At 58.3% G+C, this 112,098-nt stretch carries 116 protein-coding genes and 1 tRNA gene (1 of these 117 only partly in view); 47 read left to right on the top strand and 70 right to left on the bottom strand.

The genetic code is table 11. The features are described 5' to 3' along the window. From LCM21_RS16085 to lpdA, 6 genes are all read left to right on the top strand, one after another. Positions 1-516, top strand: partial view of a sulfotransferase family 2 domain-containing protein gene (locus tag LCM21_RS16085; RefSeq protein WP_224891513.1) — the 3' portion only. Its footprint begins 189 nt before the window's first position; only the last 516 of its 705 coding nucleotides appear in the window; its start codon lies off the left edge, out of view; the stop codon is at positions 514-516. Positions 517-555: 39 nt separating this feature from the next. Then, positions 556-3,513 (top strand): 2-oxoglutarate dehydrogenase E1 component, encoded by a 2,958-nt coding sequence (locus LCM21_RS16080; RefSeq protein ID WP_224891512.1) that lies wholly within the window; start codon positions 556-558, stop codon positions 3,511-3,513. Positions 3,514-3,516: 3 nt separating this feature from the next. After that, on the top strand, positions 3,517-5,034 hold the full coding sequence (gene odhB / locus LCM21_RS16075) for a 2-oxoglutarate dehydrogenase complex dihydrolipoyllysine-residue succinyltransferase (RefSeq protein WP_224891511.1): 1,518 nt from the start codon (positions 3,517-3,519) through the stop codon (positions 5,032-5,034). A gap of 2 nt (positions 5,035-5,036) precedes the next feature. Beyond that, positions 5,037-5,306, top strand: a complete 270-nt coding sequence (locus LCM21_RS16070) for a hypothetical protein (RefSeq protein WP_224891510.1) — start codon at positions 5,037-5,039, stop codon at positions 5,304-5,306. A 136-nt stretch (positions 5,307-5,442) separates the two neighbouring features. Next, positions 5,443-5,853: an MAPEG family protein gene (locus LCM21_RS16065; protein WP_068338093.1), complete on the top strand. Its 411-nt coding sequence runs from the start codon at positions 5,443-5,445 to the stop codon at positions 5,851-5,853. A gap of 72 nt (positions 5,854-5,925) precedes the next feature. Further along, positions 5,926-7,314, top strand: coding sequence for a dihydrolipoyl dehydrogenase (lpdA, locus tag LCM21_RS16060; RefSeq protein WP_224891509.1), 1,389 nt, complete (start codon positions 5,926-5,928; stop codon positions 7,312-7,314). A gap of 16 nt (positions 7,315-7,330) precedes the next feature. Here lpdA and LCM21_RS16055 read toward each other — a convergent pair whose 3' ends face one another. Next, positions 7,331-7,927 (bottom strand): TetR/AcrR family transcriptional regulator, encoded by a 597-nt coding sequence (locus LCM21_RS16055; RefSeq protein WP_224891508.1) that lies wholly within the window; start codon positions 7,925-7,927, stop codon positions 7,331-7,333. A gap of 86 nt (positions 7,928-8,013) precedes the next feature. Here LCM21_RS16055 and LCM21_RS16050 point away from each other — a divergent pair, with 86 nt between their 5' ends. After that, positions 8,014-8,607 carry an NAD(P)H-dependent oxidoreductase gene (locus LCM21_RS16050; protein ID WP_224891507.1) on the top strand — a complete coding sequence of 198 codons (594 nt, stop codon included), beginning with the start codon at positions 8,014-8,016 and terminating at the stop codon, positions 8,605-8,607. A gap of 9 nt (positions 8,608-8,616) precedes the next feature. Here LCM21_RS16050 and LCM21_RS16045 read toward each other — a convergent pair whose 3' ends face one another. From LCM21_RS16045 to LCM21_RS16030, 4 genes are read right to left on the bottom strand one after another with little or no spacing between them, the layout of a single operon-like run. Then, the gene (locus tag LCM21_RS16045; protein WP_224891506.1) at positions 8,617-9,222 is read right to left on the bottom strand and encodes a pyridoxamine 5'-phosphate oxidase family protein; all 606 of its coding nucleotides are present in this window, start codon (positions 9,220-9,222) and stop codon (positions 8,617-8,619) included. Next, the gene (locus LCM21_RS16040; RefSeq protein ID WP_224891505.1) at positions 9,209-9,949 is read right to left on the bottom strand and encodes a lysophospholipid acyltransferase family protein; all 741 of its coding nucleotides are present in this window, start codon (positions 9,947-9,949) and stop codon (positions 9,209-9,211) included. Before LCM21_RS16040 ends, LCM21_RS16045 begins: the two co-directional genes overlap by 14 nt. Next, positions 9,949-10,848, bottom strand: coding sequence for a cell division protein FtsX (locus LCM21_RS16035; RefSeq protein ID WP_224891504.1), 900 nt, complete (start codon positions 10,846-10,848; stop codon positions 9,949-9,951). The genes LCM21_RS16040 and LCM21_RS16035 overlap by 1 nt, the downstream gene beginning before the upstream one ends. Further along, a complete protein-coding gene (locus tag LCM21_RS16030; RefSeq protein ID WP_068338361.1) occupies positions 10,845-11,522 on the bottom strand; it encodes a cell division ATP-binding protein FtsE in 678 nt (225 codons plus the stop codon). Before LCM21_RS16030 ends, LCM21_RS16035 begins: the two co-directional genes overlap by 4 nt. Positions 11,523-11,705: 183 nt before the next feature. On the opposite strand from LCM21_RS16030, the gene LCM21_RS16025 reads away from it, so the two are divergent. Then, positions 11,706-12,509: a zinc-ribbon domain-containing protein gene (locus LCM21_RS16025; protein WP_224891503.1), complete on the top strand. Its 804-nt coding sequence runs from the start codon at positions 11,706-11,708 to the stop codon at positions 12,507-12,509. Between the two features lie 14 nt (positions 12,510-12,523). On the opposite strand, the gene LCM21_RS16020 is transcribed toward LCM21_RS16025, so the two are convergent. The 5 genes from LCM21_RS16020 to argH all read right to left on the bottom strand — a co-directional run bounded on the left by LCM21_RS16020 (position 12,524) and on the right by argH (position 18,242). After that, the gene (locus LCM21_RS16020; RefSeq protein ID WP_319003925.1) at positions 12,524-15,073 is read right to left on the bottom strand and encodes a TIGR02302 family protein; all 2,550 of its coding nucleotides are present in this window, start codon (positions 15,071-15,073) and stop codon (positions 12,524-12,526) included. Positions 15,074-15,109: 36 nt separating this feature from the next. Continuing rightward, positions 15,110-16,375, bottom strand: coding sequence for a diaminopimelate decarboxylase (lysA, locus tag LCM21_RS16015; RefSeq protein ID WP_224891502.1), 1,266 nt, complete (start codon positions 16,373-16,375; stop codon positions 15,110-15,112). A 65-nt stretch (positions 16,376-16,440) separates the two neighbouring features. Beyond that, positions 16,441-16,590: a hypothetical protein gene (locus LCM21_RS16010; protein WP_224891501.1), complete on the bottom strand. Its 150-nt coding sequence runs from the start codon at positions 16,588-16,590 to the stop codon at positions 16,441-16,443. 81 nt (positions 16,591-16,671) lie between these two features. After that, positions 16,672-16,854, bottom strand: coding sequence for an argininosuccinate lyase (locus tag LCM21_RS16005; protein ID WP_082677503.1), 183 nt, complete (start codon positions 16,852-16,854; stop codon positions 16,672-16,674). Continuing rightward, positions 16,854-18,242 (bottom strand): argininosuccinate lyase, encoded by a 1,389-nt coding sequence (argH, locus tag LCM21_RS16000; RefSeq protein WP_224891500.1) that lies wholly within the window; start codon positions 18,240-18,242, stop codon positions 16,854-16,856. Before argH ends, LCM21_RS16005 begins: the two co-directional genes overlap by 1 nt. Positions 18,243-18,263: 21 nt before the next feature. On the opposite strand from argH, the gene LCM21_RS15995 reads away from it, so the two are divergent. The 10 genes from LCM21_RS15995 (at position 18,264) to yddG (ending at position 26,269) form a co-directional block, all read left to right on the top strand. Then, complete coding sequence (locus LCM21_RS15995; RefSeq protein ID WP_224891499.1) at positions 18,264-18,830, top strand: TlpA disulfide reductase family protein; 567 nt, start codon at positions 18,264-18,266, stop codon at positions 18,828-18,830. Positions 18,831-18,945: 115 nt separating this feature from the next. Next, positions 18,946-19,275, top strand: a complete 330-nt coding sequence (locus tag LCM21_RS15990; RefSeq protein ID WP_224891498.1) for a hypothetical protein — start codon at positions 18,946-18,948, stop codon at positions 19,273-19,275. A 60-nt stretch (positions 19,276-19,335) separates the two neighbouring features. Continuing rightward, positions 19,336-19,722, top strand: a complete 387-nt coding sequence (locus LCM21_RS15985) for a hypothetical protein (RefSeq protein WP_224891497.1) — start codon at positions 19,336-19,338, stop codon at positions 19,720-19,722. Further along, the gene (locus LCM21_RS15980) at positions 19,719-20,690 is read left to right on the top strand and encodes a sterol desaturase family protein (RefSeq protein ID WP_224891496.1); all 972 of its coding nucleotides are present in this window, start codon (positions 19,719-19,721) and stop codon (positions 20,688-20,690) included. The genes LCM21_RS15985 and LCM21_RS15980 overlap by 4 nt, the downstream gene beginning before the upstream one ends. 103 nt (positions 20,691-20,793) lie before the next feature. Beyond that, on the top strand, positions 20,794-20,970 hold the full coding sequence (locus LCM21_RS15975; protein WP_224891495.1) for a hypothetical protein: 177 nt from the start codon (positions 20,794-20,796) through the stop codon (positions 20,968-20,970). An 89-nt stretch (positions 20,971-21,059) separates the two neighbouring features. Further along, positions 21,060-21,893, top strand: coding sequence for an EAL domain-containing protein (locus LCM21_RS15970; protein WP_224891494.1), 834 nt, complete (start codon positions 21,060-21,062; stop codon positions 21,891-21,893). 184 nt (positions 21,894-22,077) lie between these two features. Then, on the top strand, positions 22,078-23,253 hold the full coding sequence (locus LCM21_RS15965; protein WP_068338063.1) for an acetyl-CoA C-acetyltransferase: 1,176 nt from the start codon (positions 22,078-22,080) through the stop codon (positions 23,251-23,253). 187 nt (positions 23,254-23,440) lie between these two features. Then, positions 23,441-24,163 (top strand): acetoacetyl-CoA reductase, encoded by a 723-nt coding sequence (phbB, locus tag LCM21_RS15960; RefSeq protein WP_224891493.1) that lies wholly within the window; start codon positions 23,441-23,443, stop codon positions 24,161-24,163. Between the two features lie 295 nt (positions 24,164-24,458). Then, the gene (locus LCM21_RS15955; protein ID WP_224891492.1) at positions 24,459-25,406 is read left to right on the top strand and encodes a transcriptional regulator GcvA; all 948 of its coding nucleotides are present in this window, start codon (positions 24,459-24,461) and stop codon (positions 25,404-25,406) included. Beyond that, entirely contained in the window at positions 25,403-26,269 is an 867-nt protein-coding gene (yddG, locus tag LCM21_RS15950; protein ID WP_224891491.1) for an aromatic amino acid exporter YddG, read from the top strand. Before LCM21_RS15955 ends, yddG begins: the two co-directional genes overlap by 4 nt. Here yddG and LCM21_RS15945 read toward each other — a convergent pair. The 3 genes from LCM21_RS15945 to LCM21_RS15935 form a co-directional block, all read right to left on the bottom strand. Beyond that, positions 26,266-26,430, bottom strand: coding sequence for a YdcH family protein (locus tag LCM21_RS15945; RefSeq protein ID WP_082677502.1), 165 nt, complete (start codon positions 26,428-26,430; stop codon positions 26,266-26,268). The genes yddG and LCM21_RS15945 overlap by 4 nt on opposite strands. A gap of 121 nt (positions 26,431-26,551) precedes the next feature. Next, the gene (locus LCM21_RS15940; RefSeq protein WP_224891490.1) at positions 26,552-27,325 is read right to left on the bottom strand and encodes a tRNA1(Val) (adenine(37)-N6)-methyltransferase; all 774 of its coding nucleotides are present in this window, start codon (positions 27,323-27,325) and stop codon (positions 26,552-26,554) included. Then, positions 27,322-27,537 (bottom strand): putative signal transducing protein, encoded by a 216-nt coding sequence (locus tag LCM21_RS15935; RefSeq protein WP_068338058.1) that lies wholly within the window; start codon positions 27,535-27,537, stop codon positions 27,322-27,324. Before LCM21_RS15935 ends, LCM21_RS15940 begins: the two co-directional genes overlap by 4 nt. Positions 27,538-27,593: 56 nt before the next feature. Between LCM21_RS15935 and LCM21_RS15930 the strand changes: the two genes are divergently transcribed. Next, complete coding sequence (locus LCM21_RS15930) at positions 27,594-28,592, top strand: polyprenyl synthetase family protein (RefSeq protein ID WP_224891489.1); 999 nt, start codon at positions 27,594-27,596, stop codon at positions 28,590-28,592. On the opposite strand, the gene LCM21_RS15925 is transcribed toward LCM21_RS15930, so the two are convergent. The 4 genes from LCM21_RS15925 to soxR all read right to left on the bottom strand — a co-directional run bounded on the left by LCM21_RS15925 (position 28,585) and on the right by soxR (position 33,450). After that, a complete protein-coding gene (locus tag LCM21_RS15925; protein WP_224891488.1) occupies positions 28,585-29,406 on the bottom strand; it encodes a 4-(cytidine 5'-diphospho)-2-C-methyl-D-erythritol kinase in 822 nt (273 codons plus the stop codon). The genes LCM21_RS15930 and LCM21_RS15925 overlap by 8 nt on opposite strands. Beyond that, a complete protein-coding gene (locus tag LCM21_RS15920) occupies positions 29,396-31,111 on the bottom strand; it encodes a tetratricopeptide repeat protein (protein ID WP_404818132.1) in 1,716 nt (571 codons plus the stop codon). Before LCM21_RS15920 ends, LCM21_RS15925 begins: the two co-directional genes overlap by 11 nt. A 101-nt stretch (positions 31,112-31,212) precedes the next feature. Continuing rightward, entirely contained in the window at positions 31,213-32,859 is a 1,647-nt protein-coding gene (locus LCM21_RS15915; protein ID WP_224891487.1) for an electron transfer flavoprotein-ubiquinone oxidoreductase, read from the bottom strand. Positions 32,860-32,994: 135 nt separating this feature from the next. Further along, positions 32,995-33,450, bottom strand: a complete 456-nt coding sequence (gene soxR / locus LCM21_RS15910) for a redox-sensitive transcriptional activator SoxR (protein ID WP_224891486.1) — start codon at positions 33,448-33,450, stop codon at positions 32,995-32,997. An 89-nt stretch (positions 33,451-33,539) separates the two neighbouring features. Here soxR and LCM21_RS15905 point away from each other — a divergent pair, with 89 nt between their 5' ends. The 3 genes from LCM21_RS15905 to LCM21_RS15895 all read left to right on the top strand — a co-directional run bounded on the left by LCM21_RS15905 (position 33,540) and on the right by LCM21_RS15895 (position 35,536). Beyond that, complete coding sequence (locus LCM21_RS15905; RefSeq protein ID WP_224891485.1) at positions 33,540-33,920, top strand: VOC family protein; 381 nt, start codon at positions 33,540-33,542, stop codon at positions 33,918-33,920. Between the two features lie 139 nt (positions 33,921-34,059). After that, entirely contained in the window at positions 34,060-34,530 is a 471-nt protein-coding gene (greA, locus tag LCM21_RS15900; protein ID WP_068338048.1) for a transcription elongation factor GreA, read from the top strand. 13 nt (positions 34,531-34,543) lie between these two features. After that, on the top strand, positions 34,544-35,536 hold the full coding sequence (locus LCM21_RS15895; protein ID WP_224891484.1) for a hypothetical protein: 993 nt from the start codon (positions 34,544-34,546) through the stop codon (positions 35,534-35,536). Here LCM21_RS15895 and LCM21_RS15890 read toward each other — a convergent pair. The 4 genes from LCM21_RS15890 to LCM21_RS15875 all read right to left on the bottom strand — a co-directional run bounded on the left by LCM21_RS15890 (position 35,533) and on the right by LCM21_RS15875 (position 39,844). Beyond that, positions 35,533-37,587, bottom strand: a complete 2,055-nt coding sequence (locus LCM21_RS15890; RefSeq protein ID WP_263619040.1) for a molybdopterin-binding protein — start codon at positions 37,585-37,587, stop codon at positions 35,533-35,535. The genes LCM21_RS15895 and LCM21_RS15890 overlap by 4 nt on opposite strands. A 20-nt stretch (positions 37,588-37,607) precedes the next feature. Then, positions 37,608-38,099 carry a molybdopterin-guanine dinucleotide biosynthesis protein B gene (gene mobB, locus LCM21_RS15885; RefSeq protein ID WP_224891482.1) on the bottom strand — a complete coding sequence of 164 codons (492 nt, stop codon included), beginning with the start codon at positions 38,097-38,099 and terminating at the stop codon, positions 37,608-37,610. Then, a complete protein-coding gene (gene mobA / locus LCM21_RS15880) occupies positions 38,096-38,740 on the bottom strand; it encodes a molybdenum cofactor guanylyltransferase MobA (RefSeq protein ID WP_224891481.1) in 645 nt (214 codons plus the stop codon). The genes mobB and mobA overlap by 4 nt, the downstream gene beginning before the upstream one ends. 213 nt (positions 38,741-38,953) lie before the next feature. Continuing rightward, positions 38,954-39,844: a formate dehydrogenase accessory sulfurtransferase FdhD gene (locus tag LCM21_RS15875; RefSeq protein WP_224891480.1), complete on the bottom strand. Its 891-nt coding sequence runs from the start codon at positions 39,842-39,844 to the stop codon at positions 38,954-38,956. Positions 39,845-39,893: 49 nt separating this feature from the next. On the opposite strand from LCM21_RS15875, the gene LCM21_RS15870 reads away from it, so the two are divergent. Both LCM21_RS15870 and LCM21_RS15865 read left to right on the top strand, forming a co-directional pair. Beyond that, positions 39,894-40,610, top strand: coding sequence for an AzlC family ABC transporter permease (locus LCM21_RS15870; protein ID WP_224891479.1), 717 nt, complete (start codon positions 39,894-39,896; stop codon positions 40,608-40,610). Beyond that, on the top strand, positions 40,607-40,939 hold the full coding sequence (locus LCM21_RS15865) for an AzlD domain-containing protein (RefSeq protein WP_224891478.1): 333 nt from the start codon (positions 40,607-40,609) through the stop codon (positions 40,937-40,939). The genes LCM21_RS15870 and LCM21_RS15865 overlap by 4 nt, the downstream gene beginning before the upstream one ends. On the opposite strand, the gene LCM21_RS15860 is transcribed toward LCM21_RS15865, so the two are convergent. The 7 genes from LCM21_RS15860 to LCM21_RS15830 form a co-directional block, all read right to left on the bottom strand. Beyond that, complete coding sequence (locus LCM21_RS15860) at positions 40,928-41,560, bottom strand: hypothetical protein (protein ID WP_224891477.1); 633 nt, start codon at positions 41,558-41,560, stop codon at positions 40,928-40,930. The genes LCM21_RS15865 and LCM21_RS15860 overlap by 12 nt on opposite strands. Before the next feature lie 19 nt (positions 41,561-41,579). Further along, the gene (locus LCM21_RS15855; RefSeq protein ID WP_068338030.1) at positions 41,580-41,714 is read right to left on the bottom strand and encodes an aa3-type cytochrome c oxidase subunit IV; all 135 of its coding nucleotides are present in this window, start codon (positions 41,712-41,714) and stop codon (positions 41,580-41,582) included. Positions 41,715-41,782: 68 nt separating this feature from the next. Next, the gene (locus tag LCM21_RS15850; protein WP_224891476.1) at positions 41,783-42,343 is read right to left on the bottom strand and encodes a hypothetical protein; all 561 of its coding nucleotides are present in this window, start codon (positions 42,341-42,343) and stop codon (positions 41,783-41,785) included. After that, positions 42,330-44,168, bottom strand: coding sequence for a glycerophosphodiester phosphodiesterase (locus LCM21_RS20785; RefSeq protein WP_224891475.1), 1,839 nt, complete (start codon positions 44,166-44,168; stop codon positions 42,330-42,332). The genes LCM21_RS15850 and LCM21_RS20785 overlap by 14 nt, the downstream gene beginning before the upstream one ends. A 64-nt stretch (positions 44,169-44,232) precedes the next feature. Further along, positions 44,233-44,685 carry a DUF6173 family protein gene (locus LCM21_RS15840; RefSeq protein ID WP_224891474.1) on the bottom strand — a complete coding sequence of 151 codons (453 nt, stop codon included), beginning with the start codon at positions 44,683-44,685 and terminating at the stop codon, positions 44,233-44,235. Positions 44,686-44,689: 4 nt separating this feature from the next. Continuing rightward, a complete protein-coding gene (locus LCM21_RS15835) occupies positions 44,690-45,736 on the bottom strand; it encodes an MBL fold metallo-hydrolase (RefSeq protein WP_224891473.1) in 1,047 nt (348 codons plus the stop codon). Next, positions 45,736-47,439 (bottom strand): acyl-CoA dehydrogenase family protein, encoded by a 1,704-nt coding sequence (locus LCM21_RS15830; RefSeq protein ID WP_224891472.1) that lies wholly within the window; start codon positions 47,437-47,439, stop codon positions 45,736-45,738. Before LCM21_RS15830 ends, LCM21_RS15835 begins: the two co-directional genes overlap by 1 nt. A 154-nt stretch (positions 47,440-47,593) precedes the next feature. On the opposite strand from LCM21_RS15830, the gene LCM21_RS15825 reads away from it, so the two are divergent. Next, a complete protein-coding gene (locus LCM21_RS15825) occupies positions 47,594-48,526 on the top strand; it encodes an L-threonylcarbamoyladenylate synthase (RefSeq protein ID WP_404818133.1) in 933 nt (310 codons plus the stop codon). Here LCM21_RS15825 and LCM21_RS15820 read toward each other — a convergent pair whose 3' ends face one another. Beyond that, a complete protein-coding gene (locus LCM21_RS15820; RefSeq protein ID WP_224891470.1) occupies positions 48,527-49,081 on the bottom strand; it encodes a YqgE/AlgH family protein in 555 nt (184 codons plus the stop codon). It abuts the gene before it with no gap. A 146-nt stretch (positions 49,082-49,227) separates the two neighbouring features. Between LCM21_RS15820 and LCM21_RS15815 the strand changes: the two genes are divergently transcribed. Both LCM21_RS15815 and LCM21_RS15810 read left to right on the top strand, forming a co-directional pair. Further along, on the top strand, positions 49,228-50,040 hold the full coding sequence (locus LCM21_RS15815) for a protein-disulfide reductase DsbD domain-containing protein (RefSeq protein WP_224891469.1): 813 nt from the start codon (positions 49,228-49,230) through the stop codon (positions 50,038-50,040). A gap of 3 nt (positions 50,041-50,043) precedes the next feature. Beyond that, a complete protein-coding gene (locus tag LCM21_RS15810) occupies positions 50,044-50,463 on the top strand; it encodes an NUDIX hydrolase (RefSeq protein ID WP_224891468.1) in 420 nt (139 codons plus the stop codon). On the opposite strand, the gene LCM21_RS15805 is transcribed toward LCM21_RS15810, so the two are convergent. The 6 genes from LCM21_RS15805 to LCM21_RS15780 form a co-directional block, all read right to left on the bottom strand. Further along, positions 50,460-53,858, bottom strand: a complete 3,399-nt coding sequence (locus LCM21_RS15805) for an efflux RND transporter permease subunit (RefSeq protein WP_224891467.1) — start codon at positions 53,856-53,858, stop codon at positions 50,460-50,462. The genes LCM21_RS15810 and LCM21_RS15805 overlap by 4 nt on opposite strands. A gap of 5 nt (positions 53,859-53,863) precedes the next feature. Further along, a complete protein-coding gene (locus LCM21_RS15800; protein WP_224891466.1) occupies positions 53,864-55,312 on the bottom strand; it encodes an efflux RND transporter periplasmic adaptor subunit in 1,449 nt (482 codons plus the stop codon). Between the two features lie 106 nt (positions 55,313-55,418). Further along, positions 55,419-55,961: a molybdenum cofactor biosynthesis protein B gene (moaB, locus tag LCM21_RS15795; protein WP_068338006.1), complete on the bottom strand. Its 543-nt coding sequence runs from the start codon at positions 55,959-55,961 to the stop codon at positions 55,419-55,421. Positions 55,962-55,967: 6 nt separating this feature from the next. Then, entirely contained in the window at positions 55,968-56,588 is a 621-nt protein-coding gene (locus tag LCM21_RS15790; protein ID WP_224891465.1) for a LysE family translocator, read from the bottom strand. Next, the gene (locus tag LCM21_RS15785) at positions 56,585-57,184 is read right to left on the bottom strand and encodes a metallophosphoesterase family protein (RefSeq protein ID WP_224891464.1); all 600 of its coding nucleotides are present in this window, start codon (positions 57,182-57,184) and stop codon (positions 56,585-56,587) included. Before LCM21_RS15785 ends, LCM21_RS15790 begins: the two co-directional genes overlap by 4 nt. Next, the gene (locus LCM21_RS15780) at positions 57,184-57,948 is read right to left on the bottom strand and encodes a uracil-DNA glycosylase (protein ID WP_224891625.1); all 765 of its coding nucleotides are present in this window, start codon (positions 57,946-57,948) and stop codon (positions 57,184-57,186) included. The genes LCM21_RS15785 and LCM21_RS15780 overlap by 1 nt, the downstream gene beginning before the upstream one ends. 774 nt (positions 57,949-58,722) lie before the next feature. Here LCM21_RS15780 and LCM21_RS15775 point away from each other — a divergent pair. The 7 genes from LCM21_RS15775 to LCM21_RS15745 all read left to right on the top strand — a co-directional run bounded on the left by LCM21_RS15775 (position 58,723) and on the right by LCM21_RS15745 (position 63,363). Beyond that, the gene (locus tag LCM21_RS15775) at positions 58,723-59,658 is read left to right on the top strand and encodes an aspartate carbamoyltransferase catalytic subunit (RefSeq protein WP_224891463.1); all 936 of its coding nucleotides are present in this window, start codon (positions 58,723-58,725) and stop codon (positions 59,656-59,658) included. Continuing rightward, positions 59,655-60,173, top strand: a complete 519-nt coding sequence (locus tag LCM21_RS15770; protein WP_224891462.1) for a hypothetical protein — start codon at positions 59,655-59,657, stop codon at positions 60,171-60,173. The genes LCM21_RS15775 and LCM21_RS15770 overlap by 4 nt, the downstream gene beginning before the upstream one ends. Further along, positions 60,158-60,544, top strand: coding sequence for a hypothetical protein (locus LCM21_RS15765; RefSeq protein WP_224891461.1), 387 nt, complete (start codon positions 60,158-60,160; stop codon positions 60,542-60,544). Before LCM21_RS15770 ends, LCM21_RS15765 begins: the two co-directional genes overlap by 16 nt. Continuing rightward, entirely contained in the window at positions 60,541-61,821 is a 1,281-nt protein-coding gene (pyrC, locus tag LCM21_RS15760) for a dihydroorotase (protein ID WP_224891460.1), read from the top strand. The genes LCM21_RS15765 and pyrC overlap by 4 nt, the downstream gene beginning before the upstream one ends. Then, positions 61,821-62,426 (top strand): glycerol-3-phosphate 1-O-acyltransferase PlsY, encoded by a 606-nt coding sequence (plsY, locus tag LCM21_RS15755; protein ID WP_224891459.1) that lies wholly within the window; start codon positions 61,821-61,823, stop codon positions 62,424-62,426. Before pyrC ends, plsY begins: the two co-directional genes overlap by 1 nt. Further along, positions 62,423-62,713: a hypothetical protein gene (locus LCM21_RS15750; protein ID WP_224891458.1), complete on the top strand. Its 291-nt coding sequence runs from the start codon at positions 62,423-62,425 to the stop codon at positions 62,711-62,713. Before plsY ends, LCM21_RS15750 begins: the two co-directional genes overlap by 4 nt. A gap of 176 nt (positions 62,714-62,889) precedes the next feature. Then, positions 62,890-63,363, top strand: a complete 474-nt coding sequence (locus LCM21_RS15745; RefSeq protein ID WP_068337989.1) for a YHS domain-containing (seleno)protein — start codon at positions 62,890-62,892, stop codon at positions 63,361-63,363. Between the two features lie 250 nt (positions 63,364-63,613). Here LCM21_RS15745 and LCM21_RS15740 read toward each other — a convergent pair whose 3' ends face one another. After that, positions 63,614-64,597, bottom strand: coding sequence for a quinone oxidoreductase family protein (locus LCM21_RS15740; RefSeq protein WP_224891457.1), 984 nt, complete (start codon positions 64,595-64,597; stop codon positions 63,614-63,616). A 192-nt stretch (positions 64,598-64,789) separates the two neighbouring features. Between LCM21_RS15740 and LCM21_RS15735 the strand changes: the two genes are divergently transcribed. Continuing rightward, positions 64,790-65,647, top strand: a complete 858-nt coding sequence (locus LCM21_RS15735; protein WP_224891456.1) for a DUF2189 domain-containing protein — start codon at positions 64,790-64,792, stop codon at positions 65,645-65,647. A 32-nt stretch (positions 65,648-65,679) separates the two neighbouring features. On the opposite strand, the gene LCM21_RS15730 is transcribed toward LCM21_RS15735, so the two are convergent. Together LCM21_RS15730 and LCM21_RS15725 are read right to left on the bottom strand one after the other, a co-directional pair. Next, positions 65,680-66,666, bottom strand: coding sequence for an NAD(P)H-quinone oxidoreductase (locus LCM21_RS15730; RefSeq protein WP_224891455.1), 987 nt, complete (start codon positions 66,664-66,666; stop codon positions 65,680-65,682). A 55-nt stretch (positions 66,667-66,721) separates the two neighbouring features. Next, positions 66,722-67,414, bottom strand: a complete 693-nt coding sequence (locus LCM21_RS15725) for a COQ9 family protein (RefSeq protein WP_224891454.1) — start codon at positions 67,412-67,414, stop codon at positions 66,722-66,724. Positions 67,415-67,524: 110 nt separating this feature from the next. On the opposite strand from LCM21_RS15725, the gene rpsU reads away from it, so the two are divergent. Continuing rightward, complete coding sequence (gene rpsU, locus LCM21_RS15720) at positions 67,525-67,731, top strand: 30S ribosomal protein S21 (RefSeq protein ID WP_005614280.1); 207 nt, start codon at positions 67,525-67,527, stop codon at positions 67,729-67,731. Positions 67,732-68,207: 476 nt separating this feature from the next. After that, positions 68,208-69,335, top strand: a complete 1,128-nt coding sequence (locus LCM21_RS15715) for a CAP domain-containing protein (RefSeq protein WP_224891453.1) — start codon at positions 68,208-68,210, stop codon at positions 69,333-69,335. Between the two features lie 53 nt (positions 69,336-69,388). On the opposite strand, the gene ppk2 is transcribed toward LCM21_RS15715, so the two are convergent. Next, positions 69,389-70,306 (bottom strand): polyphosphate kinase 2, encoded by a 918-nt coding sequence (ppk2, locus tag LCM21_RS15710; protein WP_068338352.1) that lies wholly within the window; start codon positions 70,304-70,306, stop codon positions 69,389-69,391. Between the two features lie 370 nt (positions 70,307-70,676). Next, positions 70,677-71,135: an Lrp/AsnC family transcriptional regulator gene (locus tag LCM21_RS15705; RefSeq protein ID WP_224891452.1), complete on the bottom strand. Its 459-nt coding sequence runs from the start codon at positions 71,133-71,135 to the stop codon at positions 70,677-70,679. A 136-nt stretch (positions 71,136-71,271) separates the two neighbouring features. Between LCM21_RS15705 and ald the strand changes: the two genes are divergently transcribed. Then, positions 71,272-72,390: an alanine dehydrogenase gene (ald, locus tag LCM21_RS15700; protein ID WP_224891451.1), complete on the top strand. Its 1,119-nt coding sequence runs from the start codon at positions 71,272-71,274 to the stop codon at positions 72,388-72,390. Positions 72,391-72,581: 191 nt separating this feature from the next. On the opposite strand, the gene LCM21_RS15695 is transcribed toward ald, so the two are convergent. Continuing rightward, positions 72,582-73,394 (bottom strand): mechanosensitive ion channel family protein, encoded by an 813-nt coding sequence (locus tag LCM21_RS15695; RefSeq protein WP_263619036.1) that lies wholly within the window; start codon positions 73,392-73,394, stop codon positions 72,582-72,584. Between the two features lie 206 nt (positions 73,395-73,600). On the opposite strand from LCM21_RS15695, the gene LCM21_RS15690 reads away from it, so the two are divergent. Continuing rightward, positions 73,601-74,299: a glutathione S-transferase family protein gene (locus tag LCM21_RS15690; protein ID WP_224891449.1), complete on the top strand. Its 699-nt coding sequence runs from the start codon at positions 73,601-73,603 to the stop codon at positions 74,297-74,299. Between the two features lie 61 nt (positions 74,300-74,360). On the opposite strand, the gene LCM21_RS15685 is transcribed toward LCM21_RS15690, so the two are convergent. The 10 genes from LCM21_RS15685 to LCM21_RS15640 form a co-directional block, all read right to left on the bottom strand. Next, positions 74,361-74,810, bottom strand: a complete 450-nt coding sequence (locus tag LCM21_RS15685) for a YtoQ family protein (protein ID WP_224891448.1) — start codon at positions 74,808-74,810, stop codon at positions 74,361-74,363. Positions 74,811-74,875: 65 nt separating this feature from the next. After that, positions 74,876-77,272 carry a phenylalanine--tRNA ligase subunit beta gene (gene pheT, locus LCM21_RS15680; RefSeq protein WP_224891447.1) on the bottom strand — a complete coding sequence of 799 codons (2,397 nt, stop codon included), beginning with the start codon at positions 77,270-77,272 and terminating at the stop codon, positions 74,876-74,878. Positions 77,273-77,343: 71 nt separating this feature from the next. Continuing rightward, the gene (locus LCM21_RS15675; protein ID WP_224891446.1) at positions 77,344-78,117 is read right to left on the bottom strand and encodes a type 1 glutamine amidotransferase; all 774 of its coding nucleotides are present in this window, start codon (positions 78,115-78,117) and stop codon (positions 77,344-77,346) included. 81 nt (positions 78,118-78,198) lie between these two features. After that, on the bottom strand, positions 78,199-78,993 hold the full coding sequence (locus LCM21_RS15670; protein ID WP_224891445.1) for a CE1 family esterase: 795 nt from the start codon (positions 78,991-78,993) through the stop codon (positions 78,199-78,201). 130 nt (positions 78,994-79,123) lie between these two features. Beyond that, positions 79,124-79,750, bottom strand: coding sequence for a hypothetical protein (locus LCM21_RS15665; protein ID WP_224891444.1), 627 nt, complete (start codon positions 79,748-79,750; stop codon positions 79,124-79,126). Next, a complete protein-coding gene (gene pheS, locus LCM21_RS15660) occupies positions 79,747-80,820 on the bottom strand; it encodes a phenylalanine--tRNA ligase subunit alpha (RefSeq protein ID WP_224891443.1) in 1,074 nt (357 codons plus the stop codon). Before pheS ends, LCM21_RS15665 begins: the two co-directional genes overlap by 4 nt. A gap of 83 nt (positions 80,821-80,903) precedes the next feature. Then, positions 80,904-82,274, bottom strand: a complete 1,371-nt coding sequence (locus tag LCM21_RS15655) for a glutamate--cysteine ligase (protein ID WP_224891442.1) — start codon at positions 82,272-82,274, stop codon at positions 80,904-80,906. Positions 82,275-82,339: 65 nt separating this feature from the next. Beyond that, the gene (locus tag LCM21_RS15650; protein WP_224891441.1) at positions 82,340-82,867 is read right to left on the bottom strand and encodes a hypothetical protein; all 528 of its coding nucleotides are present in this window, start codon (positions 82,865-82,867) and stop codon (positions 82,340-82,342) included. Next, on the bottom strand, positions 82,864-83,709 hold the full coding sequence (locus LCM21_RS15645; protein ID WP_224891624.1) for a GNAT family N-acetyltransferase: 846 nt from the start codon (positions 83,707-83,709) through the stop codon (positions 82,864-82,866). Before LCM21_RS15645 ends, LCM21_RS15650 begins: the two co-directional genes overlap by 4 nt. After that, on the bottom strand, positions 83,709-84,434 hold the full coding sequence (locus LCM21_RS15640) for a 16S rRNA (uracil(1498)-N(3))-methyltransferase (RefSeq protein WP_224891440.1): 726 nt from the start codon (positions 84,432-84,434) through the stop codon (positions 83,709-83,711). The genes LCM21_RS15645 and LCM21_RS15640 overlap by 1 nt, the downstream gene beginning before the upstream one ends. A gap of 12 nt (positions 84,435-84,446) precedes the next feature. On the opposite strand from LCM21_RS15640, the gene ubiA reads away from it, so the two are divergent. From ubiA to LCM21_RS15625, 3 genes are all read left to right on the top strand, one after another. Then, on the top strand, positions 84,447-85,409 hold the full coding sequence (gene ubiA, locus LCM21_RS15635; protein ID WP_224891439.1) for a 4-hydroxybenzoate octaprenyltransferase: 963 nt from the start codon (positions 84,447-84,449) through the stop codon (positions 85,407-85,409). A gap of 64 nt (positions 85,410-85,473) precedes the next feature. Then, a complete protein-coding gene (locus LCM21_RS15630; protein WP_224891438.1) occupies positions 85,474-87,408 on the top strand; it encodes an OmpA family protein in 1,935 nt (644 codons plus the stop codon). Further along, positions 87,395-87,715 (top strand): hypothetical protein, encoded by a 321-nt coding sequence (locus tag LCM21_RS15625; RefSeq protein WP_068338348.1) that lies wholly within the window; start codon positions 87,395-87,397, stop codon positions 87,713-87,715. The genes LCM21_RS15630 and LCM21_RS15625 overlap by 14 nt, the downstream gene beginning before the upstream one ends. Before the next feature lie 3 nt (positions 87,716-87,718). On the opposite strand, the gene LCM21_RS15620 is transcribed toward LCM21_RS15625, so the two are convergent. Genes LCM21_RS15620 through pgsA form a run of 3 tightly spaced genes read right to left on the bottom strand, consistent with a single transcriptional unit; the run spans position 87,719 to position 89,081 of the window. Beyond that, positions 87,719-88,162 carry a molybdenum cofactor biosynthesis protein MoaE gene (locus LCM21_RS15620; protein WP_224891437.1) on the bottom strand — a complete coding sequence of 148 codons (444 nt, stop codon included), beginning with the start codon at positions 88,160-88,162 and terminating at the stop codon, positions 87,719-87,721. Position 88,163: 1 nt separating this feature from the next. After that, positions 88,164-88,409 (bottom strand): molybdopterin converting factor subunit 1, encoded by a 246-nt coding sequence (gene moaD, locus LCM21_RS15615; RefSeq protein WP_224891436.1) that lies wholly within the window; start codon positions 88,407-88,409, stop codon positions 88,164-88,166. Positions 88,410-88,412: 3 nt separating this feature from the next. Next, positions 88,413-89,081, bottom strand: a complete 669-nt coding sequence (gene pgsA, locus LCM21_RS15610) for a CDP-diacylglycerol--glycerol-3-phosphate 3-phosphatidyltransferase (RefSeq protein WP_068337949.1) — start codon at positions 89,079-89,081, stop codon at positions 88,413-88,415. 181 nt (positions 89,082-89,262) lie between these two features. Between pgsA and LCM21_RS15605 the strand changes: the two genes are divergently transcribed. Next, complete coding sequence (locus LCM21_RS15605) at positions 89,263-90,147, top strand: DMT family transporter (protein WP_224891435.1); 885 nt, start codon at positions 89,263-89,265, stop codon at positions 90,145-90,147. Here LCM21_RS15605 and uvrC read toward each other — a convergent pair. The 6 genes from uvrC to LCM21_RS15575 form a co-directional block, all read right to left on the bottom strand. Further along, positions 90,144-92,018 carry an excinuclease ABC subunit UvrC gene (gene uvrC / locus LCM21_RS15600; protein WP_224891434.1) on the bottom strand — a complete coding sequence of 625 codons (1,875 nt, stop codon included), beginning with the start codon at positions 92,016-92,018 and terminating at the stop codon, positions 90,144-90,146. The two genes, LCM21_RS15605 and uvrC, sit on opposite strands and share 4 nt — an antisense overlap. Before the next feature lie 290 nt (positions 92,019-92,308). Then, positions 92,309-93,088 (bottom strand): SDR family oxidoreductase, encoded by a 780-nt coding sequence (locus tag LCM21_RS15595; protein WP_224891433.1) that lies wholly within the window; start codon positions 93,086-93,088, stop codon positions 92,309-92,311. 19 nt (positions 93,089-93,107) lie between these two features. Then, positions 93,108-94,070 (bottom strand): calcium/sodium antiporter, encoded by a 963-nt coding sequence (locus LCM21_RS15590; RefSeq protein WP_224891432.1) that lies wholly within the window; start codon positions 94,068-94,070, stop codon positions 93,108-93,110. A 168-nt stretch (positions 94,071-94,238) separates the two neighbouring features. Beyond that, positions 94,239-95,036 (bottom strand): S49 family peptidase, encoded by a 798-nt coding sequence (locus tag LCM21_RS15585; protein WP_224891431.1) that lies wholly within the window; start codon positions 95,034-95,036, stop codon positions 94,239-94,241. A 114-nt stretch (positions 95,037-95,150) separates the two neighbouring features. Next, a complete protein-coding gene (locus LCM21_RS15580) occupies positions 95,151-95,912 on the bottom strand; it encodes an ABC transporter permease (protein ID WP_224891430.1) in 762 nt (253 codons plus the stop codon). Further along, positions 95,909-96,838, bottom strand: coding sequence for an ABC transporter ATP-binding protein (locus tag LCM21_RS15575; protein WP_224891429.1), 930 nt, complete (start codon positions 96,836-96,838; stop codon positions 95,909-95,911). Before LCM21_RS15575 ends, LCM21_RS15580 begins: the two co-directional genes overlap by 4 nt. A gap of 171 nt (positions 96,839-97,009) precedes the next feature. Here LCM21_RS15575 and LCM21_RS15570 point away from each other — a divergent pair, with 171 nt between their 5' ends. Further along, positions 97,010-98,119, top strand: coding sequence for a CaiB/BaiF CoA transferase family protein (locus LCM21_RS15570; RefSeq protein WP_224891623.1), 1,110 nt, complete (start codon positions 97,010-97,012; stop codon positions 98,117-98,119). A gap of 61 nt (positions 98,120-98,180) precedes the next feature. On the opposite strand, the gene hemE is transcribed toward LCM21_RS15570, so the two are convergent. After that, positions 98,181-99,215: a uroporphyrinogen decarboxylase gene (hemE, locus tag LCM21_RS15565; protein ID WP_224891428.1), complete on the bottom strand. Its 1,035-nt coding sequence runs from the start codon at positions 99,213-99,215 to the stop codon at positions 98,181-98,183. 107 nt (positions 99,216-99,322) lie between these two features. Between hemE and hemC the strand changes: the two genes are divergently transcribed. Next, positions 99,323-100,282 carry a hydroxymethylbilane synthase gene (gene hemC, locus LCM21_RS15560; protein WP_224891427.1) on the top strand — a complete coding sequence of 320 codons (960 nt, stop codon included), beginning with the start codon at positions 99,323-99,325 and terminating at the stop codon, positions 100,280-100,282. 221 nt (positions 100,283-100,503) lie between these two features. Here hemC and LCM21_RS15555 read toward each other — a convergent pair whose 3' ends face one another. From LCM21_RS15555 to LCM21_RS15525, 7 genes are all read right to left on the bottom strand, one after another. Continuing rightward, positions 100,504-101,781, bottom strand: a complete 1,278-nt coding sequence (locus LCM21_RS15555; protein WP_224891426.1) for an aspartate aminotransferase family protein — start codon at positions 101,779-101,781, stop codon at positions 100,504-100,506. A 1-nt stretch (position 101,782) separates the two neighbouring features. Continuing rightward, positions 101,783-102,886 (bottom strand): mandelate racemase/muconate lactonizing enzyme family protein, encoded by a 1,104-nt coding sequence (locus LCM21_RS15550; RefSeq protein ID WP_224891425.1) that lies wholly within the window; start codon positions 102,884-102,886, stop codon positions 101,783-101,785. A 34-nt stretch (positions 102,887-102,920) separates the two neighbouring features. Beyond that, positions 102,921-103,310 carry a hypothetical protein gene (locus LCM21_RS15545; protein ID WP_224891424.1) on the bottom strand — a complete coding sequence of 130 codons (390 nt, stop codon included), beginning with the start codon at positions 103,308-103,310 and terminating at the stop codon, positions 102,921-102,923. 96 nt (positions 103,311-103,406) lie between these two features. Continuing rightward, positions 103,407-104,516, bottom strand: coding sequence for a mandelate racemase/muconate lactonizing enzyme family protein (locus LCM21_RS15540; RefSeq protein WP_224891423.1), 1,110 nt, complete (start codon positions 104,514-104,516; stop codon positions 103,407-103,409). Beyond that, positions 104,513-105,619 (bottom strand): mandelate racemase/muconate lactonizing enzyme family protein, encoded by a 1,107-nt coding sequence (locus LCM21_RS15535; RefSeq protein ID WP_224891422.1) that lies wholly within the window; start codon positions 105,617-105,619, stop codon positions 104,513-104,515. Before LCM21_RS15535 ends, LCM21_RS15540 begins: the two co-directional genes overlap by 4 nt. A gap of 13 nt (positions 105,620-105,632) precedes the next feature. Beyond that, a complete protein-coding gene (locus LCM21_RS15530) occupies positions 105,633-106,715 on the bottom strand; it encodes an alcohol dehydrogenase family protein (RefSeq protein WP_224891421.1) in 1,083 nt (360 codons plus the stop codon). Continuing rightward, complete coding sequence (locus LCM21_RS15525; RefSeq protein ID WP_224891420.1) at positions 106,715-109,168, bottom strand: FAD-dependent oxidoreductase; 2,454 nt, start codon at positions 109,166-109,168, stop codon at positions 106,715-106,717. Before LCM21_RS15525 ends, LCM21_RS15530 begins: the two co-directional genes overlap by 1 nt. A 68-nt stretch (positions 109,169-109,236) precedes the next feature. Between LCM21_RS15525 and LCM21_RS15520 the strand changes: the two genes are divergently transcribed. Continuing rightward, complete coding sequence (locus LCM21_RS15520; RefSeq protein WP_224891419.1) at positions 109,237-110,124, top strand: MurR/RpiR family transcriptional regulator; 888 nt, start codon at positions 109,237-109,239, stop codon at positions 110,122-110,124. Continuing rightward, positions 110,121-111,209: an aromatic ring-hydroxylating oxygenase subunit alpha gene (locus tag LCM21_RS15515; protein ID WP_224891418.1), complete on the top strand. Its 1,089-nt coding sequence runs from the start codon at positions 110,121-110,123 to the stop codon at positions 111,207-111,209. The genes LCM21_RS15520 and LCM21_RS15515 overlap by 4 nt, the downstream gene beginning before the upstream one ends. A 185-nt stretch (positions 111,210-111,394) precedes the next feature. On the opposite strand, the gene LCM21_RS15510 is transcribed toward LCM21_RS15515, so the two are convergent. Then, positions 111,395-111,778 (bottom strand): carboxymuconolactone decarboxylase family protein, encoded by a 384-nt coding sequence (locus LCM21_RS15510; RefSeq protein ID WP_224891417.1) that lies wholly within the window; start codon positions 111,776-111,778, stop codon positions 111,395-111,397. 201 nt (positions 111,779-111,979) lie between these two features. Next, positions 111,980-112,056, bottom strand: a tRNA-Met gene (locus tag LCM21_RS15505). Positions 112,057-112,098: the final 42 nt, after the last annotated feature.

Below are 112,098 nucleotides of genomic sequence, written 5' to 3'. Positions count from 1 at the left end.
CGCATTCTGCGGTTGTGGCACAGGCACAAACACCCTTGGCGCAATCATATGTCGGCCATGAACGTAAGGGAAAACCTGGGTGCCAAGACATTTGACAGCTATACCAAGATCGCAAATGTCCGCGATCCTTTCGACCGGGTGGTGTCGCAGTTTCATTTTATGAAATACCAGAAGAATCTGCCTTCGGAGGACGCGAAAACCGAATTCGAGCAGTTCAGATCGTTCGTCTTGTCGGGCACATGGTCGATAGATTGGGACATCGTTTCGATCGATAATAAACTGATTGTTGATCGTTTCATTCGCAAAGAACATCTTGTCGCCGACTTGAAAGAAACGCTCGCTGGATTTGGTCTGCCGGAAAACGGTTTTAAACTCGGACACGACAAGTCCATGAAAGAAAGACGAAAGGGCATACCTGTGCCAGACTATTATGACCCTGAAACAATAGATGTCGTTCGACGAAACATGGCCTGGGTATTTAATACACTGGGTTATCCAGACCAGCCGCAACACTGAAACCAAAACCGAAACCGCCTACCCATTCGAGGTTCGCACATGACCGAACATACGCCCAATTCCGCATTTCACGCCTCTAGCTTTATGCAGGGGCACAATGCCGAGTATCTGGAGCAGCTATATGCCCAATACACCAAGAACCCCGGTGCGGTAGACGCCGCATGGGCCGAGTTTTTCAAGGCCATGGGGGACGCTTCTCCGGACGTTCAGAAAGAGGCTGAAGGGCCCTCCTGGGCGCGGACCGACTGGCCGCCGATGCCGGCCGATGACCTGACCGGAGCGCTCACAGGCGAATGGTCAGAGATTGACGCCAAGGCGGCAGGCAAGAAGATCAAGGAAAAGGCAGCGGACAAGGGCGTTGAGGTCAGCGATGATCAGATCAAACGCGCCGTTCTGGACAGTCTGCGCGCGCTGATGCTGATCCGGGCCTATCGTATCCGGGGCCATCTGGCCGCCGATCTTGACCCGCTGGGCATGCGAGCCGCCAGTACGCATCCAGAACTGGACCCCAAGACATACGGCTTCACCGAGGCCGACATGGACCGCCCGATCTTTATCGACAACGTTCTGGGCCTGCAGATGGCCAGTATGCGCCAGATCGTTGAGATCGTGAAACGCACCTATTGCGGCACCTTTGCGCTGCAATACATGCACATCTCTGACCCTGAACAGGCCGCTTGGCTGAAGGAACGGATCGAAGGATACGGCAAGGAAATCCAGTTCACCAAGGAAGGCCGCAAGGCCATTCTGAACAAGATGGTCGAGGCCGAGGGATTTGAGAAATTCCTGCACGTCAAATACATGGGCACCAAGCGCTTTGGTCTTGACGGCGGCGAGGCGCTGATCCCTGCGATGGAACAGATCATCAAGCGTGGCGGTGCCTTGGGCATACGGGATATCGTGATTGGCATGCCTCACCGGGGTCGCCTGAACATCCTTGCCAACGTGATGGGTAAACCTTATCGCGCGATCTTCAACGAATTCCAGGGCGGCAGCTTCAAACCCGAAGACGTGGATGGGTCCGGCGATGTGAAATATCACCTCGGCGCTTCCAGCGACCGGGAGTTTGACGGCAACAGCGTGCACCTGTCGCTAACGGCGAACCCTTCGCATCTTGAGGCGGTGAACCCCGTGGTATTGGGCAAGGTCCGCGCCAAGCAGGACCAACTGAACGATACCGACCGTACTGCGGTGATGGGCATCCTGCTGCATGGTGACGCGGCCTTTGCCGGTCAAGGTGTTGTGGCCGAAGGCTTTGGCCTGTCGGGCCTGCGCGGGCACAAGACCGGCGGCACCATGCATATCGTTGTGAACAACCAGATCGGCTTTACCACCGCACCGCACTTCTCGCGGTCTTCTCCGTATCCGACGGATATCGCGCTGATGGTCGAGGCACCGATTTTCCACGTGAACGGCGATGACCCCGAAGCGGTGGTGCACGCTGCCAAGGTTGCGACCGAGTTCCGTCAGAAGTTCCACAAGGACGTGGTCATCGACATCTTCTGCTATCGCCGGTTTGGTCATAACGAGGGCGATGAGCCCATGTTCACCAACCCGATCATGTACAAGAAGATCAAGACCCATAAGACCACGCTTTCTCTGTATACTGAGCGTTTGGTCCAAGACGGCCTGATCCCGGAAGGCGAGATCGAGGATATGAAAGCCGCCTTCCAGGCGCATCTGAACGATGAGTTCGACGCCGGCAAGGATTACAAGCCGAACAAGGCGGACTGGCTGGATGGGCGTTGGTCGCATCTGAACAAAAACAAAGAGGAATATGTCCGCGGTGAAACTGCAATCTCGCCCGAGACATTCGCCGAAGTCGGCAAGGCCCTGACGCATGCGCCCGCCGATATCGCGGTGCACAAAACCGTCTCGCGCCTGCTAGATCACAAGAAGCAGATGTTCGACAGCGGCAAAGGCTTTGACTGGGCAACGGGTGAGGCGCTAGCCTTTGGGTCATTGCTGACCGAAGGGTATCCGGTACGCCTGTCCGGGCAGGATGCGACACGCGGCACGTTCAGTCAGCGCCACTCGGGCTTCGTGCATCAGGAAACCGAAGAGCGGTATTACCCTCTGAACAACATCCGTGAAGGGCAGTCGAAATACGAAGTGATCGACTCGATGCTCTCGGAATACGCGGTCTTGGGCTTCGAATACGGCTATTCGCTTGCCGAACCCAACGCGCTGACCCTTTGGGAGGCGCAGTTTGGTGACTTTGCCAACGGTGCGCAGATCATGTTTGACCAGTTCATCAGCTCGGGCGAAAGCAAATGGCTGCGTATGTCGGGTCTGGTGACGCTGCTGCCGCACGGGTTCGAAGGGCAAGGCCCCGAACATAGCTCGGCCCGCCTGGAGCGCTTCTTGCAGATGTGCGGTCAGGACAACTGGATTGTTGCGAACTGCACGACACCGGCGAACTACTTCCACATCCTGCGCCGCCAATTGCACCGGACGTTCCGCAAACCGCTGATTCTGGTCACGCCGAAGTCGCTGTTGCGGCACAAGCTGGCAGTCAGCACGGTCGAGGATTTCACCACCGGCTCCAGCTTCCACCGGGTGCTGTGGGACGACGCGCAACAGGGCAACTCGGACACCAAGCTGGTGGCCGACAAGAAGATCAAACGCGTCGTTCTGTGTTCGGGCAAGGTCTATTACGACCTGCTGGAAGAACGCGACGCACGCGGGATCGACGACATCTACCTGCTGCGGATCGAGCAATACTATCCGTTCCCGGCGCACTCGCTGATCAACGAGCTTGAGCGCTTTAAAGGGGCTGAGATGGTCTGGTGTCAGGAAGAACCCAAGAACCAGGGCGCCTGGACATTTATCGAACCCAATATCGAATGGGTGCTGACCCGCATCGGCGCCAAACACACAAGGCCAACCTATGTCGGCCGCGCAACCTCGGCTTCGCCCGCGACGGGTCTGGCCAGCCAACACAAAGCTCAACAAGAGGCGCTCGTGAACGAAGCGCTGAGCCTCGAAGGAAAGTAAACGATGACAATTGAAGTTCGTGTTCCCACGCTTGGCGAATCCGTCACCGAAGCCACGGTTGCGACCTGGTTCAAGAAACCCGGTGATGCCGTGGCTGTGGATGAGATGCTCTGTGAGCTTGAGACAGACAAGGTAACGGTTGAGGTTCCGGCCCCTGCTGCCGGTGTCATGGGTGAAATCGTCGCCGCCGAGGGTGAAACCGTTGGTGTTGACGCCTTGCTTGCGACTATTGCCGCAGGCGAAGGTGCAGCTCCGGCCCCGGCTGCTGCCGCCGCTGAACCCGCACCCAACGCCGCACCGGCCGCTGGCGCTGGCAGTGTCGACGTGATGGTTCCCACCTTGGGCGAGTCGGTCACCGAGGCCACGGTATCCACGTGGTTCAAGCAGGTGGGCGACGCCGTGGCGCAAGACGAAATGCTCTGCGAGCTTGAAACTGACAAGGTCTCCGTTGAGGTTCCAGCGCCTGCCGCAGGCGTTCTATCCGAAATCGTCGCGCCCGAAGGCACGACCGTGGATGCAACAGCCAAGCTGGCCGTGATCTCGGGCGCGGGCGCTGCAACGGCCCCCGCCGCGGCTCCGGCAGCTGCTGCAGCAGCCCCGGCCGCAGCGACGGCTGGTAAAGACGTAGCTAACGCACCTTCGGCCGAAAAAGCGATGGCCGAGGCTGGTCTGAGTGCTGATCAGGTTACTGGAACCGGTCGCGATGGCCGCATCATGAAGGAAGACGTGGCCAAGGCGGTCGCAACCGCTGCTGCGCCTGCGCCCGCACCGGCTCCCGCTCCGGCCGCCGCGCCACGCGCGCCGGTTCCTGCGGATGACGCTGCGCGCGAAGAACGCGTCAAGATGACTCGCCTGCGCCAGACCATCGCCAAGCGCCTGAAAGACAGCCAGAACACCGCCGCGATGCTGACCACCTATAACGAGGTGGACATGACCGAGGTGATGGCCCTGCGCAGCCAGTACAAGGACCAGTTCGAGAAGAAGCACGGCGTGCGTCTGGGCTTTATGTCCTTCTTCACCAAGGCGTGCTGCCATGCGCTGAAGGAAGTGCCCGAGGTCAATGCCGAGATCGACGGCACCGACATCGTCTATAAGAACTTTGTCCATATGGGCGTGGCCGCCGGCACACCGACTGGCCTTGTGGTTCCGGTGATCCGCGATGCCGACAGCATGTCGTTCGCCGCTATCGAGAAGGCCATCGCCGAGAAAGGCAAGCGCGCCCGCGACGGTAAACTGTCGATGGCCGAGATGCAGGGAGGGACCTTCACCATCTCAAACGGTGGCGTCTATGGATCGCTGATGTCCTCCCCCATCCTGAACCCCCCGCAATCGGGTATTCTGGGCATGCACAAAATCCAGGATCGTCCGATGGCAATCAACGGTCAGGTTGTAATCCGTCCGATGATGTATCTGGCACTGTCTTACGACCACCGGATCGTGGACGGCAAAGGCGCGGTCACGTTCCTTGTTCGCGTGAAAGAGGCGCTGGAAGATCCACGCCGCCTGCTGATGGACCTGTAATCATGGCAACACATGTGCTTTGGCAAGCTGATGTGGCGGATTTCGATGCCTGGCTGAAGGTGTTCCGTGAAGATACGGCAGTGCGCAAATCTGCCGGAATTCATGACCTTCACGTCTGGCGCGATCCCGCGCGACCCGATCACGCCGTTGCCCTGTTCGAGATCTCGGATCTCGATCGGGCCACGGCCTTTCTCGAATCCGAGGAACTTGCCATGCATCACGAACGCGGCGGCGTCGCGCATATTCAGGTCAAAGTGCTTTCGCCCGAGTAGGCATGATGCCCGGTGTACATGAAACATATCGAATATCCGGCGGCGTCCGCGCCGCCAAAGCCAGTAAGGGGCCACAACTGCGATCTGTGTTGGACTTTCACTTCAGGAACGCCCACACATTCGGAGATTGCAAGACATGACACCTGAACTAACGGCACTAACCTTGGCCGCACTGTTGCAGGTCGTGCAATATGCCCTGATGGCGATACCCGCGAATATCGAACTGGGACCGGGTAAAACCATGTCCCCGCGCGACCGCTCGCGTCTGAAAGGATCGCTGGAAGACCAGCTATCGGACGAGACCGGCCGTTTATACCGTGCGCTGAACAATCATTTCGAGGGATTGATCCTGTTCACCATAGCCTGCACCACCGTCACGGTCGCAGACGCAGGCACCGGATTTACCGCGGCATGTGCGTGGATCTATCTGATCGCCCGCATACTCTACGTACCGGCTTACTTTTTTGGCTTGTCGCCCTGGCGCACTCTGATCTGGTTCGCTGGTTTCCTCGCAACAACTTTCATGCTTTTGGCGGTGCTTTTTTGATAACGCCAGTTTACAGCCTGTGCGCAGGTGGTGTCTGCTCTGCCACAGCCCGACTACTCAAGGAGACCTTTCATGGCAAACTATGACGTCATCGTAATCGGCGCTGGCCCCGGCGGCTATGTCTGCGCTATTCGCTGTGCCCAACTGGGCTTGAAAACCGCCGTTGTAGAAGGACGAGACACGCTGGGCGGCACGTGCCTGAACGTCGGCTGCATCCCGTCCAAGGCGCTGCTGCATGCCAGCCACCAACTGCATGAGGCCGAGCATAACTTTGCCAAGATGGGCCTGAAGGGGAAAAGCCCCTCGGTCGATTGGAAACAGATGCAGGTCTACAAAGACGAAACCATTGAGGGTAATACCAAGGGCATCGAGTTTCTGTTCAAGAAAAACAAGATCGACTGGTTAAAGGGCTGGGGCTCGATCCCCGCAGCGGGTCAGGTCAAAGTGGGCGACGAAGTTCACACGGCCAAGAATATCATCATCGCTTCGGGCTCTGAACCGGCTTCGCTGCCGGGCGTTGACGTGGATGAGAAGGTTGTCGTGACCTCGACCGGTGCGCTGTCGCTTGGCAAGGTTCCGAAAAAGATGGTGGTCATTGGTGCGGGCGTGATCGGTCTGGAACTGGGTTCGGTGTATCAACGTCTTGGCGCCGAAGTCACCGTGATCGAATTCCTCGACGTGATCACGCCGGGCATGGACCCCGAGGTTCAGAAAACGTTCCAGCGCATTCTGAAAAAACAGGGGTTGAACTTTGTCATGGGCGCAGCGGTACAAAAGACCGAAGCGACCAAGACCAAGGCAAAAGTCACCTACAAGCTGCGTAAGGATGACAGCGAACACGTGATTGAGGCGGATACCGTTCTGGTCGCCACCGGGCGCAAGCCATTCTCGTACGGCCTTGGGCTTGAGGCGCTGGGCGTTGAAATGACCCAGCGCGGCCAGATCAAGGTGGGCTCTGACTGGCAGACAAACGTACCCGGCATCTATGCCATCGGTGATGTCACCGAAGGCCCGATGCTGGCGCATAAGGCCGAAGACGAAGGCATGGCCGCGGCGGAACAGGTCGCCGGAAAACATGGCCACGTCAATTATGGCGTCATTCCGGGGGTAATCTACACTTGGCCCGAGGTCGCCAATGTCGGCGAAACCGAAGAAACCCTGAAAGAACAAGGCCGCGCCTATAAGGTGGGCAAGTTCATGTTCATGGGCAACGGCCGCGCCAAGGCGAATTTTGCGGCCGATGGGTTCGTCAAAATTCTGGCTGACAAGGAAACTGACCGGATACTTGGTGCCCACATTATCGGCCCGGCAGCAGGCGATCTGATCCATGAGGTTTGCGTCGCAATGGAGTTTGGCGCGTCAGCCGAAGATCTGGCCCTGACCTGCCATGCGCACCCGACCTATTCCGAAGCGGTACGAGAAGCGGCATTGGCCTGCGGCGACGGCCCGATCCACAGCTAACGTACTGCCCCGCCGGCTAACCGGTCGGCGGGGTCAACCACGCGTTCAGATAGGTCTCTAATCTGTCACTGAATGTGGTGGCCGCGTGCAGGGCGCAGAATCTTAGCGACATGGCCTGAATGGCAAAGGCCTGCACCCCTTCTGCAAGAAGTTCAGGCGTTACGTCCTTCCGCACATCTGCTGTTTCAAGCCACATCATGACAAGGCGATAGTATCGCTCGAAAAAATGGGCAATCGGTCCTATTTCAGCAACAGCCGTCGCGCCTGAATATCTGATCAACAGATCAAAAACGTATCGCTCGGATGTCATGAATCTGTGGACTGGCTCTAGCACGGCTATGATCTCTGACACGGTCCTGGGTGGCGTCCGGGCTTCGGCACTGTCCAGAAACCTATCCAACTTTGCGCCAATCAGAATCTCCATCAACGCGTCCTTATCGCGGAAATGCGCGAAGAACGTACCTTTGGCCACACCTGCCGCCTGCACAACGTCTTCGACCCTCAGGGCCTCGTATCCACCCGTGTTGATCAGGTTCTCCGAAGCTTCGATAAGGCGCGCCCGAGTTTTCAGAGTGCGTTTTTGAATTGTCTTTTGCATAGGTCCAATTTGCATAGTTTTTGACCGTGGTCAAATTTTTTATTGACCGCGGTCATTTTATTGTTTTACAAAGTGACCACGGTCAATTTTGGAGAATCCCGATGCAACGGAAAAAAATCCTCATCCTTGATGGGCACCCCGCAGAAAGCAGCCTGTCCCGCACTTTCGCTGAAACCTACAAAGACGCGGCCGAAAAGAATGGCCACGATGTCCGAATGGTTCACCTCAGCGAAATGCAGTTCGATCACGACTTTGGTCAGGGCAACTATCAAGACTTCAAACCGCTTGAGCCCGTTTTGGAACAGGTTCTTCAGGACATCGAATGGAGCGACCATCTGGTCCTCACAACACCGATGTGGTGGGGCGGGTTGCCGGCCAAGCTGAAAGGCTTGATCGACCGGATGTTCATCCCGGGACGCACCTTCGACACAAGAAATATCAGCAAGCTGGGACTTCCAGCCCCGATGCTGGCAGGACGTACGGCTCGTGTCATCCTGACGTCTGACACGCCGGGCTGGTTCATGCGGCTGATTTACCGGCAAGCCCTCATTCGGCAGGTCCGTGATCAAATTCTTGGATTTGTCGGCTTCAAACCAACGCGTTTCACCTATTTTGCGGGTGCCAGCTATCCAAAGCCCGGCAGTGTCGAGCGCTGGGTTTCACAAGTCGCCAAAATCGGTGCGGCTGCGGTGTAGTTGCACGTGCTACCACATCGTTTTTTCGGCTCTTGCACCCCATTCCGCGTCGTATTGTGCACCGCCTTCCTCACCCCGGCTTACTTCGGCCAGAATTTCGCCAACGGTGGGTAAGGCAGTGCTTTCATCACCTGCGCTCCAAGTCCGCGCGCGCAAAAGTGCGCGGGCGCATTGCGTGTAGATTTCGGCAATTCCGATGACGACAACGGTGGCGGGTTGTTTGCCGTTTTTTTCAAACCGGGCGCGCAATTCATTGTCCTCAGTCAGGCGCGCTGTACCATTCACCCGAACGACAGTGTTGGAGCCCGGCACCAGAAACATCAAGGCCACGCGCGGGTCACGCACGATATTGCGCAGCGAATCCAATCGGTTGTTGCCGCGCCAATCCGGAAGCGCCAAAGTGTTTGCATCAGGCTCTAGCACAACGGGACCATCATCACCCCTTGGGCTTCCGTCTACGCCTTCGGGACCAACGGTGCTGAGAATGCACAACCGCGCGGCCATGATCCACTTGCGATACAGCGGAGTCAGGCTGTGCGCGACCTTCCGCAATGAGGGCGCACCGGGTGTACCGTAAAGACTTTCGAGCGTTTCGATTTCGTCAATGAATTGCATCAGGATCAAACCCAACTTCTCGCATCAGCGCATTGGACCTTGTTTCGATGACATCCTCCAGCATTCCGAGAAAATCGTCCCGTGCAGCACCCGGCTTGATTGGATCAAGGAAGTCGACAATGGCTAGGCCAGGCTTGCGCAGAACACCGGTGCGAGGCCAGAACACACCCGCATTGGTCGCCGTGGGAACGCAGGGAAAACCCAGCCCTTCGTACAAAATGGCCGTGCCGACCTTGTAAGGTTTGCGCACCCCCGGCGCGACGCGCGTGCCTTGGGGATAGATTACTAACTGCCCGGGTTCCGTGAATTCCTTGGCAACGTCCTTGACCATCTTGGCCACGGCGACGCCCTTTTTTCCCCGATCAACCGGGATACAGCCAAGACGCCGCGCATACATACCGATGACCGGGGTCCAAAGCAGTTCTTTCTTCATAATGAACTTGCCGTGGGGGATGGCGTCAAAAATGATAATAATATCCAGAAAGGACTGATGTTTGGCACCGATGACCACTTCGCCCGACGGCACCGCGCCACGCACTTCGGTCCGGATGCCGACCATCCAACGGGCCAGCCACAAGGTTGTACGCGCGTAGGCCTTGCAAGCTTTCAATGCGCCACGCTTGGTGAACATGGCGTATGGGGCGAACAGGATGCCCAGAACCAGCATCCAAACGTAGATCACGATCATGAAGATCAATGAGCGTACCCACTGAAACGCAGCGGCCATCACGAAAGCTCCCTCAGTTTACGGCTGGCGGCACTCCAGGTTGCCAGAAAGGCAACCGCCGCACCCAATACGGGGATGAGGGCCGGCAACAGCCAGCCATACCCCTGAAATCCCAAACCCGTCAGAAACCCGCCCGCATCCGAGGCTTCGGGCAGCAGCAGCACTCCGGTCATGCCCAGAAAAACGCCGACAACGGCACCAAAGAAGGCCCGATAGGTAAAGCGCCGGACAAAGGCTCGGGCAATAAAGCTGTCACGGGCACCAACCAGACGCAGCACCTCGATAATCTGGGCATTGGCAGCCAGAGAGGCATTGGCGGCCAGCGTGATCATGGCTGCCGTGGCCCCACCAATCAGCAGGATTGAAACCCAGCCCAGCCGCCGCAAAGACCTTGCGGCCTCTACCAAGGGTTCACGCCAGCGGGTGTGATCGTCCAGAACCGCACCGGGAACTTCCGCCCCAAGCCGCAGGCGCAGACCAGCCGCATCCAGACCCGGCTCACCTTCGATGATCTCAATCAGTTGAGGGATAGGCAGCGTTTCCAGCGGCAGGTCCGGTCCAAACCAAGGGGAGAGCAGCGCCGCCTGTTCCTCGGTGGTCAATGCGCGCGCCGAAGCTATGCCCGGGGTTTGAGCAAGCACTGTCAGGGCCGCCTCGGTCTGCGCGTCCATCTGATCGGCAGGAGCGCTGATGCGCAAGGTGACGGCCCCGGCCAATTCTGTACCCCAGCGGTCGGCCAGCCGCCCCGATGCCAGAGAAAGGGCTAATGCAAACACCGCCAGAAAAGCCATCGCGCCTGATACAAACAGGGTCAGATGCGCCGTGTACCCAGTTGGCGGAACGACCCGGTCCGCGCGCGTGTCCCGTTTCAGCAGGCTTCGGATCATTCCGTTGCTCATAGATCCGCCCCCGCAAGTTGGACCTGACGTTGCGAGATTCGAAGAACCCTTGCCTGCACCTGGCTTTTCGCTGCGCGGATCAGGCTCATGTCATGGGTCGCGATCAGCACGGTCTTGCCCATCTTGTTCAATTCGACCAACAGGCGAAGCAGGCGTTGCGACATCTCCCAATCCACGTTTCCGGTTGGTTCATCCGCCAGAACCACGTCCGGTGACAGGATGACCGCGCGGGCCAATGCGGCACGCTGGCGTTCCCCTCCCGACAATTCCGGCGGGTGCGAATCCAATCGGGTGCCCAGTCCCACCCAGGATAGCAACTCGCTCAGGTCTTCGCGCTGTGCAGTGTCGATTTGCCCGGACACCGTTAGCGGCAACGCCACATTCTCGGCCAGCGTCATGTGATCAAGGAACTGGCAATCCTGATGCACCACACCGATCCGACGGCGCATCAGGGCCAACTGATCCCGATCCAGCCGGGCGATGTCCTGCTTGAACACGCTGAGCCGCCCCGTTGTGGGCAACAAAGCGCCGTAGCAAAGCTTAAGTATGGTGGTCTTGCCCGCACCCGACGGGCCGGTCAAAAAATGAAACGACCCCGGTTGCAACCGTAAAGACACGTCGCTCAGCAGTTCGCCACCGCCATAGGTGTAGCTGAGATTCTCCAGCTCGATCAAAAGGAGCCCCCGTTTCTGTTGCCGCCCTTCATGCCCGAGCGCGGTTGCGGTTTCAATGCCTGCACCGGGTCGAATCGGTGACACTTATGTTGTGAAACCGAAAACACCCTTTGCGGTCAGGTCTTAACGGATTAACATCCCTTAAAAAACTACTATCGGTCGGGGTCCCGGCCAGGAGGCAGCATGCGTCTTACTTGTCCGAATTGCGGTGCCCAGTACGAGGTGCCAGACGAGGTCATCCCGGAAGATGGCCGCGACGTTCAGTGCTCGAACTGTGAGACGACCTGGTTCCAGCCCAAACACCCAGACCAAACAGCCCCCACCAAAGACGCACCCGGTGCCAAGGATACGCGGTCCCAGACAGCCGCACCCGAGCCTGATGTGGTGGAACAGGCCTCAGCAACCCAAGCGCAACCGGAGCCGACGCCTGCACCGGAACCAGAGATCACACAAGAACCAGAGGTTGCCCCAAAACCAGAGGCTGCAAGCGAGCCAGAAACACCACCAGCTACCGGAAAGATCGATCCTGCAGTTGCAAGTATCCTGAAAGAAGAAGCCGAACGTGAGGCGGACCTTCGTGCGCAAGAGGGTGGCGGCCTTGAAACGCAGCCCGATCTGGCCTTGGACGCGCCCCCCAAACCCGACCCGGAACGCGCCGTAAAAGACCTCACTGCTATGGAAACGGCAAAGGATGCAGGGCAGAAAGATGCACTGCCAGATGTCGAAGCGATCAACTCCAGCCTGCGTAGTGATGACAGCTTGGCCTCGGAAGACGAACCCGCGCCGCGCAAGTCTGGCAGCGGTTTCATGCGTGGTTTTGCATTGATGCTGATTGTCGGCGTCATCCTGCTGCTGGTCTATGGCAACGCGCAGCAGATCAGCGAAGCGGTGCCGCAGGCGGAGCCAATTCTTAACCCGTACGTATCCCTTGTGGATCAGGCGCGGCTTTGGCTTGAGGCGCAGACATCGGGGACATCGCAGAATTAAACGCCAGGCCGGGTTTAGAAGCGCTCCAACAACCGCTTGAGGTACTCCAGCTCGATCTGTGGGCGTTCCGTCTCACCGGTGCGACGCCGGATTTCATCCAGCAACTCACGCGCGCGGCGATACACATCTTCGCCCTGCAACAAGTTGTCGTCAGTGGCTATTGAACCGTTTGCGCCGGGGCTGCGGCCCAGTGGATCGCGGCTGTTGGCCTGCATATCACCGTCTTGGGTTCCCTGACCGGGCTGGTTCTGCTGGTTCTGCGCCAAAGCTTCACCCAGTGACCGCATGCCTTCACGGAGGGCTTCCATCGCTTCAGATTGGCGATCTATGGCCTCGGCCAGGTCGTCACTGCGCAGGGCTTCTTCAGCGCCATCCATTGCCCGACCCGCGCGGCCCAGCGCATCGCGTGCAGCTTCGCCTTCGGGTGTTCCGGCACCGGGCAGATTCTGTTGCTGGCGACCCAGCTCGTCGCGCAGTGCCTGTTGGCGATCGGCCAGAGACTCCTGGCTTGGCTGGCCGCCACCGCCTTCGGCCTGATCAGACCCCTGACCCTGACCGCCTTGGCCTTCGTGGCTCTGGCCACGGCCCTGACCACCATTGCGGCCTTCGTTACCCTGGCTTTCACCGGCCTGAGCGCCGGGATTGAACTGTTCTTGCAGATCGCGGAAGGCCTGATCGCTCAGCCCCTGCTGTTCGCGCAGAGTTTCGGCCAGCCCTTCCATTGCCTGTTGGCCTTCTGACTGCTGGCCCTGACCCTGGCCTTGGGTGACGCGCATGTTCTCCATCATCTGCTGGAACTCTTCCAGCGCCTGCTGTGCTTCGGCCATGCGGCCCTGTTCCATCAGTTCCTGAATGCGATCCATCATCCGCTGCAGGTCATTTTGCGTCATCTGCATGGTTTCGCCATTCTGGCCCTGCTGATTTTCGTCGAACTCACCGTTTTCCTGTGCCAGACGCTGTAGCTGGCGCATGTAATCCTGCGTTGCGTCGCGCAGTTCTTGCATCAATTCGGCGATTTCTTCATCAGTGGCGCCGTTTTTCATGGCTTCGGTCAGACGCTCCTGTGCGCGGCGCATACGCTCCAGCGCATCGGCGAGGGTACCCTCTTCGATTATAATCGCCAGATCCCACAAAGCCTGTGCGATCTCTTCCTGTTGGTCCTGTGTCAGCCCATAGTCGTTGAATGCCTCCAACCGGCGAAGCGTCACGCGCAGACGCAGATAGGCCGTGTCAGAGCGAAACACCTCTTCCGGCAGATGCGACACCGCGCGCAGAATTTGGGACACCCGGGTCGCGTTGTCCCGCGTCCAAAGCAGATCACGCCGTTGTTCGATCACCGCCGCAGCCAATGGGTCGAAAAAGCGCCGTGCGGGCAGTTCTGTTACATAGGGCGCGGACTGGCCTTCCTGATCGGCTGCATCCTGTGCCATTAAAGTAATCTTGACCGGAAGATGTGCCCAAGGGTGTTCCGAGAAGTCTTCGATCAGATCCTCGGCGAAATCGGCCCGGTCGCCGGTTATCGGCATCGGTAGCTGCACCTCGATCCTATCACGTGGCTCGGGGTCAGATGCCAGGCCATACCGACGGTCAACGGAAGGCAGGTCCAATTCGATCATTGCCGCACCGGACACCACGCCGTAGTCGTCAGTGGCGGTAAAGGGCAGTTTCATCTGCCCGCCCGCCTCAGCCTCGGCCGGATCGGCAACAGCGATCTGCGGAGGCGCATCTTCGATGACGCTTAGCGCCCAGTCCCGACCGGCAGGCCCTTCGATCATCATCTGGCCCGAACGCTCGACCACAAACTCCTGTTCAGGGTCCGCTGCACCTTGTGTGCCCGAAAGCGACGTGGTTTCCGACAAGCTATGCGCGCCCACCTCACCGTAGAACCGCAATGTGATCCGGCTGCCCTGCGGTACTGAAAGAGTATCACCAGACTGATCCGCCAGATAAAGCGTCGGCAAGCCGGTATAGCGCGGCGGTTCAACCCAGCCTTCCCAGCTGGGTCCCTGCCCTGCCACGGCTGCGCCCGGCGTCATCTCGGCCACGGACCCAATGCGCCAGAATGAACCGAAAAGACCCGCAATCACCAGCGCCAGCAACGCTGAGTACCGCAGCGCATAAGGGTCTCGGTCTGCAAGCCGCAGATCGGGTTTGACCGCTTCGGCTTGTGCTGCCCGCTGTGCCATCCGAGCCTGATGCGCGTGCCACAGAGCAACTGAGTCCGCATCCATCGCACCTATGGCCTGATCATCCATCAACGCCTGAATCGGGCGTCCCGGCAGGGATTCGTCCAGTCGCATCAGCGCTTCGGCCCGGCGAGGCAGATGGAATCGCCGAATGCCCCAGACCAGCGAAATAACCACTGCGATGATCGCTAAACCACCAAGGGTCCAAACCATCTCAACCTCGACGTGATCCTGAAGACCCAGCATCAAAGCGGCCAAAATCGCCATAAAAATTGAGAAAAAGGGCCAGAAGGCGCGCAAAACCTGCTCGGCCAGCATTCCTACGTGCGTCAGCCACAGGGACAGTCTTGGAATCGGCAGGGTCGGTCTTGTGGTCAAGGCGGGCCTCCTGAGCAGGCCCGCACGGTTATCGCGTCAGAGCCACTCTGGTATGGTATCGCGGTTTATGATTTCGTCAAAGCTTGGGCGTTCACGAATAACTGCAAATTGATCCCCGTGAACCAAAACCTCGGGGATCAGGGGGCGGGTGTTGTATTCGCTGGCCATCACGGCACCATATGCGCCGGCACTGCGGAAGGCGACCAGATCGCCCGGTTCAAGCGGCGGCATGTCGCGTTGTTTGGCGAATGTATCGCCCGTCTCGCACACGGGGCCGACAATGTCATAGGGCTGCTGTTCCACACCCGGCGCGGGCTCTTGCACGGCGACGATATCATGATACGCCTCATACATCGCAGGGCGGATCAGGTCATTCATGGCCCCATCGAGGATCAGGAAATCACGGCCTTCACCGGATTTCACATAAATCACCTTGCTGACCATCAGACCAGCGTTGCCAGCAATCAGGCGTCCCGGCTCAATCTCGATCTCACACCCCAGATGACCCAGCGTTTTCTTGATCAGCGCGCCGTACTCTACCGGCAAAGGGGGCGCCTCGTTCGAGCGGGTGTAAGGGATACCCAGACCTCCGCCCAAGTCCAGACGGCGAATGGTGTGGCCCTCGGCGCGCAGACGCTCTGTCAGTTCGGCGACCTTGGTGTAAGCCAGCTCGAACGGTTCCAACTCGGTCAGTTGTGATCCGATATGAACATCGATACCGATGACCTCCAGACCCGGCAAGCTGGCCGCGTAGGCATAAACCTCGGATGCGCGCGAGATTGGAATGCCAAATTTATTTTCGGACTTGCCGGTGGCGATCTTGGCGTGGGTCTTGGCATCTACGTCGGGGTTCACCCGCACGGTGATCGGCGCAACAACACCCAATTCCAGCGCAACCGTGTTGGTCACCTGCATCTCAGGCTCGGATTCGACGTTGAACTGGCGAATGCCACCGGTCAGTGCGGTGCGGATTTCCTCTGCCGTTTTGCCTACGCCCGAGAAAACGATCTTGTCGCCCGGAACACCTGCAGCTTTGGCACGCAGATATTCCCCGCCAGACACAACGTCCATTCCGGCACCGGCCTGCGCCAGCGTCTTCAGAATCGCCTGATTGCTGGCTGCCTTCATGGCGTAGCAAACAAGGTGGTCAGTGCCGTCCAGCGCATCATCGAAAAGCTTGAAATGCCGCAGCAGGGTCGCCGTCGAATAGACGTAGAACGGAGTTCCCACCGCAGCGGCGATTTCGGTGATCGGAACATCCTCGGCGTAGAGCGCGCCGTCGCGGTAAAGAAAGTGATCCATGACTGCGCGCTTAGACCAAAACTGCCGGGCTGATCAATAATTTCCGCGCTATTGGCGGCATTCCGTCACCGTGTTGTCGACACACCGATCCGGCCGTAGCCCGAGATTGAGATGCCGGAGCCCCCGGTACTGGTTTCCGGCTGAGGCCGCGGGTTACCAGTTGGTTCGCAGGCGGCAAGCAGGACAAGGGTCAGGATCAAGCCGGTAAATCTCATACTTGCCCTCTTTTTCTATTATTTTCGACAGATCGTAACTTGCCTGGACATAGCCGGGCGCTCGAGATGCCATCGCTTGCGTCACCGTCCCACGTAGATCCCAAGGCCGCCACGTCGCAGCCCAATGCCGCCACCGACATGAGTACCACTGCTGCCAACGCCGACAGTCGCGTTCATTGTCGGCTGAATTGGTTCTCCGTCCGCGCCACAGGCCGCAAGAACGAACCCGACGGCGATCAATTGCAACACTCGCAGTATCCGCATCATACCAGCGCCTTCCACCGCTTGATCTGGGCGCGCACCTGATCCGGTGCCGTTCCCCCATAAGACTGACGTGAGTTTACCGAGTTTTCGACGGTAAGGACAGAAAAGACATCTTCGGTAATCCCGGAATGCACCGATTGCATGTCATTCAACGTCAGGTCGGGCAGGTCACAGCCCTTATTCTCAGCCATCGCAACCAGTGATCCTGTCACATGATGTGCGTCGCGGAACGGCAGGCCCAGCACCCGCACCAGCCAGTCGGCCAGATCGGTCGCAGTCGAAAAGCCCGAGCCTGCAGCGGCGGCAAGGCTGTCGCGATTTGCGGTCATGTCCTTGACCATGCCTTCCATCGCCGCCAGCGCCAGCATCCAGTTGTCGGCAGCGTCAAAGACCTGTTCCTTGTCTTCCTGCATGTCCTTGGAATAAGCCAGCGGCAGACCTTTCATCACCATCATCAGCGCCGTGTTGGCACCAAAAATCCGACCCACCTTGGCCCGGATCAGTTCGGCCGCATCGGGATTCTTTTTCTGCGGCATGATCGATGAGCCGGTCGAGAACCTGTCGCTGAGCGTGACAAAGCGGAACTGGGCCGAGGACCAGATCACCAGCTCTTCGGCAAAGCGCGACAGGTGGACGGCGCAGATTGAGGCGGTCGATAGGAACTCCAACGCGAAATCACGGTCGCTGACGGCATCCAGTGAATTGGCGGCGGGCCGGTCAAAGCCCAGCGCCTGCGCCGTCATGTCCCGGTCGATCGGAAAAGACGTGCCAGCCAGCGCCGCCGCACCCAGTGGGGACTCGTTCATCCGGGCGCGGGCATCGCGGACACGGGACAGGTCGCGGCCAAACATCTCGACATAGGCCATCATGTGGTGGCCCCATGTCACCGGCTGTGCAGTTTGCAGGTGCGTGAAACCGGGCATGACCCACCCTGCCCCGGCCTCGGCTTGCGCCAAAAGCGCGCGGATCAGGGCCAGCAGACCGGTTTCAGCCGCATCCAGCTGATCGCGCACCCAAAGTTTGAAATCGGTCGCCACCTGGTCGTTCCGCGACCGACCTGTATGCAAACGACCTGCGGGCTCACCAATAACTTCTTTCAGGCGCGCCTCGACATTCATGTGGATGTCTTCAAGCGCGGTCGAGAACTGGAACTCTCCGCCCTGAATTTCTGACAAGACTGTGAGCAGCCCTTCCCGAATGGCCTGAGCGTCACTATCACTTATGACGCCTGTGGCAGCCAACATGGCGGCATGGGCGCGCGAGCCTGCGATGTCCTGGGCTGCCATCCGCTGATCGAACCCGATCGAGGCATTGATCGCCTCCATGATCGCGTCTGGACCGGCGGCAAAGCGGCCGCCCCACATCTGGTTCGAGGATTGATCGGTCATGAAAGAAAACCCGGAGTTGATATGCGCCTATTTCGTTTGATCCCCCTTTATATGGCCCTTGCGTTGGGTGCAAATGCCGCTTTGGCCACAGATGCCGAGACCTTAGGTCCGCTGCGGGATGGTACCCTGAAGCGGTTGATCCTGCATAAGGAACCGAAACCCGTAGAACCGGTTGAGTTTCAGCTTGAGGATGATGGCGGCACTGCAACAATTGAAGACTACAAAGGCAAATACGTTCTGCTGAACTTCTGGGCGACATGGTGTGCGCCCTGCCGAAAAGAGATGCCGCAGATCGCTGAGCTGCAAGAAGAGTTCGGCGGTGACAAGTTCGAGGTTCTTACGCTTGCGACCGGTCGCAACTCCGCTGCCGGGATCAAGAAATTCTTCGAGGAAAACGGGATCAGCAACCTTCCCCGACATCAGGATACTGGTTCAGCCGTGGCACGGGAATTTGGCGTAATCGCATTGCCGATCACGGTAATTCTGGACCCCGAAGGCAATGAAATGGCCCGCCTGATCGGTGACGCGGAATGGAACTCCGACAGCGCCAAGGCCATCATATCGACGCTTGTGGGCGCAGAAAGCTGATCCGCTAAACCGCCAAAATACCCAATCCGCCGATTTTTACACTTTCGTGTTAAACTAAGAGTGTCACCGTCGTGAACGGTGACACTCCAAACGTAAAAACGAAACGGAAGCGACAATGAAACCGGTGGTTTTACTGATTGGCCGCTTGCCGAGCGTCATCGGTGACGTGGCACGGCAGCTGGATCACTTGCCAATCCAATGGCTGGGTGCGCATGATCCGGATGAAGTTCGGCGGCAACTGGACGCCGAACCGCAGATCGCCTGCGCGATCATGGGCGCAGGCCTGAATGACAAGATACGCGGCGAGATGGTTGGCATCATCGCCGCACGCAGGCCGGACATCTGCATACACCTGAAAGACAGATCGTCAGGCCCGGACGGGCTTGTGCCATTTGTAGAACGGGTTGTGCAGCACGAAATCCTGAACAAGCTCGAAACAAGCTGACGCTACGCAACCTTTGACAAGCTCTCTACCGCTCTGCACCTTGCCGGGCGGGAGGAAAATATGCCGCTTGAAATTCTTCTGGCTCTGGTGGTCGGAGGCATCCTTTCGATAACCGCTCTGCTGCACCTTTCAGGGCGGTCGCGTGTGCGTGAATTGACGCAGCAAACCGCGCGATTTGAATGGATGCGCCATGCGCCAGACGATGTGATCGTGGACGTTACAATTGCGCATGACATGCGGTCGGCGCTGGTTCGGACTGAGGCAGGTATTGGCCTGCTGTGGTCTTTTGGGGCCGATACAGTGGCACGCCATCTGCAGGACTTTGACCGGATCAACCACCCTGAGGGGTTCAGGATTCGATTCCACGATTTCGGCACCCCAAACGCCCTCGTCCGCCTGGATGAATTCGAACGCCCGCATTGGCAAAACCTGATGGACACCGCATGACCGACCAACTCAGCTTTCCTGACGCCGTACAATGGGCCGTACCGTTCTTTATAGCCGCTATTCTGGTCGAATTCCTGTGGATCGCAGTCAAAGGCAAAGGCGGACGGTACGAGACGCGGGATGCGGTAACCTCACTGGTGATGGGCGCGGGAAACATCGCCTCGGGCTTTCTGCTGGGGTTCATCGCGTATGGGTTCTTCATGTGGCTGTGGCAGATTACGCCACTGGACCTTGGCACCTCGATCCCCGTGATCATTCTGTGCTTTGTGCTGGATGATCTGCGCTATTACTGGGTTCACCGCTTTGGTCACCGTATCCGCTGGGTTTGGGCCAGCCACGTGAACCACCACAGTTCCCAACACTACAACCTGACCACCGCATTGCGGCAGACTTGGACCTATACATTTACCTTTATGATGGTGGTTCGGGCGCCGTTAATCCTTTTAGGCTTTCACCCCGCGATGGTGCTGTTTGTGGGCGGGTTGAACCTGATTTATCAATTCTGGATTCATACAGAGGCAATTGGCAAAATGCCCCGCTGGTTCGAAGCCGTCATGAACACGCCCAGCCACCACCGCGCCCATCACGGCCGCAATGCACGCTATCTGGATTGCAACTATGCCGGAGTCTTTATCGTTTGGGACAAAATCTTTGGCACGTTTATCCCGGAGCAGGAAAACGACCGAGTCGACTATGGCTTGGTTCACAATATCGGCACGTTCAACCCGCTGCGCGTCGCATTTCACGAATGGGTTGGTATCTGGCGCGATGCGACGCAACCGGGGTTGAGCCCAAGGGAACGCCTTGCCTATTGCTTTGCCCCGCCCGGGTACAGTCACGATGGCAGCCGTCAGAACTCGGAACAGATCAAAGCCCGGCATCTGGCCCGCCACCCGGAGGATTGTGGAACGCCCGGATTCGAGCAATTCGAGGCAAAATCGCCTAATACGAAGGCAAAACAGGCTTAAATCCGCCGATCCAAAGCCCAGCTTTCTTGATATCGCACCGACCGGTTCCATTTTGTTAAGCAGTTAAACACCTAAGCGATTTGAGGAACCTATGAACCGACTGATGATGATATCAATTACACTTGGTCTGATCGGTTTAATCATCGCAATGGTGTCGGCTTTAATCGGAAGCGCGCAAACGATGGTCGCCCTTGGTTTTGTCATGCTGGCGTTGGGTTTTTTTGGCGCAGTCATCGGTGCGGCGGCCGCATTGGGTCGCGTTTGGGACACGCCCCGATAAAGGCGATCAGTCCTTTTGATCTTAACCTCAAATTCATGACTTTGCAGTGAAATCCCACCCTGAACAGTGACGTAGGGGATTTCACAAGCATGGGGGACAAACACCAAGCGGACGTACCAGAAGGTGCCGATAGCCCGCTGAACGCGGCCATTTCATCCCGTGACAAATCCACTGTTCAAATGGCGACCGAGGCGGTCAGGCACAAACAATGCAAACTGGCCTATCAACCTGTTATGCAGGCGCATCCTCCATTCGGCATCGCTTTTTATGAGGGTTTTATCCGGGTTCTGGATGAGACCGGTCGGGCCATCCCCGCGCGCGAATTCATGCCTCAGTTGGAAAACACGCCCATCGGTCGTGATCTGGATTGCGTAGCGCTTGAGATGGGTCTACGAACGCTGACCAAGAACCCAGATATACGCTTGTCGATCAATATGTCCGCGCGATCGATCGGATACGCGCGATACGCTCGGGTTCTGGACCGATATCTGAAGAAAGATGAAACTCTGGGTGAGCGTCTTATCCTCGAAATCTCGGAAAAATCAGCCATGACTGTGCCCGAGCTTGTGATTGATTTCATGGACCGGCTGCAACCACGTGGCGTTGCCTTTGCCTTGGATGATTTCGGCGCCAGCAATTTCAGTTTCCGCCATTTTCGTGAGTTTTTGTTCGACGCTGCCAAAATCGACGGGCAATTTGTCCGGGGTATCACCGACAATCCCGACAATCAGGCATTGGTCCGGGCGTTGGTGGCCGTGGCGCGGGAATTCGAGATCCTGGTCACGGCCGAATCGGTTGAAACCAAGGAAGATGCCGAATTTCTCGTGGCCAGCGGTGTGGATTGTCTGCAAGGCTTTTTGTTCGGCGCACCCACCGTCTCCGCGCCATGGGAGCGCGAAAAGCTCAAACAAACAGGCACTTAAATCTAGTAAACACGCCATCCTCAGCACCCGTGACAAGCTTACCGTTGCTGCAACTGCAGCGTTACGCTATGCCATGTGCAGTTGGAGCGGGGGATCAGGAGGCGCTCTGGTTCATTGGGGCTTTGCGCCAGTGATCCACGCCGTTACGGTTCCCACAGGACCTTGATGGTAAAGGATTGTCTAAATGACCAACGTAGTAATCGCATCCGCAGCACGCACCGGTGTCGGCAGTTTTGGCGGCTCGTTTGCAAACACACCCGCACATGATCTGGGTGCGGCCGTTCTTGAAGCCGTTGTCGAACGCGCCGGAGTTGAAAAGGGCGAAGTAAGCGAAACCATCATGGGTCAGGTTCTGACGGCTGCTCAGGGTCAGAACCCGGCACGTCAGGCGCACATCAATGCCGGCCTGCCACAGGAAAGCGCCGCCTGGGGTATCAACCAGGTTTGCGGTTCGGGCCTGCGCGCTGTCGCTCTGGGCGCGCAACATATCCAACTGGGTGACGCCGAAATCGTCGCGGCAGGCGGCCAGGAAAACATGACGCTCTCGCCCCACGCCGCCGCTTTGCGGGCAGGTCACAAAATGGGCGACATGAAGTACATCGATACGATGATCCGTGATGGACTTTGGGATGCTTTCAACGGCTATCACATGGGTCAGACCGCCGAAAACGTCGCCGAAAAATGGCAGATCAGCCGCGACATGCAGGACGAATTCGCCGTAGCCTCGCAGAACAAAGCCGAAGCCGCGCAGAAGGCAGGCAAATTCAACGATGAAATCGTTCCATTCACCATCAAGACCCGCAAGGGCGAAACTGTGATGGACAGCGACGAATACATCCGCCACGGTGCCACGATGGAAGCCATGGCCAAACTGCGCCCTGCCTTCACCAAGGATGGTTCTGTGACTGCTGCAAACGCATCCGGCCTGAATGACGGCGCTGCTGCCACCCTGTTGATGTCGGCAGAAAACGCTGAAAAGCGCGGGATTGAACCGCTGGCGCGCATTGCCTCCTACGCAACCGCTGGCCTGGACCCGTCGATCATGGGCGTGGGGCCGATCTACGCATCGCGCAAGGCGCTGGAAAAAGCAGGATGGTCGGTTGACGATCTGGATCTGATCGAAGCCAACGAAGCCTTTGCCGCTCAGGCTTGCGCCGTGAACAAGGACATGGGTTGGGACCCATCGATTGTAAACGTAAATGGCGGCGCGATTGCTATCGGACACCCGATCGGGGCTTCGGGCTGCCGCGTTCTGAACACCTTGCTATTTGAAATGAAACGCCGCGACGCCAAGAAGGGTTTGGCAACGCTCTGTATCGGTGGCGGCATGGGCGTCGCCCTCTGCGTGGAGCGCGACTAAGTACCGGATTACGCATCATACCAAGGGCGCCTTTTGGCGCCCTTTTTTGTAAAATCTCTAAACCCCTTCCCGAGTGCTTCAATGAATTTGAATCAAAACGAAAAATTCGTCACGATGCATTGTTGCGCGATTTGAACACTCAGAGTAACAAGATTACCAAGCCAAACTAATATTGGAGGAGTCCTCAATGGCACGTACAGCACTCGTCACCGGCGGTTCCCGCGGCATCGGCGCAGCAATTTCCAAGGCGCTAAAGGCCGAAGGGTACAATGTTGCAGCCACCTATGCCGGTAATGACGAAGCCGCCGCAAAGTTTTCCGAGGAAACCGGTATCGCCACCTATAAGTGGAACGTTGCCGACTATGATGAATCGAAGGCCGGGATCGAAAAGGTCGAAGCCGAGGTCGGCCCGATTGACATCGTGGTTGCCAATGCGGGGATTACCCGCGATGCGCCTTTCCACAAGATGACCCCAGAACAGTGGCATCAGGTGATCGACACCAACCTGACCGGTGTGTTCAACACCGTCCATCCTGTCTGGCCCGGCATGCGTGAACGGAAATTTGGCCGCGTGATTGTTATCAGCTCGGTCAATGGTCAAAAGGGTCAGTTCGCCCAGGTGAACTATGCCGCGACCAAAGCGGGTGATTTGGGGATCGTGAAGTCGCTTGCGCAGGAAGGTGCACGCGCTGGCATTACCGCAAACGCGGTCTGCCCGGGCTATATTGCGACCGAGATGGTGATGGCCGTTCCCGAAAAGGTTCGTGAAGCCATCATCGGCCAGATTCCGGCTGGTCGCCTGGGTGAGCCCGAGGAAATCGCGCGCTGCGTGGCGTTCCTGGCCTCGGACGACTCGCAGTTTATCAACGGTTCGACCATTTCTGCCAACGGTGCGCAGTTCTTTAGCTGATACCTAAATCAACAAAGAAGGGCCAGTCCATGTGGACCGGCCCATTTTATCCCGTAAGAACGTGCGCGCTACGCTCAGCGGGAACCAAACATCCATTTCAGTGCATTGCCAACCGCGCGTGATCGTTCCAAATGTGCGCGCTGAAAGGCGCGAGCCATCGCAGAGCTGCTGGAAACTTCAATCATGCCTTTATTCCTTTCAGTTTAATTTTGTTTGACTTGCTTAAAGTATGGTATGGCTTTAGAAGGCTGACAAACGAGGTTTCTACGGCTTTCGCATAAGAATTTCTTTACTAATGAGTACCTCCCTCCCTCCTCTGACCGCTTTGCGTGCTTTTGATGCAGCTGCGCGGCATATGTCCTTCGCGAAGGCGGCTGAGGAATTACACGTCACCCCTGCGGCCCTGTCGTTTCAGATCAAATCGCTCGAAGAACATCTGGGGCGCCCGCTATTTCGACGCCTGAACCGGGCGGTTGAGCTAACCGAAGCAGGGCGCGCCCTTGCTCCGGGCGCGGCCGAGGGGTTTGCCGCCTTGCAATCCGCTTGGCAGGCCGCCCGAAGGCAAGGGGATGACACCAACCTCACCGTGACAGCAGGGCCAGCCCTGACGGCGAAATGGCTTGCCCCGCGATTGTATGATTTTGCAAGAGAACACCCCGAGATTGACCTGAGATTCTCGGCCACCTTGCGGAATATGGATTTGGAACGCGACGATGTAGATGTCGCTATCCGCTTTGGCGATGGCCCTGACGAAGGGCTGTATTCCCTGCCCGTGCGCAAGGAATGGCAAACTCCGGTCATGACGCCGGAACTGGCCTCGCAATATCCAACGCCTGACAGCCTTAGGGATGCGCCCCTGATCCATGACGACTCAATTACGTTTCTGCGCCCACCCTGCGATTGGCCTGCTTGGTTCCGGGCCGTCGGGGTCGATTTCGTGCCCGAGCATGGAGCGCGGTTTTCCAACGCCGATCACGCGATTGATGCGGCGCTTGCGGGCGTTGGGGTGGTGTTGGGCCGCCGCTCGATGATCCTTAAAGACATTACCGAGGGGAGATTAGTTGCGCCCTTTAAGACAGCAATCGAAACCAAAGGCCGGTACCGTTTCCTTTGCCTTCCCGGCGCGGAAAAACGGCCCCAGATCGCGGCGTTCAGGGATTGGTTCGTGGCTGAGATCGAAAAAACCGCACATGTCTCGGATGAATTCGAAATCATCCCCGTTGAAGAGGTAACAACGCCTTGACCAGAACACAGGCGACGAGCATCGGTTTTGTGGCCGTTTTGTTGTGGTCCTTGCTGGCTCTTTTCACAGTTGGATCTACCCCAACTCCGCCTTTATTGCTGAACACTATTTGCTTTTCGATCGGGGGCACTCTGGGTCTGATCTGGACATGGGCAAGTGGCGGGCTGCGCCAACTACGTTCTGTTGGCTGGCGCACGTACCTGTTCGGAACCGTGGGTTTGTTCGGATACCACGCGCTGTATTTCTCTGCCCTTAGAATGGCCCCGGCGGCTGAGGCCGGGTTGATCGCATATCTCTGGCCGCTGCTCATTGTGCTGTTTTCCGGGTTACTGCCGGGCGAACATCTGCGTATCGGGCATCTGATCGGCGCGTGCCTTGGCTTTGCAGGGGCGGCCGTGATCATTGCCGGGGGCAGCAGCACCGGATTTCAGGCCGCACATCTGCCAGGCTATGGGCTGGCATTGCTGTGTGCCCTTACTTGGTCAGGCTACTCGGTCCTGTCGCGCCGATTGGGGCATACGCCCACCAGTTCTGTGGCCGTATTCTGCATTGCCACCGCCATCGCCTCGGGCGCGCTGCATCTGACCCTGGAAGAAACCATCTGGCCAGACAGCGGATTTGGCTGGGCCTCGGTCGTGGCGCTGGGTCTGGGGCCGGTAGGGCTGGCGTTCTATGTTTGGGATATCGGGGTGAAGCAGGGGGACATTCAGATTCTCGGCACGGCATCCTACGCGGCGCCGCTTTTGTCGACTCTGGCCCTGGTTGTGGCCGGGATCGCCACCCCGTCTTGGGGATTGGCGATCGCAGCCGTCTTGGTTACAGGCGGCGCTGCACTTGCAGCGCGGGCAAGTTTGCGTCGTTAATTCGACAAACGCTCGATCTCTTCTTTTAGCCTAAGCTTCTTCTTTTTGAGTTGAGCTACGTGGAGATCGTCGATGCCAGGCGAGCGTTGGGCTTGTTCAACTTCAAGACCGAGGGTTTCGTGCTTTTTCTTCAGTTCGGTCAGGTGTGCGCTCACGCTCATGGCGATACTCCTTTGTTGGTGTCTGAGTTTCACGTAAGAATTTGAACACATCGTTTCCACCCTGTCACGCTGCAGGCGCACAGAAATTAAAATAAATCCGACAAATTCGGCTGGTTAATGCCTATTTTGAGAAAAACTGGCTTATCGCGGCGCCGTGACGCAGCACCTCCTCGACCTGGGGCGTATAGCTTTCGCCGTCTTTATCGTGACGCTCTCCGGCGTGTAAAATCAATGGGGCGTGCAGACGAAACGCTGCTTTTCCGCCTTTTCTGGCGCGTAGAATCACCAATTCAGCAGAGCGACCTGCCCGCGCCGCCAATGGCAGAACTTCGACCGAGCCTAAGCGCCCCGCGCAGCCAGCCAACATGTCTGGCAGGCGGTCAGCCTTCTGAATCATGTGTAGATGGCCCCGCGGAGCCAGACGTCTGGCGGCCGTGTCAAACCACGTGTCCAGCGGTGTAACCTCTCCCAACGCGATACGCCGCCCCCGATCCGCCGCACCGCTATGTGCCCCGGCGCGGTAATAGGGCGGGTTAGCGATGACATGATCGAACTGGCGTTGTTTCAAATCCGCTGGAAGCGCGCTGAGGTCGGCCTCAACCACTTCTATCGGCAGGTTGTTTTCAGCTGCATTGCGACGCGCAAGATCGGCGTAGGACGGCTGCAACTCTACCCCGACACCCTTAGCGCCCGGCACGCGCGTCAGCACACAAAGAATGGCAGCCCCTGCGCCGCAGCCAAGTTCCAGCACGGTGTGCGAGGACGTTGCCGGAACCGCAGCCGCCAGAAGCACTGGATCAACCCCTGCACGATAACCCGCACGCGGTTGCCACAGGCGCAATCGCCCGTTCAGAAAGTCGTTGCACGTCAGGTCACTATCCTGGAATCGGCTCATCGGCCCAGCGGGATGTCATTGTCGCGCATGACCCGCTCTGCACGGGAAAGATCGTCAGTTCGCACCATCAGGCGGCGCGGAAAGATGCCAATGCCACCTTCGAGGATGCTCATATTTACGTCCATCTGAAAGCAGTCTATATCCTCACCCTCAAGAAGGGCAGAAGCAAAGGCCAGGATCGTCGGATCGGTGCTGCGCAAAAGTTCTTTCATGGGGATGGATGTAAGGGCAAGGTGCGCTGAAAGTCGAGCCTTGTATCAGGAGTGTGATGGATACCGACACGATCACGAAACCGCATGAGCGTCTTGCGGATCTTCTGACCAGCGAAATGGATGCGGTTAACACGCTGATCCGCACGCGTATGGCTTCGGAACATGCGCCGCGAATTCCCGAAGTGACCGCGCATCTGGTCGAGGCTGGCGGCAAGCGTCTGCGTCCGATGCTGACATTGGCAACGGCGCGCTTGTTCGGCTACTCGGGCGACCACCACATACGTCTGGCTGCGACGGTTGAATTCATTCACACGGCGACGCTGTTACATGACGACGTGGTGGACGAAAGCGCCCAGCGGCGCGGGCGCCCGACGGCGAACCTTTTGTGGGACAATAAATCCAGTGTTCTTGTCGGCGACTACCTGTTTTCCCGCAGCTTCCAATTGATGGTTGAAACCGGATCGCTGCGCGTTTTGGACATTCTGGCAAATGCGTCAGCCACAATTGCTGAAGGCGAAGTACTGCAGATGACTGCGGCCACCGATCTGGGCACGGATGAGGCTGTCTATTTACAAGTCGTGCGCGGCAAGACGGCAGCCCTGTTTTCAGCAGCAACCGAGGTGGGTGGCGTCATCGCCGGGGCGTCAGAGGATCAGGTCAAGGCTCTGTTTGAATATGGTGACGCCCTGGGCATCGCGTTCCAGATCGCTGACGATCTTCTGGATTATCAGGGCGATAGCAAAACCACCGGCAAGAATGTCGGGGATGATTTCCGCGAGCGTAAGTTGACGTTGCCGGTGATCAAGGCCGTAGCGCAAGCCACACCGGACGAATATGCCTTTTGGGAACGCACCATAAGCAGAGGGCGTCAGGACGAAGGCGATCTGGACCATGCACTGGGCCTGATGGAAAAGTATGGCACGCTCGACGCCACAAGGTCAGACGCATTCAATTGGGCCGAGAAAGCGAAAACGGCGCTGAAGGCACTGCCTGATCACGAAATCCGCACGCTACTGCGTGATCTGGCTGATTACGTAGTCGCGCGCCTTAATTAAGCTGCGCCGCGCGGCACCACCAAGACGGGTGTGCTGCACCAATCTCGTAAGCCGCGAAATGCGCGTCTTTCATCGTGGGATACAGCGCGAAGCACGTCGACCCCGATCCTGACATGCGGGACAGCAGGGCGTGTTTCGTGTCGGACAATGCCTCAAGCACGCGGGCCACGTCAGGCGCTAACCCCGTTGTCGGTGGCTCAAGATCGTTGCGTTGATGCCGAAGCCATTCGGCACAATCCGCCGGGGCCTCAAATAATGGTATTTCCATGGGCATCGGCGGGTTTTCCCGGCTTTCGAGGGCTGAGAACACCGCGCCTGTCGGGATTTCGACGCCCGGATTGACCAAAAGGGCGGGCAAAGGCGGCAGTGTGACAGGGTCAAGCTGCTCGCCAATGCCTCGCATCCGGGTCGCCCGTGCCAGCTGACAGACCGGAACGTCCGCACCAAGTGACAACGCCGCCTCCGACGAGACGGACGCACCCTGATCTGTCGCCATCCGCAGGGTCGCGGCAGCGTCAGATGACCCCCCACCGATACCCCCACCATGGGGAAGCACTTTGTTCAGGACGATATGCCCGGTCCAACCTGCGGCTTCGGCTGCTTTCCAAACAAGGTTCCGGCCGTCCACTGGCACCCCGGCTGCATGTTCCCCAATCACGGCCATCGACAGATCGGGACCCGGTGAGAATTCCAAGGTGTCACCAACATCGGCAAATACCACGAGCGAATCCAGCTCATGATACCCGTTTGCCCGTTGACCGGTAACGTGCAGGGTCAGGTTTACTTTGGCGGGCGCAAAGGCCTTAGTTGCCATTTGCAACCTTCAACGGGTCTGCGCCTTCTTCGGCCAGAACCGCGTCCAGCCCAACTTCCAGCTTGCGGCGAATGCGTTCCGGGTCGGCCTCGCCATCCGTATCAGCAGGATCGATGAACGAGAGGGCGCGTTTCCACTGAAATTCCGCTTCACGCGCGCGACCCACAGCCCAATACACATCACCCAGATGGTCGTTTACCACCGGATCGACCGGCATCAACTCGACCGCGCGCTCCATATGCTCGACCGCCTCATCGTACCGCCCCAGACGAAACAGGACCCACCCCAAGCTGTCGACGATGTAACCGCTGTCAGGCCGCGCGGCGACGGCGCGTTCGATCATATCCAACGCCTCATCCAGCTTTTCCCGCCGTTCGACCAGCGAATAGCCAAGATAATTAAGCACTTGCGGCTGGTCCGGGTTCAGCTCAAGCGCGCGGCGGAAATCTGCCTCGGCCTCGTCCCATTGCTTAAGTCGCTCATGCGAAATTCCACGCGCATAATGCAGGAACCAATTGCCGCCCGAGGTGTCTTCGGTCAATTCGATAGCACGGTTATATGACGCAACAGCGCTTGAGTATTCCTCTTGCTGGCGCTGCAGGTCCGCCAAGGCCACATGCACACTGGGCAGATTCGGGTTCTGGCTGGCCAGTGTTTGCAGCGCTTCGGCAGCGGCGTCTTTTTTGCCCGACCGGCTCAGAACTTCGGCCCGCCCAAGTTCAGCAACGTGGTAATCATTACTGCTTGCAGGCACCTTCCGATAAATTTCCACCGCCAGATCGTATTGTTCCAGCGCGTCCAGCAACTCGGCGCTCAGCAGGATCGCATCAACGTGATCAGGGCGCAGGAAAACGGCAGTGCGCACGAACAACAGAACATAGTTCTGCGCCGCCTCATTGCTCAGCGCGGCACCGACAGTAAAGAACACCTCGGCCATGCCATCCTGCGCGTTTTGGACGTGGGTGAACGGCAGCCTCTCGCCAGCGGTCAAACGGGCCACGTAGCTTTCGATAGACGGATCGCTGCCCGCGGTGAAAACGTCGTTAAGAAACTGCAAGGCATCAGCGTTGCGATCCAGTTGTGACAGCACTTCGGCCCGTGCCAAAGCCGCACGGCGCGAAAAGCGGGCGACCGCATTGTTGTTTGCGGCAAAAACCTCTTCCGCACCCTCGAAATCGCCAACCGAGGCTAACGCCAACGCCTTGTGATACATTGCAAAATCGCGCAGCCCGTCTTCGGTCGAAACCGCGTCAAACTGCTCCATCGCGCTGGTCATGGCGCCGCGACCCATATGCGCCCAGCCTTGCATCAGCCCGTCGACCAACGGTCCGACACCCTGTGTTTCGGGGTCCCGTGCCAACAATTCATCCAGTTTGCCATCTGCCACCAGATTGGCGGCAATCGCCATGCGGGCTGCCTGGCTGTTCAGGCCGATATTCTCGATCACCTGCGCCACGGGAAGGGCGCGTTTTACCTCACCCAGGGCCAGCCGGGCGACAACAACGCTTTCTAAAAGCGCGGGATTTTCAGGATCGGCTTTCAGAGCCTGCGCATAGAACTTTTCGGCAGCCGCATAATCATTTTGGAAAATCGCCTGACGGCCCGCCAGATAGGCGCCAGACCCTGTGTCCGCCACAGCCGGAAGCATAAATGACGAGATGAAAAGTGCTGCGACTGTAGCGCGACGAGCCAGAGAAAACACCAAAATACTGCCTTGTTAGTCTTATCTGCGAAACAAGCTAGGGCTTTGGCGGACAAGAGGCAATGGCGCAGCCTTCACGACCCCGCCACTGCCCGGTTTTCTGCTTACATGTTGGGATAATTCGGCCCATCCCCACCCTGAGGCGTGGTCCAGGTGATGTTCTGGCTCGGGTCCTTGATATCGCATGTTTTGCAGTGAACACAGTTCTGAAAGTTGATCACAAACCGCGGATCACCGTCATCTTCGACCACCTCATACACACCTGCCGGACAATAGCGCTGTGCCGGTTCATCGAACTTGGGCAGGTTGACTTTCACGGGGACCTCGGGGTCAGCCAGTCTCAGGTGACAAGGTTGGCTTTCTTCGTGGTTCGTCATCGCGAAAGAGACATTGGTCAGACGGTCGAATGACAACGTGCCATCGGGTTTTGGATAGTCGATGGGCTGGTGCTTGCTGGCATCCTCGGTCGCTTCGGCGTCATTCTTACCGTGGCCCAATGTGCCCAGCAGCGAAAAGCCCAGCGTGTTGGTCCACATATCCATGCCGCCCAGCACCAGCGAGGCGGTCAGGCCATATTTCGACCACAGCGGTTTGACGTTGCGGACCTTTTTGAGATCGGCCCCAATGGCTCCGGTGCGCACGTCGGTCTCATACGCGGACAGCTCATCACCAGACCGTTCGGCCTTGATGGCATCATAGGCAGCCTCTGCTGCGGCTTTACCCGACAGCATCGCGTTGTGATTGCCCTTGATGCGCGGCACGTTGACCATACCCGCCGAACATCCCAGCAGCGCCACACCCGGCGCAACCAGTTTGGGCATCGACTGATAGCCACCTTCGGTGATCGCCCGCGCACCATAAGCCACGCGCTTACCGCCCTTGAGCAGCTCGGCCACCATGGGGTGATGCTTGAACCGCTGGAATTCCATGTAGGGATACAGGTACGGGTTTTTGTAGTTCAGGTGGACCACGAAACCGACATAGACCTGATTATTTTCAAGGTGATAGATGAACGACCCGCCACCTGCGTTGCTGCCCAGCGGCCAGCCCATGGTGTGCGTGACCGAACCTTCCTTGTGTTTGGCCGGGTCGATCTCCCAGATTTCTTTCATGCCGACGCCGTATTTCTGTGGCTCTTTGCCCGCCGACAGGTCGTATTTGGCAATGACTTCCTTGGACAACGAACCGCGGACGCCTTCTGACAGGAAAACATACTTACCGTGCAGTTCCATGCCCGGCTCGGTATTCGGACCAATCGAGCCGTCGGCCTCAAGCCCAAACACACCTGCGACGACGCCTTTAACCTCGCCATTGTCGCCATATACGAGCTCCGAGCACGCCATGCCGGGGAAGATTTCCACGCCCAGTTCCTCGGCCTGTTCTGCCATCCAGCGGCAGACATTCCCCATCGAGACGATGTAGTTGCCGTGGTTGTTCATCAGCGGTGGCATAGGGAAGTTCGGGATGCGGATTTGGCCCGCCTCACCCAGCATATAAAAATTGTCTTCATGCACCGGCACATTCAGCGGCGCGCCTTTTTCCTTCCAGTCGGGGATCAGCGCATCAAGCCCACACGGGTCAAGCACCGCGCCAGACAGGATATGCGCGCCCACTTCCGAACCCTTCTCAAGAACAACGACGTTCAGATCGGCATCCAGCTGCTTCAAACGGATGGCCGCAGACAGGCCTGCAGGGCCTGCACCCACGATCACCACGTCATATTCCATCGCTTCGCGTTCAATTTCGGCCATCGCGGGCTCCCTAGCTAACTTTCCGAATTGGCGCTTTTCACGCGCGGTCGGCGCAATTTTGTTTCACGGCTGATTACATGCTCTGAAAGACCTTGGTCAATCAAAACACGGCGTAACATTGCTGCTATGCGGCAGTTATGTCTCTGGCGCGTCGCCCATTAGATACCTGGGACCGCTGCCTTTAGATTTGGCGCGGTCACCGGGGTTGTAAAGTGCGCATTTGGGCAAACTCAGACAGCCACAGCCGATGCACCCGTCCAAATTGTCGCGTAGCCGCATCAGGGCGGCGATTCGCTGATCAAGGTGAGCGCGCAACTTTACACTGATATCCTTCCAGTCCTGCGGTGTCGGCGTGCGATTTCCGGGCAGACCGGTCAGAACTTTACGGATTTCCGGCAGTGACAGGCCGAACTGTTGTGCAATCATGATGAAGCTCAGCCGCCGGATGTCTGCGCGCTGGTACCTTCTTTGCCCACCGGCATTGCGCCAAGGCGCGATCAGGCCCTGCGCCTCATAGTATCGAATGGCCGAAACGGCCAATCCCGTTCGCTTTGCCAATGCGCCGATTGCCAGCCCTTCGGAAACTGCCATTTCACCCCTCAATAAATACCTTGACCTCAAGTGAGGTTTAGAAATTACGGTGAGTCGGGACAAGCCTCAAGACGGAAAAAGGAGATCCCATGATGGCGACGCTTGAACACACCAATTTCACGGTCCGCGATCCACAGGCCTCAGCCGCGTGGATGCAAAAGGTATTTGGCTGGAAAACCCGCTGGGAAGGCCCGGCCATTGCAGGCGGCTACACCGTGCATGTAGGCAGCCCGCATACCTATCTTGCGCTCTATGCCCCCAGCGATCCAAAGCCTTCTGGCGAAAGCAGCTATGACATCGTCGGCGGGCTGAACCATGTGGGTGTTCTGGTCGAAGACATCGACGCCACCGAGCGGAAAGTAATGGATGCGGGTTTCACCCCCAAGTCCCACGCGGACTATAAACCCGGCAAACGGTTCTATTTCGACGATGACAATGGCATCGAATTCGAGGTCATAAGTTACAACTAGGCCGTATTCCGCGCGTTACGCGTTCAAGCCCTCTTGCAATTCGCACTGCATTTGGGTCAGGTATTTAGCAACCAACACATCGCCCCGACGCTAACCTTTTGCGGCGGGGCGACTCACTTTTTGCGTGGACGACAAGAACATGGAAAAAATTCCAATGACGCCCGCGGGCAATGCCGCGCTCGCGGCGGAACTGAAAAACCTGAAATCCGTTGAACGCCCTGCGATCATCGAGGCCATCGCAACGGCACGCGAACTGGGCGACCTCAAGGAAAACGCGGAATATCATTCGGCCCGTGAAAAGCAGGGCTTTATCGAAGGCCGCATCAAGGAACTTGAAGGCATCCTTTCATTGGCGGATGTGATCGATCCGGCCAAACTGTCCGGTGCAATCAAATTTGGCGCCAAGGTAACGCTTGTCGATGAGGACACGGACGAGGAAAAGACCTGGCAGATCGTTGGTGAATATGAGGCCAACATCGAAAACGGCTTGCTGAACATCAGGTCCCCAATCGCCCGCGCGCTGATCGGCAAAGAAGAGGGCGACAGTGTCGAGGTGCGCACCCCCGGCGGTGTGCGGGCCTACGAAATCCTGACCATCGAGTACGTCTGACCGGAGTGCTCCTATGTCCGAGCCCACGCCCGAGCACGAAACTGAGCGCAAAACATCGCTGGGCATCTATGACAGGCCATCGCGACCGTCCGTAACGGGGATCGAGATCGTGGCGATAGCACTCAGCGTTCTATGGCTGATTGTATCGGTTGTATTTCTGGTGTTACCTGAAAAGGTTCAGGGCGGTGGCTTTGTGGTGACTTTGCTGGCGGTGTTCATGCCGGTGGCGATGATCTGGGTCGCCGCCACGGCCATGCGAGCCAGTCGCGTCATGCGTGAAGAAAGCGAACGGTTACAAACCGCGATTGACGCTATCCGCCAGGCGTACGTGGTACAGCAGCAGCGCGCCGCCAGTTCCTATGAGCCGGCGGTCAGCAAAAAGCTGGACGAAATCGCCGAGACCGCAAAAAAGACCGAAACTGCGCTGGCCACGTTTTCCACCAAACGCACGGATCCCCCGCGCATGCCCGAGCCGCAAATCAAAGGCGATCAGACGTCTTTGGAACTGGGCACACAGGCCGAAGATCTCGCACCGCCGCTGAGCACCGAGGTTTTCATTCGCGCGTTGAACTTCCCTGAAACGCAGGACGATTCCGAAGGTTTCGACGCCCTGCGTCTGGCGCTGAAGGATCGCAAGGCAGCGCAATTGGTGCAGGCTTCGCAGGATGTTCTGACCCTGCTGAGCCAGGAGGGCATCTATATGGACGACCTGCGCCCGGACATGGCACGCCCAGAAATCTGGCGGCAGTTCGCACAGGGTGCGCGTGGCCGCTCGGTCGCGGCGCTTGGAGGGATCCGTGACCGATCCTCGCTGGCGCTGACGGCGGCAAGGATGAAGCAGGACCCGATCTTTCGCGATGCCGCGCATCATTTCCTGCGTCGTTTCGACCACATGATCGTCGATTTTGAGCCCGAGGCCAGTGACTCTGACCTGACCGCATTGGGGGAAACCCGCACCGCACGGGCGTTCATGTTGCTGGGACGCGTTGCAGGGACCTTCGACTAAAGCCCAAAACTGCTGTAGGGGATGAACCGGACCAGATCGCCCGGCTTGATGTGGCGCGCGCCGTCTTCGATTTCAACCAGCCCCTCGGCCCAGCTGAGGCCACTGATCCGGCCCGATCCTTCTGAAGCAAACACCTCGGCCCGGCCATTCCTGACTCGGGCACGCAGATATTCGCGGCGCCCCGCTTTCTTTCGTTTTTCAAACGCGGCGGGCAGGTCGAACCCCTGCGGTTCTTGCCATCCCTCACCTGCCATCAGGCCCAGCGCAGGGCGCGCAAAGATCAACGTACAGACCATGGCCGCAACCGGGTTTCCGGGCAGGCCAAACACTGGCACCCCTTCCCACATACCCAGCGCCAGCGGACGCCCCGGTTTCAACGCGATCCTCCATTCCTGCATCGCGCCCGCCTCTCGCAACAGGGCCGAGACGTGATCCTCATCCCCAGCAGAGGCGCCACCGCTGGTCACGATCACATCCGCTTGTTTTGCGGCGCTGTTCAATCGGTCGCGCAGTGTTTCCCGGTCGTCCGGTACGCGGCCCAAGTCCACTGGTTGAAACCCCATGCGATCCATCAGCGCAATCAACATGGGGCGGTTTGCGTCGTATATCTGACCCGGGTTTGCGGTCCCTCCGGGTTCGATCAACTCGTCTCCGGTGGACAGAACCGCGACGCGCAGCGTCTTGCGCACCGGCACATCGGCAACCCCTGTCGCAGACAGCAGCGCCAGATCGGCTGGTGTCAACCTGCGCCCTGCGGTCAGAACCAAATCGCCCTCTGCCACGTCCTCACCTGCCCTTCGGGTGTTGGCACCCTGTTTCAACGGGCCGTTAAAGGCGATGTGATTGTCCTGAACGGTTACATCCTCTTCCAGAATAACCGTATCCACGCCTGCGGGTAGAGCTGCCCCCGTTAAGACTCGCAGCGCATGACCACCCGGCACCACCCCATCAAAAGGGATACCGGCCGCCGCACGCCCGTCACACAACGGCATGACCTGCGCACCCTCTGGTGCGGCACCGGCAAAACCGTATCCATCCACGGCCGTGTTGGGTTGAGGCGGGTTTGAACGTTTGGCAAAAACATCATCGGCCAGAATGCGCCCGCTGACCTGCATCACCGGCAGGCTTTCTGCTGCCGTCACCACCGTTAAGCGTTCGCGCAACAGGCCCAGCGCTTCGTCAACCGGCGTCCAGTTTACCCCCGCTGGCAAGGCAAAACAGTCATTGCGCAAAGGGGGCGGCGCGATGTTCGGTTTGCGTTGTGACACTCCCAAAATCCAACCTTCCTCTGCTGCGCTGACATTCAGGTGCCGCGCCAAATCCTGTATCGGCATGCCCGCCAGCGACAGCGCGACCTGCTCGACCTGCCAGGCATCCTTGATCCGGCCTTCCGGTGCGACCCCAAGGGTGAGCGAGGGCCAGATTTCCACGAACGCAACCGGAGTGTCCAGCACCTCGAACGGCCAAACCGCGACCTTTCCGGCAAAAGTGCGGCGCAGACGGGTCAGCACTGGCAGTCCAGTCATCATCTGACCGCCTACCGCGCCGGCCCCACCCATTTGCCAGCAGCTAAAGCTGCCCTTGGCTTCCGGCGCCAACTCAACACTGCGCCGCTCGGGGAATGGAGAGCGATAGTCAGCTTTCGTCTTCGGCAGACCGTCAATCTCACGCTTGAGACCATTGAACCAAAACGGTCCCTTGCCGCCAAAACGACAGTTGATCTCCCCGGCCAGATCGAACCGGTTGTTTGCTTTTGGCGAATCCTCGATCCGGTGTTCAAACCATTCCCATAGCCCAAGCGGATCGTCCGACCCGGTCAGAGCGCGGGCAAAACCTTTGGGATAACCGAAAGGAAAATCAAACCCCAGACATAGCCGCCGTTCAGCTTCAATCTCTGTTGCGATCAGATCGTGCAGCCATTGCTCTGCCAACTTACGGTTTCTGAAATAGGTTGGCCCTTCGTCCACTTTGCCCTGTCGCACGACACAGACCCAGATCGCATCCTTGCGCGGTCGGGGGCCGGTGTCGTTTCCGCTGGACCAGTCGACCATGGCGAAACTGTCGAAACCGATCACAAACCAACCTCATGCAAAATGAACTCTGCAATGGCCGAAGTGTCATTCAGGTCGAAAACAGGAAGGTCCAGTTCCAGCGGTGTATCACTGGCAACGGCGTGGATGGTGGAGTTTTTGGGCGCGATCAGAGGATTGTTAGCCTCGGCCCGAAACGCCTCGACCTTGGGGTGGGCTTCCCGTTTGAACCCTTCGATCAGAACCAGATCCACGGGCAAAAGGCGCGCCAACAGTTCGTCCAGCGTAGGTTCGGCAGCGCCACGCAGTTCTTGCATGATCGCGACGCGCTGGCCCGAGGCCAAAAGAACCTCGGACGCCCCGGCGGTCCGGTGACGATAGCTGTCGGTGCCGGGCTGATCCACATCAACGCTGTGATGGGCATGTTTCACGGTCGATACGGTAAATCCGCGCCCGGTGATCTCGGCCACCAATCTCTCCATCAAACCGGTTTTGCCCGCATTTTTCCAACCGGTGACGCCATAAACCCTCATGCCTGCTCCAACAGTTTTTCCGCCAGCGCCAAATCCTCGGGCGTATTGACGTTAAAAAACGGATCAAACGGTTCGGCTGAAAACAAGGCCTCGCGCCCGTTGTGCCGATCCGTCCACAGCACGACCTTGCGCAGCCCGTCGTTCAGTGACGTGCGCAAATCGTCGCGTAGCGCCACGGGCCAAAGTCCGAATGTCGGGTGCCGGTTGACGCCTCGGCCCCCACCGGATTTCAACTCCTCATCCGCACGGCGCGGCGTGGTCGCCAGCACCAGCGGGTAACCCTGCCCTTCAGCGGCCTGGCACAGACACGCCACCAGATCACATGGAAAAAACGGCGTATCAGCCGCCGCGGTCACGATGCGATCCGCCCCCTGCGAATGGGCCCAGTCAAGACCGGCGAGAACCCCTGCCAGAGGACCCGCATACCCTTCAATACTGTCTGACACCACCGGAAGGCCCAGATCACGGAACCGCTCCGGATCGCCATTTGCGTTCAGCGCCAAACCCTCCACCTGTGGGGCCAAGCGGTCGACAACGTGGCTCAGCAAGCTGCGACCACCGATTTGCAGCAGGCCTTTGTCTCCGCCTCCCATGCGGGTGGCCAGACCGCCTGCGAGTATGACGCCAAGAGGTTTGGTCATTCCTGCACCTTCATGCTGTGCGACGAGAAATCTGTCGCCCGCGTTTTGTAGATCGAACTTAATCCAATTGGAACGCAGTTGGATAAACGTGGAGCAGGACAATCAGCCACAGGTCCACGGACCCTATGGTTTTTTCGCCCGATCAGACCCCCTGCCAAGATCGGCGATCCGTTCCACAAAACCCTCAGATCATCGCGTCCCAATGATCGAGTGTTAAACCTGAGAGCTTTTCCTGCGGTGCTTTTTGTCTTCAACCGCGATGCTCGCGGGGTCTGCGTCGCGCAGTAATCGGTCTTCGCCCGACAAACACACGAACCGCTGCCCGCGCATGCGGCCAATCAGGGTCAAGCCGACCTCGCGCGCGATCTCGACCCCCCAGGCGGTAAAACCGGACCGGGACGCCAGAACCGGGATGCCCATCATCGCGGTTTTGATCACCATTTCCGAGGTCAGACGGCCAGTGGTATAAAGGATTTTGTCATCTGCCGCTGCGCCTTCGGACAGCATCCAGCCGGCGATCTTGTCGACCGCATTGTGACGGCCCACATCCTCCATATAGACCAGTGGCCGGTTTTCATGGCACAGGACCGTACCGTGAATTGCACCTGCCTCAAGATACAAAGAAGGTGTTCGGTTGATCTTGGCCGCCAGATCATACAGCCACGAGGTTCGCACCTGAACTTGCGGCAGGCGAACGCCCTCTAGCCCCTCCATCATGTCACCGAACACAGTGCCCACGGCGCAACCGCTGGTGCGGGTCTTTTTCTTTAGCTTGTCCTCGTAAGAGGTCTCGCGCGCGGTGCGGACCACGACGGTTTCCAGATCATCGTCATAGTCGACGCGGGTAATTTCGTCATCCGCCAATAGCATGCCCTGATTGCGCAGAAAGCCCAGCGCCAGGTATTCCGGATAATCGCCGATCGTCATCGCAGTCACGATTTCCTGCGCGTTGAGGAAGATCGTCAGGGGCCGCTCTTCCACGACCGAGATCCGGCTGACCGCACCATTCTGGTCTACGCCCTCAACCGCGCGGGTCAGACGCTCCGCGCCGGGATCGGGGGCGATGACGTAATCCGAGGCATCTATTTCCTTAGCCAATTGCAACCCTCTTCCAAGACCGATACTGCTGCGGCCAACACCATAGGATCAAGACATGGCAAGCACCACATCCAAGTCATACTATTGGAAGGGTTTTCGCGACGGGACCCCGTTTATCTTCGTCGCTATCCCCTTCGGTACCCTGTTTGGAGTCTTTGCAACTGAAACCGGGTTGACCATCGTCCAGACGATGGCATTCACCGCCACCGTTTTCGCCGGAGCCGCGCAGTTCGCGGCGCTGCAATTGCTGCAGGACAATACGCCCACCGTGATCATTCTGGCGTCGGCTCTGGCGGTAAATCTACGCATGGCAATGTATTCAGCCTCGCTGACTCCATATCTGGGGTCGGCACCGTTGTGGCAAAGGGCATTCGCTGCCTATCTGATCGTGGACCAGTCCTATGCCTGCAGCATTGTTCGGTTCGAGAAAGAGCCACACATGACCACGCCCCAGCGCATGGCCTATTTCCTGGGCTCGGTCACGCCGATAACGCCATTGTGGATGCTGGCCACGTTTCTGGGCGCGGTTCTGGGTACCAAAATCCCCGAAAGCTGGGCGCTGGACTTCGCGCTGCCGATCACTTTTTTGGCCATGATTGGCCCGATGCTGCGCACCATGCCTCATGTCATTACGGCACTCGTGGCGATCACCGTGTCGCTGTTGACGGTTGCTGTGCCGTATAATCTTGGTCTGCTGATCGCAGGATGCGCGGGCATGATGGCCGGGGCGCAGGCTGAATTGTGGACGCTTAATAAAGAAGCAACGTCATGAACTCTGTCGATACAGTCACCATGTGGATCATCATCGTTGGGCTGGCGCTTGGCAGCTACGGACTGCGGTTCGTGTTTATCGGGCTGGTCGGCGACCGTGCAATGCCGCCGTGGGTCCTGCGCCATCTTCGTTATACTGCGGTGGCGATCCTGCCTGCCTTGATTGCCCCACTGGTGGTCTGGCCGACCGCAACCGAGGGTCAACCGGACGCTAGCCGCATGGCTGCGGCCACTGTTGCGCTGGTTGTCGGGCTGATCACGAAGAACGTGCTTGCGGCAATCTTTACCGGTGCTGGTACGTTGTATGGATTGCTTTACCTATTGGGATGATGTCGCGTCCAACTCATTGAGACGGGCATTGTTAAATGCCAGGCCCTGTTGCAAGTCGGCGTCGTCGAATTCTCGGTACTCCGCAGTTTCGACACCCGGCAACTGCGCGAACTGGTCGGACAGATTGATGGGGTAAAACGTGGTCCCGATCTGCTCGAAACCGGGAACTTGCTGCAAAAGCTGTGCGGTAGAATTGGCACAAAACGCACCTGCCACTGGCCCCATCTGCTTGGCCAGTTGCAACGCGACTTCGGCCTGCTGCGGAGACACTTCTACCGTCTGGATGCGCGCATAATGCGTTTCCCGCGCGTGGCTGCTGCGATAGGCACGTTCCACGGCCGGGGTAATCCCATACAGCACATCGTTCTTCACCGGAACGATATCCGCCCGGAACGATCCTGCCGGGTCAAATATCACGCGTTCGCTGCCGCTGATCATAAGCGACGTGTGCGCGCCCGATCCGGTTCGGGTATTGATCATTGTGTACAGCGTCAGCGTTGACGGACCCGGGTCCCGGTAGGATCGGGCTGAAATCTCGGACTGATCCGCCTGTGGCCGCTGCGATCCGGTGCATCCAGCCACTGTTACCGCCAACAGGCAGGCAAGCAAAATCCTGACCACGGTTTACCCCGCTTTTCAGTTAAGAGGCAAAGACCGCCAGAAACAGACAAAGAATGGCAATCGCAACCACACACCACGTGATGGCCTTGATAAACCCATTGAAAGTCTTGGTTTGAACGTTGATGTCCATGTCGCCGTGCTTGTGTTCAGCCATGAGAATAAGAGTCCTAGTTCGCGTGTTTGAAGTGTTGAATAATCGAAAATCCAAAGGCTGTCACCACGTCATTCGGGCGCAGGGGCCAGCGGTCCGAGTACCGAGCACCCAGGATATCCGAACCCCCAACGCCATGGCAGGCCGGAACACGGGCCACCGCCTAAGCGGACCGCTGTGAACATTGCCTCGGCAGTAAGTGAATGAGCGGTCCGAATCTGGTCGGGCGTCATGTCATAGCGCTCGGCGTAGCCTTCGGCATTGTCATCGCCGTGTTGTTTGACGCAGTTGCGCAGGGCATCGTCTGCTGCCATGCGTGCCTCAAAACTGTCATCGGCCTGCGTCGCACCGCCTGCATTGTGATACGCGCGGTCATGCGTCACGCAGCAATATTCCCAAGGGGGATGTGCCTCATACAGCGCGCGGAACTTTGGGAAGGTCTCGGCCACAAAGCGCCAACTGGTAGACAGACCACCGGAACACCCGTCTGTTTCGAAAGGAATCGGAGCGGCCTCACCCTTTTGCACAATCAAAGCGCGATGCGCGGGCATTTCAATCGTGCGCATAAAATCCTGCGCAACAGCCGGTGCAGCCGCCAGCACAAAAGCAACCGCCAGGTTATGGGCTTGCATCGCGCATCGCCTGCGTATCGACGGACATACCGAAGGTGGTCGCGAGCCACAGCAGCAACCGCTCTGCCGGACCCATTTCCGCCCGCACCCGTAAAACCTCGTTGGCCATCGCCGGGCGGTCGGTGATCAAGCCATCCACACCCATTGAGGCCATGGCTGACATCTGTAGCGGATCGTTGACGGTCCAGACGTAAATGTCCTTTCCTGCATCTTGAACCGAGCGCACAAGCCTTGGCGTCGCCATCGCAGCGTTGACCGCCACAAAATCGCCTTCCAGCCCGGTCAGATCACCAATGGCCGTTGCTGCCAGAACACCGGCGCGCCAATCGGGACGGATGGACTTCATCTTTTGCACTGCCGGATACTTCAGTGACATGGTGGCAATGTCGTCCTGCATCCCCATCTCTTCGACAAGGGCAGCGACGCGGTTTTCCAGATCGACATCGTGGCCGTAATACTTCAGCTCGATGATGACCTTGGATTTCCCTTTCGCGGCCTCCAGCACCTCGCGCAGCGTCGGCGTGCGTTCCTCGGCGTATTCGGGGCCGTACCAACTGCCGATATCGATCTGGGCGATGTCCTCCATCGTCGCATCCCAAACCTTGAGGTCAACACCTGCCAGCTTCATGAAATCACTGTCATGGGCTACGATAACCACGTCATCCGCCGTTTCCTGCACATCGATTTCGACCCAATCTGCGCCGTCCTCAATTGCCTTGCGTACGGATGCCATCGTGTTTTCAGGCCGCAGCGCGGCGGCCCCACGGTGACCAATGACCTCGGCACGGTCCGGTGCCTGTATGCGCTCCAGCAAATGCGGGCCGAACCAACCCCCAATCAGCAAGGCAGCCAGTGCCAAGCCAACCGCCGCAAACAACTGCGTCCGCAGGCGGCGCGGCTCGGGGTGTGGGGGTTCTGATGTTTGTGTCTCAAAGAAACCGTCCAGCAGTATCGCCAAAGCCCCAAGGGCAGTGGCGGCCAGGATCAACCCCGCGAGCGTCCAAAGACCAACGATCAGCAAAAAGTATGTCAGCGCCAAACGCAGGTGATTGGTGCCTTGCAGCGGCACGAAATCGAAAAGCACTCCTGCCACCCAAGCTATCAGGGCTGCGATCATCAGCCTCACGATCAACCACACCGCCAGCTCGACTTTCAGGCGCCCACGCTTACCCTCCATCCTAAGGGCACTGATGTTGAAAGCACTTGCGGGGTGGACGTTTTCGAACAGCACCAGATGCAACGACAGCGCCCAAGCCGACAGGCGCCGGATCAGCACCCAAGCCATCACCAGAAGCACCGCACCAATCAGCACCACGGCCACCCAGAAGGAGGGCGGGTGGAACGTGAGGTAGTAATTGATATCGTATTCCGTCAGCGTCCACCACGCGATCACCGCAGCCACAACGACAAATGGCAGCACCAGTACCAGAATGCGCAGCACAAATCGTACCGCAAAACCAAAAAGCGACGGCAGGCGGGACAAGATCAGACCGATGGCAGAGCTGCCAGCGCGCCACGGATCACGTTCTTTCATTCGCAAAGACCCGGCCATGACGGAAAAGACAAACACCTCGGCCAGCAGAAACAGGCTGAGCACCACAACGGCGGCAACAAAACCTGCAGGCGAAAAGATGAACGCGGCGATGTCCTGATCGGTCACAGCGGTCTGGTTCGACAGCAACACCGCAAGGTTGACCGTGATCGCCACACCCGGCGCGATCAAGGCGATCAACAACAGACGCATAACAAGATAGATGGGCACGAACACGCGGCGACGTGCCCACGCACCCTTATAGGCGGTTGAAACGGTTGTAAAACTGGACACGTGAGGCCCCCTGGAATGACTAACTCATTCAAGGCTGCGAAGACGTGAATTGCAAGTCAGCGGATCAGGTTTCTTCCAGATCCGCCGCCAGCCGGAACCCGATGCGATTGGCGGGCTTGTCCTGTACGGATTTGGGCAATGCGCGCAGCATCACGTTCAACTGGCTGACATGCTGCACCAACTGGGTCCGTGCCCCGGTCGCGTCCGAGCCGTAAAATGTGATGATATCGGGATCAAAATATCCCATCCCTTCGATCCGCATCACGCCGGCATCGCCGCCGGTAAATCCCATGGCGACCTCGTGATCAGCGTCCAGTGTCTTTTCAAAGTTCTGAATGTAGAGGATCAGCCGCTCATAAGCCCATTGTGCGGGGCTTTTGCTGGCGACAGGTTTTTTCAGTTGTCCGGGCAGATCCTTTGCACCGGATTCGGCGTTCGGGCTTGCATGCACTTCATAGCAACGAGGCAAGGCCGCAGCTTCTGCAGCTTCGGCCGACGTTTCGATTTTGTCCTGCATCGCTCTACCTTTTGCGCTGAAATTCCCACGCCCCATCCGCGCGCCGAGTTCGGGTGACAATTCCAATGTGGTAGAGATGATTCAGATGTGCAACCGCTTCGACAAGCGCGAGCCCGTACTCCCCCTCACCGATCTGGCGTTTGAACAGAGGGGTAAAACACGCGGCCGCGGTTTTGGGTGTGTCCAGAAAATCCTGTAACCGCTCAAGCGCGCTGTGATGATTTTCGATCAGCTGCTTCATCCGGATAGGAAGACCGGTGAAGGGCAGCTTGTGCCCGCCCAGTGCCAGTTGTTCAGGCCGGGCCAGTTCTTTCAACCGTTCACAGGCTTCTAGCCATTCAGCCACTGGATCCGCCATCGGTTCAGTAACATAGACGCCCAGATTGGGGCTGATTGAGCTGAGGATCTGGTCGCCCGTGATCACCAGATCATCGTCGCGGCTCCAGAATGTAGCATGTTCCGGGGCATGGCCGTTGCCCATGTGCACGTCCCAGTCCCGCCCGCCCATACGGATCACGCTGCCTTGTTTGATGCGGGTGAATCCCAAAGGCATCGGGTAAACGGTGTCACAGAAATTGAATGGCCGCTGCGTCATCCGTTTGGCCAGGAATTCAGCATCCATCCCGGCACTGCGATAATAGTCCAGCGTTTCCTGCGGCCAGCTTTCCTGCACATCCAGTTGCAGCATACGCGCGAACAGCCAGGCCGTACGGGTTGTGACCAGTTCCGCGCCATGCTCGGACTGGAACCACCCCGCATTGCCGATATGGTCTGGATGGTGATGCGTCACGACGATCCGAGTGATCGGCTTGCCGCCCAAAGGTCCGGCCATCAGCGACTCCCATATCCGGCGTGTCTTGTTCGAAGACATGCCCGTATCGATCACTGTCCATCCATCACCATCGTCCAGCGCGTAGACATTGACGTGATCCAGTGCCATGGGCAGCGGCAAGCGCATCCACAGCACACCTTGGGCTATCTCAACGGCCTCACCCTCTGCCGGAGGGTCAGGCCAAGGGTATCGGATAGCCAAGGGGGTATTTCCGTCCATTACGCTGCCAGTTCCTCGACGCTGAGTGCATATAGGTCATCCGCACCATTCTGCACCTGAACCAGAAGACCGGTATGTTCTGGCAGCATCGCATTGATGTAGTAACGCGCCAGTTTAAAGCGCGGACCACTGGGATCGGTCAGCGCCGCCTTTAGGTGGTAGTGCGCGCCCAGAACACGGGCAAAGGCGTGCAGATAGGGCACCGCACCAGCGAACCGCGCGTTCATGTCAGACTGCGCCACGATCCACTCGGTTGTTTCGCGCAGGCTCTCGGTGGCCTCCCAAACCGGGCCAGCCAGATCCGGCATCGTGGCGCGGGCCTGTTCGGCGTGGTCCTCGATCTCATCCAGAAGGCGCGATGCGGCCTCCCCCCCATCCATCATTTTGCGCGCCACAAGGTCCATGGCCTGAACGCCGTTGGTGCCCTCGTAAATCGCGGTTACGCGGACATCACGGTAGTATTGAGCGGCGCCGGTTTCTTCAACAAACCCCATGCCGCCGTGAACCTGCACACCGGTCTCAGCCACGCGTATCCCTGTCTCTGTACCGAAGGCCTTGCAGATCGGCGTCAGCAATGCGGCCCTGGCCTTCCATTCGGCATCACCAGTGGCATTCGCCATATCAATCGCAGCCGCATTGGCTAGCATGATGGCACGCGCGGCAAAGGTATCGGCGCGCATGCCCATTAGCATCCGACGCACATCCGCATGGTCCACAATTGTACCCGAGGGCGTCTTGCCCTGCTTGCGCTCCATCGCATAGGCCAGCGCGTGCTGATAAGCACCTTCGGCGGCGCCCACGCCCTGACCGCCCACACCAAGACGGGCATTGTTCATCATCGTAAACATCGCGGCCATACCGCCATGTTCCTCGCCCACAAGCCAACCCTTGGCACCGTCATACTGCATAACGCAGGTCGGCGAACCATGCAGGCCCATCTTATGCTCGACCGAGACAACCTTCAGATCGTTGGCCACACCGGGGTTGCCATTCTCATCGGGCAGGAACTTCGGCACCAGAAACAGCGAGATCCCTTTGGTTCCGGGCACCCCATCAGGCAGGCGTGCCAGCACAAGGTGGCAAACATTTTCTGTGAAATCGTTGTCGCCCCATGAGATGAAGATTTTCTGCCCCGTCACGGAATAGGTCCCGTCTCCGTTTGCCTCGGCCTTCGTGGTCAGCGCGCCGACATCCGAGCCCGCGCCCGCCTCGGTCAGGTTCATCGTGCCGGCCCACTCACCCGACATCATCTTGGGCAGGTAAAGCGCCTTCAACGCGTCACTTGCGTGGTGTTCCAGTGCCTCGATCTGCCCCTGGGTCATCAGCGGTGCAAGTTGCAAGGACAAGCAGGCCGCTGACATCATCTCATTCACCGCCGTGGTCAGAGTCATCGGCAGGCCCATGCCGCCATATTCCGGATCGCCGCTCATGCCGACCCAGCCGCCTTCGGCAATTGCCTTCCAGCCGTCAGCATAGCCCGGAGAGGTCCGCATCACACCATTTTCCAGACGCGCAGGCTCAAGATCACCCGGGCGCTGCAAGGGGGCCATCACCTCTTCGCTCAGTTTGCCTGCCTCCGTTAGGATCGCGCTGACCACATCCTCGCTGGCGTCCGAGAATTTTTCGGTCGCCGCGATCTGATCGAATCCCACAACGTGGCGGAACAAAACTTCGTAGTCGGAGATGGGGGCACGGTATGGCATGTCTTCCCTCGGGTTTGTTTGGCGTGTTTTCGCGGCTGGGGTTGGAAAATCCAACACCCACCTTTATGCATCCGGTATTAAGTGAATACCTAACCGGACCCATGTTACACGCAATCAAAACGCGGCGTCACCAGATATGATCCCTAACGGCACTATGGACTTATCCGCCGATCCCGACGGAATCGCGCAGGCGGCTGACCTGCTGCGACAAGGCCTGCTGGTCGCTTTTGCCACCGAAACGGTCTATGGGCTAGGCGGCGACGCATGCAACGGCAGGGCCGTGGCCAGCATCTACGCGGCAAAAGGGCGGCCCAGTTTTAACCCCCTGATCGCGCATGTGTCATCTGCCGAGGCGGCACGCCGTTTTGTGCAATGGTCCGATATGGCCGAGACACTGGCCGCGGCTTTTTGGCCGGGCCCCCTGACCATGGTGCTGCCGTTGAAAAAGGGGCACCGGATTTCTTCACTGGTGACCGCCGGGTTGGATACGCTTGCGGTTCGCGTGCCGGCGCACGGTACCGCGCGGGCGCTGCTGACTGCTTTTGGTGGCCCGGTCGCGGCACCCTCGGCCAACCCCTCGGGTCAGGTCAGCCCAACAACAGCCGATCACGTACGTGCGGGTCTGGGGGGTCGCATTGCCGCCATTCTGGACGACGGCCCGTGTGGTGTTGGCGTGGAATCCACCATCGTCGGACTGGCCGGAGAGCCCAGCCTTCTGCGTCCCGGCGGTGTAGCACTGGAAGACATCGAATCCGTTCTGGGTACGCGGTTGCACCTGCATCAGGCCGGAGATCTGCTGACCGCTCCGGGCCAGCTTCAATCGCACTATGCCCCGGACGCTCCGGTGCGCCTGAACGCTGAAAGCCCCCAAGGTGATGAGGTTTTGCTGGGCTTTGGCCCGGTCCCGTGCGATCTGAACCTATCAGAGGCGGGTGATCTGGACGAAGCCGCAGCCAATTTGTTCTCGGCCCTGCACACGCTGAACGCGACAGGCCGCCCAATCGCCGTTTCACCTATTCCTGATCAGGGTCTGGGTGCGGCCATCAATGACCGTTTGCGTCGCGCCGCAGCGCCGCGCGACACGTGATCAGGCGCGCCCGGCGCTGGCCGACAGGGTTAGCGGGTCCACACCCAGCGTGGCCAATGCGGCCTCCCACTTGCCATCATCGGGCACGTCGAACACAAGTTTCGATGTCGCCTCAGTGGTCAGCCAGCCATTCATCGCGATCTCTTCCTCCAACTGGCCGGGCCCCCAACCGGAATAGCCTAGCGCCAGCGTCGAATTCAAAGGCCCCCGCCCCGAGGCCAGATCTTCGAGTATGTCCAGCGTTGCCGTCATGCTGAAATCATCTGAAATCTGCATCGAATGCAGGTTGGCCTCATAGTCGGCGCTGTGCAGGACAAAGCCGCGCGACATCTCGACCGGTCCACCGAAATGCACCAGACGTTCACCCACGACAGGGATGCGGCAAGCGATATTCAGCTGGTTCAGCAGGGTTTTGATCCGCAAATCCGATGGCTTGTTCACGATCAGCCCCATCGCCCCTTCATCACCATGGCTGCAAATGAAAACAACCGAGTGATCGAAGCGCGGGTCACCCATCCCGGGCATCGCAATCAACAGTTTTCCAGTCAGGTCCATTGAATTTTGACTCTCGCTTCGTCCCCATTCAACAATGGCCCCGGCATGTGGGGATTGGCAAGGGATCAAGCCACATTTCGCCAGATTTCATCCATGTGACCGGAACGTGACTTGGAATCGCGGCCCAAAGCGCGCATTTATTACATATGAAGCGTTTTCTTAAGTCGACTGCAGTCGCGCTGACCGCCTGTGTCATGCTGAACGCCCCTGCGCAAGCGCAGCGGGTGGACGGCGTTGTGAAACTGGATATCCTGGATGGCGGACGTACAGCCAGTGGCACCTATCTTGGCGCGCTCAGGTTGACGTTGCAGGATGGGTGGAAAACCTATTGGCGCGCGCCCGGCGATGCGGGCATTCCACCGCAGTTTGACTGGCAGAATTCACAGAATGTGGGTGATGTGTCGATCACCTGGCCCGCACCCGAGGTGTTTGTTCAAAACGGGCTACAGTCCATCGGCTACGCAAATCAACTGGTGCTGCCGGTTGAGATCACCCCCCGCAACCCAGCAAAACCTGTTCGGCTGCGCGGCGACATGGACTTGGGCGTCTGCAAGGATGTCTGCATTCCCGAACGTTTGGATTTCGACCATATGCTGGACGCCAACGCCGCGCGCAACCCGGCAATCGCCGCTGCGCTGGCGCAGCGTCCCTTCTCGGCAAAAGAGGCGCGCGTTACTGCCGCCAGCTGCCACCTGACCCCTACGGTGGATGGCATGCAAATCGAAGCCCGCGTTACCATGCCCTCGGCCGGTGGACGCGAAGTTGCCGTGATTGAGCCGGGCGATCCGGCATTGTGGACTTCTCAGCCCGAGACGACACGCCAAGGCGACACGCTGGTTGCCACATCCGAGGTGATCAGCGCCGCGGGCGGATCTTTTGCCTTGGACCGATCTGACATTCGGATCACGGTTCTTGGTGCCAAACACGCGGTCGACATTCAGGGATGCAGCGCGGGCTGAGGCATGCAGAAAACTCCGAAGATCGGCGCGCTTGCAGTCGTGGTGCACAATGCCCGGGTCCTACTTGTGCAACGCAGCAAGCAACCTGATGCAGGGCTTTGGGGTTTTCCCGGCGGTCACGTCGAATGGGGTGAGACTGTGATGCAGGCCGCACAGCGGGAATTGCATGAGGAAACCTCGATCATCGCCGAGCCGCTGCACTACCTCGATAACCTGGATTTACTGCGCCACAACGATCAGGGCAGCGTGCAGTCACACTATTTGCTGGTCGGGGTCGCCTGCCAATATCGATCGGGTACGCCTTTGGCCGGAGATGACGCGCAGGACGCCCGTTGGTTCCCGATTGAACGGATCCGACAAGGTGATCTGCAAATGAGCAACCGGGTTATCGACCTATTGGAAACCGCACTGCGTCAGTCTTAAACTGCCCGCCCCCGTAGCCGTATATACAGCAGACCGGACAGTACAAAGCTGACCAACAGGATTGGTACAGCCCCGGCAACGAAAGCACCCAGCCCCATTTGCAGGGCCACGACACTCTCGGCGCCTCCGTATAACGCCGAAAGCAGGCCGAACGGCGTGCCAGCTATCGCAGGCCAGATCATAGTCACCCCGAACCAGACCAACAGCGCAAGCGCAGTGGCCCCCACCGCGCCCTGCACCACGCGATCCGGCGCACGCAGCGCGCGGCGCATCGCTGTCATCGGGCGCGACAGGTCGTTCAGAATAGCCAGCAGTGCCGGGACCAGCAACAGCACCAGCAACATTCCGAAGCCCAACCCATAAACCAGCGTGATCACCGTGGGTTTGAGAAACTGCGCCTGTGTTGAGCTTTCGTATAGCAACGGCGTCAGCCCCAGAACCGTAGTGAGTGTCGTCAGCATCACCGGGCGCAAACGGTCTGCCGTACCCTCGACAATTGAAGGCACCAGCCCGCGCTCCTGCTGGTAGCCATCGATGGTCGTTACCAATACGATCGAGTCGTTGATGATGATGCCGGTCATCCCCAGCAGGCCGATCACGGTGAACATGCTCAGCGGCACATCCCAGATGTAATGCCCCCAGATCGCGCCCACCAACCCAAAAGGAATGATCGCCATCACCACTACGGGCCTCGTCCAACTGGCAAAAACCCAGGCCAGAACAAGGTAGATACCTGTAAGGCACAGGATCAGCCCTGTGCGCGCCTCGGACAGGAATTCATTCTCCTGCTCGCTCAGGCCTGACATCTGCCATTCGACTTGCCGCTCGGATGCGATCTTGGGCAAAATCTCTTCGCCCATAGCGCGCTCAATCTCAGCAGCGCGGGCCGGATCATCCTCTGAAATGTCTCCGTTCACTGTCAAAACCCGCAGCCCGTTTTCGCGTCGGATGCTTGAAAATCCCGCTTTCCGTTCGACCGATACGATGTCGGCCAAGGGCACATAAACACCGTCTGGGGTGCGCATCAGTGTACGCTCAAGGAAATCAGCGGTCAGTTCGTTTTCGGGTAGTTCGACACGTATCTCGGCACTGCGCGGGCCATCAGGGAATGTTGCCGCCTCAATACCGTTGAGCCGATCCCGCAACACGCGACCCAGCGTTTCGATCCGGAAGCCCAGCGCCTCACCTTTCGCAGTCAGGTCCAGAATGAACTCTTCCTTGTCATAGGCTAGGTTGTCTTCAAGCGCCGAAACCTCGGGGTACTTTGACAATTCCGCCTGCAAATCCTCAGATGCCTGTTTCAGCGCGTCCAGATCGGCACCCGAGAGTTGCACGTCGATCGCATCCCCACCGGGACCAGACCGCCAGCCACGGAAACTGAGCAGTTCGACCTTTGGGTGGCGGGGCACGTGATCCCGCAGATCAGCCACAAATTCAAAACTGGAATAAGGGCGCAGATCGGCGTCGATCAACTCAACCGAGATTCCGCCGAGCAGGTCGGCATCCTTGCCATCGGCAGCAGACAGGCCGCGACCAGCGGTACCCCCGACCTCGGCCAGAACATATTCGATTGGGTTGCGTCCGTGGCGCTCTTCGTAGATTTGGCCCATTTCTTCGACCGCCACCTGCAGCTGACGCATCATGGCAAGCGTGTCATCACGGGTCGCGCCTTCGACCATGATGAAGTTTCCCGTCACCGATCCCTGTTCGGGTGCATTGAAAAAGCGCCAGTTCACGTCGCCCTTGATAAACAGGGCGATCTGGCTGGACAGTATCACCACCATGATCGCGACAACCACGTATCGTGCCCGGACGACCCAACCGATCAACGGTCGAAACAGCGTGTCCCGCACCCAACGGAAACCGCGATTGACCACGCGATTGGGCAAGTCGTACCAGTGTTCCTTGGCAGAATGCTTAATCGCATGGGCCATGTGGTTGGGCAGGATTAGGAAGCATTCGATCAACGAGGCGATCAGAACCGCGATAACAGTGAAAGGGATGTCATAGATCAACTCTCCGAACCGGCCACCAATTGCGGTCAGCCCAAAAAACGCAATCACGGTGGTCAGCGTTGCAGCAAAAACCGGCATCGCCATGCGCTGTGCTGCCCGCTCAGCGGCTACGACTGGCGCTTCGCCCAGCCGTCGGGCACGGAAATCCGCATGTTCCCCCACGACAATGGCATCGTCCACAACTATACCCAGCGTGATGATCAGTCCGAACAGCGAGACCATGTTGATCGACAACCCGCCAATATACATGAACGCAATGGCGGCTGACATCGCCACAGGAATACCCGCCGCGACCCAGAAGGCGATACGAGCGTTCAAAAACAGAAACAGCAAACAAACCACAAGCCCCAGACCCACCAACCCATTGTCGACAAGAATATCGAGACGGTCGGTGATGGCTTGGGCGCGTGTTCGGATCAACTCGGCCGTGACGCCTTCGGGCAGGCTGGCCTGCATTTCAGCCACCACATCCTCAACCGTGTGCTGCACCTTGATCGCGTCACCCAGGTTCGAGCGGTCGACGCGCACCGACATGGCCGGGTCTTCGCCTACATAATAGCTGCGGTTACGGTTGACGCCCTCAACCCTGATCTCGGCTACATCGCCTACATAAAGTTTCGACCCATCAGCAAAGTTACGCAGCGCGATGCTTTCGATCTCTTCCGGGGTGCGCTTTTCCGTACCGGTGCGGATGCGGGCATTGGCCCCTGTGACATCTCCGGCCGGGTTGGTGATCGCTTCGGCCGCTATGGCCTGGGCAATCTCGGACAGTGTGATGTCATTTGCGATCAACTGCGCCGTTGGCACTTCGACCACCACGCGCGGCGCGGCAAGACCCCGGATCGTGGTGCGGGTCACTCCGGCCGCAAACAGGCGATTGATCAGTTCATCCGTGAACTTGGCCAGTTGATCCGGATCAACAGGGCCGGTGACAACCACATCCGTAACCCGATCGCGCCACGCACCGCGCCGGATCGTTGGCTCTTCGGCATCTTCCGGCAGGTTGGTGACACCATCGACAGCGGTTCTGACTTCGTCGACCGCCCGCGACATGTCCCAGTTAGGCTCGAACTCCAACCTTATGTGCGCAGACCCCTCGCGCGAGGTTGAGGTCGTGTCGGTCACGCCTTCTACTGCAAGCAGCTCCGGCTCCAGAAGCTGAACGATGCCGCTATCCACATCTTCTGGTCCCGCTCCCTCCCACGAGACCCGAACATCCACGCGCTCAAGTATCACATCGGGGAAGAATTGCGCGCGCATCGCGGGGATCGCCGCCGCGCCCAGAACCAGCATCAGCAGCAGAAGAAGGTTGGCCACCGTGCGATGCCGGGTGAAGTAGCTGAGAATTCCACCCGCCGCGCCGGGGATTTTGCGCATCATGGCGCTTACCCCCCGGCCCGTGTCTCGATGCTACGCACCAAAGAGGCTGGAACCTTGACCTCGTTCAACTGTCCCAAAACGCGTGCCTTCATGTCATTGGGCATCTGGTCGCTTGCCTCAACCTGCGCCACCAGTTGCGCGCGCAGCTCATCCGACAGTTCCACCATGTCGGGGTCGGCATTGGCCTCAACCCGCAATGGCCGTACCCGGACCCCGCCACCCAACAAGGGCGTCCGGCCAACAACAACCTCACGCCCGTCGAGCCCGTCTCCTCGCAGCAAGACGTCGTCCCCTTGACGACGGATTAGTTGCACCGGCAGAACCTCAAGCCGGTCATCCGCGCCAAGCACCAACACTGTGCCGGCCGAGTCCAGAACCGATGCTGGCAGTCGCACCACGTTTTCCAACGATTGCTCTTCGACGGTGACTGTTACGAAATCACCCGGTTTGAAGCCCGGCGCATCATCCAGCCGCGCGTAAATCAGGCGACCTGTCTGCCCTTCACCGGCCGAGCCGCTGTCACGGCTGATACGCCCCTTTGCCGTCAGATCGGCTCCCGTCACCTCAAGCGAAACAGTTACCGGAGCGTCGATCAACTTGCCGTCAGTGTCTAACAAACGCACGTATTGTGCAGTCGAGACACGGAATGCGACCTCCAACGCGTTGGGATCTACTAATTCCGCCAGTTTTTCATTGGCTGATACCAACCGCCCTTCAACCAGCGAAACATCGGTCAATGTCCCGTCGAACCCCGCGCGAACCGTCATGTCGTCCAGATCACGTTCTGCGGCCTCAAGCGCGATGCGGGCGCGAGACAACAAAGTGGCGGCCTGATCAACGCGGGACTCGGCCTGCGCCAGCGCAATGCGGCGGGCCAGAACAGATTGCTGGGCGGCAGCCTCGGCCAGTTCCGCCTCTTCCACGGCGGCAGGTGTTCCGACGCCGCGGCTTTGCAGGTTTTCCTGACGCTGCAAGGCACGCCCGCGTAATTCGGCCTGCGCGGTGGCCGAGTTCAGCTCATCTTGCGCCAAGAGCAGTGAGCGTTCCGCGTCACGCTCTTCGAACTGCGCATCCAACAGATCGGACTTGGCCCGATCCAGCGCTGATTGCGCATCAGCCGGGTCAAGTTCCACCAAGACCTCTCCGGCTTGAACAACGCCACCATCCTCGAAATCGTCCGCCAGCGCGATGACCCGACCGCCGAGCGCTGCGCGCAGTTCCAACCGGCGACGGCTTTGCACCTCGCCAAAGGCTTCGAGGTAGGGTGTGACTGTCTGGAATTCTGCACGCTGCACGCTAACGGCAAAGGTACGTTCACGCGCCTCTGGTGGCGCGCTATCCCTGTTCAAAGCCTCTTGCACCGCGCTGGCGATGAGTTGAACCGCGACAAACAGAAGTGCCAGCGTCAGAAACGCCAGAAAGACACCAAAAAGGCTTTGCCTCAAGAATCGCATCAGTCACTTACCCCGGTCGCATCAGGCTGCCATCTGAAAAAGGTAGCCGGGCAAAGGGAAATGCCAAGCCACAAAGCGGTTTCAAACAGTTATACGCGCGTCCAGTCTACTTCCGTCGCAGATGTTCGTCCAATCGGGGCATTATTTCCACGAAATTGCAGGGTCGGTGACGATAATCGAACTGTTTTTCCAAAATTCCGTCCCACGCGTCTTTGCAGGCCCCGGGGCTGCCAGGTAACGCAAAAAGATAGGTACCCTGAGCCACGCCGCCTGTCGCGCGCGATTGTACGGCCGATGTGCCTATCTTTTCCATGGACACAATGGTGAAAACCGTGCTGAACGCCTCGATTTCCTTTTCATAGACGTCCCGATGCGCCTCAACCGTCACATCGCGGCCCGTAAGACCTGTGCCGCCAGTCGAGATCACAACGTCGATATCGGGATCACCGACCCACAGCCGCAGTTGCGCCGCGATTTCGGCGCGCTCATCCCGGATGATCTTGCGATCCGCCACCAAATGGCCCGCGCGTTCGATCCGGTCGACCAGTGTTTGGCCAGAACGATCTTCGTCCAGCGAGCGTGTGTCCGAGACCGTCAGAACGGCGATCCGGACCGGGATGAATTCAATGCTCTCGTCAATGCGCGACATATGGCGTCAGGCCCTTTCCATTATGGCAAGCCGGACGGCGAGGGCTGTAAAGATACCCCCGGTTGTCCAGCCCATGATACGTGAGGCGCGCGGGTTCGAGATCAGAACCCTCCCCGCGCCACCAGCAAAAATGCCAACCATCCCATTCACCACGAAACCGCCCAGCGCGATGATTACGCCGAATATCAGAAATTGCGGCAGGATCGGGCCGTTGGCGGGGTTCACGAATTGCGGGATGAAGGCCAGCACAAAAAGGATGACCTTGGGGTTGGTCAGGTTCACCACCATTCCGTCGCGAAACGCGTAACGCGTCGGTTTTGCAGGTGTTTCGGCGGTCATTGCTCCGTGCCGGATCACGCCCCACGCGAGGTACAGCAGATACGCCACGCCCACCCAACGGATTACGTCGAACAGCCACGGCATGCTGGAGACCACGGCTCCCAGCCCGAGCCCGGCCAACAGCACGTGCACCATTAGGCCAATAGAGATTCCGGCACTAGCCACCAGAGCTGGTTTGGCACCAGACCGCAGCCCCTGACCCAAACAAAACATCATATCCGCGCCCGGGGTAAAGTTCAGCGCCAGAGCAGCCGGGATGAACGCCAGCAGCGTGACAGTCTCGATCATATGGAGACCTCAAACCAGTTTACCGTTGGCCCGAGATTGGCGACCTGAGTACGGCCCAAAGTCCCGCGATAGCCCCAACTGTCGTGGATATGTCCGCAAAAAGCGTATTGTGGTTGTAACCGTTCCACCGCATCCCGCACGGCCACTGACCCCACCGCATCACCCATGGATGTAACATCGCCATACCCTTTTGGCGGAGAATGCGAAATGAGGATATCCGCAGCTTCGCAACGCTCAAGCAGCTCAGCGGCTTCGGCCTCGGTCAAATCACAGGACCAGTCACCAAAAGGTGTAACGGGTACGCCATAGCCCAGACCGAACAGCCGCAGACCATCCAGCGTCATACCGGTGCCGTGCAGCACATGACCGCCCTCGGGTGCAGCCTCGGTCAGGTCCTGCACGCTTTCTGCATTGCCGGGCACCATGACGAAAGGCGCTGTGATTTCGGACAACATCGCCATCGCTTGATCCAAGCCCTGCCGCATATTGCAGAAATCGCCGGCCCCGATCACGAGATCAGCCTTGGCGCTTGCCGCGACAATCTCAGCCGCGCGTGATCGGGCCATATGCAGGTCCGAAAAAGCCAGGACGCGCATCACTTGCCCCCCAACCAGGCTTTTAACTCCAGCAGATCCGCCCAGGCGTGGCGCTTCATCTGTGGCTGACGCAGCAAGTAGGCGGGGTGGAACATCGGGATGACCGGCAAGCCCAGCGCCTGTTCCCATTTTCCGCGCAGCCGGGTGATGCCACGTTTGCCCAAGACCGCCTGACAGCTGATATTACCCATGATCACCAGAACTTCGGGTTTGGCCAATGCGACATGCCGTTCGAGGAAGGGTTTCATCATCCCGATCTCTTCCGGCTTGGGGTCTCGGTTCTGAGGCGGCCGCCACGGCAGGACATTGGTGATATAGACGTTCTGTTTACGATCCAGATCAATCGCTGCCAGCATCCGGTCCAACAATTGCCCCGCGCGTCCGACAAAGGGCTTGCCCTCGCGGTCTTCTTCGCGGCCCGGTGCTTCGCCGATGATCATGACCCGCGCGCCGGGTGTGCCGTCGGCAAAGACCAATTGCCGCGCACCGCGTTTCAGATCGCAATACTCAAACGCATCCATCGCCGCGCGCAACTGATCAAGCGATCCGGAGCTTTGCGCCGCCGCTTTCGCAACTGCAACCGGGTCAAGCTGCTTGGGCTTTTCCGGAGCGGCTTGGGATACTGCGGCTTTTTTGACCTTGGGCGTTGTGTCAGGCAACGCGTATCGGTCCACCGGTGCATCACCGATCGCCTCCGTTGCGCCCAGTTCTATCTGCCAGTCCAGCAGTGCCCGCGCTGTATGATAGTCCATAGCCGATTCCATAGCCCTCAATCTAACCAGCTTTTGTCCGAGGGAAAGCGAATAGGCCTTGATCGGGCCGTTCATCGCACCGACCATCAAGACATTCATGATTGTACTGTTCCGATTCCTTTTTGTTTTTGCGCTGCTGGCCACGCTCGGCGGCCCAGCTTTTGCGCAGCTCTTTGACCGGGACGGTCAATGCAGGCCCGGGCAAACCAAATGCGGTTTTCGCTGCTGTTCAGGCGCGCAGAGATGCAGCTTTGACGGCCACTGCATACCGTTGGGCGGAACCTATTGCGGCGGTGGGCGAAGCTGCGGCCCGTTTGAACGCTGCGTCGCGGGCGGCACGCGGTGTGCCCCAGCCGGGCCAAACAAATGCACGTCGCGCGTGGATTGTCCGGGGGGTACGTTTTGCAATGCACGCGGCGAGTGTGAACCCACAACACCCGGAGCTGACCCGAACGCAACGACCGACGGCCTTCGCAAAGTGTGCGACGATGGTCTGGTCTGTGGCAATGGGTCTTCGTGCTTGCCGGGTGGCGGATGCTCGCGCCCCGGATGGTTCGTGTGCGAAGAAACGGGCTCGCAATGCCGCCCGGGGTTTAAGTGTTCCGAACATCAAGGTTGTGTCCCGATGAACGCCATCGACTGCGGCTATGCCAAATGGTGCAAACCCGGCGAGCAATGCCTGCCCGATGGCGGATGCGAGAAACTGCCGGAAGGAGCCGAACCGTAGGTTGCCTCGGCCTGCGCAGCTTCTTATAAGCGGTTCGATTGTCAGACAGGAGCCCGCCCATGCGTTTCGCCCATCGTCACCTTCTTGGCATCGAGCATCTGTCGCAAACCGATATTACCGCCATCCTTGATCTGGCCGAGACATATGTCGACCTGAACCGACAATCGACAAAACGATCTGATGTGCTGTCGGGGCTGACCCAGATCAACATGTTCTTTGAAAATTCGACCCGCACACAGGCCAGCTTTGAAATTGCAGGCAAACGGCTGGGCGCGGATGTGATGAACATGGCGATGCAGGCCAGTTCGATCAAAAAAGGCGAGACGCTGATCGACACCGCCATGACGCTGAACGCGATGCATCCCGATCTGCTGGTGGTGCGCCATCCGCATTCCGGTGCCGTCGATCTGCTGGCGCAGAAAGTGAACTGTGCGGTGCTGAACGCGGGCGATGGCAAACACGAACACCCGACGCAAGCGCTGCTGGATGCGTTGACCATACGTCGTGCCAAGGGTCGTCTTCACCGTCTGAACATCGCCATTTGCGGCGATGTTGCACATTCCCGCGTGGCACGCTCAAACCTCATTCTGCTGGGCAAGATGGAAAACCGCATTCGCCTGATCGGCCCACCAACGCTGGTCCCCGGCCATTTCGCCGATTTCGGGGCCGAGATCTATGACGACATGAATGAAGGTCTTAAAGACGTCGATGTGGTCATGATGCTGCGCCTTCAGAAAGAGCGTATGGATGGCGGCTTTATCCCTTCAGAACGCGAGTACTATCATCGCTATGGCTTGGACGCCGCAAAATTGGCGCTGGCCAAGCCCGACGCCATTGTCATGCATCCCGGTCCGATGAACCGCGGGGTTGAGATTGATGGCACGCTGGCCGACGACATCAACCGATCCGTTATCCAAGACCAGGTCGAAATGGGTGTCGCCGTTCGCATGGCCGCGATGGAATTGCTGGCCCGCAACCTGCGCGAGGCGGCATGAGCAAGCTGACCATTGCCCCCCATGAACGCGGTGTGATCCGCATTTTCTCACTGGATATGCGCCCTGAAGAGGCGAAGTTCCTGCGCGAACCCGGCGCGGCTGATCAGGTCTTGGGCGTTCAGGGGCTGGAGTCAGGTCAGATCGATGTTTTTCCGGTCTCGGACCTCGAGGACCTTGGGCTTTTTGGCTATCTGAACGACGGCTGCGGTGTGTCTGCCGATCAGCTGGATCATAAAGGGCTTGAGGCAATTGAAGGCTGGGTGATGGTGGTTCGAAGCGCTGCGTGCGGCGGGCGTGCCGCCACTCTGACCCCGGACAAACGCTTGCGCCTGATCGGGTTCTACACCGAAGAGGCGACCAACTGGACCGGTGAGCCAATTGAAACCGAAAGCGCCAAGCCGTTTTCTGCCCCTCAAACCGCGCCGCAAGACAACAAGCCCCGCCGCGTCGGCTCAGCCATTGTGGCGCTGGTAGTCCTTTTGGCAGTCGGAGGTGCCCTATGGCTGATCCTGTGACCTTTGCCCCCGACAAGGGTGCCTATATCCGCACGAACACGTGGTTGGCCGCCGTTGCCATGGCCGGCGCGATGATCGTGCTTTGGCTGATCGGCAATCCCTATCTCTGGACCGGCGCGCCCGCAGGCCTTGCGGCCATCGGCCTGCGCGCATGGTATCTGGCATCCGAAGAACTGGTCGCCACGTGGGAGATGACTGACACCACTCTCACCGGCCCCGGCCCGCGCAAAATGGCGCTGACCCAGATAGAGGCCGTCAACACCATGGGAAGCTATGTTCAGATTGTCACAAAAAGCGGCGACAAACATCTGATCAAATATCAGGCCAATCCCGCCGCCACCAAAGCCGCTATCGAAAGGGCCATGGCATGACCAACCTGATCTTCACCAACGCGCGCCTGATCGACCCAGAAACCGGCACGGACAGCCTCGGTTGGCTGCGGGTGACCGATGGCCGGATTGCCGCGCGCGGTGAAGGCAATGCCCCGACCACCGAGGCGAAGGCCATTGATTGCGGTGGGAAATGCCTTGCCCCCGGCATCGTCGATATCGGCGTCAAAGTGTGTGAGCCCGGTGAGAGGCACAAGGAAAGCTATAAAACTGCCGGTCTGGCAGCGGCTGCCGGAGGTGTGACCACGATCGTCACGCGTCCGGATACCACTCCGGCTATCGACACCCCTGAAAGCCTGGAATTCGTCACGCGACGCGCGCAGTCAGATTCACCAGTCAACGTGCTGCCGATGGCGGCTTTGACCAAGGGCCGTGAAGGACGCGAGATGACCGAAATCGGCTTTCTGCAAGATGCCGGTGCGGTTGCCTTTACCGATTGCGACCACGTGGTCTTAAATACCAAAGTGTTTTCCCGCGCCCTGACCTATGCGCGATCCTGCGGCGCGCTGGTCATCGCCCATCCGCAGGAGCCAACGCTCAGCAGCGGCGCTGCCGCAACCAGCGGCAAATTCGCAACCCTGCGCGGTTTGCCAGCTGTTTCGCCCATGGCCGAGCGTATGGGCCTGGATCGAGACATCGCCTTGCTTGAGATGACAGGCGCCGAGTACCACGCCGATCAGATCACCACCGCCCGTGCTCTGCCCGCGCTGGAGCGCGCCAAGCGCAACGGGCTGGACATCACTGCCGGGACTTCAGTTCACCACCTTACCCTGAATGAGCTGGACGTGGCCGACTATCGCACTTTCTTCAAGGTCAAGCCGCCGCTGCGGTCCGAAGACGACCGGCTCGCTGTGATTGAGGCTGTGCAGTCCGGTCTGATCGACACGATCAGCTCAATGCACACACCGCAGGACGAAGAGAGCAAACGCCTGCCGTTTGAAGAGGCTGCCTCGGGCGCGGTGGCTCTTGAAACGTTACTGCCTGCGGTGTTGCGGCTCTATCATGCGGGGTACCTGGACCTGCCCACCCTGTTCCGGGCCATGGCCTTGAATCCAGCGAAACGGTTGGGTCTGGAGAGTGGTCGGTTGTCACAAGGCGCACCTGCAGATCTGGTCCTATTCGACCCGGACGTGCCGTTTGTACTGGACCGTTTCTCGCTAAAATCGAAATCGCAGAACACACCGTTTGACGGCCAAAGGATGCAGGGTAAGGTCACCGCAACCTACGTGGCAGGACACGAAGTGTACCGGAGAGCCTGATGCCATCATTTGACAGTTCGATGACCCAGTTGCTCCTCTGGGCAGTGCTCGGCTATCTGATGGGTTCAATCCCGTTTGGCATGATTATCGCACGGGTCATGGGGCTGGGCAATTTGCGCAGCATCGGATCGGGCAATATCGGTGCAACGAACGTATTGCGCACCGGGAACAAGCCCGCCGCTGCGCTGACATTGCTGTTCGACGCCGCCAAAGGCGCAATCGCCGTCTTGCTGGCCCGTGCGCTGGCACAGGAAGACGCCGCACAGATCGCGGCGCTGGCCGCGTTTCTGGGTCATTGCTTTCCGGTTTGGCTGGGGTTCAAGGGCGGCAAGGGCGTGGCAACCTTTCTGGGCCTGTGGCTAGCACTCGACTGGCGTGTTGGGGTGGCCTGCTGCCTGACGTGGTTGGTTGCGGCTGCAATATGGCGGATTTCCTCACTGGGTGCGTTGGTGGCCGCTGCGATGTCTGCTGTATGGGTCCTGTCCCTGACGGATGGCTCAGCCCTTGCACTGAGTATCGTGCTGACCGTTCTTGTGTTTTGGCGCCACCGGGCCAACCTTGTGCGGATCAAGGCCGGCACTGAACCTAAAATCGGTCAGTCTTGAACGCCCCTGATACCTTTCAGACCGCCTTTTTTGCGATTCCCGCAGGGTCGACTACCGGCCAAAGCAATGGCAAGCGCTATGTCGTAAGCCGTTCGGAACTGGCCGGAGGCAAATCCCAAAAGCTGGTCGCGCACGAGCTTGGCGGCAACGATTACATCAGCTTGAACCTCTACTTGACTCGCAACAGCGGTGCCCTGTTGCGCCCCTGCGAGATGCCCGCAGAAAAGGTGGTCAAATTTGTGCTGGGCTTCAGACCCGATCGGCAAGCTGACTCTGTGCATATTTGAACAGTTCAATCTTTGTTACCACACAATCACAATTGATTGCTTTGAACGTGAAGAGATCACTGCCCAAGTAGGCTGCGTGCCGGACAATTGCTGACCGCACATGAAAAAAAATCCAAAGGGGCACCAGCCGCAATTCCGGCGGCAGAGGGTTCCTAAGTTCACGAAAGGTGAAACAAATGAACAAGTTCAAATCCATCCTGGGCGGGGTTGCCTTGTCCGTCGCAATCGCAAGCTCGGCCATGGCAGCAGGCGTTGAACTGAACGCAAGCTCGACCGGTCTTGCAATGCAGGGCTATGACCCGGTTGCCTATTTCACCGAAGGCGCACCGACCAAAGGTGACTACCGCATCTCCGCACTGCACAACGACGCTCTGTACCGTTTTGCAACCGAAGAAAACAAAGCGGCGTTCGAAGCCAACCCGGAAGCTTACCTGCCTGCATACGGCGGTTACTGCGCATTCGGCGCGGCCATGGGCTTCAAGTTCGACGGTGACCCGACCTACTGGAAAATCGTTGACAACAAACTGTACCTGAACCTGTCCCAGGACATCCAGGAACGTTGGGAAGGCGACATCCCGGGCTTCATCGAAAAAGCCAGCGCAAACTGGGAAACCATTGCTGACAAAGAGCCGGCAGAACTGCAGCAGTAAATCAGCTGAGTTTGAAAAGCATTCGGCGGCGAGTCACCTCGCCGCCTTTTCTTTTTCGGCAGACCTCATGAACTGCTTTATGCGACGTTCTGCAAGTCCAATGTGCGTTTATGTCTGCGTCACCAACTCGACGATTTCGGATCAAAAGGATAGGCTTGGAAGTGATCATAATGGTATTCCGCGCCTCCTTTCAGGTCTAATTGGCAGGTCAATAAATAAACAGCCCGGCCCCGACAGGCCGCATCTTTTGTCAAAGCTCCAGAACCGTGCTGCCGGTGGTCTGGCGCGCCTCAAGCGCGCGGTGGGCGTCAGCCACTTGTTCCAGCGGAAAGCGCTGGTCGATGTGGATTTTCACCTCTCCGCCCTCGACCTTGCCGAATAGCCGTCGCGCCATCGCCTGACAGACAGCGTGATCGGCGATATGCGTAAAAAGAGTCGGGCGCGTGATCTTGAGCGACCCTTTCTTGGCCAATATTCCCAGATCGATCAGCGGCACCGGTCCCGAGGCATTGCCAAACGATATCATCATCCCAAGGGGCTTGAGGCAGTCCAGCGACCCGCTGAAGGTGTCCGCCCCGATTGAATCCATAACCACGTCCACGCCTTTGCCCCCGGTGATTTCGGCCACTCGTTCAGCAAAGTTTTCGGTCCGGTAATTGATGCAGTGGGCTGCGCCATTGAATTGCGCCAGGCTGCATTTTTCGTCGGTTCCGGCGGTGCCTATAAGGGTGATGCCTTCGGATTTGGCCCATTGGCAGGCAATCAACCCCACACCACCGGCGGCCGCATGAAACAGGACGGTGTCACCGCGTTTTAACGGCGTGGTGCGATGAAACAGGTATTCAACCGTCATCCCCTTGAGCATCATTGCCGCCGCCGCGTCAAAGGCAATCTCGTCTGGCAATTGACACACCTGCGCCGCAGGCATCACCCGTGCCTCGCAATAGGCACCGGGAGGGGCCGCTGCATATGCCGCCCGCTGGCCGGGTTCCAGGTGAGTCACGCCTTCGCCCACGGCCTCGATCACGCCTGCGGCTTCCATGCCCAAGGCATGCGGCAGATCCAGCGGATAAAGTCCTGAACGCTGATAGACATCGATAAAGTTCAACCCGCAAGCATTGTGACGAATACGAACTTCTCCGGGGCCGGGATCGCCCAGCGGCCGGTCTTCGATCCTTAAAACTTTCGGGCCGCCATGTTCGTGAATGACGACGGTTCTTGCCGTTTGATGCATGCTGACCTCCTGTTGCCTGCAACCAAGCTAACACGCCTGAGAATCAGGGCAATCGGCTCTGTTTCGTATCAAGCAACCAAAAGGCGAAAAAATGTGATATACTCACTATCGGGCGTTGCCGGCTGGTCCGGCCAAGGGCAACCCGTGCCGGATCCACTCTGCTGCGCTGATACGCTACGGGAGGGGATATCGATGGCGAAAACGATTGGAAACCCGATCAGCTGGGCCGCCAAGAACATCAGCGCGACCAGCGATCACATTGCGGAAAGCGTGAATCGCATCGGCAGCGCGGATACGCGGCACATGCCGGTGGTGCAAACGCTGACAATGCAGGACCTGAAGGATTGCCTGCGGGCTGGATACAACGATTTTCTGGAAACGCGGGCAGATGCCATATTCATCGTTCTGATTTATCCAATTGCAGGACTGCTCATGTTTGGCTTTGGGTTGAATAAGAACATGGTGCCATTGCTTGCACCGCTGATCATGGGCTTTGCATTGATTGGCCCCATTGCAGCGGTAGGATTGTATGAAATCAGCCGCAAACGGGAACAAGGGGGCGATGTGCATTGGCTGGACGCCTTCGGTGTCTTTCGCTCACCCTCATTCGGTGCAATTCTGCTGTTGGGCTTTTATCTGGTCATCTGGCTGCTGGTCTGGCTCATGGTCGCGCAGAGCATCTATGTTCATACGCTGGGCCCAGATTTGCCAACATCCTTCGGCGCATTCGTTACGCAGGTGTTCACCACCGGTGCGGGCTGGACGATGATCATATTTGGCAACGCGGTAGGGTTTCTGTTTGCCCTGGTCGCGCTGGCGATCAGCGTCGTCAGCTTTCCGCTTTTGCTGGATCGTAAAGTCGGGCTTCCGGTGGCGGTTGTGACCTCGGTCCGTGTCCTTCGGCATAACCCAAGGGTCATTCTGGCCTGGGGTCTTGTGGTCGCTGTCTTGTTGATCGCCGGTGCCATTCCGATGCTTCTCGGGCTGATCGTGGTCATGCCGGTACTTGGCCATGCGACCTGGCACCTGTACCGGCGTGCAGTGACCTAAGGAAATTGCGCGGGACCAGCCCGCGCACTGCTTCAACCTGATACTTTCAGAACGATCTTGCCAATATGATCCGAGCTTTCCATGCGCGCATGGGCGGCCGAGGCATCTTCCAGATCAAATTCGCTGTCCATTACAGGGGCGACCTTCCCCGCCTCCAGCAACGGCCAGACCGCCTCGTGTAAATCCCGAGCAATTTTTGCCTTGGCCAAATCACTTTGCGGACGCAGAGTGCTGCCGGTCAGGGTCAGGCGCTTGACCATCATCATCGCAAAGTTCAACTCGACGTTTGGACCTTGCAGAAAGGCGATCTGAACAAGCCGACCGTCTTCGGCCAGAGTTTTTACGTTGCGCGGAATATAGTCACCGCCGACCATATCAAGGATCAGGTTTGCACCCCCTTCAGCCCGCATAACCGCTACGAAGTCCTCATCCCGGTAATTGATTGCGCGCTCAGCACCAAGTTTGACGCAGGCCTCGCATTTCTCATCCGACCCGGCAGTGGTGAAAACGCGGGCGCCAAAGGCATGGGCCAGTTGAATTGCCGTGGTGCCAATCCCGCTTGAGCCACCATGGACCAGAAACCGCTCCCCAGCCTTGAGCCCACCGCGGGTAAAGACGTTGGACCAGACGGTAAAGAATGTCTCGGGGAGGCACGCGGCCTCTTTCATGCCCATCCCTGCCGGCACCGGCAGACAATGCGCGGCAGGCGTGGCCACGTATTCGGCGTAGCCGCCGCCCGGCAATAACGCACAAACCTGATCACCCAAAAAAAGACCTTCAACGCCGGGGCCTATGGCGACCACCTCTCCCGCAGCCTCAAGCCCCGGCAGATCGCTCGCCCCCGGGGGTGGATCATAAGCTCCTGCGCGCTGCAACGCATCCGGACGGTTCACGCCAGCATAAGCGATCTTAAGGATCACCTGACCGTTTTTGGGCTCGGGTACTGGACGGTCTGTCACTTGCAGAACCTCCGGTCCTCCGGGCTTGGTGATCTCAACAGCGCGCATTGTCTGTGTCATGGGCAAATCTCCTTTGCCCAATGCCTATCAGGGTAATAACAGAAGGCCCAGACAGTTACTTTCGCGTGTTCAGAACTCCGGGCAGATCAGCCCTCATCCTGATTGGCGGCTTTACCTGACTGGCAAACCAGTTTGGCACCGCAAGGAGGGGTTTGAGCAGCGGATTGCCGTTTACCTGCGCCTTGAGCTTTTCGATCTGCATCACATTGTCGATGCGACGGTCCAGAAACTCCCACGTCTTTTGATGATCCGGAGAATCATCGCCCAGCCAAAACAGCAGGGTCGAAGAATAGACCCCCGACAGGGTTGCTCGTTTGGTGTACCAGTTCACATCATCCGACGTATCGCCCAGCGTGTCCCAGATCAGGTCACAGGTCTGCCAAAGCGCCTTCGCTCCATCGGCCGCATGGCTCGGCAGCGAAAAAAGCGTCATCCCGCGACGAACCAGCTCTTTGTCGGGAACAGCCTCAAGCCGAAAGCGTACGGCTGCGGCCACGCGGTCACGGAATTTCAGTTCCCTCAGATCGGTGGTATTGAGTCGTTCCACCATCGCGGCATCGCCACGGGCATGAAAGGCCAGCGCCAGATCAACCGCTCCACGGGGACAAATTGCCCGCGCCAGACCCTGATCCAGATCACAATCGACTACCGCGGCACGAAAGCTGGTTTCAGACCAGCCATCAAAGGGGACGTGCATCAAGATCGCGTCCAAAAGCTGTTGCTTGGCATCTTCATAGGTGACAGTCATGGGGTTCTCCGGTTCTCGGGGCCAGTACTAGACAAGGTAGGCCGGCTTTGCTATACGGCCAACTCCTGCAATTTCCTTGCAACTCTATCTAGAAAGGTGGTGACAACCACATGCAGGTTAGTGTTCGCGACAATAACGTCGATCAGGCGCTTCGTGCCCTGAAGAAAAAGCTGCAGCGCGAAGGCGTGTTCCGTGAAATGAAGCTCAAGCAACATTTCGAGAAACCGTCCGAGAAAAAAGCGCGCGAGAAAGCTGAAGCGATCCGCCGTGCCCGTAAACTGGCACGCAAGAAAGCCCAGCGCGAAGGTCTGCTCTAAGACCCGTCTCGTCCAGCTTTGGATGACACTATTTGACGACCCCCGAGGCCCTGCCCGGGGGTTTGTCGTTTTGGACGCCGGTTGTCGTCCGCTGAATCGCCCACGGGCAAACCGGCTGAATCCGGAAGGTCGGTTTGGTGACCCTGCCGATGATCGCAAGACTTGGACGCCGATCATCGTCACCCGTAAACATACCGGCCCAACCCGTGGCGCAATCGAAATTCCTTCACGCCTTATCCAGCTCGACCTCGGCCTTTTGATGGATTTTGACTGACAGCCTCTTAGGCCCGCAGGGTGCCGCAATGGCGTGCCTCAAACGCGTTGACACTGCGCATGCGCAGTTTTTTGCACACACAAAGCAAATAGGGCGGTGGCAATTCGCCGACCAAGCCAGCGGCCCAGATTGCGTCTGTATCCCGCCAAATTCTCGCCATTAATGTCGCCGCAAAATAACGCAATTCTTTGGAGGCAGAATCATGTCAACCGCAAGCGAACTAGAAAGGCAGATGCTCGCATTGATCAATGCAGAGCGCGCGCAGGCCGGACTTCCCCCTGTTCGGCTTGAATTGAATTTGAATGAGGCCGCGGAAGACCACAGTCAATGGATGCTGAACACTGACACGTTCAGTCACACTGGTCAGGGCGGCTCAAGCCCGTCGCAGCGCATGGATGCGGCCGGGTTTGACTTTGCCGGCAGTTGGCGCGCGACCGAAAACATCGCGTGGCAAAGCATCCGGGGCGCACCCGGACTATCGGACGACGTTGAAAACCTGCACAACAGCCTGATGAACAGCCCGGGCCACAGGGCGAACATCCTTGATCCCAATGTCACCGTGGTAGGTATTGGCATCGAGGTTGGCAAGTTCGAAGGTTGGGACGCGATCATCGTGACCCAGAATTTCGCCCGCACCTCGGGGCAGCTTGATCTGGATACTGGTGGTTCGGGTGGAAGTACCCCTGCACCTACCCCAACCGAACCGGGCCAAGAAGCCGTGGACGCTGGCACCATCGGCGATGCGTCCGATGACTGGTTTATCCTGAAATCAGGTCAGGCCGGCACCTTGGACGGTCGCGATGGCGATGACATTCTGGGCGGAGGAAATGGCCGTGACACCCTGATTGGTGGGCTCGGCGATGACACTCTCAGCGGTTATGGCGGCAATGACACCCTACTTGGCGGCCAGGGCGTCGACCTGTTGAAGGGTGCCTCGGGCAATGACTGGCTGCAGTCAGGCATGGGCGCCGACCGGTTGCAAGGCGGTGCTGGCGATGACATGTTGCGGGGCGGACGCGGACGCGACACGCTGATCGGCGGCGATGACGACGACACCCTGATCGGGGCGCGCGGCATCGACACCATGACCGGCGGTTCAGGTTCGGATACGTTTGTGTTCACCATCGGGCCGGACACCGTGACGGATTTCACCGATGAGGATTACATCGACTTAAGCCTGAATACCGCCATTACCGGGTACAGCGATTTGATGAACAACCACATTTCAGAATCGCGCGGAGATGTGATTATCGACGACGGCGCAGGAAACTCTCTAACTCTGGAAGATACACGAGTTGCAGACCTGACGATGGACCATTTTTTGTTCTGAATTTGCTGGTGATTTGACACAAAACACCCCCGGTTCCGGGGGTGTTTTTTTGATCAATAGATTTTGGGCACGTGCAGTTCATCCGGTAGAACGCGACGCTCGTAATCAGGGTTGTACTTACGATCCGGTAAATTGACTTTTTCCTGCGGCACATCCGTGTATGGGATCTTGGTCAGCAGATGCTCGATACAATTCAGACGCTCGCGCTTTTTGTCATTGCCTTCAACGATGTACCAAGGCGCCTCTGGGATGTTGGTGCGGAAGAACATATCTTCCTTGGCCTTTGTATAAGCCTCCCAACGGATGCGCGATTCCAGATCCATCGGCGAGAGTTTCCACTGTTTCATCGGATCATGAATGCGCATGAGAAAGCGCAGCTGCTGTTCCTCGTCTGTGATCGAGAACCAATATTTCAGCAATATGATCCCTGACCGAACCAGCATCCGCTCAAATTCTGGAACGTCCTGAAAGAACTGTTCAACCTGGTCGTCAGAGGCAAAGCCCATCACGCGTTCAACCCCGGCGCGGTTGTACCAAGACCGATCAAACAGAACGATCTCCCCGGCTGCGGGCAGATGCGGAACGTAACGCTGGAAATACCACTGGCTCTGTTCCCGGCGACTGGGCGCGGGCAAAGCGACAACACGCGCGACACGCGGGTTCAGACGCTGGGTGATACGCTTGATCACGCCGCCCTTGCCAGCACTGTCACGACCTTCGAACAGGATACAAACCTTGGCCCCGGTATGCTGCACCCAATCCTGCACTTTGATTAGTTCGGCCTGTAATCGCAGCAGATTGCGGAAATAGACCTTGCGGTCCAGCATGTCCGGGTGCTGGTCCCTGTAGATCTTGCGGATTTCCATCGAGAGCATGGGTTCGCTGAATTCGATCTCAAAATCTTCGTCCAGCGTGTCTTCCAACTCGGCTTCCAGCCAATCTTTGGGGCCATCATTGCGTTCGTAAACCAAGATCTTTTCCTTATCGTCTATCGGGTCAGAACCGTACACCACGCGCGTAACTGCCTGATGTCATCAAAAGACTTGATGAAAGCCTCTCCCAAGCGAAACCGCTGTGGTTGCGGGGTCAAGGTGATGCAAAACGGAAATTAGTCTTGTATTAAATTTGAGCCGACACGCCAAGGGATGCAAGCGTTAGAATTGACGCATTGCCAGCAGGTCGGCGTCCATGCGCCCTGAACGGGTTCGCCAAAGACCACGTTCAGACCGCGAATGACCCTTGCGGAAGCTGGGAACGAGCCTTCCTGACCCTGTTTCGGCCAGCCCGCAAGCACTTCGGGTTGACGCTTATCATCTGGTTTTGCACCGGCGCAGCTTGAACCTACACAGGAAGGGCCGTGGTCTTGAAAACCGTCCGCAAGGCAAACGAGCTTTGCATCTGGGCCACCCCCGGTAGCCGCGACAGGTATTGCCGGTGTATACGTGCAAAATCCTCGGTATTTTCAGCGACAACCTTCAAGATATAGTCAGCTGTTCCCGCCATAAGATGGCATTCAAGCACATCTGGTATTCGGGCGACTGCCTTTTCGAACGCGTCCAAAAGTTCCTCAGCCTGCCCTTGTAGCGTAATCTCGACAAATACCGTTGTCGGGACGTTCATCTTACGTGCATCCAACAGCGCGACGTAGTTCCGGATGTAGCCGTCAGCCTCCAGCCTTTGAACCCGCCGATGGCACGCTGAGGGCGACAAGTTTACCTGCTCGGACAGTTCGGCATTCGACATACGACCATCCCGCTGAAGTGCCGCGAGAATCTTTTTATCTGTCGCATCCAGGATCATTGACGCAATTCCTTTGCTAGTTTCCTTTAGACTAGCGGAGATTTTCCTGAAAAAAAGCCTGCAAGCGGGCAAAGTTTCACAGAAATTGCGCCCGAAATTGCCGAGTATCCGGCCAAATCGTGAAGGGAGGAGCGCAATGAAAATCGGTTGCCCCAAGGAAATCAAACCCCAGGAATTCCGCGTTGGAATGACTCCGAACGCCGCGCAAGAGGCCGTTGCGCGCGGCCACGAGGTTCTGATCGAGACGAATGCCGGGATCGGTGCTGGATTTGACAATGACGCCTATGTCGCCGCCGGTGCGCGAATTGTCGACACCGCTGAAGAAGTGTTTGCCACTGCGGACATGATCGTAAAGGTCAAGGAACCACAAGCCGTTGAGCGCAAGATGCTCCGCGAAGGTCAGCTTTTGTTCACCTATCTGCACCTGGCACCAGACCCGGATCAGACGCATGATCTGCTGGAGTCGGGCTGCACGGCCATCGCCTATGAAACTGTGACGGATGCAAGCGGCGGTCTGCCCCTGCTTGCACCAATGTCCGAGGTCGCAGGTCGGCTGGCCCCTCAGGTCGGATCGTGGACTCTGCAAAAAACCAATGGCGGTCGCGGCGTTCTGATGGGCGGAGTGCCCGGTGTCGGCCCGGCAAAAGTGGTTGTGATCGGGGGTGGCGTGGTTGGCACGCATGCGGCGAAAATTGCCGCAGGAATGGGTGCCGATGTTACGGTGCTTGACCGTTCGCTGCCACGCCTGCGCTATCTTGACGATGTGTTCGGGCGTCAATTCAAAAACCGGTATTCGACCGCTGGTGCGACGTCCGAATTGATCGAGGATGCCGACATGGTCATCGGTGCGGTTCTGATCCCCGGAGCAGCCGCCCCCAAACTGATCAGCCGCGCGCAATTGTCGACAATGAAACCCGGCGCGGTACTGGTGGATGTTGCAATCGACCAAGGGGGATGTTTTGAGACGTCGAAAGCCACAACGCATGCGGACCCGATCTATAACGTGGACGGCATCATGCACTACTGCGTGGCCAACATGCCGGGCGCGGTTGCGCGCACCTCGACCATCGCACTGGGGAACGCGACGATGCCATTCATGCTGGCGCTGGCTGACAAAGGGTGGAAACAGGCTTGTCAGGACGACGCGCATTTGCTGGCCGGTCTCAACGTGCATGCTGGGCAGCTGACGTATTACGCTGTCGGTAAGGCTTTGGGGATCGACGTCGTCTCGCCCAACGTGATTATCAAGTCCTGAGGCTCTCCCGCCTCTGAAAGCGCCCTTTGACAAGGGCGTTTACAGCGTTGGGCAAAGCGCCGCACCTGCGGCACGGCGCGGTTGGCCCTTGATACAACCGTCCCGCAAACGATATGGCGCCGCGCGGCCAGCGCGGCGCCGAGCCCAACCGGAGGAGGGCATTTCAATGCCCGCTCGAAGGGCGGGAGCCTTTACGCTTCTTTGTGGATTTCCACAGAATGAGGGTACGGGATTGAAACGCCCTTGGCATCAAACGCCTCTTTCACCGCTTTTGTGACTTCAAACTTCACGTCCCAGTAATCCGCCGCGGCGCACCACAGTCGGGCGGTCAAGTCGACCGAGCTATCGCCAAGGTTGGTAACACGTACCCATGGTTCGGGATCATCGTGAATACGCTGATCCGCTTTGGCAATGTCCAGAATGATCTTCATCGCCTCATCCGCGCTGTCACCGTAATCAATGCCGAACACCAGATCGACACGTCGTGTATCGTGTGCCGAGTAGTTGGTGATGACCGAGCCCCAGCTTTGCCCGTTCGGCACGATGATCTGCACATTATCCGGTGTCACCAGTTCAGTGGTGAACAGGTTCAAGTCTTTGACCGTTCCGGCCGTGCCGCCGATGTCCACATATTGACCCAGTTTGTAGGGACGGAACACCACCAGCATCACACCGGCTGCCAGATCGCTCAACGTGCCCTGCAATGCCAGTCCGATTGCCAGCGATGCGGCACCCAGAATGGCGACGATACTGGTCGCTTGGATACCAAAAATTCCCAGAACAGCGACCAGAACCATCGCAAGGATAGCCCATTTGACCAAGCTGGCCATGAAATTGCCCAGCGTTGGGTCGATCTGTGGGGTCGCATTGATCCGGCGACGCACCATGCCTCCAATCGCACCAGCCGCGATCCAACCCAGGATCAGAACGATCAGAGCCTTTACCGCATTCATGATCAGCGGGGCAAAGGCACCCACCTGTGTTACGACCTCATCCACGCGCATCTCCTTTCAGCAACAAGAAACCCGCGTCGTTCACGCGGGAGTCACCGAATTGTGAGGCAAATTATCCCTTTGGTCTAGGGTCCTCTTGACCCTGTTTTCCCCGCTGTCCGACAAAACCATGCGATGATCGTCCTGCTGGCATTCAGGCCTTACAACTTGGCCCGCGACCCCCTACGTAACGATGATCGCCAGACAGGAGCGCCGCAATGCTGGACAACACATCACATCCGATCATGAACCGCTGGCCCGCACAATTTCCAGATCGCATTCAGCTTTATTCATTTCCGACACCGAACGGTGTCAAAGTTTCGATTATGCTGGAAGAAACCGGCCTGCCGTATGAGGCGCACAAGGTCACCCTGTCTGACTCGGATGTCAAAAGTACCGAGTTCCTGTCGCTAAACCCGAACAACAAGATTCCCGCGATCATCGACCCCAACGGCCCGGATGGTGAACCATTGGGTTTGTTCGAAAGCGGTGCGATCCTTTTGTATCTGGCAGAAAAAACGGGCAAGTTCATTGGCCGGAATACGGGTGACAAGCACCGCATCACCCAATGGCTAATGTTCCAGATGAGTGGTGTTGGGCCGATGTTTGGACAGTTGGGTTATTTCCACAAATTCGCCGGCAGAGAAATCGAAGACCCCCGCCCTCGCGAACGCTACGTCAACGAAGCCAAGCGGTTGTTAAACGTTTTGAACCAACAACTCGATGGGCAGGACTGGATCGCCGGGGAGTATTCAATTGCTGACATCGCGATTGCACCCTGGCTGCGCGGGTTGGAGTATTACGGCACCAAAGAGGTCGTAGGCTGGGACAGCTACGCCAACGTGGTGGCCTATCTTGACCGGTTTTTGCAGCGGCCGGCCGTACAGAAGGGGTTGAAAACACCTGCGCGGGACTGATCAACAGTTCGCCCGCTGAAAAAGGGCTTGCGGCCGCGTCGGTTCGCAAGCCCTTTTGATTTTAGCCGGGCAGCTTGCCGGTCAGGACGTAACGCAGCACCTCAACCACTTGGCCCGGCTCCTCGGCCACGGCCAGGGCTGCTGCATCAACCTCTTTCAACGCATGCTGGTGATCGGGGCTGTGCAGCACGATCAGGGATTTACCCAGCGCCGCGGCATAGCCTGCGTCAAAGGCCGCGTTCCACTGTTTGTATTTCTCACCAAACCGGACAACGACCACATCGGCATCCGCGATGCCTTTGCGGGTACGGATCGCGTTAACCATCGCGCCCTTGTGGTCGTGCCAGTACTTGTTTGGCTCGGCCCCCAGAATGGCTACACCGCAATCATCGCTGGCGGCATGATCGGTGACAGGGCTGTTAAAGGTGATATCCAGCCCCTGTGCGCCTTCGATGATCTGTTCGCGCCAATCAGTGTGAATCTCGCCAGAGAGGTAAACGTTTAGGCCCATGACTATACTCCGCTTTTGTTCCCCACCCTACCTATGAGCCAGAGAAGGGAAACCAATTGAAAAAGTCAGCTGCGTAAAACGCCGCCGGTTGCCTTGACGACCTTGGCGATGATCTTCTCAGCCACCGCTTCGATGTCTTTTTCCTTCAGCGTCGCATCCGTCGGCTGCAGGCGCACGGTGATGGCGAGGGATTTCTTGCCCTCACCCAAGCTGCCGCCGATGAACTCGTCGAAAACACGGACATCCTCGATCAGTGCCTTGTCAGCACCGGCGGCGGCGTTCACCAGTGTCAGCGCCTCGACGCTTTCATCAACGACAAAGGCAAAGTCACGCTCGACCGCTTGCAGATCGCGCAGTTCCAACGCAGCGCGGGTGGCACCGGACTTGCGGGGTAGCGGCACCTCATCAGGCCAGATTGTAAACGCCATCGCCGGGCCTTTGATATCCATCGCCTGCAGTATGCGCGGGTGCAGTTCACCAAAGACGCCCAGCACCTTTTTTGGACCCAGGCAAATCTTGCCGTGACGACCCGGATGCCACCAAGCATCGCCGTCCCGCAGAACCTGAACCTTGGCTGGCGCACCGATGGCGGCCAGAACAGCCTCGGCATCTGCCTTGGCATCGAACACGTCGACCGGTCGCGCAGCACCGTGGACGTCCTTAGGGCCGCTGCGACCGACCAACAGACCGGTGATCTGGGTTTGCTGGTCGCCGGGCTCACCGTCGTGGAAAACGGGGCCAACCTCGAACAGCGCAACGTCGGCATAACCGCGCGCCTGATTGCGGGCAGCCGCCTGCAGCAGGCCGGGCAAAAGATCGGGGCGCATATGGCTCATTTCCGACGAGATCGGGTTTTCCAGCTGCGTCGCTTCATCGCCCCCGCCGAACAACGCGGCAGACGCCTGATCAATGAAAGTGTACGACACACATTCATTGTAGCCCAACGCCGCGCAGGTGCGCCGTGCCATGGACTGGCGGCGCTGCGTCGGCGTCATCACCGGCTTGGGGATGCCATCGGTCACACGCGGCAACGGCTTGCCTTGCAGTTTGGTCAACGAAGCGATCCGCGCGACCTCTTCCACCAGATCGGCCTCACCGTTTACATCAGGGCGCCAACTGGGCACGTGCGCCATTTCACCTTCCAGACGGAAACCCAGTCGGGTCAGGGTCTGACGCTGTTCGCTTTCGGGAATGTCCATGCCGACCAGCGACTGCACCCGCTCCGCGTTCAGCTTGAAAGCACGTGAATGATTTGGTGCTTTGCCAGCCTCGACCACCTTGGAAACCTCACCGCCGCAGATATCGAGGATCATCTGAGTGGCTTGTTCCAGCCCTTCCAGCGTGTATTCCGGATCTACCCCGCGTTCAAAGCGATAGCGGGCGTCAGAATTGATCTTAAGCGCGCGGCCCGTCAGGGCAATCTGCACGTGATCCCAGAACGCGCTTTCCAAAAACACATTAACCGTTTCCTCGGTGCAACCGGTTTCTTGCCCGCCCATGATGCCCGCGATCGACTCCGGACCGTTGTCGTCGGAAATAAGCATCATACCGGGCTGCAGAGTGTATTCCTTTTCATCCAGCGCCACCAGTTTCTCGCCACCCTTGGCACGGTGGACGCGCAGATTGCCCTGTACCTTGTCGGCATCGAACACGTGCAGAGGCCGGTTGTGGTCAAAGGTCATGTAGTTGGTGATATCCACCAATGCCGAGATCGGACGAAGGCCAATTGCCCTCAACTGGTCCTGCAACCATTGCGGGCTGGGGCCGTTTCTGACGCCCTTGATCAAACGCCCGGTGAAATGCGGGCAACCATCCAGTGTGTCGTCGTCGATTGAGACCTTGATCGGGCTTTCGAAATCACCCGGCACCGGTGCATAGTCGCGCTGCTTCAACGTACCAATGCCGCGCGCGGCCAGATCACGGGCAATCCCTTGCACGCCCAGCGCATCCGGGCGGTTGGGGGTGATTGCAATCTCAATCACCGGATCAACTTTTGAGGGCTCATTCTCGGCCAGCCAATCGACGAACTTGTCACCGACCTCACCCGAGGGCAGCTCGATAATGCCGTCATGCTCGTCCGATAGCTCAAGCTCGCGTTCCGAGGCCATCATGCCAAAGCTTTCGACGCCGCGGATCTTGCCAACGCCAATGGTCAGGTCGAGGCCGGGGATATACATGCCCGGCTTGCAGACGACGACGGTGATGCCTTCACGCGCATTAGGGGCGCCACAGATGATCTGCAATTCCCCTTCGTCCGTGTCCACCTTGCAGACGCGTAGCTTGTCGGCGTCGGGGTGTTTCTCGGCATGTTTCACATAGCCCAGCGTAAAGCCCGCCAGACGATCCGCCGGGTTCACGATCTCTTCGACCTCAAGCCCGAGATCAGTCAACGCCTCGGCGATCTCATCAACCGAGGCATCAGTGTCGAGGTGGTCTTTCAGCCAGGAAAGGGTGAATTTCATCAGTCGCTATCCGCCAGAATTTTCGGGTCGGATCGCGTGTAACGGATATTCCCCGCGGGTGGAAGGGCCGCTTAACCGCCAGTGACGAATTGCAGCCAGTTCGCCAGTTCGCGGCTGCGCGCGGGCAACACTATGTCATCGGGGTGTGTTCCCAGCCGCGCCGCCGCCGCTTCGTTCGAGTCTGCGGCCCCCAGATCCTCTGCCAGACCGATATGATCTGAAAAAATACCGCGATCGCGCACGTATATGCCGATATCGCGGGAGCTCAGCTCCGGGTGGTACTGAGTACCCCAGAACCTGACACCCGCACGCTCATATGCCACCGACTGCACCGGAGAATGGTCATTCCCCGCCAAAAGCACTGCTCCATCCGGCAGCAGCTGAACCTCGTCGCGGTGAATGCACGGTGCACCAAAGCCGGGTACCCGGCCCGCCATCATCGGATGCTCGGAACCCGCCTTGGTCAAAGATATGTCCAGCGCCATTCCAACTTCCATCCCGGCGGGCGAGGCCCCGACCGCCCCACCAAGTACATGCATTGCCAGTTGCAGCCCGTTGCAAGAGCCCCAAATGGGACGGCCCGAGGCAAGTACGATCTCCATGGCCGCGCGTTGTGGCGCACCCTCTGCCGCGTCAACGGGCCAGCTGACGCCCGATCCGGTAAAGATCACACCGTCCACATCCCGCAGGTCGTCATTGCCGACCGGTTTCGCATAGGGGTTGGCGATGCGGACGCGCGTATCGGGTGACAAGGCGGCAAGCGTTCCGATGAAACCATTCGCGCCGGCATGGCCAGCTGCGACCATATCAGGTGTGTTGCCTTCGATGATGAGAATTGTCGCCATGGATACCCCGTTTTCCACCGGGTAGTCCGGACAAAGATCGCAGGCAAACCTGTTCACGACACATCCGTGTCGGAATTCGGATCAAGGGTATGTCGGGGTGCGGCCCAAAAGCTCATCCAGTTGCCGCCCGATCCAACCATGCGGGATGAAATGCCCGCCCGGATGGGTGTCGAGCGTGACCTGCCCTTGCGCGCAATCGGTCCATTCCACGCGGGTCAGCGTCAGGATCGGCACCACGCTCCAATCTCCGCGCGGGGTAGCATCGTGGCAGTCGTATTTCGCGCGCCACAGAGCAACCGGATAGGTCGTGTCGCCATCTGCGCCATAGGGAAAATCCATCACCGTATCTTTCAGGCCGTGAACATGGCGCACCTCACGCGGGGCCTCGGGGCAATGCTCGGTCTGACGGATGCTGCCTGCAACGGCCAACAGCGCCGCTGTGTCATTGCCCGACTGGCAGGCATACCGCCACGCCATCGCCCCGCCGTAAGAATAGCCCGAGACATAGATGCGCTGGGGGTCAATCGGATAGCGCTTTGCAACATCGTCCAGCACGTCGTCGGCAAACCCCACATCGCTGGTGTCCGAGGTCCAGAAATCCCATGTTTTGCGCAGCCCGTTCGGGGCCACCAACAGCACGCCGCGCAGCTTCGTGGCCCCTGCGATCCGTTCGTGGTTCACCACCACGGTTCCCTGCCGCGCCCAGCCGTGGAAATGCATCAGCACCGGAAGGGGTGTTTTCCCATCCCATCCGTCCGGCTCCAGCACATGGTACGAGCGGTCGCCGACCTGACAGGCGGTATCGCCGTGACAGGATTCGATAGCGGTGGCTTGGGTGGCGGTCAGCAGGAAGAGGCAGAGCAGTCGGTAGATCATCTGTCGAACCCTAGCGAGCCTTCACCCAGTGTCACGTCACAACCCCGTGCGAGCCTGAAACAAGCCGCGCCTCTAGACAGAGAAAACCGACTTAAATCGATCCGCTTAAATCGATCCGCTAAGACTGGCCTTAATCTGTCCCCGTGTGCCTAACGTGGGGCAGTAACTTTGTTTCAATAATACTGAGTGATTCCAAGAGTTCATTAGTTATCGACCCCGGGGAATTGTCAAAACCATCCCAAATCACTTCTTCGTGCTTTTCTATTTTCTCTAAGTCCTTTTCAGACAATTCTCTCCCAAAGTGAGTACTGTCTCTCATCGATTGCCTGATCTTCGCCCTTAGAGCTACCCAAAGTCTGTTGCGTGCATCAAAAATAACGTCGATTGCTTCTCTAACCTCGGCGTCTCCCACCAAGGCTTTTTGCCTGACCCCGAGTCGTCTCAAATCTGAAAAATCATCATCAAGTTCGGCTAACTCTTTAAGTCTCCTACGAAAATCATAAGATTCGTCATCTTCTTCGCCTTGCGGTGCCCCATAACCAATCGGACTTCGAAGCGACTGAAACCTGCCTATCAATTCCGACGCATGTGAAATTAACTCTTCGCCGAGTTCTGCTCTTTTGATGGATAGTTTTTCGTTCTTCCAAGAGTGCAACTGGCGGTAAGCAACCCAAACGCCGGCACCCACGGAAACGGCAATTGCTGCTTGGCTTAAAGCAGCAATTCCTTCGAAGATGCTGCTTGGCGTTATTGTCACCGAGACAAACCACCATGCAGGTTCGGCATATCCAGCGCTGCAAAGCCGTAGTGCCTCAGCCAGCGCAGGTCGGAATCAAAGAACGCCCGCAGGTCGGGAATGCCGTATTTCAGCATCGCCAGACGGTCGATACCGATGCCAAAGGCAAAGCCTTGGTAGACCTCGGGGTCGATGCCTCCGGCGGCGATCACTTTGGGGTGGACCATGCCTGAACCCAGAATCTCCATCCAGTCGTCGCCCTCGCCGATCTTTAGCTGACCGTTATCCCAGGAACAGCGGATATCAACCTCGGCCGAAGGTTCGGTGAAAGGGAAGTGCGAGGCGCGGAAGCGCAGTTCGACGTCGTCGACCTCGAAGAAGGCCTTCACGAACTCTTCCAGAACCCATTTCAGGTTCGCCATCGAGATGTCCTTGTCGATGGCCAGCCCTTCGACCTGATGGAACATCGGCGTGTGCGTCTGGTCATAATCGGCGCGGTACACACCGCCCGGGCAGATCACGCGGATCGGCGCGCCTTGCAGCTCCATCGAACGGATCTGCACAGGCGATGTATGGGTCCGCAGAACATGCGGCGGGCGGTTGTCGCCCTCGGCGCGGTGCATGTAGAATGTATCCATCTCGGCCCGCGCGGGGTGGTGGCCGGGGATGTTCAGAGCGTCAAAGTTGTGCCAGTCGGTTTCGATCCGCGGCCCCTCGGCGACAGAGAATCCAAGTTCGGCAAAGATTGCGGTCAGTTCCTCGGTCGCCTGGCTGACCGGGTGGATCGAGCCCTGACGACGCGCACGGGTCGGCAGGGTGACATCCAGCCATTCGGTACGCAGACGCTCATCCAGCGCGGCATCGGCAAGCGCTGCTTTTTTGGCGGAAAGCGCCGAGTTGATCTCATCCTTCAGGGCGTTCAGTGCCGGGCCTGCGACTTGCCGTTCCTCGGGCGTCATCTTGCCCAGCTCGCGCATCTTCAGCGCGACCTCACCCTTTTTGCCAACGGCGGCGACGCGGATCGCCTCAAGCGTGTTTTCGTCGCCAGCCTCGGCGATCTGCCCCAGATATTTTGCCTTTAGATCGTCCATGACGCTTTCCGAAACCGGCCCCTGAATTTGGTCCAGAACCTGCTATCGGCCCCGCCCCGCGAATGCAAGCGGGACGGTGCGGATCAATAGCTGTATTCGGGATAAATCCGGGTCAGGTCGCCGTTCCAGTCGCCATTGTAGTGATCCAGCAACTCATCCGCCGGAACCTTGCCGGTTTCGATACTGTCTTTGAGCGCGCTGAGGAAATGAGCCTCATCCGGCACCAGACTACCTGCACCGGGGAAGGCGCGGGATTTCAGGCCCGCCTCGGAGATCGCAAGAACCTCACGCGCCAGATCATGCATGTTGATGCCGCCGACCTGCGCCTGCAACCCGTCCTTGGCGGCAGCAACACGCAGTGCCTCGCGCGTTTCCGCATCCCAGCCTTTGACCAGATCCCAAGCCGCATCCAGCGCGCCCTGATCATAGGTCAGACCAACCCAGAAGGCGGGCAGCGCGCAAAGACGCCGCCACGGACCGCCGTCGGCGCCGCGCATCTCCATGAACTTTTTGATCCGCGCCTCGGGGAAAGCGGTGGTCAGATGGTCGGCCCAATCGGACAGGGTTGGCGTTTCACCCGGCAGCGCCGGCAGTTTGCCTTGCAGGAAGTCACGGAAGGACATGCCCAGCGCATCAATATACTGCCCATCGCGGTAGACAAAATACATCGGTACATCCAGCGCGTATTGCACGTAACGCTCGAACCCGAACCCATCTTCGAACACGAAGGGCAGCATGCCGGTGCGGGCATCATCCAGATGCCGCCATATATAGCTGCGCCAGCTTTTCTGGCCGTTCACCTTACCTTCGAAAAACGGCGAGTTGGCAAACAGCGCCGTTGCCACCGGCTGCAAGGCCAGCGCGACGCGCAGTTTTTGCACCATGTCGGCCTCGGACCCGAAATCGATATTGACCTGAACGGTGCAAGTCCGGCGCATCATGGCGCGGCCCATGGTTCCGACCTTCGCCATATAGTCATTCATCAGACGATAGCGTCCTTTGGGCATCAGCGGCATCTCGTCATGGGTCCAGATCGGTGCCGCGCCCAGACCGATGAAGCCCACACCGATCTCATCGGCGATATCCTTGACCTCGCGCAGATGGGTGTTCACCTCGTCGCAGGTCTCGTGGATCGTTTCCAACGGAGCACCTGAAAGCTCTAGCGCGCCGCCGGGTTCAAGGCTGACATTAGCCCCGTCTTTTTCCAGACCGATCAGCTTGTCGCCTTCGCGCACCTCGCTCCAACCGTGACGATCCCGCAAACCTTCCAGCACCGCAACGATCGACCGCGTACCTTCGAATGGCAGCGGCTTCAGTGTGTCTTTGCAATAACCGAACTTTTCATGTTCGGTCCCGATGCGCCAATCCTGTTTGGGCTTGCAGCCCGATTCCAGATATTCGGCCAGTTGTTCATGGCGTTCGATCGGTCCGCCGCCGGACTGGGGGATGGACATGAATTGCGCTCCGATCCTGATGTGTCTGTTTAGTTGGTCAGTCGTGGGGGCAAACCGCGCGAGTGTCAATGCAGGCGGAGATGAGTCGGACGGGATGGCGTGCGTTCCCAGATCACCACCGGATGTGCCCCACCACTGTTCAATTCGGTCAACATTTGTTCAGTTTTCAACCCCGGCAGGGCCGAGAAGACATCGAACAACGCCTCGGCCCCTTCGGCATTCACAGGAATGTGAAGCGCGGGCTGACCGGGTTGTTCCAGCACCCAATGGGCCGGAGACGAGGTTGGGTCCAGTGCCAAGCGCTCAATTTCCCGCGTGGCGACCATACCACCCTCCAACGGACCCAGATAGGTGATCTGACCTTCGTCGATCGCCACCACACCGGGGCCGCCAACACCCGTCCGGAAGCGGGCGCGCTGTATACCGATGATGGCGAGCGCCCCGGCCGCAACAACCAGCACCCAGCCCAGCCAGCCCAACAACCCGCCCGGCCCATTGATCCAGCTCAGGCCAACCAGCAGGACAAACCCGGCCACCAGCACTTCACGCCAGCGCCACAGGGTCAGTTTGGCTTCGGGTCGGATGAAACTCATGCCGTATCCTTTGGGTTTGTGAACAGAAGCAGCGAGAATTGACCCGCAGGTTGAAATCCGATTGCGATATAGGCCCGAGCGGCGGATTCGGAAGCTGCAAACAGAACCGCGCGCGTCGCACCGGCGGTGCGTGCTTCGAGCAGATGCAACGCGACAGCCAGTTTAGCGTAACCGTTTCCGCGCAGGTCAGGCGGTGTATAAACGCCTCCGATCTGGACGGTTTCAGGCAGGCGGGCGTTGAAGCCGGTCATGGCTACCGGTTGCCCGTCAATCACCAAGGCACGGTGCGAGTCACGTTCCGCATAAACCGCAATATCCTGCCTTGCCTGCGTCTTCGCCCTTTCTGGAGGGAACCCTGAAACCTCTATCAAGTAACTTTCGCGCCACGCGTCAAAGATCTTCAGATTGAACTTACCCAATGGCAAAAGCGTCGCGCCATTGGCATCAGGCAGGACCAGCTTGTCCAGATCGAGTGAAAACCCGGGCTCATCGCTGTTTAACGTCGCGGGGCGATTTTCCCAGCCCGCAAGCCGCATGATCCTGCGCGCTTGTGATGCCTCAGCAGCGACTCCGAACAGTGAGTGACTACGGATCAACTGAATTGCGGCGGCGAGTTGATCATCGGAACAGTCGGGGCATTGCGGCATCACCATGCCTTCATTCGTGATGCAAAACACGGCGTTTGGCTCGTTCCCCAGAACCCAGGCCTTGATACCGCGTGGATGTGACGCGGAAAGACCGTAATCCCGTAGATTGGCCAAAGGAAACATGGAGGTTTGGATATGCTGCGAAAGGAACGCCTCGATCCTTGGCACATCCTGTTTCTGGGCAAGGCGCCACATCACGACCAATCCCCCAAAGCCTGTTGCCAAAGTGTCAGCGCCGCCACTGCAGCCGTGTCTGCCCGCAGAATTCGCGGCCCAAGACTGACCACATGCGCAAAGGGCAAACCGGTCAGCCGCGCGCGTTCACGGTCAGAGAACCCGCCCTCGGGTCCGATCAGGATGGCCCAGGGCTGGTTCTTTTCACTTGCGGCCAAACGAAGCGCCGAACCAACCTCGGCCTCGTCGCAGAACATCAGTTGACGACCATCAGGCCATGTGTCCAAAACATGGCTGAGCCGCTGCAGATCAGTGACCTCGGGCACAAACGTTCCGCCGCATTGTTCTGCGGCCTCAACTGCATGAGCCTGCAAGCGATCCTGACGGATACGTTCGGAATTGGTGAACTCCGTCTGTACCGGCATGATCCGCGCCGCGCCCATTTCCGCCGCTTTTTCAACGATGAAATCCGTACGCGCCTTTTTGATCGGCGCGAACAGAAGCCACAGATCGGGCGGCATTTGCAGCGGTTTGGTCTGTTCCAAACAGGCCAGAACACCGCCCCGCTTGCCTGCCTCGGCCACCTCGGCCAGCCATTCTCCGTCCTGCCCGTTGAACAGGGCCACTTGACCGCCGACAGACAGACGCATGACGCCAAACAGGTAGTGGGCCTGCTCACGCGTCAAATCAACGGATTGCCCCTGACCCAGAGGGTGCTCTACATACAGTCTGATCTTTGCACTCATGAGACGCTACATATGCAAGGCAACGCCCCAACACCAGACGGTCAGGTCGCTGATGCGGTATCCGGCAACTGGGTGGACACCTACGCACCGGTTTTCACTCGCCCCTACCTGCGCCTGAGCCGCGCAGACCGGCCCATCGGCACGTGGCTATTGTTGATCCCCTGCTGGTGGGGTCTGGCGCTGGCGATCCTCAGCGACGGCAATCCCCGGTGGGAGGATCTGTGGATCGCCATCGGCTGCGCGATCGGGGCCTTCTTGATGCGCGGTGCCGGATGTACATGGAACGACATCACCGACCGCGATTTTGACGGACAGGTCGAACGCACAAGGTCGCGCCCAATCCCGTCAGGTCAGGTCAGCGTAAGGCAAGCCGTGATCTGGATGGGCCTGCAATGCCTGCTGGCGCTGGGGATTCTGCTGACCTTCAATCAAGCCGCCATCGCCATGGGGGTGCTGTCACTCCTGCCGGTGACGATCTATCCGTTTGCGAAACGGTTCACATGGTGGCCGCAGGTGTTTCTGGGGCTGGCCTTCAACTGGGGTATTCTGCTGGCCTGGGCGGCACATACGGGTTCGGTCGGTGTTCCGGCGATCACGCTGTACCTGGCTGGGATCGCGTGGACGCTGTTCTATGACACGATCTACGCCCATCAGGACGCCGAGGATGACGAACTGATCGGTATCAAGTCCACCGCCCGGCTGTTTGGCACCGACACCGCGCGCTGGCTGAAGTACTTTCTTGTGGCCACTGTTTTCCTCATGGCACTTGCAATTATTGACGGGGCGCTGGCGCAGGTTTCCGTTTTGTCCCTTGTCGTGGCACTGGCCGGTCCGTGGGCGATGGGCTGGCATATGGCATGGCAACTTCGCGGACTGGACATAGAGGACAACGCGAAACTGCTGCAATTGTTCCGCGCCAATCGCGATACCGGCCTTATTCCGCTGATCTTCATCTGCGTCGCGCTTGTGCTCTGATTGCACCTCGGCGCGGGCCTCTGTAAGAGTTCGCACAATCGCTTGAGGAGTCGATAAACCGAACATGCGCCTACCCTACGCCCTTGCCGCTGCTATCATCTTTCTTTTGTCTGCGGGCCTGTGTCTGTTGGCCGCCAGCTTTGCAGTGACCAAGGTCGAGGAAACGTCGGAATTTGCTGTTCGCCGCGCGCTGGACCTTCAGGGGCATGACTGGGCCGAGGTATATTCAGACGGTTTGCGCGTTGTTCTAACGGGCACTGCCAGCACTGAGGCCGTACGCTTTAACGCGCTTACGGCCGCAGGCACCGAGGTCGACACCTCGCGCGTGATCGACGAGATGGAAGTCACGCCAACAACCGAACTGGCTGCACCCGGATTCTCGGCCGAGATTCTCCGCAACGACAGCGGCATTTCCGTCATCGGCCTCATCCCGGCCAGCGAGGACCGCGATGCACTGGTGAAACGGCTGAGCGACCTGGGTAATGGCGGCCCGGTTTCGGACCTTATGGAAACCGCTGACTATCCCAAGCCCAAGGGCTGGGACGACGCAATCGGATTTGCTGTTGAGGCACTGGCCCGCCTGCCGCGGGCAAAGATCTCGGCCAGCCCCGGTCTGGTCAAGATCACGGCTATTGCCGACAGCCAGCAGGAAAAAGAACAACTGGAACAAGGCCTGATGCGTGCGGCCCCGCCCAGCCTTCGGATCGGTTTATCAATCTCGGCACCGCGTCCTGTTATCACACCCTTTACCCTGCGCTTTCTTATCGACGAAAACGGTGGCCAATTCGACGCCTGTTCCGCCCAGGACACAAAGGCGCGCGATACCATTATTGCCGCAGCGCAAGAGGCCGGTCTGAATTCCATCTACACCTGCACCATCGGGCTGGGCGAACCCTCACCGCGTTGGCCCGAGGCCGCCGTACTCAGCATTCGCGCTTTGGCCGAATTGGGCCAAGGGTCGGTAACCATGTCTGATGCAGACATTACGCTGGTTGCCGCAGAAGGCACCGATGCCGGAACCTTTGACCGGGTGGTGGGTGAGCTTGAGAACGCCTTGCCTCCGGTCTTTGCCTTGCACGCGATCTTGCCACCGCCCGAGACCGAAGAAGAGGCCGGCCCGCCAGAGTTCACAGCAACACGCAGCCCCGAAGGCCTGGTCCAGATGCGTGGCCGGCTGAGCGATGCATCTCAGCGTGACATGGTGGACAGCTATGCCCGCGCCGCGTTTGGGTCAGAACACGTCTACACCGCAACCCGCATCGCGCCCGAGGATCTGCCGATGACGTGGCCCGTTCGCGTTCTGACCGGGCTTGAAGCGCTTGCTTATCTGCACAACGGTGCGCTGACGGTCACACCCGATAATCTTGTTCTGAATGGTGTCAGTAACAGCCCGGACACAAAGGCGCAGATCGCTGGGTTTTTGTCCGAAAAACTGGGCGACGCACAAGAGTTCTCGTTGTCCATTACCTATCAGGAACCGCCCGCCGTACCCGAAGACACACTGCCCGATCCCGAAGCTTGCGAAGACCGCATCGTCGAGGTTCAGGCAGAAACCAAGATTGCTTTTGAACCCGGTTCGGCCACCGTCGCCGCAGACTCGCGCGATACAGTAAACCGGATTGCCGATATCTTGCGCGAATGTGGCCCGATCCGGCTTGAGATTCAGGGTCATACCGACAGTCAGGGTCGCGAAGAAATGAACCAGCAGCTCAGCCAGGCGCGCGCCCAGTCCATTCTGAACGAACTGCGCGGACGTCGGATACCAACGGCCAGCTATACCGCCGTGGGCTATGGGGAGACTCAGCCCATTGCCGAAAACGACACCGAAGAGGGTCGCGAACAGAACCGCCGTATCGAGTTCCGTTTGGTCCGGCCTGAACCGGTTGAAAACCCGGAAACAGGGCTGGACGCGATTGAGGCGGAGTCAATCGAGGCAGAGCAGACGGAAAACACCGCCGCAGACGCGGATGCAGGGGACCAGCAAAGTGAACAGAACTGAATTCATTATCGCCACCGCCATCATCCTGTTCGCGGCTTTTTGCATGGGCTGGTTTGCCAACTGGCTGGCGCATCGCCTATCTCGTGTACGTCAGAGCGATGTGGCCGATCTGGACCGCATGAGCCAGGAACTGCACGAGGCCGAGGAGACCCGCGATCAGGCGATAACATATCTGCAACAGCGTGAAGCGGAACTGACCAACCAGCTTACGCAGGCCGAGGCTGAACTGGCTGCGGCCATGGACGGTCTGCGCGCGGCACGGCAAGAGGCCGAAGAGCTGCGAGGTCGGATAAACAACGCCGACTGATCACTACCAGCGGGCTAGCGCGTCTTCATCCTCGTCCTTGGCGGCAACCCAGTCAGCGCTGCCCGAGGTAATTTCCTTTTTCCAGAACGGCGCGCGGGATTTCAGGTAGTCCATCAGGTATTCCGCCGCCTCGAACGCATCCTTACGATGCGGCGCGGCCGTGGCGACCATCATAATCCGGTCCCCGGGGGCAAGCCGCCCGTAACGGTGGATCACCAGCACATCACCCAAAGACCAGCGGACCTGCGCATCTTCTGCGATTTTGGTCAGCGCCCGTTCCGTCATCCCGGGATAATGTTCGATCTCCATCACATCCAGATTGCCGGATGCCAGATCACGCACAACACCGGTAAAGGTTACAATTGCCCCGTTGCCGTTGTCGCCTGCGGCAAACGCGTTGGCCTCGGCACCCAGATCGAATTCCTGTTCCTGTACGACGATGCGCATTTCAACCGCCGGTCATCGGTGGGAAAAATGCAACCTCGCGAACGCCGGACAATGAGGCGTCAAAATCCGATAATTCCTGATCCAGCGCGACCCGCAATGCAGACAGATCAGCGAAAGCTGCCGCATATCGGTCCTCGCGCGCGCTGAGTTCGGCAACCAGATCGGATACCGTCGCGGCCTTGGTCTCGATCCGCTCTTTCGGCAGGCCGATCCGTTCGCGCACCCAGGCGAAATACAGCACGTCCATCAGTCAGCTCTCCTTCAGATGGGGCAAAGCTTTACGTAGGTAGTCATAGCCGGTGATCAATGTCAGCGCCGCAGCGATCCACAGCAGCCACAGCCCGATGCGGCCCGACCAGAACATCCCTTCCAGATGCCAACGCAGGTGGTTCACGTCGTCGACCTGCCCAGACAAAACTTCGTCTATCAACTCTGGGGTCATACCGAAAGAACCCATCACGAAGTAATGTTCAAAGATCCCTTGTGAAAACAGTACGGCGATCGCCACCATTTGCGCAGTTGTTTTCCACTTGGCCAGTTTCGTGACTTTGAGTGTACCCGCCACATCACCCAGATATTCGCGCAGCCCAGAAACAAAGACTTCGCGGAACAGGATCACGGTCGCGGGCAGGACCAGCCATGGTGTCCAGCTTTCGGTCGAATAGCCGACAAGGATCATCAGCGCGATCACCACCATCGCCTTGTCGGCAATCGGATCCATCATGGCACCGATCTTGGTTTCCTGTTGCCAGGCCCGCGCAAGATAGCCGTCGAACCAGTCGGTGATAGCCGCCGACAGAAACAGGACCAAAGCAAACCAATCTGCATAAGGACGCGTGAAATACAGAAACATTACGGCCAGACCGGGCGCTGCAAGCAAGCGTAGCACGGTCAGGATATTGGGCAGGTTCCACTTCATGGTTTGGACATTACAGTGCCGAGTGCAGACATAAAAGACAGCACCGGAAAAAACTAACCCAATCACAGGCAGTTGCGATGCTGCTGGTCAAACGGTCGCAAGCCAGTTTTTCCGCCAGATACCCCTTGGCACGCGGTTGCATTGCGGTCAGGTTGGCGCCCGATTCCAAAGCGGCGAAAACATGATATCCCACATAAAAACCGATCCCCGATCCAATCTGATCGGCAGCGCCTTCATGATTTCAGCGATGGCGCTTTTTGCGCTTGAGGATGCGCTGATCAAAGGGGCTTCTGCCACACTGCCGATCTGGCAAATACTGGTGCTGTTCGGCGCGGGTGGCTCAGCGGTTTTTGCGACTGCTGCGCTGCTGCGCGGAGCGCGGCTTTTCCACATCGATGTGTTGTCGCGCCCGATGAAGGTACGGGTTCTGTTCGAAATACTTGGGCGGCTGTTCTTTGTACTTGCGATTGCGCTGACCCCGCTTTCTGTCGCCACCGTGATCCTGCAAGCGACCCCGTTGTTCGTGGTTGCGGGTGCCGCGCTGTTCTTTGGTGAAACAGTTGGCTGGCGACGCTGGAGCGCGATTCTGACCGGCCTGATCGGCGTCGTGGTGATCATCCAGCCGACTGGTGAGGGGTTCTCGGCGCTCTCAATCCTTGCCGTGCTTGGCATGCTGGGCTTTGCCGGGCGTGACCTGGCCAGCCGTGCCGCCCCGGCAACGCTGGGGACCGAGGTGCTGGGCTTTTTCGGCTTTCTTTGCATCGTGGTTGCAGGGCTGGTCTTCAGACTTTGGGAGGGCACGCCAATTGCGGCACTTGACCTGCAAACTGGCCTGTATGTCGGCGGCGCGATTGTGATCGGCAGCCTGGCCTACGCACTGCTGATGAAGGCGATGCGGACCGGAGAGGTTTCATCCGTCGCCCCGTTCCGCTATTCGCGCCTGCTTTTCGGCGTCGCATTGGGCGTGGTCGCCTTTGGCGAGCGTCTTGACGGGACCATGTGGATAGGCACCGCGCTAATCGTCGCCTCGGGGCTTTACATCCTTTGGCGCGGACGGCAGGTCTAACCTTTTTCGTGAAAGAAGTCGTGAACTTTCTGCGCCAACCCGGCTGAGATGCCGTCTACTGCCTTAAGATCGGCCAGATTGGCCCGGCTGACGGCCTTGGCGCTGCCGAAATGCGCCAGCAAAGCGCGTTTTCGCGCCGCGCCGACACCGGGAATGTCATCCAGCGGAGTTGCACCCACAGCCTTGGCCCGTTTTGCGCGATGGGTGCCGATGGCAAACCTGTGCGCCTCATCCCGCAGGCGCTGGATGAAGTACAAAACCGGATCATTGCGTTTCAGCGCAAAGGGGCGTTGGCCGATGCGATGGAACTCTTCCTTGCCATGGTCCCGATCAATACCCTTGGCGACGCCGACCATCGGTATGTCTTCGACCCCATGCGTTTGCATGATCTCGTGCACAGCACTTACCTGCCCGGCCCCGCCGTCGATCAACAGAAGATCGGGCCACATCCCTTTATCGCGATCGGGGTCCTCTTTTTGCAGGCGGGTAAAGCGGCGGGTCAGAACCTCTTTCATCATCCCGAAGTCATCGCCGGGGGTCAGATCATCCCCACGGATGTTGAACTTGCGATAAGCGTTTTTCATGAACCCCTCTGGCCCCGCAACGATCATGCCGCCGACCGCATTGGTGCCCTGAATATGAGAGTTGTCATAGACCTCAATCCGCGTTGGTGGCGCGTCCAGATCGAACGCCTCGGCCACACCGCGCAGCAACTTGGCCTGCGTGGCACTTTCTGACATCCGCCGGGCCAGAGACTCGCGTGCATTACGCAGGGCACCGGCAACGAGTTCCTGTTTCTCACCGCGCTGCGGAACCAGGATTTCAACCTTGCGACCCGCCTTCTCAGAAAGGGCCTCTTGCATGAGATCGGCGTTCTCGATCGCGTCTGACAGGATCAATTGACGCGGCGGTTCCTTGTTGTCGTAGAACTGCCCAATAAACGCCTCCATCACCTCGGCGGCTGACACATCGGCGCCAACCCGGGGATAGAAATCCTTATTACCCCAGTTCTGGTTCGCACGAATAAAGAACACCTGAACGCAGGCCTGCCCACTGTCCATATACAGGCCAATCACGTCCGCTTCTGCCACACCGCGCGGGTTGATCCCCTGCGAGGTCTGCACCTGCGTCAGCGCCCGGATTCGATCCCGCAGACCAGCGGCGCGTTCGAATTCCATTGCCTCAGAGGCCGCCATCATCTGTTCGGCCAAATCCTCTTGCACCTTGGTCGAGCGGCCCGAAAGGAAACGCTCGGCATCCTTGACGCTTTCGCGGTAATCCTCCTGCGAGATCAAATCGACACAAGGCCCGGAACACCGCTTGATCTGATACAGCAAGCAAGGTCGAGTCCGGCTGTCGAACATGGAGTCCGAGCAGTTGCGCAGCAGGAACGCCTTTTGCAGTTGGTTGAGAGTTCGGTTTACCGCGCCCGCACTGGCGAAGGGGCCAAAATACGCACCCTTCTCTTTCTTCGCGCCCCGATGTTTCTTGATCTGTGGGTATGCGTGATCTTTGGCGACCAGGATATTCGGAAAGCTCTTATCGTCGCGCAGGAGCACATTGTATTTTGGCTTGAGTTGCTTGATCAGGTTTTGCTCAAGCAGCAGCGCTTCGGTCTCGGTCCGGGTTGTCAGGAACATCATCGAGGCAGTCGATGCAATCATCCGCTCGATCCGCCCGGAATGGCCGGGGCGCGCATAGTTCGATACGCGCGCTTTCAGGTTCCGTGCCTTGCCCACATACAAAACCCGGCTGTCGGCATCCAGCATCCGGTAAACGCCGGGCGAGCTGTCCAGCGTTTTCACATAACGCTGGATGCAGGCATAGCCGGAGGGCTGAATTTCGGGTGTCGAGTCGTTCTGGATTGTCATGGGCCTGAGATATGATTCTCTGACTATGGCTGCAATCTTAGGCGGTGCAGTTCAAGAGAAAACAAATCCACGGTTTCTGTGGATAAGTATGAAGATAAGTTTCCGAGCGCTGCGAAATTCCCTTGTTTCATTAAGGATTGCTGAAATTGCCTAAAAAATAGGCGGATACATAAGATATTGTTTTCAAAAGAAACTTTTTCATACACAGGGCAAGTACATGAAAAAAAAGACATTTTTGTAACAATCTGGTAACGGAAACGCGAGCGGTGCAAAACTTGCGGCGGAATTACCTATTCAACACCCAAAACATCCGGTGTTTGCCAGCCCAAATGCTGTCCACCGTCCACGCAAAGAAGCTGTCCGGTGACCGCGTGCGCATCGAGAAAATAGCCCAGCGCAGCCGTAATATCCGACAGGTTCGCGCCACGTTCGAGGACGGTGTTGGCGCGCTGCGTCTTAAAGTGGTCCTCGGTCTGACGGTGGCCCTGCATGGTCGGACCCGGCCCAATGGCGTTTACCCGGATCGCAGGTGTCAACGCCTGAGCGGCCGTGCGCGTCAAGGCCCACAGACCCATTTTCGCAATGGTGTAGGACATGAACTCGGGCGTCAGTTTGCGCACCCGCATATCAACCATGTTGACGATCAGCCCGGTGGCAACGGGTTCGCCCGCCTCATCAGTGTCGGGTTTCAAACCCTGTTCAGCCATGGCCTGTGTCAGCACGAAAGGCGCTCGCAGATTACTTTCCAGATGCCGATCCCAGCTTTCACGCGTGGCGGTGTGGATATTGTCATACTCAAAGATAGATGCGTTATTGATCAGGCAGGTAATCGGGCCACCCAACGCCTCGGCCGCGCGGGACAGCAGGGTGCTGACCTGTGCCTCATCCAGCAGATCGGCCTGCAAAGCGATTGCACTATGACCCAAGGATTGAATTTCGGCGACAGTTTCCTGTGCGGCTTGCTCCGAAGTGGCAAAATGCACGGCGATGTCATAGCCGCGCTGCGCCAGGTATAACGCCATTGCTCTGCCAAGACGTTTTCCCGCACCGGTTACTAAAGCTCGGGTCATGTAGGCCCTTTCCGTCCAATCACACTAGCAGAGAGATCACATAGGCCGCGTACAAAAGTGTCAACAAGACGCCCCAGATGCGGGTGATATCCTGTTTGAAAAAGACAAACGGGATCAGCAGCAAAGATGCACCAAGCATGACCCACAGATCAAAGCGAAGAAATTCCGCATCCACCGGAATAGGGCCAACAAATGTTGCAATCCCGACGATGGCCAGAAGGTTGAACATATTTGACCCGATGACGTTGCCTAAGGCCACATCCGCCTGCCGTCGTAGCGCTGCCATCACCGTTGTCGCCAGTTCGGGCAAAGAGGTTCCTACCGCAACCAATGTCAGGCCAATAACTGTTTCACTGACGCCGTAGGTCCGGGCAATCAGGGTCGCGTTTTCAACAAGAAGATGCGCACCCATCGGCAGGCCGATGAGGCCAAGAACTAGGTAGATCGACACTTTCCAGTACGGCATGCTGGGGTCAGCTTCTTCCAGGCCTTCAAGGTCGTCGGAATTAGGAAAGGTCTGACCACAGGATTTTCGATGGTTATTGGCCTCGCGGAAAGCAATCCACAATATGATACCAAGGGCGGCCAGCAGTATGGCCCCGCTCAGCAATGTGAACACACCAAAAAAGGCCAGCCCGATGAACATGGCCGAAGCCAGCAGCATGAATACGTAGTTCTTTCGGCTGTCGCATTCGCTGGTATGCAATGTTGCCAGCAACGCCGGTACACCCAGAACCAAAAGGATATTGGCGGTATTCGACCCGACAACATTGCCCAGCGCAATTCCGGGCGCGTTTTCCTTGATCGCACTGATGGCAATCAACAATTCAGGCGCCGAAGTACCAAACGCCACAATCGTCAAACTAACGATCAGCGCGGGCACCCCCAGGCGCAGGCTCAGGTTCACGGCGCCGCGAACCAAGGCATCCCCCGCCAGCAGCAGGATCAACAAACCAAGGCCGGATAACAGCCATGCCGTCATGTACGGCCTCCTTTTTCGCAGGCGCAGGGGCCTTTACCGATCCTGAACCGTCCGCAGCGCGGACATCTTGCAGATTGCAGCCGCTTCTGCCCCGGAAAACGCAGCTTTCCGAACATCGCCAGGACGCCCATGGCGATCAGGAATAGGGTGACAATCTTGACGATCACGTTACAGACCAAACCGCGCGTAGGCGGCACGCTCTTCCAGCCCAGCGATGGCATCCTGCGCCAGCGACGCACCGAACCGGGTCCATAATGGCTTGCGCAGTCCATACCGGCGGAATTTAACCTTGTCGCCAAAGCGTTCCTGCATTTTCGGCTTCAGATGGGCAATACCATCGATCAGGCCCAACTCCTGCGCTCGACGCGCCAGCCAGATCTCACCTGTAAAAAGGTCCTGACTGTGATCCAGCTTGGACCCGCGCCGATTTTTGACATGGGCGATGAAGTTTTCATGGATATCGGCCAGCAGCCCTTCAAGACGCGCGACATCCTCTTTCTTTTCTGGTGAGAACGGGTCGAGCATGGATTTCGACTGCCCAGCGGTATGCACACGCCGTTCAATCCCTTGCCGTTTCAACAGGATATGCGCGCCGAAACCCGATGAAATGACCCCAATCGAACCCAGAACCGAGCTGTCATCAGCATAAATCTCATCTGCAGCGGCGGCCAGCCAATAGCCCCCCGATGCCGCCACATCCTCGACAAACGCGATGACGGGAACGTCAAGCTCATCCGACAATCGCCGGATACGCGACCCGATCAAAGAGCTTTGCACGGGCGACCCACCGGGCGAGTTAATTTCAAGCGCGACGGCGGCTGTCTTACCCTTGCGAAAGGCTTTCTCAAGCACAGGGGCCAGCGTGGTGTCGGACATTGACCCACGTCCGGCCATCCCGATAGCGCCAGAAAGGCGCACAACGGCCACGACAGGGTGTTTCTTTATGAAGGGCAGGCTGAGTTTCATGGGTGCCGATGTAGAGTGCGCCCAACCGGTAAACAAGGGACCGCCGTTGCGGAATGCGCAACCCGAACAGATTTCGTTAGGTCAGAGGACAAAAATACAACTCCTGTCTGCGGGTTAGCTGCGGATGCGCCAGCCGGTTTTGAATATCCAGCCAATGATGCCAAGGCACAGGCCGGTAAAAAGAAGAATAGCCAGAAGGCTAAGCCCGATTGGCACATCCGCCATTCCATAAAAAGACCATCGAAACCCCGAAATCAGGTAAACTACGGGGTTGAACAGGGTGACTGTCTGCCAAACCGGCGGCAGCATCGAGATCGAGTAGAACGTGCCGCCTAGAAAAATCAGCGGCGTCACAACAAGTTGAGGTACCAACGACATCTGCTCGAAATTGCTGGCCCAGATGCCGATGATAAAGCCCAGCAGCGAAAAGCTTAAGCAGGTGAGGATCAGGAAAGCGGCCATCGCAATCGGGTGCTGGATACGCAAGTCCACAAAGAACGAGGCTGTCACAAGAATGACCACACCAACAAACAACGCTTTTGTTGCCGCCGCGCCCACATAGCCAATCACGATCTCGATAAAGTTAACAGGAGCCGAAAGCAGTTCGTAAATCGTGCCAAGAAATTTGGGAAAGTAGATACCAAAGGACGCGTTCGATATGGCAAGCAGCACGACTGACAACATGATCAGCCCCGGCACGATGAAAGCGCCATAAGAAACCCCTTCAACCTCCTGGATGCGGCTGCCGATGGCAGTGCCAAACACCACGAAGTACAGCGATGTCGAAAGGACCGGAGACAGAAAGCTCTGCGCCAAGGTGCGAAAGAACCGGGCCATTTCAAAGCGGTATATGGCGGCAATGGCGGACCAGTTCATGCGGGTTCTCCGGACACCAGATTGACAAAAATCTCTTCCAGGCTCGACTGCCGGGTTTGCACATCACGCAAAACCAGACCAGCCTGCGCCACGTCGTTCAACAAGGCGGTGATCCCTGTACGGTCTGCGTTGGTGTCATATGTATAGACAAGCGCATCGCCACTGCCGTTGAGCTCAAGGTTATGGGCCGCCAGACTGTCCGGAATAGACTGGATCGGCTCAGTCAACATCACCTCAAGGTGTTTTTTGCCCATCTGCGCCATCAAAGTGTCTTTGTCCTGCACCAGCAGCAATTCACCCTTGTCGATGACGCCAACGCGATCAGCAATTGCTTCGGCCTCTTCTATGTAATGTGTAGTTAGGATGATGGTGACGCCGGACCGTTTCAGTTCGGCCACAATCTCCCACATATCCTTGCGCAGTTCGACATCCACACCTGCGGTTGGTTCGTCCAGAAACAGCACCCGCGGTTCATGCGAAAGCGCTTTGGCGATCATCACCCGGCGTTTCATACCGCCGGACAGCTCTTTGATCGCGTTCTTGCGCTTGTCCCAAAGAGACAGTTTGCGCAGGATGTCTTCGATCCTCTCGTCGTTTCGGCTCAGCCCGAACAGGCCGCGCGACAGGCGCACCGTGTTCCAGACCTTCTCGAACGGCTCAAGGGCAATTTCTTGCGGCACCAATCCAATCATCCGACGCGCGGCGCGAAAATCAGTTTGAATATCGTGGCCTCCTACCGTCACTGCCCCCGAGGTCGGCGTGGTGATGCCACAGATCGTCGAAATAAGTGTCGTCTTGCCCGCCCCGTTGGGCCCCAGCAGCGCCAGAATTTCCCCCTGCTCGATCTCCAACGAGACACCTTTCAACGCCTCAAACCCGTCGGCGTAGGATTTGCGCAGGTCCTTGATAGATAGAATGGTCGTCATGCAGGTTCCTTATTCTGGCGGCGACCCTAACCCGCTCGTCGTGCACAGAACAGGTCAATTCCGCACATCGTCCTGCGCTTTTTTGAATTGGAGGAGCCTGTGTTGCATACAACTGGGGTCTTGCAATTCGCGGACGATCCCGAAACCCTGCGCCAAAATGAAAGGGGCACAATGCTGAACGGTTACAGGATCCTAGAGTTCGAGGGGCTGGGCCCGGCTCCTTTCGCGGCGATGCTATTGGCGGATATGGGCGCAGACGTCATAACCGTTCACCGAAAGGGGCAAGCCGTAACGCCCGGCATGCCAGAGCGTTCGGTGCTCGACCGCGGTAAACGGTCGATTGATCTCGATCTAAAAGACGCAGGCGATCTTGAGATTGCGAAACGTCTGATCGCACGGGCCGATGGGCTGATCGAAGGATTTCGCCCCGGCGTGATGGAAAAACTCGGCCTAAGCCCCGAAAAATGTCATGCGTTGAACCCAAAGCTGGTCTATGGCCGGATGACCGGCTGGGGGCAGGACAGCCCCCTTTCAGGTGCTGCCGGACACGATCTGAACTATATCGCCCTGTCCGGTGCGCTTTGGTATGCGTCTCAACCGGGTCAGCCCCCGCAAACCCCGGCAACGCTTGTTGGTGACATCGGCGGTGGGGCTTTGTATCTTGTTGCGGGCCTTCTGGCCGGGCTTCTGAATGCGCAGAAAACGGGTGAAGGAACGGTGGTCGACGCCGCAATTTATGACGGCTCGGCCCATATGATGAACCTGCTGATGAGCCTTGGCCAGACGGGCAACCTGTCGGAATCGCGCGGGCAGAGCCTGCTGGATGGCCCTCATTGGAGCCGGACCTACACCTGCGCCGATGGCGGGTTCGTAACGGTGCAGTGTCTGGAACCCAAATTCTACGACCTGTTTCTGCAAAAACTGGGCTTGTCCGAAGACCCTGACTTCCAGCAACAATACAATCGCGCAATCTGGCCCGCCCTCACACAACGCCTGACCGAAATCTTTGCCAGCCAACCGCGTGATCATTGGGCAGATCTCTTCGACGGCGCCGATGCTTGCGTTGCGCCCGTCCTCAGCCCGACCGAAGCACATGCCCACCCGATGAACACTGCCCGCCAAACATGGCGCAGTACAGATGGCACCCTTCAAGCCGCCGCCGCCCCCAGATTTTCAACTTCTGAATGGCGCCCCAAACCCAGCCCCAGACGCGGAGAACACCGTCAGGACATCCTGAACGAGTTTGACGCACAACAGGTATCCCCCTCTTCATCTGGCTAAAAATATCCCGGGGGATGAATTGGCCTCAGGCCAAGAAGGGGGCTGGCCCCCCTTCCCTTGCCTACCGCCCGCGGACTGTGTCGATCATCAACTGAACATTCTCTGGGTCTGCGTCCGGTGTAATCCCGTGACCAAGGTTGAAGATATGTGGACCATTCGAGAATGCCTGGACGATCCGCCGCGTCTCATCCACCAATGCCTGTCCGCCGGTTACCATATGGGACGAGGCCAGATTGCCCTGAACGCAACCGTCGACCTGCACATGCTCGGCCGCCCATTCCGGCGACACCGAATTGTCCAGCGCAACGCAGTCCACACCGGTTGCCTTGGCGAAACCGATATAGCCATCCCCGGCTTCACGGGGGAAGCCAATCACCGGGATACCGGGATGGCGTGCCTTGATGGCTTGTGTAATCACCCGGCAAGGCTCGACCGCGTATTTCTGGAATGCATCACCCTTCAGCGATCCGGCCCAGCTGTCAAAGATCTTGACCACCTCGGCCCCTGCGTCGATCTGGGCCGAAAGATACTCGATCGTGGCCAACGTGATCCGATCCAATAGCGCCTCGAACAACGCGGTGTTTTCCTCACGCAGCGCGTGGGCTGGACCTTGATCCGGTGTGCCGCGCCCTGCGATCATATAGGTCGCCACGGTCCAGGGCGCGCCGGCGAACCCGATCAGCGTTGTCTCGGACGGCAATTCCCTCGAAAGGATGCGCACCGTTTCATAGACCGGTGACAAAGTCTCATGAATGGTCTCAACCGATTTCAGCGCGTCAAAGTCCGATTGCTGCGTGATGGTCGACAAGCGCGGGCCTTCCCCGGTCACGAACCACAACTCAGCACCCAGCGCCTGTGGCACCAACAATATGTCTGCAAACAGGATGGCCGCATCGAACCCATAGCGTCGAATGGGCTGAAGCGTGACCTCGGCCGCCAGTTCAGGGTTGTAGCACAGCGACAGAAAATCGCCGGCTTGCGCGCGGGTTGCGCGATATTCGGGCAGATACCGCCCGGCCTGGCGCATCATCCAGATCGGCGGCACATCCTGCACCTCACCCGCCAGCGCCCGAAGCAGTTTCTTTGTCTCGGCCATATTTGCCCCCAATCGTGTCGGTCATTGGAACGGGTCCGTCTTCGGCGGCAATTTGTCAAGCTCTGCCCCCATTGTCAGGGCAATGTGACGCGACTAAAGCTAGGCATATGACACTGACCCTGCCCAATCCCGACTCACCGCTGAAAATTGGCACACGTGGTTCGCCACTAGCCTTGGCGCAAGCTTATGAGACCCGGCAAAGGCTGGGTTCGGCCTTTGACCTGCCAGACGATGCGTTCGAAATCGTGGTGATCAAAACCACGGGCGACAACCGGGCCATGATCGACGCGGACCGACCTTTGAAAGAGATCGGCAACAAGGGTCTGTTCACCAAAGAAATCGAAGAAGCGATGTTGCGCGGCGCAATCGACATCGCGGTGCATTCCACCAAGGACATGCCAGTAAAACAGCCCGAGGGGTTGGTGTTGGACACATTCCTGCCGCGCGAGGATGTGCGCGATGCGTTTATCTCACCCAAGCTCAATTCGATCCACGATCTGCCACAGGGAGCGGTGGTCGGTACCTCATCACTGCGCCGCCGGGCACAGCTGCTGAACCGGCGGCCCGACCTGGAAGTGGTTGAATTTCGTGGCAACGTGCAGACCAGACTGAAGAAACTGGCGGATGGTGTGGCCGATTGTACCTTTCTGGCCATGGCAGGCATACGCCGCCTGAATATGGAAGACGTGCCCGCCACGGCGATCGCGCCTGAACAGATGTTACCGGCCATTGCACAGGGCACAATCGGTATCGAACGCCGCAACGACGATTCGCGTGCAGCGGGTATGCTTGAGGCAATCCACGATACCGAAACCGGTCAACGCCTGGTCGCTGAACGTGCTTTGCTTGCCGCGTTGGACGGGTCTTGTGAAACACCCATCGCCGGTCTGGCCGAGATACAGGGCGACACCCTGCGCCTGCGCGGTGAAGTTCTACGCCCGGATGGTTCAGAGGCGATTTCCGAAGACATCTCTGGCACTATCGCCGATGCAGCGGAAATGGGGCGCAAAATGGCGGAGTCGCTTCTGAGAAAAGCAGGACCCGGGTTCTTTGATTGGAGAAATTGAGAAAAATTTGAGTAATGTGAATTACTTCACTGTAGATTCTCTGCCAATCTGGCATCAAGGTGGCATACCGATAAGATCAGGGGGCTGTCTCAATAAAGTCGAAAGTTTTTCAGTACATTCGCTTAAGTGGTATTCGAGGGGGCGAGATTGCACCAAACTGCAGATCGGTTAGGGCCGCTGTCATATTTCGACAGCGGCCCATTTCTTTTCTCTGAGGTGCGTCACGCTGCGCTGATTGCGTCTACTGCTTTTTCAACGGCTGCGCGGGTCTGATCCAGATCGGCCTCCGTCACCGCTAGTGACGGATAAAGCTTGCCGGGGGATTTGAAGATACCGTGCGCGCGCAACGTATCGTTGTAGAGTGTGTTGCGGTGTGGATCGTCATGTTTCGCACTGCGATAGTCACGACAGGCAGCATCGGTGAAATAGATATCGAACAGTGTCTCATCGCCGCAAACCTCATGCGGAATGCCAGCCTTTGTCAGCGCATCCACTTGCATCTGCTGCAATGCCGCACCCGTCGCGCGCAATTGGTCGTAAACACCGTCGCGCCGCAATACTTCCATGGTTTTGAGACCCGCGACCGATGCCACGGGATTGCCGGACAAGGTCCCCAACTGCATCAGCCAGCCTTCCTCACCCACTTGCGCTTTGTCGAAATGCTTCATGATCTCGGCACTGGCGCCCAGCGCGGCCAAAGGGAAACCACCGCCGGTAATCTTACCAAGGGTACAAATATCAGGCGTGACGCCGTATTTTTCCTGAGCACCGCCATAGGCCAGACGGAAACCGGTGACGATCTCATCAAAGATCAGCAGAACATCGTGTTTGTCGCACAGGTCCCGCAGCCCCTGAAGATACCCGGGCAAAGGTGCAATGATCCGCTGCAACGGCTCGACCATGATCGCGGCGACATCGTCATGTTCATCCAGCAGGGCCGACACGGCATCCAGATCGTTGAAGGGCGCGATCAGCATTTGCTCGGCCACACCTTCGGGGATACCGGCGCTATCGGGTACGGCCTGTGGAAAGTTGACCTGGCGACTTGGGGCAAGGCTCATCTGCGCCTCCGCGCTCATCCCGTGATAACCGCCTTCGAATTTAAGTATCTTATTGCGGCCGGTATAGGCGCGGGCCAGACGGATTGCGTACATGTCCGCCTCACCACCCGACGCGACAAAGCGGATTTGTTCACAGCATGGAACCGCGTCAATGATCGCCTCGGCCAGCTCAATGCCTTTGGCGTTGTTGGCAAAGAAGGTCATGCCTTTGGGCAGTTGTTCCAGCACGGCCTCAATCACTTCGGGGTGGCCGTGACCCAGCAGCATTGGACCCGACCCAATCAGATAGTCGATATATTCATTTCCATCCTCGTCCCAGACATGGCTGCCTTCGCCACGTGCAATGATGATACCGGGGTCGAAATTGCCAAATCCCCCGGCGGGCAAGACGGCGTTCGCGCGGGCGATCCATTCGGCTTGAGTATTGATTTTCAGCATTTCACACGATCTCCGATACAGGGGAACCTAGGATATCCGGGTCTGGCGCAACACCTAACCCCGGCCCGTCTGGCGGGGCAATCCTGCCATTCACACGGTTTGGTGCATCCGGGCAGATGCGCGGCGCAACATAAGACGACAGATCACAGGTGTTCAACAAAGATCCATGTGGAGTCGACGCCGCAAAGTGCAGTGACGCCGCCGTCACGATGTCTGACCCCCAGGTGCATTCGGCACAGATCTCGGCCCCCAGATGGACGGTCAGGTCGCGCGCGCGTCGCATGGCTGAGAGCCCACCAAACTTGGACAGTTTCAGCGCGACCGCGTCCAGACAACCCAGCTCGTACGCGCGCAAAAGCGAGGCCAGATCACATGCGTTCTCGTCAATCTTCATCGGCAATCCGGTTGCCTGCCGAACAGCAGCACAGTCTTCAAGCGTTTTGCAGGGCTGCTCCAGCATGATGTCCAGATGGGCAACCGCCCGTCCCGTGCGCGTTGCTTGCAGCCGCGACGCCCCGCAATTCCAATCGCCATAAACCAGCGGTCCCTGCCCCACGGCCTCACGCACCTTGATCAAACGTTCGGCATCGGCCTGCCAGTCGCCTTCGACACCCAGCTTGACCTGGAACTGGCGAATGCCGGACTGGTAAGCTGCCTCAGCGATCCGGGCCATGTCATCCGGCGCGATGCAGGTGATCGAGTGGTAAAGCGGCATGTCCTTCCGCGTCCGTCCACCCAGCAGAGCATAAACCGGCTGACCTGTGGCCTTCCCGAACAGGTCCCAAAGGGCGATATCGACGATGGATTTTACATATTGGTGACCCGGAAGAAATCCGTCCAGCTTGCGCATCGGCGCATCCACACCAAACGGGGACATTCCAAGGATTTCCGGCCCCATTTCCGCAACAGCAGCCGGTACTCCACCGGCATACGCAGGCAGGTAATGGGGGATTGGGCAAACCTCGCCCCAGCCTTTCAAACCTGTATCCGTCTCAAGGCACAGGACATGAGAGGTCACGGTCGCGCAGGTCTTGCCCTCGGACATGTGATAGGTCTCATGGCTGGTCAGCTCGACGGACCAAAGCGTTATCTTGTTGATCTTCATTGCTCCGCCCCCACGAAGTGGAGCGGTAAATTGCTTAGTTCCAACCCCGCAGTTTTACTGGCCGCCCGGTAACCAGTTTCCAAAGTGTATAGACAGCCCAAACCCATCCGGCGATCGCTGCGATCAACCACCCCACCATGAAAAGAGATGCCCCACCCTCGGTCGAGCTGAAGTTTGAGACGGCCATAGCGATATCCGCTGTCCACGCGGTAAGCCAACCGAACAGGAAAACCGCCGAAAACACGCGCATTCCAAAAGACATTTCCGATTTGTCGTTTCGCTGCCCCCCATCGTTGCCGCGCGGTAGTGTCTCTGGATTGCCGACGATTGCTTTTTCGTTTTCGCGTTTGCGTATTCCGTTCCGACCGATCAACACCCCAATGCTCAGCGCGATGATCGCAGCAATCAGATGTGTAACATCCATTATTCGTCCAATTTTTATCTTTTGATATCAGAAGTATAAAAGGAAATTGCCATAATTTCAATCTCTTAGAATAAAATTGCATATCAGTCTCTCGCTTCAAACCCTATATTCCGCGACAGCCGCACCCAACGCGTCTTCGTCGGGATACACGCCAAGTCCGGGAACCTCTGGCAGGTACAAGTGACCGTCGATATTGCGCGGACCGCGTCCACCGGCAATGTCCACTGTGATCATGTCCTGACAGGCCCAGACGGCGTGGCAGTTTTCGTCGGGAATGGTCGCGGCCAGGTGCAGCGCCTCGGTATCGGCCAGGACCGAGCCGCCGGTGGCCATCACGAACATGTCAATGCCATGCGCCAGCGCGATATCCCGCATCCGCGCGGCCTTGGTCAGCCCGCCAACGCGGTTTAGCTTGATCCCGAACACCTCAGCCAGCCCATCACGCGCAATACGGGCGGCATCTTGCAAGGTGACAAGGCTTTCATCCACCGAAACGGGCGAGGCATGACGGCCCGATATCGCCGCGATATCGTCCAGCGTTTCACACGGCTGTTCGAACATGACGTTCAGGTCCTCACAGGTGCTCATCACCCGCAGGGCCTGCTGCCGGGTCCAACCCCGGTTGATATCATAGAGGACGATCTCGCCCGGTTTGCGGATGCTTTCGACATCTCGAATACGTGCGATATCGCGTTCAACATTGCCGCCGATCTTTACCGAGTGTGCGACATACCCCCGACTGCGATACCGTTCGATCACCGTGCGGGTTTCTTCGATGGTTTTAGCCCCCACCGACGACGCAATCGGGCGCGGCGTGCGCGACCCTCCTCCCATCAGATCAGCAATTGGCAAACCCGCTGCCTGCCCTGCAACATCCCAGCAGGCCATATCGATTGGACTTTTGGCATAGAGGTGGCCGGGCAAGGCGGTATCCATCGCGCGCTCAACCACCAGCAGCTTGCGCGGATCAAGGCCCAGAATGGACGGGGCCATCGTCTGAATGCCTGCACGGATACCCGGGCCATGCGCGGGTACGTAGGTGTGGCCCCAAGGGGTACCTTCACCCCAGCCGACCAGCCCTGCATCTGTTTCGATCTTTACAATCGTTGCGTCGAGCGTTTCGAACTTCAGCCGTCCGCCGGACAACCAATAGGGATGCTCCAAAGGCAGGTCGACTTGGTAAACGGTGATCGATTTTATCTTCATGACACATACTCCGCCACCGGCGCACCCAGGCTTTCGAAATCAGGCTTCACACCAAGTCCGGGCGCATCCGGGGCATAAAGCTTGCCATCCTGCGACGTTGCCCCGCCAATTCCGGTGGATCGCGTATTGTAGTTCATCAGATCGGTTGTGTTCTGCAGATATTCGGGTGGGGTGGAGGCCGCAAAATGCGCAACGACTGAGGTCGCGATCTCACCACCCCATGTATCCTCGCTGACCACGGGAATTCGGTTATCAATCAGAAAGTCCCGCACCCGCCGCGCCTTACTGAGCCCGCCGAGGTTCGAAATTTTCAGACAGCAAATCTCGGCCCCGCGATCCGCAACGATCCGCTGGGCCATCTGGATGTCGGTAATGCATTCATCCAGCTTCATCGGCTGTTCGGCCACGCGGCGCACTTGCTGGCATTCCTCGTAGGTGCGGCAGGGCTGCTCCAGAATAAAGTCCAGATCACGCATCGCCCGTGCCACCCGAATGGCGTTGTCCACGCGCCAGCCCTGATTGGCATCGGCCATCGCCTTTTCGCCTGGTTTCAGCAAAGGAACGGTGGCGCGGATGCGGTCAATGTCTGCGGCCAAGTCGCCGCCGACCTTGATTTGAAACTGCCTGTAGCCCTGATCGCGATAAGCGTTCATCTCGGCAATAGTCTCATCCACCGCTTTCTGCGGCGCGACCCGGTACATCGGTGCGCCATCGGTCAGTTTGCCGCCCAGCAGCATCCAGACCGGCTGATCGCAAGCTTGCCCTAAAACATCCCAACAGGCCGCATCAAACGGCGCCTTGGCATAGCCGTGACCCTGCACCAGATGGTCCATCAGTTGCTCAATCCGACCTACGTGCCGAGGATCCTCCCCCAGCAGTTTCGGAGCCAGCAGACGCGCCAGCGATGCCACACCTTGGGAATGCGCGACCATGTAGTTTTCACCGCAAGGTGTGAACTCACCACAACCCTGCAACCCGGCATCAGTGTCTATCACCACGACCGAGGCGATGGCCGTTTCGATCGCATTGCCCGCACCCCAGACATAGGCACCACCCACATAGGGCAGCCCGGTCTGGTAGATGCGGATGCGGGTGATTTTCATGCGGCATCCAATGTCATGGGATCACCACTATGTTGCCGGTATGCTGTTTTGCAATGAAAGCAGCCTGAGCGTCGCGCAGATTCTCTAACGGATAGGTCGCGGCAAGGGCGGGCTTGATCTGACCGGTCTCTATGTATTTCACGATGTTCCGCATTACCTGTGGGTCGATCACGGTCGAGCCGGTAAAGGTCAGGTCGCGCAAGTAGAATGTGCGCAGGTCGAACTCGACCATCGGACCGGCAATCGCGCCGGAACAGGTATAGCGCCCGCCGCGTTCCAGAATGTCGATCAGATTCGGCCAGTATGGCCCACCAACCACATCCGCGACCACGGTTACCTTTTCTTCACCAAGGGCCGCGCGCAGGTTCTCTGGCGCACGGGGTAGGATGCGGTCTGGCCCCAGCTTGGCAACATCGGGATGCTTTAACTCGGACGCCATCGCAATCACCCGCGCACCGCGCCGTTTGGCAAGCTGGACCAGAGCACCGCCAACACCGCCCGAGGCGCCGGGCACCAGCACCGTATCCCTGTCCATCACGTTGGCGCGGGTCAGCATGCCCTCGGCAGTTGAATAGGAGCAGGAAAACGTCGCCAGTTCGGCATCTGACAGGTTGGATTTGATTGGAAGTGCGTTTACCGCGGGCGTTGTCGCGTATTCGGCAAAACCACCATCGCGTTCTGAGCCATAGTAGCCTGTCTTGTCCATGTTTTCCGGATCATTCGGATCGCGCAGCCAGCCATCGGTGATGACGCGTTGACCGATGCGGGCGCTGTAGACACCTGCACCGACAGCTACGATTTCTCCGCAGATATCAGCCCCCTGAATGCGCGGAAAGGTGATCGGATTGCCGCCCCAAGTCGGGTCGTCCTCACCCACCTTTTCAAACGCGCCGCCGGTTGTCGCGTCTGTGACGGTCTTAGAATACCAGCCCGAGCGCGTGTTCACGTCCGTATTGTTCAGACCACAGGCGGCGACCTTGATCAGTACCTCTCCTTCTGCGGGTTCAGGGCGCGGCCAGTCGGTGTGCAGCACCATTTGCTCTAACCCGCCATGGCCCATTGTGACCATGGCCCTCATTGTATTTGGCAGGGCCATCAGGCGGTCTCGAATGCGGCGTCGGTGCGCGGCAGCAGGCTTTGCGGATCATAGGCCGGTTCGCCCAGCACACGCGCAGTTCGGGGTTTACCGTGGATCACCACCTGCAGCGCGGTTCCGGGCCGCGCCGCCTGGGGCTTGAGATAGGCAAAGGCCAAAATTTTGCCGACCGTATGGCCATAGGCAACCGAAGCGGTCGATCCCACAACGCGCCCATCCAGCATCACGGCTTCGCCGCCATGCCCGTCGGCCAGGCCGTCTGGCTCGATCTCGAGATACGCGCAAATCCAGGGCAGATCGGTGTTCAGGGTTTTGTCCTTGCCCAGATACTCCTTGTCGGTGCGGGCAAAGCGCAGCACGTCGGCCTCGGCCAGCGTGACCTCATTGGTTAATTCCCCAGCGCCTTTGAACCCTTTCTCCATCCGCATCACGTTCATGGCAAAGCTGCCGTAGTCGGCGATGCCATGCGGCTCACCTGCTGCCCAGAGCGCATTGTAGACGTCGAGGCAGGCGGCGTCGGGCATGTGAAGTTCCCACCCCAACTCACCGGCATAGGACATGCGGAAGGCCCAGACCTTGTGGCCTGCAATGGTGATCTCTTGCGCGGACAGCCAGCGGAACCCGGCATTGGTTAGGTCAGCATCGGTGCAGCGCGCCAGCACGTCCCGCGACCGGGGGCCGTTCAGCGACAGGGCAGACCAATCAGCGGACAGAGCAGAGATCTGCACATCCTCATCCGCGCGCTGTTGCGCAAGGTGATCCAGCAGGCGTTGTTCGAAAAAGGCGGCACAGACCAGATAGAATCGATCCTCGGCCATGCGAACGATGGTGGTCTCTAACTCGATCCTGCCACGCCGGTTCAGCATGTGGGTCAGGGTGATCGAGCCGACCTTTTGCGGCATCCGGTTGGCTGTCAACCGGTCCAGCAGGGCGTAAGCGTCCGGCCCCGAAACCTCGACCTTAGTGAAGGCGGTGACATCCATGATCCCGACGCGTTCGCGCACCGCCTTGACCTCAACCGCGACCATATCGTCGGCGGGCGTCCGGCGGAAGGAATAATGATCGCGCTGCTCGACGCCATCCCGCGCGAACCAGCGGGGACGTTCAAAACCGTAGACCTCTTCATGCACCGCGCCCTTGGTTTTCAACAGCTCATACAGCGGCGACGGCTTGATCGGACGCCCCTCCAAACGGTTGAAATGCGGGAACGGGATCTCGTGGCGCAGGCAATAGTCCTCCTCGGCCTTGATCACCTGCCAATCCTTGGTCGCATAGCTGCCGAAACGGCGCGGATCGAATTCGCGCATCGAGATATCCGCTGCCCCGTGAACCATCCAGCGCGCTAGCTCGCGAGTCAGACCCGGCCCCCAGCCGATGCCGATCTGTGTCCCGCAACAGCACCAGTAATTCCGCACGCCCGGCGCGGGACCGATCAGAGGGTTTCCATCCGGCGGATGCGAAATCGCCCCATGCACGTCGCGCTGAATGCCCAACTCGGCAAAGATCGGCATCTGGTTCAGGCTTTCTTCAAGCCACGGCATTACCCGGTCATAATCCGCATCGAACAGCCAGTTTTCATATTCCCACGGGCAATGGTCGTGCCAGACCGAATTCGGATTCTCTTTCTCATAGATCCCGATCAGCCCGCGCTGCTGCTCCATCCGGATATAGCCCGAGACCTTGCGGTCATCGCGGATCACCGGCAGCTCCTTATCCAGGTTCTGAAACTCTGGCACAGGCTCGGTCACGAAGTAATGGTGCGTCATCGAGGTCATCGGCAGTTGCAGCCCCGACCATTCGCCCATTTGCCTTGCATAGGTACCACCGGCGTTCACCACGTGCTCACAGGTGATGGTGCCCATCTCGGTTTCAACCACCCATTCGCCACTGTCGGCCTGCGTGATGTTGGTGGCGCGGCAGTTGCGGACGATGCGCACGCCTTTCTGACGTGCCCCGGCTGCCATCGCCATGGTCACGTTGGTCGGGTCAACATGGCCGTCATCGGGCGTGTAAAGTGCGCCCAAAACGCCTTCGAGATTGTAGAACGGGTGCAGCTCGGCCACCTTTTCAGGGCCGACAAGTTCGATATTGAACCCCAACGACCGGCCCACCGACAGGGTGTGGCGCAGCCAGTCCATCTCATCCTCGGTATAGGCCAGACGGAAGGAACCGCAGCCATGCCACGTTACCGGTTGACCCGTTTCAGCCTCTAACGCGCCCGAATAGAGACCGATATTGTAGTCGACGCATTTGCCCAGCCCAAAGCTTGAGGTCGAATGCGTGATCTGGCCCGCCGCGTGCCACGTACTGCCACTGGTCAGCTCAGCCTTTTCCAGAAGAACGGTATCACCGCCCCACCCTTCATGCGCCAGGTGATAAGCCAGACCGACCCCCATGACACCTCCGCCCACGATGACGACGCGGGCATGTGACGGCAAATGTTTCTCTGACATGATTTTTCCTCTTCCCGAGTCGAGTTTCTGCTCGACACGCTAATTCCACATTTGTACCATCGTCAATCATGAATGACACAAATGTATCAAATACGGTTCTCGACCGATTGTCGCGCGAATGGGAAGCCCTGACGCCCGAAGCGCAGAAAGCCGCGCGTTACGTGCTGGAAAACCCAACGGATGTTGGGGTTTCAACGGTGCGCGAGATCGCCGAGGCCGCCAACGTCAAACCGAACACCTTCGTGCGCATGGCCCGACAGGTGGGGTTCGAGGGTTACGAGGATTTCCGCGCACCCTTCCGCGATGCGATTCGTAAAGGCACGGTCTCGTTTCCCGACCGCGCCCGTTGGCTGCAGGATATAGGCAAGTCCGGCGAACTGGGCGGGCTCTATGCCGACATGGTCGGTGCCGCGATCCGCAATATCGAAGAAACCTTTGCAGGGATTGATGCCCAGCGCCTTGAGAAAGCCGCCGAAACGATCTGGACTTCGCGACAGGTGTTCACGCTGGGCGTCGGCGTCAACAATTCGAACGCGCGCAATTTCACTTATCTTGCTTCGACGGGCATGAAGCAATTCCATGCCATCCCCAGACCCGGCTCCACACCGGTGGACGATCTGGCCTGGGCTGATGAACAGGACGTGCTGATTGCCATTACATGCCATCCCTACCGCACCGAGGTAATTGAGGCGATCAAACTAGCGCGGCAACAAGGTTTAACGGTCATCGGCATTTCCGACAGCCCGGCCAGCCCGGTCATACTAAACGCGCAGCACGGTTTTGTCGTGGCCGCCGATACACCGCAATTCTTCCCGTCATCCGTTTCAACCATCGCTTTGCTGGAAACGCTGCTGTCTTTCGTGATTGCGCTTTCCAGCGATGAGATCGTCGAGCGCGTGGCACGATTTCACCAACGCAGACACCAACTAGGCCTCTACGCGGAGGAGCCCGAATGAACGCACCGCTGACCCATTCCCTGGACGCCCGGTACTATACCGATCCTGCAATTTTCGAGCGCGAGATGCAGGGGCTTCTGGCGCGAACGTGGCAGTTTGCAGGCCATGTGGCGCAGGTGCGGGAAACGGGTGACTATTTTGCGTTCGAGATCGCCGGGCAGAACCTGTTCTGTATCCGCGGACGCGATGGCGAAATCCGCACTTTTTACAATGTCTGCCAGCACCGTGCGCATGAAATGGTAACGGGTGCGGGAAACACCCGCGTCGTCGTCTGCCCTTATCATGCTTGGACGTATGAGCTGTCCGGCCAACTGCGCGCCGGACCCAATATCAAATCTGTACCCGGCTTTGACCGCAGCGCGATCTGCCTGACCGCGGTCCGAACCGAGGTGTTCAACGGTTTCATCTTCGTGAATCTTGATGACGCCGCCGCCCCGATGGATGAGTGGTACCCCGGCGTCCGCGAAGAAATCCGCGCTTTTGTGCCTCAGATTGACGATCTCGAACCATTGGAATGGGTCGAAATACCCGAAAACTGCAACTGGAAAGTCAGTGTCGAGAATTACTCGGAATGCTACCACTGCCCGACCAATCACCCGACCTTCGCCGAGGGTGTGGTTAAACCCGAGACCTATGACATCCAGCCCGACGCGAACGGCGGCTATGTTCTGCGTCACACAACCGAATGTCAGAGCCTCGACAAGATGACCTATCCTATCGACCTGACTGTGCCCCATGCGGGCGATTATCAGTCTTGGTTCCTGTGGCCGATGTTTTCGTTCCAGTGCTACCCGGGCAATGTGTTGAACACTTATCACTGGCGCGCGAAGGACGCGGACCACTGTACCGTTTTCCGGGGGTGGTACACAGAAGGCGGTTCAGAAAGCGCAGTGATCCGGCAACTGGCCGTGCAGGACCGTGAGACCACGGTCGAGGAAGATATCCGCCTTGTTGAAAGCGTCCACCGCGGCCTCAAGTCACGCGGCTATCGCCCCGGTCCGCTGGTGCTGGATCCGGGATGCGGGGTGATGTCAGAACATTCAATCGCCCGGCTGCAACAGTGGATGCGCGAAGCCGTAGATTAACATGCCAAGGGGTCTGCCCAGCCACCACTAAGAACGGACACCTTTGGCGTCGATTTCCTGTGCTTTCGTCAGGAAAGCCGCGTAATCCCATCGCTGGGCATCAGAAAACAAATGTTTCAACCTAACTAGAAGGGCGCGCGGACGCTGTCACTGTGTTGTCGCTTAATGTTTGACTGCTTTTGGTGTTAGCTGGCATCCAACACTTTACGGGCAACGCGAAAACACTCCAGCGCCTGTGGAACGCCGCAATAAATCCCGACAACGTGAATGATGGCCCTGATTTCCTCTTTTGACACACCGTTGTTGATCGCGCCTTTGCAGTGGATTTCCCATTCATGCGTTTTTCCCAAGGCACCAATCATCGCCAGGTTCATCATCGACCGGGTCTTGGCATCAATCACGTCATCACCCCAGCCGAACCCCCAGCACCAGGCTGTCATCGCTTCTTGAAATGGGCGGGTGAAGTCATCGGCAGCCGCCAGGTTCTTTTCCACATATTCCGCACCCAAGGTGCCTTTGCGTTGCTCTAACCCTTTCAGAAAAAGGTCTTCGTCGAAAATATCGGCCATGAATGGTCTCCGGTTCTTCAGCGCTTAATTGAAACCAATGCAATTTTGGGGCCGCAGCGCAAGACCTTGCCGAAAGTGTCTTGTCGCAATCCAGTCGGCAGTGCTTTCTAAACGGTCGCCCATCGGTGTCGTGAAGACGTTAAGCGATTGATCCGGTGGATCAATTGTAGTCTGAACGGGCTGCTTTTTATTTTCTGACGCTGGTTGCGGGAGCAGGATTTGAACCTGCGACCTTCAGGTTATGAGCCTGACGAGCTACCGGGCTGCTCCATCCCGCGACACTTTGGTTTGGTCTACCGCCTATTTGGCTGTTTGAGACC

Origin of the sequence: Ruegeria profundi, assembly GCF_020171505.1 — a bacterium.
Taxonomy (GTDB): Bacteria; Pseudomonadota; Alphaproteobacteria; order Rhodobacterales; family Rhodobacteraceae; genus Ruegeria; species Ruegeria profundi.
Note: the sequence above shows the minus strand (reverse complement) of the source record. Positions and strands in the feature narration are given on the sequence as shown.

Excerpts from the sequence above, each read along its gene's own strand:
- LCM21_RS16080 (WP_224891512.1), top strand. The coding sequence starts at position 556 with ATGACCGAACATACGCCCAATTCCGCATTTCACGCCTCTAGCTTTATG.
- odhB (WP_224891511.1), top strand. The coding sequence starts at position 3,517 with ATGACAATTGAAGTTCGTGTTCCCACGCTTGGCGAATCCGTCACCGAA.
- LCM21_RS16070 (WP_224891510.1), top strand. The coding sequence starts at position 5,037 with ATGGCAACACATGTGCTTTGGCAAGCTGATGTGGCGGATTTCGATGCC.
- LCM21_RS16065 (WP_068338093.1), top strand. The coding sequence starts at position 5,443 with ATGACACCTGAACTAACGGCACTAACCTTGGCCGCACTGTTGCAGGTC.
- lpdA (WP_224891509.1), top strand. The coding sequence starts at position 5,926 with ATGGCAAACTATGACGTCATCGTAATCGGCGCTGGCCCCGGCGGCTAT.
- LCM21_RS16055 (WP_224891508.1), bottom strand. The coding sequence starts at position 7,927 with ATGCAAATTGGACCTATGCAAAAGACAATTCAAAAACGCACTCTGAAA.
- LCM21_RS16050 (WP_224891507.1), top strand. The coding sequence starts at position 8,014 with ATGCAACGGAAAAAAATCCTCATCCTTGATGGGCACCCCGCAGAAAGC.
- LCM21_RS16045 (WP_224891506.1), bottom strand. The coding sequence starts at position 9,222 with ATGCAATTCATTGACGAAATCGAAACGCTCGAAAGTCTTTACGGTACA.
- LCM21_RS16040 (WP_224891505.1), bottom strand. The coding sequence starts at position 9,949 with ATGGCCGCTGCGTTTCAGTGGGTACGCTCATTGATCTTCATGATCGTG.
- LCM21_RS16035 (WP_224891504.1), bottom strand. The coding sequence starts at position 10,848 with ATGAGCAACGGAATGATCCGAAGCCTGCTGAAACGGGACACGCGCGCG.
- LCM21_RS16025 (WP_224891503.1), top strand. The coding sequence starts at position 11,706 with ATGCGTCTTACTTGTCCGAATTGCGGTGCCCAGTACGAGGTGCCAGAC.
- lysA (WP_224891502.1), bottom strand. The coding sequence starts at position 16,375 with ATGGATCACTTTCTTTACCGCGACGGCGCGCTCTACGCCGAGGATGTT.
- LCM21_RS16010 (WP_224891501.1), bottom strand. The coding sequence starts at position 16,590 with ATGAGATTTACCGGCTTGATCCTGACCCTTGTCCTGCTTGCCGCCTGC.
- LCM21_RS16005 (WP_082677503.1), bottom strand. The coding sequence starts at position 16,854 with ATGCGGATACTGCGAGTGTTGCAATTGATCGCCGTCGGGTTCGTTCTT.
- argH (WP_224891500.1), bottom strand. The coding sequence starts at position 18,242 with ATGACCGATCAATCCTCGAACCAGATGTGGGGCGGCCGCTTTGCCGCC.
- LCM21_RS15995 (WP_224891499.1), top strand. The coding sequence starts at position 18,264 with ATGCGCCTATTTCGTTTGATCCCCCTTTATATGGCCCTTGCGTTGGGT.
- LCM21_RS15990 (WP_224891498.1), top strand. The coding sequence starts at position 18,946 with ATGAAACCGGTGGTTTTACTGATTGGCCGCTTGCCGAGCGTCATCGGT.
- LCM21_RS15985 (WP_224891497.1), top strand. The coding sequence starts at position 19,336 with ATGCCGCTTGAAATTCTTCTGGCTCTGGTGGTCGGAGGCATCCTTTCG.
- LCM21_RS15980 (WP_224891496.1), top strand. The coding sequence starts at position 19,719 with ATGACCGACCAACTCAGCTTTCCTGACGCCGTACAATGGGCCGTACCG.
- LCM21_RS15975 (WP_224891495.1), top strand. The coding sequence starts at position 20,794 with ATGATGATATCAATTACACTTGGTCTGATCGGTTTAATCATCGCAATG.
- LCM21_RS15970 (WP_224891494.1), top strand. The coding sequence starts at position 21,060 with ATGGGGGACAAACACCAAGCGGACGTACCAGAAGGTGCCGATAGCCCG.
- LCM21_RS15965 (WP_068338063.1), top strand. The coding sequence starts at position 22,078 with ATGACCAACGTAGTAATCGCATCCGCAGCACGCACCGGTGTCGGCAGT.
- phbB (WP_224891493.1), top strand. The coding sequence starts at position 23,441 with ATGGCACGTACAGCACTCGTCACCGGCGGTTCCCGCGGCATCGGCGCA.
- LCM21_RS15955 (WP_224891492.1), top strand. The coding sequence starts at position 24,459 with ATGAGTACCTCCCTCCCTCCTCTGACCGCTTTGCGTGCTTTTGATGCA.
- LCM21_RS15945 (WP_082677502.1), bottom strand. The coding sequence starts at position 26,430 with ATGAGCGTGAGCGCACACCTGACCGAACTGAAGAAAAAGCACGAAACC.
- LCM21_RS15940 (WP_224891490.1), bottom strand. The coding sequence starts at position 27,325 with ATGAGCCGATTCCAGGATAGTGACCTGACGTGCAACGACTTTCTGAAC.
- LCM21_RS15935 (WP_068338058.1), bottom strand. The coding sequence starts at position 27,537 with ATGAAAGAACTTTTGCGCAGCACCGATCCGACGATCCTGGCCTTTGCT.
- LCM21_RS15930 (WP_224891489.1), top strand. The coding sequence starts at position 27,594 with ATGGATACCGACACGATCACGAAACCGCATGAGCGTCTTGCGGATCTT.
- LCM21_RS15925 (WP_224891488.1), bottom strand. The coding sequence starts at position 29,406 with ATGGCAACTAAGGCCTTTGCGCCCGCCAAAGTAAACCTGACCCTGCAC.
- LCM21_RS15915 (WP_224891487.1), bottom strand. The coding sequence starts at position 32,859 with ATGGCCGAAATTGAACGCGAAGCGATGGAATATGACGTGGTGATCGTG.
- soxR (WP_224891486.1), bottom strand. The coding sequence starts at position 33,450 with ATGGCAGTTTCCGAAGGGCTGGCAATCGGCGCATTGGCAAAGCGAACG.
- LCM21_RS15905 (WP_224891485.1), top strand. The coding sequence starts at position 33,540 with ATGATGGCGACGCTTGAACACACCAATTTCACGGTCCGCGATCCACAG.
- greA (WP_068338048.1), top strand. The coding sequence starts at position 34,060 with ATGGAAAAAATTCCAATGACGCCCGCGGGCAATGCCGCGCTCGCGGCG.
- LCM21_RS15895 (WP_224891484.1), top strand. The coding sequence starts at position 34,544 with ATGTCCGAGCCCACGCCCGAGCACGAAACTGAGCGCAAAACATCGCTG.
- LCM21_RS15890 (WP_263619040.1), bottom strand. The coding sequence starts at position 37,587 with ATGGTCGACTGGTCCAGCGGAAACGACACCGGCCCCCGACCGCGCAAG.
- mobB (WP_224891482.1), bottom strand. The coding sequence starts at position 38,099 with ATGAGGGTTTATGGCGTCACCGGTTGGAAAAATGCGGGCAAAACCGGT.
- mobA (WP_224891481.1), bottom strand. The coding sequence starts at position 38,740 with ATGACCAAACCTCTTGGCGTCATACTCGCAGGCGGTCTGGCCACCCGC.
- LCM21_RS15870 (WP_224891479.1), top strand. The coding sequence starts at position 39,894 with ATGGCAAGCACCACATCCAAGTCATACTATTGGAAGGGTTTTCGCGAC.
- LCM21_RS15865 (WP_224891478.1), top strand. The coding sequence starts at position 40,607 with ATGAACTCTGTCGATACAGTCACCATGTGGATCATCATCGTTGGGCTG.
- LCM21_RS15855 (WP_068338030.1), bottom strand. The coding sequence starts at position 41,714 with ATGGCTGAACACAAGCACGGCGACATGGACATCAACGTTCAAACCAAG.
- LCM21_RS15850 (WP_224891476.1), bottom strand. The coding sequence starts at position 42,343 with ATGCAAGCCCATAACCTGGCGGTTGCTTTTGTGCTGGCGGCTGCACCG.
- LCM21_RS15840 (WP_224891474.1), bottom strand. The coding sequence starts at position 44,685 with ATGCAGGACAAAATCGAAACGTCGGCCGAAGCTGCAGAAGCTGCGGCC.
- LCM21_RS15835 (WP_224891473.1), bottom strand. The coding sequence starts at position 45,736 with ATGGACGGAAATACCCCCTTGGCTATCCGATACCCTTGGCCTGACCCT.
- LCM21_RS15830 (WP_224891472.1), bottom strand. The coding sequence starts at position 47,439 with ATGCCATACCGTGCCCCCATCTCCGACTACGAAGTTTTGTTCCGCCAC.
- LCM21_RS15825 (WP_404818133.1), top strand. The coding sequence starts at position 47,594 with ATGGACTTATCCGCCGATCCCGACGGAATCGCGCAGGCGGCTGACCTG.
- LCM21_RS15820 (WP_224891470.1), bottom strand. The coding sequence starts at position 49,081 with ATGGACCTGACTGGAAAACTGTTGATTGCGATGCCCGGGATGGGTGAC.
- LCM21_RS15815 (WP_224891469.1), top strand. The coding sequence starts at position 49,228 with ATGAAGCGTTTTCTTAAGTCGACTGCAGTCGCGCTGACCGCCTGTGTC.
- LCM21_RS15810 (WP_224891468.1), top strand. The coding sequence starts at position 50,044 with ATGCAGAAAACTCCGAAGATCGGCGCGCTTGCAGTCGTGGTGCACAAT.
- LCM21_RS15805 (WP_224891467.1), bottom strand. The coding sequence starts at position 53,858 with ATGATGCGCAAAATCCCCGGCGCGGCGGGTGGAATTCTCAGCTACTTC.
- LCM21_RS15800 (WP_224891466.1), bottom strand. The coding sequence starts at position 55,312 with ATGCGATTCTTGAGGCAAAGCCTTTTTGGTGTCTTTCTGGCGTTTCTG.
- moaB (WP_068338006.1), bottom strand. The coding sequence starts at position 55,961 with ATGTCGCGCATTGACGAGAGCATTGAATTCATCCCGGTCCGGATCGCC.
- LCM21_RS15790 (WP_224891465.1), bottom strand. The coding sequence starts at position 56,588 with ATGATCGAGACTGTCACGCTGCTGGCGTTCATCCCGGCTGCTCTGGCG.
- LCM21_RS15785 (WP_224891464.1), bottom strand. The coding sequence starts at position 57,184 with ATGCGCGTCCTGGCTTTTTCGGACCTGCATATGGCCCGATCACGCGCG.
- LCM21_RS15780 (WP_224891625.1), bottom strand. The coding sequence starts at position 57,948 with ATGGAATCGGCTATGGACTATCATACAGCGCGGGCACTGCTGGACTGG.
- LCM21_RS15775 (WP_224891463.1), top strand. The coding sequence starts at position 58,723 with ATGCGTTTCGCCCATCGTCACCTTCTTGGCATCGAGCATCTGTCGCAA.
- LCM21_RS15770 (WP_224891462.1), top strand. The coding sequence starts at position 59,655 with ATGAGCAAGCTGACCATTGCCCCCCATGAACGCGGTGTGATCCGCATT.
- LCM21_RS15765 (WP_224891461.1), top strand. The coding sequence starts at position 60,158 with ATGGCTGATCCTGTGACCTTTGCCCCCGACAAGGGTGCCTATATCCGC.
- pyrC (WP_224891460.1), top strand. The coding sequence starts at position 60,541 with ATGACCAACCTGATCTTCACCAACGCGCGCCTGATCGACCCAGAAACC.
- plsY (WP_224891459.1), top strand. The coding sequence starts at position 61,821 with ATGCCATCATTTGACAGTTCGATGACCCAGTTGCTCCTCTGGGCAGTG.
- LCM21_RS15745 (WP_068337989.1), top strand. The coding sequence starts at position 62,890 with ATGAACAAGTTCAAATCCATCCTGGGCGGGGTTGCCTTGTCCGTCGCA.
- LCM21_RS15740 (WP_224891457.1), bottom strand. The coding sequence starts at position 64,597 with ATGCATCAAACGGCAAGAACCGTCGTCATTCACGAACATGGCGGCCCG.
- LCM21_RS15735 (WP_224891456.1), top strand. The coding sequence starts at position 64,790 with ATGGCGAAAACGATTGGAAACCCGATCAGCTGGGCCGCCAAGAACATC.
- LCM21_RS15730 (WP_224891455.1), bottom strand. The coding sequence starts at position 66,666 with ATGACACAGACAATGCGCGCTGTTGAGATCACCAAGCCCGGAGGACCG.
- LCM21_RS15725 (WP_224891454.1), bottom strand. The coding sequence starts at position 67,414 with ATGACTGTCACCTATGAAGATGCCAAGCAACAGCTTTTGGACGCGATC.
- rpsU (WP_005614280.1), top strand. The coding sequence starts at position 67,525 with ATGCAGGTTAGTGTTCGCGACAATAACGTCGATCAGGCGCTTCGTGCC.
- LCM21_RS15715 (WP_224891453.1), top strand. The coding sequence starts at position 68,208 with ATGTCAACCGCAAGCGAACTAGAAAGGCAGATGCTCGCATTGATCAAT.
- LCM21_RS15705 (WP_224891452.1), bottom strand. The coding sequence starts at position 71,135 with ATGATCCTGGATGCGACAGATAAAAAGATTCTCGCGGCACTTCAGCGG.
- ald (WP_224891451.1), top strand. The coding sequence starts at position 71,272 with ATGAAAATCGGTTGCCCCAAGGAAATCAAACCCCAGGAATTCCGCGTT.
- LCM21_RS15695 (WP_263619036.1), bottom strand. The coding sequence starts at position 73,394 with ATGCGCGTGGATGAGGTCGTAACACAGGTGGGTGCCTTTGCCCCGCTG.
- LCM21_RS15690 (WP_224891449.1), top strand. The coding sequence starts at position 73,601 with ATGCTGGACAACACATCACATCCGATCATGAACCGCTGGCCCGCACAA.
- LCM21_RS15685 (WP_224891448.1), bottom strand. The coding sequence starts at position 74,810 with ATGGGCCTAAACGTTTACCTCTCTGGCGAGATTCACACTGATTGGCGC.
- pheT (WP_224891447.1), bottom strand. The coding sequence starts at position 77,272 with ATGAAATTCACCCTTTCCTGGCTGAAAGACCACCTCGACACTGATGCC.
- LCM21_RS15675 (WP_224891446.1), bottom strand. The coding sequence starts at position 78,117 with ATGGCGACAATTCTCATCATCGAAGGCAACACACCTGATATGGTCGCA.
- LCM21_RS15670 (WP_224891445.1), bottom strand. The coding sequence starts at position 78,993 with ATGATCTACCGACTGCTCTGCCTCTTCCTGCTGACCGCCACCCAAGCC.
- pheS (WP_224891443.1), bottom strand. The coding sequence starts at position 80,820 with ATGGACGATCTAAAGGCAAAATATCTGGGGCAGATCGCCGAGGCTGGC.
- LCM21_RS15655 (WP_224891442.1), bottom strand. The coding sequence starts at position 82,274 with ATGTCCATCCCCCAGTCCGGCGGCGGACCGATCGAACGCCATGAACAA.
- LCM21_RS15650 (WP_224891441.1), bottom strand. The coding sequence starts at position 82,867 with ATGAGTTTCATCCGACCCGAAGCCAAACTGACCCTGTGGCGCTGGCGT.
- LCM21_RS15645 (WP_224891624.1), bottom strand. The coding sequence starts at position 83,709 with ATGTGGCGCCTTGCCCAGAAACAGGATGTGCCAAGGATCGAGGCGTTC.
- LCM21_RS15640 (WP_224891440.1), bottom strand. The coding sequence starts at position 84,434 with ATGAGTGCAAAGATCAGACTGTATGTAGAGCACCCTCTGGGTCAGGGG.
- ubiA (WP_224891439.1), top strand. The coding sequence starts at position 84,447 with ATGCAAGGCAACGCCCCAACACCAGACGGTCAGGTCGCTGATGCGGTA.
- LCM21_RS15630 (WP_224891438.1), top strand. The coding sequence starts at position 85,474 with ATGCGCCTACCCTACGCCCTTGCCGCTGCTATCATCTTTCTTTTGTCT.
- LCM21_RS15620 (WP_224891437.1), bottom strand. The coding sequence starts at position 88,162 with ATGCGCATCGTCGTACAGGAACAGGAATTCGATCTGGGTGCCGAGGCC.
- moaD (WP_224891436.1), bottom strand. The coding sequence starts at position 88,409 with ATGGACGTGCTGTATTTCGCCTGGGTGCGCGAACGGATCGGCCTGCCG.
- pgsA (WP_068337949.1), bottom strand. The coding sequence starts at position 89,081 with ATGAAGTGGAACCTGCCCAATATCCTGACCGTGCTACGCTTGCTTGCA.
- LCM21_RS15605 (WP_224891435.1), top strand. The coding sequence starts at position 89,263 with ATGATATCCCACATAAAAACCGATCCCCGATCCAATCTGATCGGCAGC.
- uvrC (WP_224891434.1), bottom strand. The coding sequence starts at position 92,018 with ATGACAATCCAGAACGACTCGACACCCGAAATTCAGCCCTCCGGCTAT.
- LCM21_RS15595 (WP_224891433.1), bottom strand. The coding sequence starts at position 93,088 with ATGACCCGAGCTTTAGTAACCGGTGCGGGAAAACGTCTTGGCAGAGCA.
- LCM21_RS15590 (WP_224891432.1), bottom strand. The coding sequence starts at position 94,070 with ATGACGGCATGGCTGTTATCCGGCCTTGGTTTGTTGATCCTGCTGCTG.
- LCM21_RS15585 (WP_224891431.1), bottom strand. The coding sequence starts at position 95,036 with ATGAAACTCAGCCTGCCCTTCATAAAGAAACACCCTGTCGTGGCCGTT.
- LCM21_RS15580 (WP_224891430.1), bottom strand. The coding sequence starts at position 95,912 with ATGAACTGGTCCGCCATTGCCGCCATATACCGCTTTGAAATGGCCCGG.
- LCM21_RS15575 (WP_224891429.1), bottom strand. The coding sequence starts at position 96,838 with ATGACGACCATTCTATCTATCAAGGACCTGCGCAAATCCTACGCCGAC.
- LCM21_RS15570 (WP_224891623.1), top strand. The coding sequence starts at position 97,010 with ATGCTGAACGGTTACAGGATCCTAGAGTTCGAGGGGCTGGGCCCGGCT.
- hemE (WP_224891428.1), bottom strand. The coding sequence starts at position 99,215 with ATGGCCGAGACAAAGAAACTGCTTCGGGCGCTGGCGGGTGAGGTGCAG.
- hemC (WP_224891427.1), top strand. The coding sequence starts at position 99,323 with ATGACACTGACCCTGCCCAATCCCGACTCACCGCTGAAAATTGGCACA.
- LCM21_RS15555 (WP_224891426.1), bottom strand. The coding sequence starts at position 101,781 with ATGCTGAAAATCAATACTCAAGCCGAATGGATCGCCCGCGCGAACGCC.
- LCM21_RS15550 (WP_224891425.1), bottom strand. The coding sequence starts at position 102,886 with ATGAAGATCAACAAGATAACGCTTTGGTCCGTCGAGCTGACCAGCCAT.
- LCM21_RS15545 (WP_224891424.1), bottom strand. The coding sequence starts at position 103,310 with ATGGATGTTACACATCTGATTGCTGCGATCATCGCGCTGAGCATTGGG.
- LCM21_RS15540 (WP_224891423.1), bottom strand. The coding sequence starts at position 104,516 with ATGAAGATAAAATCGATCACCGTTTACCAAGTCGACCTGCCTTTGGAG.
- LCM21_RS15535 (WP_224891422.1), bottom strand. The coding sequence starts at position 105,619 with ATGAAAATCACCCGCATCCGCATCTACCAGACCGGGCTGCCCTATGTG.
- LCM21_RS15530 (WP_224891421.1), bottom strand. The coding sequence starts at position 106,715 with ATGGCCCTGCCAAATACAATGAGGGCCATGGTCACAATGGGCCATGGC.
- LCM21_RS15525 (WP_224891420.1), bottom strand. The coding sequence starts at position 109,168 with ATGTCAGAGAAACATTTGCCGTCACATGCCCGCGTCGTCATCGTGGGC.
- LCM21_RS15520 (WP_224891419.1), top strand. The coding sequence starts at position 109,237 with ATGAATGACACAAATGTATCAAATACGGTTCTCGACCGATTGTCGCGC.
- LCM21_RS15515 (WP_224891418.1), top strand. The coding sequence starts at position 110,121 with ATGAACGCACCGCTGACCCATTCCCTGGACGCCCGGTACTATACCGAT.
- LCM21_RS15510 (WP_224891417.1), bottom strand. The coding sequence starts at position 111,778 with ATGGCCGATATTTTCGACGAAGACCTTTTTCTGAAAGGGTTAGAGCAA.